This is a genomic window from Streptomyces sp. IBSNAI002 (assembly GCF_052244475.1).
Classification (GTDB): Bacteria; Actinomycetota; Actinomycetes; order Streptomycetales; family Streptomycetaceae; genus Streptomyces.
In genome coordinates this window covers 2,869,623-2,979,621 of the sequence record NZ_JBQPXG010000002.1, presented here as the reverse complement: position 1 = coordinate 2,979,621, position 109,999 = coordinate 2,869,623, and the positions used below count along the sequence as shown (strand labels likewise).

At 70.1% G+C, this 109,999-nt stretch carries 119 protein-coding genes, 1 tRNA gene and 2 pseudogenes (2 of these 122 only partly in view); 49 read left to right on the top strand and 73 right to left on the bottom strand.

From position 1 onward, the window contains the following. Positions 1-301, bottom strand: partial view of a rod shape-determining protein gene (locus ACTVZO_RS14505; protein ID WP_443298784.1) — the 5' end (the start) only. 737 nt of this gene lie to the left of the window's left edge; only the first 301 of its 1,038 coding nucleotides appear in the window; the start codon lies at positions 299-301; its stop codon lies beyond the left edge, outside the window. Positions 302-522: 221 nt separating this feature from the next. On the opposite strand from ACTVZO_RS14505, the gene ACTVZO_RS14500 reads away from it, so the two are divergent. Next, the gene (locus ACTVZO_RS14500; RefSeq protein ID WP_443298783.1) at positions 523-1,233 is read left to right on the top strand and encodes an esterase/lipase family protein; all 711 of its coding nucleotides are present in this window, start codon (positions 523-525) and stop codon (positions 1,231-1,233) included. 15 nt (positions 1,234-1,248) lie between these two features. Here ACTVZO_RS14500 and ACTVZO_RS14495 read toward each other — a convergent pair whose 3' ends face one another. Then, entirely contained in the window at positions 1,249-1,758 is a 510-nt protein-coding gene (locus tag ACTVZO_RS14495) for a hypothetical protein (RefSeq protein WP_443303173.1), read from the bottom strand. Positions 1,759-1,911: 153 nt separating this feature from the next. Here ACTVZO_RS14495 and ACTVZO_RS14490 point away from each other — a divergent pair, with 153 nt between their 5' ends. After that, entirely contained in the window at positions 1,912-2,652 is a 741-nt protein-coding gene (locus ACTVZO_RS14490; protein ID WP_443298782.1) for an SCO2400 family protein, read from the top strand. Between the two features lie 5 nt (positions 2,653-2,657). Here the strand turns inward: ACTVZO_RS14490 and ACTVZO_RS14485 are convergent, their stop codons facing one another. Then, positions 2,658-3,080 carry a MarR family winged helix-turn-helix transcriptional regulator gene (locus ACTVZO_RS14485; RefSeq protein ID WP_443298781.1) on the bottom strand — a complete coding sequence of 141 codons (423 nt, stop codon included), beginning with the start codon at positions 3,078-3,080 and terminating at the stop codon, positions 2,658-2,660. A 94-nt stretch (positions 3,081-3,174) separates the two neighbouring features. On the opposite strand from ACTVZO_RS14485, the gene ACTVZO_RS14480 reads away from it, so the two are divergent. From ACTVZO_RS14480 to ACTVZO_RS14460, 5 genes are all read left to right on the top strand, one after another. Then, on the top strand, positions 3,175-4,197 hold the full coding sequence (locus tag ACTVZO_RS14480; protein WP_443298780.1) for an NADP-dependent oxidoreductase: 1,023 nt from the start codon (positions 3,175-3,177) through the stop codon (positions 4,195-4,197). 64 nt (positions 4,198-4,261) lie between these two features. Continuing rightward, a complete protein-coding gene (locus ACTVZO_RS14475; RefSeq protein ID WP_384215790.1) occupies positions 4,262-4,684 on the top strand; it encodes an organic hydroperoxide resistance protein in 423 nt (140 codons plus the stop codon). Between the two features lie 66 nt (positions 4,685-4,750). Continuing rightward, positions 4,751-5,575 carry an EI24 domain-containing protein gene (locus tag ACTVZO_RS14470; RefSeq protein WP_443298779.1) on the top strand — a complete coding sequence of 275 codons (825 nt, stop codon included), beginning with the start codon at positions 4,751-4,753 and terminating at the stop codon, positions 5,573-5,575. A gap of 266 nt (positions 5,576-5,841) precedes the next feature. Further along, positions 5,842-7,536, top strand: coding sequence for a hypothetical protein (locus ACTVZO_RS14465; RefSeq protein WP_443298778.1), 1,695 nt, complete (start codon positions 5,842-5,844; stop codon positions 7,534-7,536). 13 nt (positions 7,537-7,549) lie between these two features. Next, positions 7,550-9,136, top strand: coding sequence for a DUF2142 domain-containing protein (locus ACTVZO_RS14460; RefSeq protein ID WP_443298777.1), 1,587 nt, complete (start codon positions 7,550-7,552; stop codon positions 9,134-9,136). A gap of 8 nt (positions 9,137-9,144) precedes the next feature. Here ACTVZO_RS14460 and ACTVZO_RS14455 read toward each other — a convergent pair whose 3' ends face one another. Further along, a complete protein-coding gene (locus ACTVZO_RS14455; RefSeq protein WP_443298776.1) occupies positions 9,145-9,861 on the bottom strand; it encodes a carbon-nitrogen hydrolase family protein in 717 nt (238 codons plus the stop codon). Positions 9,862-9,883: 22 nt separating this feature from the next. After that, positions 9,884-10,462 (bottom strand): TetR/AcrR family transcriptional regulator, encoded by a 579-nt coding sequence (locus ACTVZO_RS14450; RefSeq protein WP_443298775.1) that lies wholly within the window; start codon positions 10,460-10,462, stop codon positions 9,884-9,886. Between the two features lie 160 nt (positions 10,463-10,622). On the opposite strand from ACTVZO_RS14450, the gene ACTVZO_RS14445 reads away from it, so the two are divergent. After that, entirely contained in the window at positions 10,623-13,076 is a 2,454-nt protein-coding gene (locus ACTVZO_RS14445; RefSeq protein WP_443298774.1) for a beta-glucosidase family protein, read from the top strand. A gap of 109 nt (positions 13,077-13,185) precedes the next feature. Here ACTVZO_RS14445 and ACTVZO_RS14440 read toward each other — a convergent pair whose 3' ends face one another. After that, on the bottom strand, positions 13,186-14,082 hold the full coding sequence (locus ACTVZO_RS14440; RefSeq protein ID WP_443298773.1) for an SGNH/GDSL hydrolase family protein: 897 nt from the start codon (positions 14,080-14,082) through the stop codon (positions 13,186-13,188). Between the two features lie 249 nt (positions 14,083-14,331). Between ACTVZO_RS14440 and ACTVZO_RS14435 the strand changes: the two genes are divergently transcribed. Beyond that, a complete protein-coding gene (locus ACTVZO_RS14435) occupies positions 14,332-14,826 on the top strand; it encodes a DUF3145 domain-containing protein (protein ID WP_069920163.1) in 495 nt (164 codons plus the stop codon). Positions 14,827-14,885: 59 nt separating this feature from the next. Here ACTVZO_RS14435 and ACTVZO_RS14430 read toward each other — a convergent pair whose 3' ends face one another. The 5 genes from ACTVZO_RS14430 to ACTVZO_RS14410 form a co-directional block, all read right to left on the bottom strand. Next, entirely contained in the window at positions 14,886-16,160 is a 1,275-nt protein-coding gene (locus ACTVZO_RS14430; RefSeq protein ID WP_443298772.1) for a beta-ketoacyl-[acyl-carrier-protein] synthase family protein, read from the bottom strand. A 79-nt stretch (positions 16,161-16,239) separates the two neighbouring features. Beyond that, the gene (locus ACTVZO_RS14425; RefSeq protein ID WP_361760513.1) at positions 16,240-16,488 is read right to left on the bottom strand and encodes an acyl carrier protein; all 249 of its coding nucleotides are present in this window, start codon (positions 16,486-16,488) and stop codon (positions 16,240-16,242) included. 54 nt (positions 16,489-16,542) lie between these two features. After that, the gene (locus ACTVZO_RS14420) at positions 16,543-17,547 is read right to left on the bottom strand and encodes a ketoacyl-ACP synthase III (RefSeq protein WP_215140919.1); all 1,005 of its coding nucleotides are present in this window, start codon (positions 17,545-17,547) and stop codon (positions 16,543-16,545) included. Positions 17,548-17,566: 19 nt separating this feature from the next. Continuing rightward, on the bottom strand, positions 17,567-18,484 hold the full coding sequence (locus ACTVZO_RS14415) for an ACP S-malonyltransferase (protein ID WP_443298771.1): 918 nt from the start codon (positions 18,482-18,484) through the stop codon (positions 17,567-17,569). Between the two features lie 89 nt (positions 18,485-18,573). Then, positions 18,574-19,791, bottom strand: a complete 1,218-nt coding sequence (locus ACTVZO_RS14410) for a PucR family transcriptional regulator (protein WP_443298770.1) — start codon at positions 19,789-19,791, stop codon at positions 18,574-18,576. A gap of 80 nt (positions 19,792-19,871) precedes the next feature. Here ACTVZO_RS14410 and ACTVZO_RS14405 point away from each other — a divergent pair, with 80 nt between their 5' ends. Next, on the top strand, positions 19,872-20,537 hold the full coding sequence (locus tag ACTVZO_RS14405; protein ID WP_443298769.1) for a pirin family protein: 666 nt from the start codon (positions 19,872-19,874) through the stop codon (positions 20,535-20,537). Positions 20,538-20,543: 6 nt separating this feature from the next. Here ACTVZO_RS14405 and ACTVZO_RS14400 read toward each other — a convergent pair whose 3' ends face one another. Next, complete coding sequence (locus ACTVZO_RS14400) at positions 20,544-21,362, bottom strand: serine hydrolase domain-containing protein (protein ID WP_443298768.1); 819 nt, start codon at positions 21,360-21,362, stop codon at positions 20,544-20,546. A gap of 52 nt (positions 21,363-21,414) precedes the next feature. Here ACTVZO_RS14400 and ACTVZO_RS14395 point away from each other — a divergent pair, with 52 nt between their 5' ends. Both ACTVZO_RS14395 and ACTVZO_RS14390 read left to right on the top strand, forming a co-directional pair. After that, positions 21,415-21,807: a MerR family transcriptional regulator gene (locus tag ACTVZO_RS14395; protein WP_443298767.1), complete on the top strand. Its 393-nt coding sequence runs from the start codon at positions 21,415-21,417 to the stop codon at positions 21,805-21,807. Then, positions 21,804-22,835 (top strand): aldo/keto reductase, encoded by a 1,032-nt coding sequence (locus ACTVZO_RS14390; RefSeq protein ID WP_443298766.1) that lies wholly within the window; start codon positions 21,804-21,806, stop codon positions 22,833-22,835. The genes ACTVZO_RS14395 and ACTVZO_RS14390 overlap by 4 nt, the downstream gene beginning before the upstream one ends. A gap of 45 nt (positions 22,836-22,880) precedes the next feature. Here the strand turns inward: ACTVZO_RS14390 and ACTVZO_RS14385 are convergent, their stop codons facing one another. The 3 genes from ACTVZO_RS14385 to ACTVZO_RS14375 all read right to left on the bottom strand — a co-directional run bounded on the left by ACTVZO_RS14385 (position 22,881) and on the right by ACTVZO_RS14375 (position 25,845). After that, positions 22,881-23,735, bottom strand: a complete 855-nt coding sequence (locus ACTVZO_RS14385) for a DUF4429 domain-containing protein (protein ID WP_443298765.1) — start codon at positions 23,733-23,735, stop codon at positions 22,881-22,883. 74 nt (positions 23,736-23,809) lie between these two features. Beyond that, positions 23,810-25,039, bottom strand: a complete 1,230-nt coding sequence (locus tag ACTVZO_RS14380) for an alpha/beta hydrolase (RefSeq protein WP_443303172.1) — start codon at positions 25,037-25,039, stop codon at positions 23,810-23,812. Between the two features lie 104 nt (positions 25,040-25,143). After that, positions 25,144-25,845: a TetR/AcrR family transcriptional regulator gene (locus tag ACTVZO_RS14375; RefSeq protein ID WP_443298764.1), complete on the bottom strand. Its 702-nt coding sequence runs from the start codon at positions 25,843-25,845 to the stop codon at positions 25,144-25,146. 371 nt (positions 25,846-26,216) lie between these two features. On the opposite strand from ACTVZO_RS14375, the gene ACTVZO_RS14370 reads away from it, so the two are divergent. Further along, a complete protein-coding gene (locus ACTVZO_RS14370) occupies positions 26,217-26,597 on the top strand; it encodes a peptidase inhibitor family I36 protein (RefSeq protein ID WP_443298763.1) in 381 nt (126 codons plus the stop codon). Here ACTVZO_RS14370 and ACTVZO_RS14365 read toward each other — a convergent pair. Both ACTVZO_RS14365 and aceE read right to left on the bottom strand, forming a co-directional pair. Then, positions 26,578-27,381 carry a potassium channel family protein gene (locus ACTVZO_RS14365; RefSeq protein ID WP_443298762.1) on the bottom strand — a complete coding sequence of 268 codons (804 nt, stop codon included), beginning with the start codon at positions 27,379-27,381 and terminating at the stop codon, positions 26,578-26,580. The genes ACTVZO_RS14370 and ACTVZO_RS14365 overlap by 20 nt on opposite strands. A 123-nt stretch (positions 27,382-27,504) precedes the next feature. Next, on the bottom strand, positions 27,505-30,237 hold the full coding sequence (gene aceE, locus ACTVZO_RS14360; RefSeq protein ID WP_443298761.1) for a pyruvate dehydrogenase (acetyl-transferring), homodimeric type: 2,733 nt from the start codon (positions 30,235-30,237) through the stop codon (positions 27,505-27,507). A 459-nt stretch (positions 30,238-30,696) separates the two neighbouring features. Here aceE and ACTVZO_RS14355 point away from each other — a divergent pair, with 459 nt between their 5' ends. From ACTVZO_RS14355 to ACTVZO_RS14330, 6 genes are all read left to right on the top strand, one after another. Next, entirely contained in the window at positions 30,697-31,125 is a 429-nt protein-coding gene (locus ACTVZO_RS14355; protein WP_384215834.1) for a DUF3052 domain-containing protein, read from the top strand. 157 nt (positions 31,126-31,282) lie between these two features. Continuing rightward, positions 31,283-31,741, top strand: coding sequence for a peroxiredoxin (locus tag ACTVZO_RS14350; RefSeq protein WP_443298760.1), 459 nt, complete (start codon positions 31,283-31,285; stop codon positions 31,739-31,741). Between the two features lie 164 nt (positions 31,742-31,905). Then, positions 31,906-32,481 (top strand): TerD family protein, encoded by a 576-nt coding sequence (locus tag ACTVZO_RS14345; RefSeq protein ID WP_384215838.1) that lies wholly within the window; start codon positions 31,906-31,908, stop codon positions 32,479-32,481. A gap of 140 nt (positions 32,482-32,621) precedes the next feature. Further along, positions 32,622-33,197 (top strand): TerD family protein, encoded by a 576-nt coding sequence (locus ACTVZO_RS14340; RefSeq protein ID WP_266936833.1) that lies wholly within the window; start codon positions 32,622-32,624, stop codon positions 33,195-33,197. 34 nt (positions 33,198-33,231) lie between these two features. Further along, positions 33,232-34,344: a DUF475 domain-containing protein gene (locus ACTVZO_RS14335; RefSeq protein WP_443303171.1), complete on the top strand. Its 1,113-nt coding sequence runs from the start codon at positions 33,232-33,234 to the stop codon at positions 34,342-34,344. Positions 34,345-34,469: 125 nt separating this feature from the next. Further along, positions 34,470-35,213: a TerD family protein gene (locus ACTVZO_RS14330; RefSeq protein ID WP_443298759.1), complete on the top strand. Its 744-nt coding sequence runs from the start codon at positions 34,470-34,472 to the stop codon at positions 35,211-35,213. A 69-nt stretch (positions 35,214-35,282) separates the two neighbouring features. Here ACTVZO_RS14330 and ACTVZO_RS14325 read toward each other — a convergent pair whose 3' ends face one another. After that, positions 35,283-36,044: a TerD family protein gene (locus ACTVZO_RS14325; protein WP_443298758.1), complete on the bottom strand. Its 762-nt coding sequence runs from the start codon at positions 36,042-36,044 to the stop codon at positions 35,283-35,285. 194 nt (positions 36,045-36,238) lie between these two features. Between ACTVZO_RS14325 and ACTVZO_RS14320 the strand changes: the two genes are divergently transcribed. From ACTVZO_RS14320 to ACTVZO_RS14305, 4 genes are read left to right on the top strand one after another with little or no spacing between them, the layout of a single operon-like run. Beyond that, positions 36,239-37,405 carry an HpcH/HpaI aldolase/citrate lyase family protein gene (locus tag ACTVZO_RS14320; protein ID WP_443298757.1) on the top strand — a complete coding sequence of 389 codons (1,167 nt, stop codon included), beginning with the start codon at positions 36,239-36,241 and terminating at the stop codon, positions 37,403-37,405. An 8-nt stretch (positions 37,406-37,413) separates the two neighbouring features. Then, positions 37,414-39,969: a phosphoribosyltransferase gene (locus ACTVZO_RS14315; protein ID WP_443298756.1), complete on the top strand. Its 2,556-nt coding sequence runs from the start codon at positions 37,414-37,416 to the stop codon at positions 39,967-39,969. Then, a complete protein-coding gene (locus ACTVZO_RS14310; protein WP_443298755.1) occupies positions 39,966-40,799 on the top strand; it encodes an HAD family hydrolase in 834 nt (277 codons plus the stop codon). The genes ACTVZO_RS14315 and ACTVZO_RS14310 overlap by 4 nt, the downstream gene beginning before the upstream one ends. Before the next feature lie 4 nt (positions 40,800-40,803). After that, on the top strand, positions 40,804-41,463 hold the full coding sequence (locus ACTVZO_RS14305; RefSeq protein ID WP_443298754.1) for an O-methyltransferase: 660 nt from the start codon (positions 40,804-40,806) through the stop codon (positions 41,461-41,463). A gap of 36 nt (positions 41,464-41,499) precedes the next feature. On the opposite strand, the gene ACTVZO_RS14300 is transcribed toward ACTVZO_RS14305, so the two are convergent. The 3 genes from ACTVZO_RS14300 to ACTVZO_RS14290 form a co-directional block, all read right to left on the bottom strand. After that, positions 41,500-41,721, bottom strand: coding sequence for an FmdB family zinc ribbon protein (locus tag ACTVZO_RS14300; RefSeq protein WP_443298753.1), 222 nt, complete (start codon positions 41,719-41,721; stop codon positions 41,500-41,502). 81 nt (positions 41,722-41,802) lie between these two features. Further along, positions 41,803-42,507, bottom strand: coding sequence for a DUF4383 domain-containing protein (locus ACTVZO_RS14295; protein WP_443298752.1), 705 nt, complete (start codon positions 42,505-42,507; stop codon positions 41,803-41,805). Between the two features lie 74 nt (positions 42,508-42,581). Then, a complete protein-coding gene (locus ACTVZO_RS14290) occupies positions 42,582-43,868 on the bottom strand; it encodes a hypothetical protein (protein ID WP_443298751.1) in 1,287 nt (428 codons plus the stop codon). A gap of 65 nt (positions 43,869-43,933) precedes the next feature. Between ACTVZO_RS14290 and ACTVZO_RS14285 the strand changes: the two genes are divergently transcribed. Continuing rightward, a tRNA-Val gene (locus ACTVZO_RS14285) sits at positions 43,934-44,008 on the top strand. A gap of 315 nt (positions 44,009-44,323) precedes the next feature. On the opposite strand, the gene ACTVZO_RS14280 is transcribed toward ACTVZO_RS14285, so the two are convergent. From ACTVZO_RS14280 to ACTVZO_RS14150, 27 genes are all read right to left on the bottom strand, one after another. Beyond that, positions 44,324-45,355, bottom strand: a complete 1,032-nt coding sequence (locus tag ACTVZO_RS14280) for a YgjP-like metallopeptidase domain-containing protein (protein ID WP_443298750.1) — start codon at positions 45,353-45,355, stop codon at positions 44,324-44,326. Between the two features lie 112 nt (positions 45,356-45,467). Further along, a complete protein-coding gene (locus ACTVZO_RS14275; protein WP_443298749.1) occupies positions 45,468-47,015 on the bottom strand; it encodes a ParB/RepB/Spo0J family partition protein in 1,548 nt (515 codons plus the stop codon). Positions 47,016-47,081: 66 nt separating this feature from the next. After that, positions 47,082-47,687, bottom strand: a complete 606-nt coding sequence (locus ACTVZO_RS14270; RefSeq protein ID WP_443298748.1) for a hypothetical protein — start codon at positions 47,685-47,687, stop codon at positions 47,082-47,084. Positions 47,688-47,721: 34 nt separating this feature from the next. Continuing rightward, positions 47,722-48,084, bottom strand: a complete 363-nt coding sequence (locus ACTVZO_RS14265; RefSeq protein ID WP_443298747.1) for a hypothetical protein — start codon at positions 48,082-48,084, stop codon at positions 47,722-47,724. A gap of 106 nt (positions 48,085-48,190) precedes the next feature. Continuing rightward, positions 48,191-48,976, bottom strand: a complete 786-nt coding sequence (locus tag ACTVZO_RS14260; protein WP_443298746.1) for a phosphoadenosine phosphosulfate reductase — start codon at positions 48,974-48,976, stop codon at positions 48,191-48,193. After that, positions 48,973-50,043, bottom strand: a complete 1,071-nt coding sequence (locus ACTVZO_RS14255) for an N-6 DNA methylase (RefSeq protein ID WP_443298745.1) — start codon at positions 50,041-50,043, stop codon at positions 48,973-48,975. The genes ACTVZO_RS14260 and ACTVZO_RS14255 overlap by 4 nt, the downstream gene beginning before the upstream one ends. Positions 50,044-50,198: 155 nt before the next feature. Then, positions 50,199-50,780 (bottom strand): hypothetical protein, encoded by a 582-nt coding sequence (locus ACTVZO_RS14250; RefSeq protein WP_443298744.1) that lies wholly within the window; start codon positions 50,778-50,780, stop codon positions 50,199-50,201. Further along, positions 50,777-51,247: a hypothetical protein gene (locus tag ACTVZO_RS14245; protein WP_443298743.1), complete on the bottom strand. Its 471-nt coding sequence runs from the start codon at positions 51,245-51,247 to the stop codon at positions 50,777-50,779. Before ACTVZO_RS14245 ends, ACTVZO_RS14250 begins: the two co-directional genes overlap by 4 nt. Positions 51,248-51,270: 23 nt before the next feature. Continuing rightward, positions 51,271-51,753: a hypothetical protein gene (locus ACTVZO_RS14240; RefSeq protein ID WP_443298742.1), complete on the bottom strand. Its 483-nt coding sequence runs from the start codon at positions 51,751-51,753 to the stop codon at positions 51,271-51,273. Between the two features lie 121 nt (positions 51,754-51,874). Further along, positions 51,875-53,314 (bottom strand): DUF3560 domain-containing protein, encoded by a 1,440-nt coding sequence (locus ACTVZO_RS14235; RefSeq protein WP_443298741.1) that lies wholly within the window; start codon positions 53,312-53,314, stop codon positions 51,875-51,877. Positions 53,315-53,330: 16 nt separating this feature from the next. Further along, positions 53,331-53,537, bottom strand: a complete 207-nt coding sequence (locus tag ACTVZO_RS14230; protein WP_443298740.1) for a hypothetical protein — start codon at positions 53,535-53,537, stop codon at positions 53,331-53,333. Then, positions 53,528-53,986: a hypothetical protein gene (locus tag ACTVZO_RS14225; protein ID WP_443298739.1), complete on the bottom strand. Its 459-nt coding sequence runs from the start codon at positions 53,984-53,986 to the stop codon at positions 53,528-53,530. Before ACTVZO_RS14225 ends, ACTVZO_RS14230 begins: the two co-directional genes overlap by 10 nt. Further along, the gene (locus ACTVZO_RS14220; RefSeq protein ID WP_443298738.1) at positions 53,983-54,291 is read right to left on the bottom strand and encodes a hypothetical protein; all 309 of its coding nucleotides are present in this window, start codon (positions 54,289-54,291) and stop codon (positions 53,983-53,985) included. Before ACTVZO_RS14220 ends, ACTVZO_RS14225 begins: the two co-directional genes overlap by 4 nt. A gap of 60 nt (positions 54,292-54,351) precedes the next feature. Next, the gene (locus tag ACTVZO_RS14215; RefSeq protein ID WP_443298737.1) at positions 54,352-54,657 is read right to left on the bottom strand and encodes a hypothetical protein; all 306 of its coding nucleotides are present in this window, start codon (positions 54,655-54,657) and stop codon (positions 54,352-54,354) included. A gap of 70 nt (positions 54,658-54,727) precedes the next feature. Further along, positions 54,728-55,093 (bottom strand): hypothetical protein, encoded by a 366-nt coding sequence (locus ACTVZO_RS14210; protein WP_443298736.1) that lies wholly within the window; start codon positions 55,091-55,093, stop codon positions 54,728-54,730. Positions 55,094-55,202: 109 nt separating this feature from the next. Then, the gene (locus ACTVZO_RS14205; protein WP_443298735.1) at positions 55,203-55,670 is read right to left on the bottom strand and encodes a hypothetical protein; all 468 of its coding nucleotides are present in this window, start codon (positions 55,668-55,670) and stop codon (positions 55,203-55,205) included. Between the two features lie 31 nt (positions 55,671-55,701). Further along, complete coding sequence (locus ACTVZO_RS14200) at positions 55,702-56,223, bottom strand: hypothetical protein (protein WP_443298734.1); 522 nt, start codon at positions 56,221-56,223, stop codon at positions 55,702-55,704. Positions 56,224-56,468: 245 nt separating this feature from the next. Next, on the bottom strand, positions 56,469-57,311 hold the full coding sequence (locus ACTVZO_RS14195; RefSeq protein WP_443298733.1) for a hypothetical protein: 843 nt from the start codon (positions 57,309-57,311) through the stop codon (positions 56,469-56,471). 80 nt (positions 57,312-57,391) lie between these two features. Further along, positions 57,392-58,534, bottom strand: a complete 1,143-nt coding sequence (locus ACTVZO_RS14190) for a PD-(D/E)XK nuclease family protein (protein WP_443298732.1) — start codon at positions 58,532-58,534, stop codon at positions 57,392-57,394. A 71-nt stretch (positions 58,535-58,605) separates the two neighbouring features. Next, entirely contained in the window at positions 58,606-59,703 is a 1,098-nt protein-coding gene (locus tag ACTVZO_RS14185) for an AAA family ATPase (RefSeq protein WP_443298731.1), read from the bottom strand. A 35-nt stretch (positions 59,704-59,738) separates the two neighbouring features. Further along, positions 59,739-60,080 (bottom strand): hypothetical protein, encoded by a 342-nt coding sequence (locus ACTVZO_RS14180; protein ID WP_443298730.1) that lies wholly within the window; start codon positions 60,078-60,080, stop codon positions 59,739-59,741. A 272-nt stretch (positions 60,081-60,352) separates the two neighbouring features. Continuing rightward, complete coding sequence (locus tag ACTVZO_RS14175) at positions 60,353-60,718, bottom strand: ketosteroid isomerase family protein (RefSeq protein ID WP_443298729.1); 366 nt, start codon at positions 60,716-60,718, stop codon at positions 60,353-60,355. A 76-nt stretch (positions 60,719-60,794) separates the two neighbouring features. Beyond that, on the bottom strand, positions 60,795-61,394 hold the full coding sequence (locus tag ACTVZO_RS14170) for a hypothetical protein (RefSeq protein ID WP_443298728.1): 600 nt from the start codon (positions 61,392-61,394) through the stop codon (positions 60,795-60,797). Positions 61,395-61,412: 18 nt separating this feature from the next. After that, on the bottom strand, positions 61,413-61,943 hold the full coding sequence (locus ACTVZO_RS14165) for a DUF6087 family protein (RefSeq protein WP_443298727.1): 531 nt from the start codon (positions 61,941-61,943) through the stop codon (positions 61,413-61,415). A 132-nt stretch (positions 61,944-62,075) separates the two neighbouring features. Then, the gene (locus tag ACTVZO_RS14160) at positions 62,076-62,534 is read right to left on the bottom strand and encodes a hypothetical protein (RefSeq protein ID WP_443298726.1); all 459 of its coding nucleotides are present in this window, start codon (positions 62,532-62,534) and stop codon (positions 62,076-62,078) included. After that, the gene (locus ACTVZO_RS14155) at positions 62,531-62,752 is read right to left on the bottom strand and encodes a DUF5999 family protein (protein ID WP_443303169.1); all 222 of its coding nucleotides are present in this window, start codon (positions 62,750-62,752) and stop codon (positions 62,531-62,533) included. The genes ACTVZO_RS14160 and ACTVZO_RS14155 overlap by 4 nt, the downstream gene beginning before the upstream one ends. Positions 62,753-63,430: 678 nt before the next feature. Continuing rightward, complete coding sequence (locus ACTVZO_RS14150) at positions 63,431-64,039, bottom strand: ATP-binding protein (protein WP_443298725.1); 609 nt, start codon at positions 64,037-64,039, stop codon at positions 63,431-63,433. 130 nt (positions 64,040-64,169) lie between these two features. Between ACTVZO_RS14150 and ACTVZO_RS14145 the strand changes: the two genes are divergently transcribed. After that, positions 64,170-65,414 carry a helix-turn-helix transcriptional regulator gene (locus ACTVZO_RS14145; protein WP_443298724.1) on the top strand — a complete coding sequence of 415 codons (1,245 nt, stop codon included), beginning with the start codon at positions 64,170-64,172 and terminating at the stop codon, positions 65,412-65,414. A 43-nt stretch (positions 65,415-65,457) separates the two neighbouring features. On the opposite strand, the gene cutA is transcribed toward ACTVZO_RS14145, so the two are convergent. From cutA to ACTVZO_RS14125, 4 genes are all read right to left on the bottom strand, one after another. Then, positions 65,458-65,784 carry a divalent-cation tolerance protein CutA gene (gene cutA / locus ACTVZO_RS14140; RefSeq protein ID WP_443298723.1) on the bottom strand — a complete coding sequence of 109 codons (327 nt, stop codon included), beginning with the start codon at positions 65,782-65,784 and terminating at the stop codon, positions 65,458-65,460. A 107-nt stretch (positions 65,785-65,891) separates the two neighbouring features. Then, entirely contained in the window at positions 65,892-66,125 is a 234-nt protein-coding gene (locus ACTVZO_RS14135) for a hypothetical protein (RefSeq protein ID WP_443298722.1), read from the bottom strand. Positions 66,126-66,163: 38 nt separating this feature from the next. Then, entirely contained in the window at positions 66,164-66,919 is a 756-nt protein-coding gene (locus ACTVZO_RS14130) for an N-acetylmuramoyl-L-alanine amidase (protein WP_443303167.1), read from the bottom strand. A gap of 55 nt (positions 66,920-66,974) precedes the next feature. After that, positions 66,975-67,334 carry a hypothetical protein gene (locus tag ACTVZO_RS14125; protein ID WP_254386827.1) on the bottom strand — a complete coding sequence of 120 codons (360 nt, stop codon included), beginning with the start codon at positions 67,332-67,334 and terminating at the stop codon, positions 66,975-66,977. A 679-nt stretch (positions 67,335-68,013) separates the two neighbouring features. On the opposite strand from ACTVZO_RS14125, the gene ACTVZO_RS14120 reads away from it, so the two are divergent. Beyond that, complete coding sequence (locus tag ACTVZO_RS14120; RefSeq protein ID WP_443298721.1) at positions 68,014-68,511, top strand: hypothetical protein; 498 nt, start codon at positions 68,014-68,016, stop codon at positions 68,509-68,511. 49 nt (positions 68,512-68,560) lie between these two features. Here the strand turns inward: ACTVZO_RS14120 and ACTVZO_RS14115 are convergent, their stop codons facing one another. The 8 genes from ACTVZO_RS14115 to ACTVZO_RS14080 all read right to left on the bottom strand — a co-directional run bounded on the left by ACTVZO_RS14115 (position 68,561) and on the right by ACTVZO_RS14080 (position 81,958). Next, complete coding sequence (locus tag ACTVZO_RS14115) at positions 68,561-72,469, bottom strand: hypothetical protein (RefSeq protein WP_443298720.1); 3,909 nt, start codon at positions 72,467-72,469, stop codon at positions 68,561-68,563. Continuing rightward, positions 72,469-73,557: a hypothetical protein gene (locus ACTVZO_RS14110; RefSeq protein ID WP_443298719.1), complete on the bottom strand. Its 1,089-nt coding sequence runs from the start codon at positions 73,555-73,557 to the stop codon at positions 72,469-72,471. Before ACTVZO_RS14110 ends, ACTVZO_RS14115 begins: the two co-directional genes overlap by 1 nt. After that, a complete protein-coding gene (locus ACTVZO_RS14105; RefSeq protein ID WP_443298718.1) occupies positions 73,557-74,489 on the bottom strand; it encodes a hypothetical protein in 933 nt (310 codons plus the stop codon). The genes ACTVZO_RS14110 and ACTVZO_RS14105 overlap by 1 nt, the downstream gene beginning before the upstream one ends. 14 nt (positions 74,490-74,503) lie before the next feature. Continuing rightward, positions 74,504-75,394: a hypothetical protein gene (locus ACTVZO_RS14100; RefSeq protein WP_443298717.1), complete on the bottom strand. Its 891-nt coding sequence runs from the start codon at positions 75,392-75,394 to the stop codon at positions 74,504-74,506. Continuing rightward, a complete protein-coding gene (locus tag ACTVZO_RS14095) occupies positions 75,391-80,355 on the bottom strand; it encodes a phage tail tape measure protein (protein WP_443298716.1) in 4,965 nt (1,654 codons plus the stop codon). Before ACTVZO_RS14095 ends, ACTVZO_RS14100 begins: the two co-directional genes overlap by 4 nt. A 106-nt stretch (positions 80,356-80,461) precedes the next feature. Beyond that, on the bottom strand, positions 80,462-80,698 hold the full coding sequence (locus ACTVZO_RS14090; RefSeq protein ID WP_443298715.1) for a hypothetical protein: 237 nt from the start codon (positions 80,696-80,698) through the stop codon (positions 80,462-80,464). A gap of 116 nt (positions 80,699-80,814) precedes the next feature. Beyond that, complete coding sequence (locus tag ACTVZO_RS14085) at positions 80,815-81,396, bottom strand: hypothetical protein (protein ID WP_443298714.1); 582 nt, start codon at positions 81,394-81,396, stop codon at positions 80,815-80,817. Between the two features lie 73 nt (positions 81,397-81,469). Next, positions 81,470-81,958 (bottom strand): phage tail tube protein, encoded by a 489-nt coding sequence (locus tag ACTVZO_RS14080; protein ID WP_443298713.1) that lies wholly within the window; start codon positions 81,956-81,958, stop codon positions 81,470-81,472. Between the two features lie 329 nt (positions 81,959-82,287). Here ACTVZO_RS14080 and ACTVZO_RS14075 point away from each other — a divergent pair, with 329 nt between their 5' ends. The 9 genes from ACTVZO_RS14075 to ACTVZO_RS14035 all read left to right on the top strand — a co-directional run bounded on the left by ACTVZO_RS14075 (position 82,288) and on the right by ACTVZO_RS14035 (position 88,154). Beyond that, positions 82,288-82,890, top strand: a complete 603-nt coding sequence (locus ACTVZO_RS14075) for a hypothetical protein (protein ID WP_443298712.1) — start codon at positions 82,288-82,290, stop codon at positions 82,888-82,890. A 42-nt stretch (positions 82,891-82,932) separates the two neighbouring features. Next, positions 82,933-83,163, top strand: a complete 231-nt coding sequence (locus ACTVZO_RS14070) for a hypothetical protein (RefSeq protein WP_443298711.1) — start codon at positions 82,933-82,935, stop codon at positions 83,161-83,163. 207 nt (positions 83,164-83,370) lie between these two features. After that, on the top strand, positions 83,371-84,606 hold the full coding sequence (locus ACTVZO_RS14065) for a helix-turn-helix domain-containing protein (RefSeq protein WP_443298710.1): 1,236 nt from the start codon (positions 83,371-83,373) through the stop codon (positions 84,604-84,606). A gap of 58 nt (positions 84,607-84,664) precedes the next feature. Next, positions 84,665-85,069 (top strand): hypothetical protein, encoded by a 405-nt coding sequence (locus tag ACTVZO_RS14060; protein ID WP_443298709.1) that lies wholly within the window; start codon positions 84,665-84,667, stop codon positions 85,067-85,069. Next, positions 85,066-85,275, top strand: coding sequence for a hypothetical protein (locus tag ACTVZO_RS14055; protein ID WP_443298708.1), 210 nt, complete (start codon positions 85,066-85,068; stop codon positions 85,273-85,275). Before ACTVZO_RS14060 ends, ACTVZO_RS14055 begins: the two co-directional genes overlap by 4 nt. A 96-nt stretch (positions 85,276-85,371) precedes the next feature. Next, positions 85,372-86,445 carry a cyclophane-forming radical SAM peptide maturase AmcB gene (amcB, locus tag ACTVZO_RS14050; RefSeq protein ID WP_443298707.1) on the top strand — a complete coding sequence of 358 codons (1,074 nt, stop codon included), beginning with the start codon at positions 85,372-85,374 and terminating at the stop codon, positions 86,443-86,445. Continuing rightward, positions 86,423-86,683 (top strand): multiple cyclophane-containing RiPP AmcA, encoded by a 261-nt coding sequence (gene amcA / locus ACTVZO_RS14045; protein ID WP_443298706.1) that lies wholly within the window; start codon positions 86,423-86,425, stop codon positions 86,681-86,683. The genes amcB and amcA overlap by 23 nt, the downstream gene beginning before the upstream one ends. A 62-nt stretch (positions 86,684-86,745) precedes the next feature. Continuing rightward, entirely contained in the window at positions 86,746-87,420 is a 675-nt protein-coding gene (locus ACTVZO_RS14040) for a pentapeptide repeat-containing protein (protein ID WP_443298705.1), read from the top strand. 14 nt (positions 87,421-87,434) lie between these two features. Continuing rightward, on the top strand, positions 87,435-88,154 hold the full coding sequence (locus ACTVZO_RS14035; RefSeq protein WP_443298704.1) for a hypothetical protein: 720 nt from the start codon (positions 87,435-87,437) through the stop codon (positions 88,152-88,154). Between the two features lie 64 nt (positions 88,155-88,218). Here ACTVZO_RS14035 and ACTVZO_RS14030 read toward each other — a convergent pair whose 3' ends face one another. From ACTVZO_RS14030 to ACTVZO_RS14010, 5 genes are read right to left on the bottom strand one after another with little or no spacing between them, the layout of a single operon-like run. Then, complete coding sequence (locus tag ACTVZO_RS14030; RefSeq protein ID WP_443298703.1) at positions 88,219-88,647, bottom strand: hypothetical protein; 429 nt, start codon at positions 88,645-88,647, stop codon at positions 88,219-88,221. Continuing rightward, positions 88,644-88,883 carry a hypothetical protein gene (locus ACTVZO_RS14025; RefSeq protein WP_443298702.1) on the bottom strand — a complete coding sequence of 80 codons (240 nt, stop codon included), beginning with the start codon at positions 88,881-88,883 and terminating at the stop codon, positions 88,644-88,646. The genes ACTVZO_RS14030 and ACTVZO_RS14025 overlap by 4 nt, the downstream gene beginning before the upstream one ends. Beyond that, positions 88,880-89,287 carry a hypothetical protein gene (locus tag ACTVZO_RS14020; RefSeq protein ID WP_443298701.1) on the bottom strand — a complete coding sequence of 136 codons (408 nt, stop codon included), beginning with the start codon at positions 89,285-89,287 and terminating at the stop codon, positions 88,880-88,882. Before ACTVZO_RS14020 ends, ACTVZO_RS14025 begins: the two co-directional genes overlap by 4 nt. Then, positions 89,284-89,694 carry a DUF6093 family protein gene (locus ACTVZO_RS14015; RefSeq protein WP_443298700.1) on the bottom strand — a complete coding sequence of 137 codons (411 nt, stop codon included), beginning with the start codon at positions 89,692-89,694 and terminating at the stop codon, positions 89,284-89,286. Before ACTVZO_RS14015 ends, ACTVZO_RS14020 begins: the two co-directional genes overlap by 4 nt. Next, positions 89,687-89,995 (bottom strand): hypothetical protein, encoded by a 309-nt coding sequence (locus ACTVZO_RS14010; RefSeq protein ID WP_443298699.1) that lies wholly within the window; start codon positions 89,993-89,995, stop codon positions 89,687-89,689. Before ACTVZO_RS14010 ends, ACTVZO_RS14015 begins: the two co-directional genes overlap by 8 nt. Before the next feature lie 317 nt (positions 89,996-90,312). On the opposite strand from ACTVZO_RS14010, the gene ACTVZO_RS14005 reads away from it, so the two are divergent. The 6 genes and pseudogenes from ACTVZO_RS14005 (at position 90,313) to ACTVZO_RS13980 (ending at position 94,985) form a co-directional block, all read left to right on the top strand. Continuing rightward, entirely contained in the window at positions 90,313-90,588 is a 276-nt protein-coding gene (locus ACTVZO_RS14005) for an isoamylase early set domain-containing protein (protein ID WP_443298698.1), read from the top strand. A 132-nt stretch (positions 90,589-90,720) separates the two neighbouring features. After that, positions 90,721-90,912, top strand: coding sequence for a hypothetical protein (locus ACTVZO_RS14000; protein ID WP_443298697.1), 192 nt, complete (start codon positions 90,721-90,723; stop codon positions 90,910-90,912). A gap of 275 nt (positions 90,913-91,187) precedes the next feature. Then, positions 91,188-91,628, top strand: a pseudogene (locus tag ACTVZO_RS13995) (flavodoxin family protein); the annotation flags it as partial. 569 nt (positions 91,629-92,197) lie between these two features. Continuing rightward, complete coding sequence (locus ACTVZO_RS13990; protein ID WP_443303166.1) at positions 92,198-92,875, top strand: STAS domain-containing protein; 678 nt, start codon at positions 92,198-92,200, stop codon at positions 92,873-92,875. Positions 92,876-93,193: 318 nt separating this feature from the next. Further along, positions 93,194-94,072 (top strand): DUF4394 domain-containing protein, encoded by an 879-nt coding sequence (locus ACTVZO_RS13985; RefSeq protein ID WP_443298696.1) that lies wholly within the window; start codon positions 93,194-93,196, stop codon positions 94,070-94,072. A gap of 469 nt (positions 94,073-94,541) precedes the next feature. Further along, complete coding sequence (locus tag ACTVZO_RS13980) at positions 94,542-94,985, top strand: SAM-dependent methyltransferase (RefSeq protein WP_443298695.1); 444 nt, start codon at positions 94,542-94,544, stop codon at positions 94,983-94,985. 455 nt (positions 94,986-95,440) lie between these two features. On the opposite strand, the gene ACTVZO_RS13975 is transcribed toward ACTVZO_RS13980, so the two are convergent. The 3 genes from ACTVZO_RS13975 to rsgA form a co-directional block, all read right to left on the bottom strand. Further along, on the bottom strand, positions 95,441-95,689 hold the full coding sequence (locus tag ACTVZO_RS13975; protein ID WP_443298694.1) for a hypothetical protein: 249 nt from the start codon (positions 95,687-95,689) through the stop codon (positions 95,441-95,443). Positions 95,690-96,747: 1,058 nt separating this feature from the next. Continuing rightward, the gene (locus ACTVZO_RS13970; RefSeq protein ID WP_443298693.1) at positions 96,748-97,845 is read right to left on the bottom strand and encodes a GNAT family N-acetyltransferase; all 1,098 of its coding nucleotides are present in this window, start codon (positions 97,843-97,845) and stop codon (positions 96,748-96,750) included. Further along, the gene (gene rsgA, locus ACTVZO_RS13965; protein ID WP_443298692.1) at positions 97,842-98,939 is read right to left on the bottom strand and encodes a ribosome small subunit-dependent GTPase A; all 1,098 of its coding nucleotides are present in this window, start codon (positions 98,937-98,939) and stop codon (positions 97,842-97,844) included. Before rsgA ends, ACTVZO_RS13970 begins: the two co-directional genes overlap by 4 nt. An 826-nt stretch (positions 98,940-99,765) precedes the next feature. Here rsgA and ACTVZO_RS13960 point away from each other — a divergent pair. The 3 genes from ACTVZO_RS13960 to ACTVZO_RS13950 all read left to right on the top strand — a co-directional run bounded on the left by ACTVZO_RS13960 (position 99,766) and on the right by ACTVZO_RS13950 (position 101,700). Beyond that, positions 99,766-100,620, top strand: a complete 855-nt coding sequence (locus ACTVZO_RS13960) for an IS5 family transposase (RefSeq protein ID WP_443298645.1) — start codon at positions 99,766-99,768, stop codon at positions 100,618-100,620. Beyond that, positions 100,617-101,015 (top strand): hypothetical protein, encoded by a 399-nt coding sequence (locus tag ACTVZO_RS13955; RefSeq protein WP_443298644.1) that lies wholly within the window; start codon positions 100,617-100,619, stop codon positions 101,013-101,015. The genes ACTVZO_RS13960 and ACTVZO_RS13955 overlap by 4 nt, the downstream gene beginning before the upstream one ends. 277 nt (positions 101,016-101,292) lie before the next feature. Then, positions 101,293-101,700 (top strand): ATP-binding protein, encoded by a 408-nt coding sequence (locus ACTVZO_RS13950; RefSeq protein WP_443298691.1) that lies wholly within the window; start codon positions 101,293-101,295, stop codon positions 101,698-101,700. A 78-nt stretch (positions 101,701-101,778) separates the two neighbouring features. Here the strand turns inward: ACTVZO_RS13950 and ACTVZO_RS13945 are convergent, their stop codons facing one another. Then, the gene (locus ACTVZO_RS13945) at positions 101,779-102,177 is read right to left on the bottom strand and encodes a hypothetical protein (RefSeq protein ID WP_443298690.1); all 399 of its coding nucleotides are present in this window, start codon (positions 102,175-102,177) and stop codon (positions 101,779-101,781) included. A 741-nt stretch (positions 102,178-102,918) separates the two neighbouring features. Between ACTVZO_RS13945 and ACTVZO_RS13940 the strand changes: the two genes are divergently transcribed. The 4 genes from ACTVZO_RS13940 to ACTVZO_RS13925 all read left to right on the top strand — a co-directional run bounded on the left by ACTVZO_RS13940 (position 102,919) and on the right by ACTVZO_RS13925 (position 105,854). Beyond that, a complete protein-coding gene (locus tag ACTVZO_RS13940; protein ID WP_443298689.1) occupies positions 102,919-104,049 on the top strand; it encodes a PP2C family protein-serine/threonine phosphatase in 1,131 nt (376 codons plus the stop codon). A 336-nt stretch (positions 104,050-104,385) separates the two neighbouring features. After that, positions 104,386-104,619, top strand: coding sequence for a chaplin (locus ACTVZO_RS13935; RefSeq protein WP_443298688.1), 234 nt, complete (start codon positions 104,386-104,388; stop codon positions 104,617-104,619). A gap of 293 nt (positions 104,620-104,912) precedes the next feature. Beyond that, positions 104,913-105,353, top strand: coding sequence for a helix-turn-helix transcriptional regulator (locus ACTVZO_RS13930; RefSeq protein WP_443298687.1), 441 nt, complete (start codon positions 104,913-104,915; stop codon positions 105,351-105,353). 54 nt (positions 105,354-105,407) lie between these two features. After that, positions 105,408-105,854, top strand: coding sequence for a VOC family protein (locus ACTVZO_RS13925; protein ID WP_443298686.1), 447 nt, complete (start codon positions 105,408-105,410; stop codon positions 105,852-105,854). Positions 105,855-105,918: 64 nt separating this feature from the next. Here the strand turns inward: ACTVZO_RS13925 and ACTVZO_RS13920 are convergent. Then, a pseudogene (locus ACTVZO_RS13920) lies at positions 105,919-106,094 on the bottom strand (ABC transporter permease); the annotation flags it as partial. A 189-nt stretch (positions 106,095-106,283) separates the two neighbouring features. Here ACTVZO_RS13920 and ACTVZO_RS13915 point away from each other — a divergent pair. Then, complete coding sequence (locus ACTVZO_RS13915) at positions 106,284-106,805, top strand: DM13 domain-containing protein (protein WP_443298685.1); 522 nt, start codon at positions 106,284-106,286, stop codon at positions 106,803-106,805. Positions 106,806-107,677: 872 nt separating this feature from the next. On the opposite strand, the gene ACTVZO_RS13910 is transcribed toward ACTVZO_RS13915, so the two are convergent. The 3 genes in view from ACTVZO_RS13910 to fadE16 are tightly spaced (at most 45 nt apart) and all read right to left on the bottom strand, a layout consistent with a single transcriptional unit that may run on beyond the window. Beyond that, a complete protein-coding gene (locus ACTVZO_RS13910; protein WP_443298684.1) occupies positions 107,678-108,661 on the bottom strand; it encodes an Rv1681 family radical SAM protein in 984 nt (327 codons plus the stop codon). Then, the gene (locus ACTVZO_RS13905) at positions 108,655-109,464 is read right to left on the bottom strand and encodes an Rv1680 family SBP-like protein (RefSeq protein WP_443298683.1); all 810 of its coding nucleotides are present in this window, start codon (positions 109,462-109,464) and stop codon (positions 108,655-108,657) included. Before ACTVZO_RS13905 ends, ACTVZO_RS13910 begins: the two co-directional genes overlap by 7 nt. Before the next feature lie 45 nt (positions 109,465-109,509). Further along, positions 109,510-109,999, bottom strand: partial view of an Rv1679 family acyl-CoA dehydrogenase gene (gene fadE16 / locus ACTVZO_RS13900; RefSeq protein WP_443298682.1) — the 3' end only. 635 nt of this gene lie beyond the right edge of the window; the window shows 490 of its 1,125 coding nt (coding positions 636-1,125); its start codon lies beyond the right edge, outside the window; the stop codon is at positions 109,510-109,512.

Sequence of the window (109,999 nt, the reverse complement as noted above, 5' to 3'; positions counted from 1 at the left end):
GGCGCAGGGTGCGCCGCAGCTTCTCGCCGAGGAGGTGGCGCAGCATCCGCTGGGCCATCTCGATGTCGACGACGGTGCCGCCGGAGACGGGGCGTACGACCCGGATGTAGTCGGGCGTCCGGCCGGTCATCCGCTCGGCGAACGTCCCGACGGCGATGAGCGCACCGGTCCGGGTGTTCACCGCGGCGACGCTGGGCTCGTCGACGACGAGGCCGGCGCCCTTGACGTACACGCGGGTCCGGGCCGCCCCCAGGTCGACGGCGAGGTGGCAGCGGCGCAACTGCTCAAGACTGACGGTCACGGCAGATCCTCCCGAGAGCGCTGACGCAAGAGGACCGGCAGGGTGCCGGTCGCTTTTCATATCATCTCGGATATTTCGGACTTACCGCCCGTTGAGCTGCTCCGGCCGGGGGGTGCCGCGCGCCGTTTCGCGCCTGCATGGGGGTGGATTTCTGTACCGACAGGCAGCAGCATGCGCGCACCGCACGCGCTACTCGCCCGTAACAAGGTAAAGGGGACCCGATGCTGACGGCCCGCCAGAGACTGCTGGCACTCCTGACACTCTGCCTGGCGCTGCTGGCGCCCCTCTCCGCCCATGCCGCCGACCGGGGTACGGCCACCACCTCTGATCAGGCGTCATCGCGCAATCCGGTGATCTTCGTGCACGGCTACAACGCCGATCCGGGGGTCTGGGGGAGCCTGCGCGAGGACCTGCGGGCCGCCGGGTACGCCGATTCGGAACTCTTCTCCTGGGGCTACGACACCCACCAGTCGGTCAACGAGGTCCTCGCCGGGCGGTTCGGCGCGTACGTCGAGGAGGTCCGCCGGCAGACCGGCGCCGCCAAGGTCGACGTCGTCGCCCACTCCTTCGGCTCGCTGGTGACCCGCTGGTACGTGAAGTTCGGCGGCGGCCAGTCCACCGTGGGCCACTGGGTCTCCCTGGCCGGGCCCAACCGCGGCACCTCCACCGCCTGGGCCTGCGCCCTGTGGGACCAGGCGTGCAGGGACATGACACCCGGCTCGTACGTGGTGAAGAACCTGAACGCCGGGGACGAGACCCCGGGCGCGGTCGCGTACGCCACCTTCTGGTCGAACTGCGACGAGGTCGTCAACCCGGACGACAGCGTCCCGCTGACCGGAGCCGCCAACACGCCGGTCGGCTGCCTCAAGCACAACGACCTGCTCGGCGACGACGCGACCTCGGCGGGCGTCCGCGCCTTCCTCGCCACGTAGCAGTGCCGTGACGGCCTAGGCGTCGGCCACGGCGACCCGCTGGAGCAGGCCGTACGTGAACTCCGCCACGCAGGGCCTGCCCCCGGTGGTGAACGCGAGGCGCCAGCGGGTCGGCGCGGTGCCCTCCATCGGCCGCACCGGCGCGAAGGCCCGCGCCACCTCGTCCACCGTCGCCGACCAGGGCCGCAGGTCGTCCGCCGACTCCAGTACGGGTCCCCCCGCGCCGGGGGCCCGTACCAGCCACTCGTTCCACACCGCCCCGTCCGGCGCGGCCAGCACCTCGAAGCGCAGGTCCGGCCAGAGCGGCACCGGCCACAGCAGCGCCTCGCACTCCAGGTCCCCGATCCTGCGCGGCCCGGCCGACTCCGGCGGGCCGAGCACCGAGCGGTAGCGGGCCAGGGCTCCGCGGGAACGCGGCGAGCGGACCATGGCCTGCCAGCGCTTGTTCGCCTCCCGCTGCTCCGCGAGCGAGGCACCGAGCCGCCGCCGGGCCTCCTCGGCGAGGTCCGGCTGGAAGTCCGCCATCCGGCGCAGCAGCACCAGCTGGAAGGCGGCCGGCCCGAAGGGCCCAGGGGTGCCCGGAGGGCGGTTCGCTGTCACGGAGTCCACGATTCCACACAGGATCCTTACGTTTGCGGGATCCGGATGTTGCCGGGGACCACGTAGCCTGCGGGCGCTATGAACTACTGCCCCGCTTGTCGGAGGCACCTCAACGGCGCACTGGCGTGCGCCGGGTGCGGAACCCCGGCCGAATACCTGATGCCCGCGCCGCCCGCCGCGCCCGCGGTGCCCGCCGCGCCCGCCGCCGCGGTGGCCGGACCCGCGCCGCAGGCCACGCTGGCCGATGTGTACGCCGACTCGCTCGTCGTGCTGTCCGCGCCCAACGAGCGCCGGCCCGGTGCGCGCCGCCGCGCCGGCCACCGCAGGCGCCGCCGGACCGTGCTGACCATGGGGATCGGACTGCTGATCGCGACCGCGGGCACCCTGGCCGTGGCCCGGATGGCCGCGGACGGGCAGCGCAGCGACCGGGCCGCCACGGTGGTGCTGACCGACGACGGCCCGCAGCAGCCCGCGCCGCTGCCGGACGCCTCGACCCCGCGCGCCCCCGCGCCCGCCGCGTCGGGCAAGGCCTCCGGAGCCGCGAAGGCCACCGGAGCCGCTTCGAAGACGGGCGCGCCCGCGGAGGGCGCCGGGGGAGCCGCGCAGCCGGAGCCGCCGTCGTCCGCCCCCGCGCCGACGGCGTCGGGGCCGGCCTCCGGCACCCCCGGTCCGCGGGTCTCCACGAAGCCGACGGCATCGGGACAGCCCACGCCGAGCGGCCCCGCGACGGCCCCGCCCCCGCCGCAGCCCAACCCCGCCCCCAGCCCCACTCCCACCAAGGACTGCGGCTTCCTGGGCATCCTGTGCTGGGGTGACTAGGCGGCCTAGCCCAGCATCCGCCTGAGCAGGTCCCGCAGGGCCGTCCGCTCCTGCGCCGACAGGCCGGCCAGGGGTTCGCGGGCGAAGTCCAGTGACTCGCGCAGCCGGTCCGCGGTCTGCACGCCCTCCTCGGTCGGGGCCGCCAGCTTGACCCGCCGGTCGGCCGGGTCCGGGCGGCGCTCTACCAGGCCGCGGGTCTCCAGCCGGTCCACGATGCCGGTCACGTTCGAGGGCTCGCACCTCAGCTTCTGGGCGATCCGGCGCATCGGCAGCGGCTCCAGCGCCAGCAGGTTCAGCACCCGGGCCTGGGCGCCGGTCAGCTGGTGGCTGGCGGCCGCGTGCTCGTACTCCATGTGGTAGCGGGCCACGACGTCGCCGATGAGCTCGACGACCTCGACGGTCACTGGGTCTACGCGACGACTGGGCATGGAACCAGCGTACCCATTTACTTGACAACATGAAATATCCAGGCGCATGGTTGTTTCACCTAGTGAAGCAATTTCGTTCTACCAGGAGCGCCGCATGTCCCAGATCCCTGCAGTCAGCCGCGAGTGGCACCTCGTCCGTCGCCCGCAGGGCTGGCCGGTCGCCGAGGACTTCGCCCTGCGCGAGGTCCCCGTATCCGCAGAGCCCGCACCCGGCCGGATCCTCGTGCGCAACCTCCACATGTCCGTGGACCCCTACATGCGCGGCCGGATGAACGACGTGAAGTCGTACGTCCCGCCCTTCCAGCTCGACCGGCCGATGGACGGCGGAGCGGTCGGCGAGGTCGTCGCCTCCGCCGCCGAGGGCTTCTCGGTCGGCGACCACGTTCTGCACGGCCTGGGCTGGCGCGAGTACGCGGAGCTCGACGCGAAGCACGCCACCAAGGTGGACGGCTCGCTCGCCCCGCTCTCCGCCTACCTCGGCGTGCTCGGCATGCCCGGCCTGACCGCCTACGCCGGTCTCTTCGAGGTCGCCTCCTTCAAGGAGGGCGACGCCGTCTTCGTCTCCGGCGCGGCCGGCGCGGTCGGCAGCCTCGTCGGCCAGTTCGCGAAGATCAAGGGCGCCTCCCGGGTGATCGGCTCCGCCGGCTCCGAGGAGAAGGTGACGCTCCTCACGGAGAAGTACGGCTTCGACGCCGCCTTCAACTACAAGAACGGCCCGGTCGGCGAGCAGCTGCGCGACGCGGCCCCCGAGGGCATCGACGTCTACTTCGACAACGTCGGCGGGGACCACCTGGAGGCCGCGGTCTCCTCCCTGAACGTGAACGGCCGGGCCACCCTGTGCGGCGCGATCGCCCACTACAACGACACCGAGGCCGCCCCCGGCCCGCGCAACCTGATGCAGGTCATCGGCAAGCGCCTGCGCCTGCAGGGCATCCTCGTCAACGACCACGCCGGCCTCCAGCCGCAGTTCGTCCAGGACGTGGCCGGATGGCTGCGCTCCGGCGAACTCCGCTACGACGAGACGGTCGTCGACGGCGTCGAGAACGCCGCCTCCGCCTTCCTCGGCATGCTGCGCGGCGACAACACCGGGAAGATGATCGTTTCCTTCACCGGTTAGGCTCACCCCACACCGCTGTGATCGTGGGCGCGAGTCACGGCGATTCACCTGGAGGATTTTCTTCATGTCCATCACGCAGTCCGACGTCGCGTACACCGCTGTCGCCACCGCCGAGAACGGCCGTGACGGCCGCGTCGCCACCAACGACGGCCAGCTCGACGTCGTCGTGAACCCGCCGAAGGAGCTCGGCGGCAGCGGCGCCGGCACCAACCCGGAGCAGCTGTTCGCCGCCGGCTACAGCGCCTGCTTCCAGGGCGCCCTGGGTGTCGTCGCGAAGAACGTGAACGCCGACATCTCCGGCTCCACGGTCACCGCCGAGGTCGGCATCGGCAAGAACGACGAGGGCTTCGGCCTGATCGTCAAGATCTCCGCCGTGATCCCGAACGTGGACGCCGCCACCGCCAAGGAGCTCATCGAGAAGGCCCACGAGGTCTGCCCGTACTCCAAGGCCACCCGCGGCAACATCACCGTCGAGCTCGCCGTCTGATCCGGCACCTCTCGGCCGGAGGCCGCACCCCGATCCGGGGTGCGGCCTTCGTCGTAGACTGGCGCCATGCGTGATCTTGCGGGGGGATTCCGGTATCTGCTGGCCGGGCAGCGGTGGGTGCTGCGGCATGGGCGGTGGCTGGGATTCGGGCTGCTGCCCGGGCTGGTGTCGCTCGCCCTGTACGCCGGCGCGCTGATCGGGCTCGGCTACGGCGCCGACGACCTCGCCGCCTGGATCACCCCCTTCGCCGACGACTGGTCCGCTCCGTGGACCGGGCTGCTGCGGGGCTTCCTGACCGGGCTGGTCTTCGGCCTCGGCCTCTTCCTCTCCGTCATCACCTTCACGGCCGTGACCCTGCTGGTCGGCCAGCCCTTCTACGAGTCCCTCTCGGAGCAGGTGGACCGCAGCGAGGGCGGCGACGTCCCCGAGTCCGGGCTTCCGCTCTGGCGCGAGCTGTGGGTCTCCGCCCGGGACAGCGTCAAGGTGCTCGGCCGGGTGCTGCTGTACGGGATCCTGCTCTTCGCCCTCGGTTTCATCCCGCTGGTCGGGCAGACCGTGGTCCCCGTCCTCGGCTTCTGCGTCTCCGGCTTCTTCCTGACCCAGGAGCTCACCTCCGTCGCCCTCCAGCGGCGCAAGGTGGACCTGCCCGAGCGGCTGGCGCTGCTGCGGTCCCGGCGGCTGCTGGTGCTGGGCTTCGGGGTGCCGCTGGTGCTGGCGTTCCTGGTCCCGCTGGTCGCGGTGTTCCTGATGCCGGGCGCGGTGGCCGGCGCCACGCTGATGGCACGGGACCTGACGGGGGCCGACGAGGCTCCGAGGCCGGAGACCGGGGCCGGATCCGGGGCCGTGCCCGCGGCCGGAGGCTTCGGGCCGCCGCCGCCCGCGTACTCGTAGCCGCCCCGCGCACTGCGGTGTCCCCGGCCCCGGCCCCGCCCCTGTCCCCGTTCCGGATGCGGCGTGGGCCCCGGTCGCCGGTTCCGGGCCCCCCTCTACCCCCGATGGGCCCGTAGTATGCATGCCAGCAAGTGCCAAGGCTGTCTCTCACTGCCCTTGAGTTCGCCCTGGCCCGGAGCTTCGGCGGGGGCCGGAGCCGGGCAGCGGCTTGCCGAGCAACGACCGGCCGTCGCGCCGAGGACCGACCAGCAGTAGGGACAACAGCAGTGACAGTCAGTACCGAGGGCACCGCTACCGTGCTGCCCCCGGGCGGACCGGCCGCGCCCGCCCGCCCGATACCGGCCGTCCGGCGCAGGCCGGGCTCCCGCGGCACGCTCCTGCTCCTTGAGGCCGTCGTCGCCTTCGCCGCGGCCCTCGTGCTCCCGCTGCTGGCCCGCGGCTTCAAGCTCGACCCCCTGGACCGGATCGCCCAGGTCAGCGGCCTCGCCGCGATCCAGCTCCGGTTCGCGCTCGTCGGGCTGCTGTTCATCGCCGCCGTGGTGCTCGCGCTGCGGCTGCGCAAGGGCCGGCACTTCGACCTGGCGGCCCGGATCGCCGCCGCCGCCATCGCCGGCCTGGCCAGCGGCTTCGTCGCCGCCGGCGCGGTCGTGGCGCTGCACGGCACGCCCTGGCCGATGTTCGGACTCAACGGCGACAGCGGCCGCATCGTCGAATGGGCCAACGCGGTGGCCAACGGCCGCCCCTCGGGCTCCCCGGTCTACCCGCCGGCCCCCCTCCACACCCTCGGCTACTACGCCGAGTGGTTCCGCGGCGGCAACACCGCGTACGCCTTCAAGGACCTCCAGATCCTGGGTGCCGCCGCCTTCGGACCGCTGGTCTACCTCTGCTGGCGCATGCTGCTCAGCCCGGTCCGCGCCCTCGCCTTCGGCGTGGCACCGGCCTTCGCACTGATCGACGCCTACAAGCCGTACAGCCAGACCGTCCTCGTGCTGCTGGTGCCGGTCCTGGTGGCGCTCGTCGTCTCGCTGAGCCGCAGCGCCGTGCAGGGCTGGCGACCGCTCCTGGTCAAGGGCGCCGGGTTCGGCGCGCTGCTCGGCCTGATGTTCCTCACCTACTCGGGCTGGTTCCTGTGGAGCGCGGCCGGTGTGTTCTTCGCCGCGCTGCTCTACTTCCCGTGGCGGAGCGGCAGGCTCGGCCGGCTCAAGGGCGCGGCCTTCCTCGGCACCACCCTGGCCGCCTTCCTCGTGGTCGCGGGGCGCTACCTGATGGTCATGCTGACCGAGGGCCAGACCACCAAGGACTACAACTTCCGGTTCGACAACTTCACAGACCCGGCGTACTACCTCATGTGGCGCACGGACATGCCCGGCAAGGTGGGGGACTGGCCGCCGCCCGGCGAGTACGGCGGGGTCGGGCTGTTCGCGCTGGTCACCTTCGTCTGCCTCGGCGCCGCGATCTGGCTGGGCATCCGCAAGCCGATGGTCGTCACCATCGCGGCCATGTTCATCAGTGCCTGGGTGATGCGCATGTACATCGCCTCGCACATGTACGAGACGCAGACCGTCCAGCTCTACACCCGCACCAACAACCAGCTGCTCTACTGCGGGCTGCTGCTGTGCGCGCTCGTCGCCCACCTGGTCTCGCAGCGGATGGCCGCGCGCACGGCGGAGGCGGAGCTCGGGGCCGGTCCGGCGGGCGGTTCCGCGGCCGGTCCGGCGGGCACCGCCTTCCCGGCCCGCGAAGGGGCGGTGATCGGAACCCTGTGCGCCCTGCTGCTGCTCCTCGGCACCGTCTCCTCCTCGATGGCCGACCGCTACATGCCGGCCAAGGAGAACACGTACCGCATTCTGCCCTGGGTCTCGCACACCATCACGGAGCAGGACGGGAGCTGCCCGAAGTACGCGCCCGGCGGCACCTGCTCCAAGGACGGCGACCAGAGCTGGCTGAGCTTCATCCGATGACTCGAGGGAACCGATGATCCCCGCACTGACGCGGTTGGCCGACTGGTCGGCCAGAACACCCAAGCGGCTCTGGCTGATCTCGTTCGCGCTGTTCTTCACGCTCGCGGGCTCCTGGTCCGCGGCCAGCCCCCTCGGCAGTTCCCCCGACGAGCACGCGCACTTCATCCGTGCCGCGGCCGTCGCCAGGGGCCAGATCGGCGGACCCCAGGTGATGGTCCCGCACACGGTGGCGGGCATCGAGGGGCAGTTCGCCGAGACCGGGGTGGACCTCCCGCGGTGGTACGGGAACCTGCCGACGGTGCACGAGTGCTACTCCTGGCACCAGTCGAGGCCCGCCTCCTGCGCGCCCTCGCTCGGCAACGACCGGGAGATCGTGCAGACCACCACGGCGGCCGGCCGCTACCACCCGGCCTACTACCTGGCGACCGGCTGGCCGAGCCTGCTGGTCGACGGCCCCAAGGGCCTGTACCTGATGCGCTTCGTGTCGGCGCTGCTCTGCTCGGCGCTGCTGGCCAGCGCGGTGGTCACGGCCGCCGAATGGCGCCGGCGCTCGCTGGCGGTGCTCGGCGTCCTCGCCGCGGCCACGCCCATGACCCTGTACATGTCCGGCATGGTCAACCCCAGCGGCGGTGAGATCGCCGCCGGGATCCTGGTGTGGACGGCCCTGCTGGCGATCGTGCTCTCGCCCGATCCACGGCTGCTGAACCGCCGGCTCGCCCGGCTGGGCATCGGCGGACTCGTACTGATCAACATCCGGCCGCTCGGCCTGATCTGGTTCGCCGGGGCCGTCGTCTTCTGCCTGCTGCTGACGCAGCGGCGCGGAGTGCTCGGCCCGGTGCTGCGCCGCAAGGCCCTGTGGATGTGGACGGGCCTGCTGGGCCTGGCCACGGCCGGGGCGCTGTACTGGGCGGCGAAGCACCCCGACAACTCGAAGATAGACATCCCCGACACGCTCACCGCGGGCGTGGCGGCCAAACGCACCATGGGCAACACCGACTGGTACATCAAGCAGATGCTCGGGTACTTCGGCTGGCTGGACACCCCGGGCGCGGCCTTCATGTACCTGGTGTGGATGGCGGTGCTCGCCACGCTCGCCGCGCTGGCGCTGGTCCACGGGCGCAAGCGCGACGTGCTGGCGGTGTTCGGCATGCTGGCTGCCGTCGTGCTGGTCCCGGTGGCCGCGCAGGCCTCGGAGGCGGAGCGGATCGGCATGGTGTGGCAGGGCCGCTACCTGCTGCCCTTCGCCGTCGGCCTGCCGCTGATGGCCGTGCTGATCTGCGCCACGCGCGCCCCCGAGCGGGGCTTCCCGTGGCGGCGGCTGGTCGGCTTCTCCGTGGCGGGCCTCGCGCTGGCCAACGGGGTGGCGTTCTACTGGGCGCTGCGCCGCTTCACGGTCGGCACCAAGGGTTCGTGGCTGGCGACCCACGCACACTGGGCCCCGCCCGGCGGCTGGGTCTTCTGGACCGGTGTGTACACGGCGGCGGCCCTCGCCATCGTGGTGACGGCCCTGATGTCCGACCGCAAGCCCGCCCCGCCGCAGCTCCCGGACCTGGACACCCCGCAGCCGGGCCGCCACCCGAGGGTGCCCGAGCCCGCCTGACCGCGCCGTCAGGTGGTGGCGCCGACCTCGGCCGTCACCACCGACGGCGTCCTGTCGTCCGCCTCGGCCAGCAGCCGGCCCCCCGGGGCCCACACGGCCGCGCCGCCGCAGCCGGTCCACGGGCCCGCCGGTCCGACGTGGTTGGCGAGGACGACGTACAGGCCGTGCTGCTCGGCGATCCCGGGATGGACGCTCATCCGCTGGCGGACGCCGTCGCCCGTCCCGTACAGGGACGAGGCGAGGTGCACCCGGCATCCGTCGGCGGCGCCCCGGCCGGACAGCTCGGTGAAGTGGTTGTCGTAGCAGATGCCCAACGAGAAGCGGATCCCGCCGAGTTCGAACCGCCCGTCGCGCTTCCCGGGGGTGAACACGTCCTGCTCGTGCCCGTGGAGGTGCCGCTTCAGGTACGTGGTCACGTGCGCCCCGTCCGCGTCGTGGACCAGCGTCGCGATGGCCGGGCGCCCGTCCCCGGCCGGGACGGCGACGTTGACGGCGGTGGCGATGCCGGCGGAGCGCAGCGGATCCAGCCGCGGGTCGTCGGCGGCCGTCCACAGCCCGGGGTCGGCGGCGAGGGCGTCCAGCTCGTAGCCGGTGAGCGCGAGCTCGGGGAACACCACGAGCCCGGCGCCCTGTTCACGGGCCCGTGCGGCGAGTTCGGCGGCCCGTGCGGCGTTCGCGCGGACATCGGCGGGCATACAGGTCAGCTGCGCTGCGGCGATCTTCACCCGATGCAGCCTAGGCCTGCGGTCAACTTCCGTCAGGGCCCCGCAGCAAGGCCAGGAACGAGCGGAACGCCGCGGGCATGTCGACCTCTTCGGGGGCGAGCAGCCACTGGTACTGGAGGCCGTCCATGACCGCCGTCAGCAGCGGGGCCGCCTCTTCCGGGGTGAGGCCCGAGGGGAGGCGCTCGCCGAACTCGGCGCGCAGGACGGCCGCCATCTCCCCGCGGACCTGCGCGTAGCGGTCGGTGAAGAACTCCCGGGCCGGGTGTCCGTCGGTCACGCTCTCGCCGAGCAGCGCCGAGAAGGTCTGCACGATGCCCGGGCGCATGGCGTTGTACTCCACCAGCGAGGCCAGCAGGTCGAGCCGCCAGGTGTCCGCCGAGGCGCGTGAGCCGCCGCCCGTGTCCCAGCGGTCGCGTTCCCGCAGTACCGCGACCAGCAGGGCCTCCTTCGTCGGGAAGTAGTGCAGCAGTCCCTGCTGGGTCAGGCCGACGCGCTCGGCCACCGCGCCCAGCGACGCGCCCCGGTAGCCGCGCTCCGCGATCACCTCGACCGCGGCGCGCACGATCTCCTCGCGCCGTTCCTCGCTCCTCGCCCTGGCCATCGCCCCGGCACCCCTTTCCGTCCGCGCCTGTCCGCAGCACCGTACGACATTCGAATATCACGAAAACATTACGAGACCTACCGTTCTACAGGCAACAGGTCCACGATGGGGGCACCGCACCGCACCGCACTCGCACCGCACTCAACGAGGAGGCACGGCCGTGACCGATGCCGATCAGGTCCGCAACAGCGTCGTAGAAGAGGCGCTCGGCAAGCTGGACCTCGACACCAAGACCCGTCTGCTGGCCGGCCAGGACATGTGGTCCCTGCCCGCCGTACCCGAGATCGGCCTGAAGTCCCTGGTCATGTCCGACGGCCCCATCGGGGTGCGCGGCGTGCGCTGGACCGCCGACGACCCGTCCATCGCCCTGCCCTCCCCGACCGCGCTCGCCGCCGCCTGGGACCCGGCCCTCGCCCGCCGGGCCGGCCGGCTCCTGGCCCAGGAGGCCCGCCGCAAGGGCGTCCACGTCCTCCTCGCACCCACCGTCAACCTGCACCGCTCCCCGCTCGGCGGCCGCCACTTCGAGTGCTACTCCGAGGACCCGTACCTGACCGGCGAGGTCGGGGCCGGGTACGTGAACGGCGTCCAGGACGGCGGGGTCGGCACCACGGTCAAGCACTTCGTCGGCAACGACGCCGAGACCGACCGGTTCACCGTCGACAGCGTCATCGCCCCGCGCCCGCTGCGCGAGCTGTACCTGGCCCCCTTCGAGGCCATCGTCGCGAACGCCCACCCCTGGGGCATCATGACCGCCTACAACCAGGTCAACGGCACGACGATGACCGAGCACCGGTACCTGGTCAACGAGGTCCTGCGCGGCGAATGGGGCTTCGACGGCTGCAACGTCTCGGATTGGATGGCCGCCCGCTCCACCGCCGGGGACATCGAAGGCGGCATGGACGTGGCCATGCCCGGACCGCAGAGCGTGTACGGACCCGCCCTCGCCGAGGCCGTCCGGGCCGGCGAGGTCCCCGAGTCCGCCGTGGACGAGGCCGTGCGCAACGTACTGCGCCTCGCCGCCCGCGTCGGCATCCTGGAGGGCGCCCCCGCCGCCGTCACCGAGGCTCCCGCCGAGCTCGACGGCCAGGCGCTGGCCCGCGAGCTCGCCGCCCGCGGCTTCGTCCTCGTCCGCAACGAGGCCGTGTCCGGCCGGAGCGCCGCCCTGCCCCTCGACGCCGCCACCGGCACCGTCGCCCTCCTCGGCGCCGCGGCCCGTGACGCCCGGGTCCTCGGCGGCGGCTCCGCCACCGTCTTTCCCGAGCGGATCGTCTCCCCGCTCGACGGCCTCACAGCCGCCCTCCCGGACGGCGCGCTGACCTACCACGTCGGCGCCGACCCCTCCGAGGAACTGGTCCCCGCGGGCAAGGCCTTCGAGCTGCGCGCCGTCTGCCGCGACGCCTCCGGCGCCGTCATCGGCGAGGGCAGCCTGCCGTCCGGCCAGGTCCAGTGGATCGGCAACGACCTGCCCGCGGGCGCCACGTACGAGACCATGGCGTCCATCGAGGTCACCGGCACCTTCGTGCCGCGCGAGAGCGGCGAGCACGCCTTCGGGACCCGGGGGCTGGGTGCCTTCACCCTCGCCGTCGGAGGGCGGACCCTCTGGGAGGGCGTCCAGGAGATGGGCAACGAGGCCGACCCCTTCGAGGCCTTCTTCGGCGCCCCCAGCGAACGCGCCCGGCTCGACCTCGCCGAGGGCGAGCCCGTCGAGGTCTCGCTGACCTTCCACGTCCCCGACATGACCGCGCTGCCGCTCAAGGCGATCATGTTCTCGCTGCTGCACCTCGGCCCGCGGCGCGACGCCGACGAGCTGATCGCCGAGGCCGTGGCGGCCGCCCGCGCCGCCGACACCGCCGTCGTGGTCGTCGCCACCACCGACCGCGTGGAGTCCGAGGGCTTCGACCGCAAGGACCTGACCCTGCCGGGCCGTCAGGACGACCTGGTGCGGGCCGTCGCCGCCGCCAACCCGAACACCGTGGTCGTCGTCAACGCCGGCTCCCCGGTCGAGCTCCCGTGGCGCGAGGAGGTGGCCGCCGTCCTGCTCACCTGGTTCCCCGGGCAGGAGGGCGGGGCCGCGCTGGCCGACGTACTCCTCGGGGACGCGGAGCCGGGCGGGCGGCTGCCCACCACCTGGCCGGCCCGGTTCGCCGACGCCCCCGTCACCGAAGTCGTGCCCACGGACGGGCGCCTGGAGTACCGGGAAGGGCTCTTCATCGGCTACCGGGCCTACGAGCGGCAGGGCGTCCGGCCCGGCTTCCCGTTCGGGCACGGACTCGGATACACCGAGTGGGCGTACGAGTCCCTCGAGGTCACCGCCACCACGGCCCGGGTCCGTGTCACCAACACCGGTACCCGGCCGGGCCGCGAGGTCGTCCAGGTCTACCTGGCGCCCAAGGCCGACGCCTTCGAGCGCCCGGCCAGCTGGCTGGCCGCCTTCGCGGGCGTCGAGGCGGGCCCCGGCGAGAGCGTCGAGGCCGAGATCGCCCTGCCCGCCCGGGCCTTCGAGATCTGGGACGAGGAGACGGGCGGCTGGCGGCGGATCGGCGGCAGTTACGAGGTCCGCGCGAGCCACTCGCACGGCGACACCCGCCTGACGGTCACCCTCGACATCTCGTGACACAGCGTCACGACACGCCGTAAGGACGAAATGGCCGGAAATAACTCCTGCCGCGTCCCCTGAAGCCGGACCGGAGGCGGGCCCTGACACCCGCCTCCGGTCCTTCGCGTCAACGTGGCGGCTGCGCCGCCGTCACCTGTCGGTGCGCCAGTTCCGCCAGCCGCGCCTGGCCGTCCTTGCCCGGATGGAACCAGTCCCAGCGGCTCAACTGATCCGTCGAGAAGGGGTACTGGAAGACCGCTCCGCCGTCGTAGCGGCACAGCGTGTCCTTCGCGCAGACCTCGCGCAGCACCTCGTTGTACTCGACCACCCGCGCCCGCACCTGCTCGCGCCGGGCCTGCGCCCCCGAGCCCGCCGACAGCGGATCGGCGAGCATCGACTGGCAGATCCCGAGGCTCCAGATCCTGCGCACCATCGGGTCGTCCTTGCCCTGCTCCCACAGCCGCTGGAGGTCCGGGACGCTGGAGACGTACACCTGCGTGCCGGGCGTCGAGGCCCGCAGCCCCGAGAGGGCCGTCTCGAAGCCGGCCCGGAACTCGGCCACCGGGGTCATCGACGAAGCCGTGGGCCGGCAGGCGTCGTTCGAGCCCACCATGACCGTGACCAGGTCAGGCTTGTACGCCGCCGCCTGCGACAGCTGCGCGGGCACGTCCGCCATCCGCGATCCGGTCACCGCGAGGTTCCAGCTGCGGGCGGGCGCCTCGGCCTCCCCGAGCAGCCGCGCGGCCAGCGAGCGGACCGCGGGATCGTTTCCTGTGGCCCAGGAGACCTCGGGGCAGTCGGCGAGCACCGAACAGGCGTCGAAGCCGCGGGTGATGGAGTCGCCGACCGCCGCGATCGAGGCGGGCGCGGTGTTCCAGCGCGGCGCGGCCTGCGCCCCGCGCTCGCCCTCGGCGCCCGGCCCGCCCGGCCCGCACCCCGTCAGCGCCCCGGCCAGCAGGACGGCCGCCGCTCCCGCGCCCGCGAGGGTCCGGCGCGCGCGGCTGCGCGGAGCGGTGGTGCGCATGGGATGGTCCCCTCCTCGACACCCCCGTGTCGTCCGGGGGGTCCTGCTGAGTGAAAGCTCTGTGTTTACCGGCCTCGGAGCGACCGTACGTCACACCATGACCCCTGACGCACGGTAGCTTTTTCCCGTGGCGTTTCGGCCGCAGGTCCCGTTGCGCAATGTCAAATAATTTCCGTTACATTACATCACGTCACATACTGTCCGTTTTCTGGAGTTTATTCCCGACCTCGTCCCACACTGGAGGTCCCGGTGACGACACGTGGAGTTCTGTACGTGCATTCCGCACCGCGTGCGCTCTGCCCGCACGTGGAATGGGCTGTTGCGGGCGTGCTCGGGGTGCGGGTGAACCTCGACTGGATCAGGCAGCCCGCCTCCCCGGGCACCTGGAGAGCCGAGTTCTCCTGGCAGGCCGAGGCGGGCACCGCCTCGAAGCTCGCCTCCGCACTGCGCGGCTGGCACCTGCTGCGCTTCGAGGTGACCGCCGAACCCTGCCCGACCGCCGAGGGCGAGCGCTACAGCTCCACCCCGGAGCTCGGCATCTTCCACGCCGTCACGGGCATGCACGGCGACATCCTGATCCCCGAGGACCGGCTGCGCGCCGCCCTCGCCCGGTCCGGCCGCGGCGAGACCGACCTGGAGGCGGAGATCGCCAAGCTGCTCGGCAAACCCTGGGACGACGAACTGGAGCCCTTCCGCTACGCGGGCGAAGGCGCCCCGGTGCGCTGGCTCCACCAGGTCGTCTGAGAGCAACGCGAAGGGCCCCGACCGGCAACTGCCGGTCGGGGCCCTTCGCGCGTACGGGGTCAGACGCTCCGGAACGCGAGGGTCACGTTGTGGCCGCCGAAGCCGAAGGAGTTGTTGATCGCCGAGATCGGGCCGTCGGCCGGCAGCTTGCGCGGCTCGCCGCGCACGATGTCCGCGTCGATGTCGTCGTCGAGCTCGTCGACGTTGATGGTCGGCGGGGCCAGCCGGTGGTACAGCGCGAGCACGGTCGCGACGGTCTCGATACCGCCCGCACCGCCCAGCAGGTGACCGGTCATCGACTTGGTCGCGGAGATCGCGATGTGGTCGAGGTCGTCACCCAGCACCTTGCGCAGGGCCTTCAGCTCGGCCGTGTCACCCTGCGGGGTGGACGTGGCGTGCGCGTTCAGGTGCACCAGCTCGGTCGTGTCGAGCCCGGTGTTGTCGAGCAGGTTCTGCACCGCCGCCGCGACACCGCGGCCGGTCGGCTCCGGCTGCGCGATGTGGTGGCTGTCGGCGGACAGGCCCTGGCCCAGCACCTCGCAGTAGACCCGGGCGCCGCGCGCGGCGGCGTGCTCGGCGGACTCCAGGACGACGACGCCCGCGCCTTCGCCCAGGACGAAGCCGTCACGGCCCTTGTCGTAGGGGCGCGAGGCCTGCTCGGGGTTCTCGTTGTTCTTGGACATCGCCATCATGTTGGCGAACGCGGCGATCGGCAGCGGGTGGATCGCCGCCTCGGTGCCGCCGGCGAGGACCACGTCGGCACGGCCGCTGCGGATCATCTCGACGGCGTAGCCGATGGCCTCGGCGCCGGACGCGCAGGCGCTGACCGGAGTGTGCACGCCCGCCTGGGCGTTGACCTCCAGGCCGACGTTGGCGGACGGGCCGTTCGGCATGAGCATCGGGACGGTGTGCGGGGAGACCCGGCGCACACCCTTCTCCTTCAGCACGTCGTACTGGTCGAGCAGGGTCGTCACGCCGCCGATGCCGGAGGCGATCACGGTGCCCAGGCGGTCGGGGGCGATGGACGCACCCGTCGTCTCCGCGCCGGCCGGGTCGGTGTAGCCGGCGTCGGCCCACGCCTCGCGGGCGGCGATGACGGCGAACTGCGCCGAGCGGTCGAGCTTGCGGGCCAGCGGCCGGGGCAGGACCTCACCGGGGTCCACGGCGGCCTGTGCGGCGATGCGTACCGGGAGCTCGGCGAAGCGCTCGCCCTCCAGGGGCTTTACGCCGGAACGACCGGCGAGCAGACCTTCCCAGGTCGAAGCGCTGTCGCCACCCAGCGGAGTGGTTGCGCCGATACCGGTGACGACCACGGTGCGATTGGTCGGGCTCACAGGAATTCTTTCTCCACGTCTCAGGGGGTGCTGAATTGTCACGGCGCCACCGCCAGGTGGCGACAAACGCTCGTCAGGCTCAGGCCTGGTGGTTCAGGATGTAGTCCGCGGCGTCGCCGACCGTCTTGAGGTTCTTGACGTCCTCGTCCGGGATCTTGACGTCGAAGCGCTCTTCGGCGGCGACGACGACCTCGACCATGGAGAGGGAGTCGACGTCGAGGTCGTCGGTGAACGACTTGTCGGTCTGGACGTCCTCGACGGGGATGCCGGCGATCTCGTTGACGATCTCGGCGAGACCGGCGACGATCTCTTCCTGGGTGGCGGCCATGTGGCGCTCCTTCTCTGGGTAACTGGGTATCGGGGCCGGACGCGAATCCGGACCCTAGGGGAGGGTAACGACCGTCGCGGCGTAGACGAGTCCCGCCCCGAAGCCGATGACGAGCGCGGTGTCGCCGCTCTTCGCCGCTCCGGTCGCCAGGAGCCGCTCCATAGCGAGCGGGATCGAGGCGGCCGAGGTGTTGCCGGTGGTCTCCACGTCACGGGCGACCGTCACGTGCTCCGGCAGCTTCAGAGTCTTCACCATCGAGTCGATGATCCGCATGTTTGCCTGGTGCGGAATGAAGACGTCCAGGTCGTCGGCGGTGATCCCGGCGGCGTCGAGCGCCTGCTGGGCCACCTTGGCCATCTCGAAGACGGCCCAGCGGAAGACCGCCTGACCCTCCTGCGTGATGGCCGGGAACTTCTCGGCGCTGTCCTTGCTGCGGAACTCGTCCCACGGCACGGTCTGCTTGATGGTCTCGGACTTGTCGCCCTCCGAACCCCACACCGTGGGGCCGATGGCGGGCTCGTCCGAAGGGCCCACGACCACGGCGCCGGCGCCGTCACCGAACAGGAAGGCCGTCGCGCGGTCCTCCAGGTCGGTCAGGTCCGAGAGCCGCTCCACGCCGATCACGAGCACGTACTGGGCGGAACCTTCCACCACCAGGCCCTTGGCCAGGGTCAGACCGTAGCCGAAACCGGCGCAGCCCGCGGAGATGTCGAAGGCGGCGGGCTTGACGGCGCCGATCCGGTGCGCGATCTCCGTCGCGATCGCCGGGGTCTGCTTGAAGTGCGAGACCGTCGAGACGATCACGGCACCGATCTGCTCCGGGGAGACACCGGCGTCGGCCAGCGCCTTGCCGGAGGCCTCCACCGACATCGCGGCGACGGTCTCCTGGGGCGAGGCCCAGTGCCGGGTGGCGATGCCGGAACGGGAGCGGATCCACTCGTCCGACGAGTCGATCGTCTCGAGGATGACCTCGTTGGGCACCACACGGGTCGGGCGGTAGCCGCCGACGCCGAGGATGCGGGCGTACGGGGAGCCCTTGGCCGGCTTGATCTTGGACATGCTGTGTGGGCTCCTTCTCTCAGGCCGTCTGCTCGGCGATGAGCGCCGCGGCCTTGTCGAGATCGTCCGGGGTCTTCAGCGCCACGTTCGGCACGCCCTTGAGCGCGCGCTTGGCCAGACCCGTCAGGGTGCCGCCGGGGCAGAGCTCGATGATCCCCGTGACGCCCAGCTCGGCGAACGTCTCCATGCACAGGTCCCAGCGGACCGGGTTCGCGACCTGGCCGACCAGACGGGCGACGACGTCGGCGCCCGTGGCGACGACGAGGCCGTCCTTGTTCGAGACGTACTTCAGTGCCGGATCCGCCGGGGACACCGCCGCGGCGGCCTTCTCCAGCGTGGCGACCGCCGGGGCCATGTGGTGCGTGTGGAAGGCGCCCGCGACCTTGAGGGCGACGACCTTCGTGGAGCCTTCGGGCTTCTCGGCGACCAGGGCGGAGATCTGCTCCGTGGTGCCGGCGGCCACGATCTGGCCCGCGCCGTTGATGTTGGCCGGGGTCAGACCCATTGCGTCCAGGTGCGCGACGACCACGTCGCGGTCACCGCCGAGCACCGCGGCCATGCCGGTCTCCGTGACGGCGGCGGCCTCGGCCATGGCCAGGCCGCGCGTACGGACGAGCGACAGCGCTTCGGCGTCGGACAGCACACCGGAGTACGCGGCGGCGGTGAACTCGCCGACGCTGTGGCCCGCGACGGCACCGAAGGCCGCGGACGGCCCCAGCGCGCCGGCGGACAGCAGACCGGCCGCGACCAGCAGCGGCTGCGCCACGGCCGTGTCGCGGATCTCGTCCGCGTCGGCCTTGGTGCCGTAGTGGGCGAGGTCGAGCCCGATGGCGTCCGACCAGGCGGCGACGCGGTCAGCGGCACCGGGGAGGTCGAGCCAGGGAGTCAGGAAGCCGGGCGTCTGAGCGCCTTGGCCGGGAGCGACGAGTACGAGCACCCTCACACTCTCTCTTGTGGATGGTCCCTGCCGCCCGTGGGGACAGGGACCAAGAACCGTCGGGGTAATTGTTGAAGTCCGACAAAAGTCTAGGACTGGCTGTCGCCGTCGGCCAGACGCCCCAGAATCAGGGCGATCCGCAGCGTGAACGCCGAGCGGACATCGGAAGGTGACCAGCCGGTGACGTCGGTCACACGTCGCAGCCGGTAGCGCACCGTGTTCGGGTGCACGAAGAGCATCCGGGCCGCCCCCTCGAGGCTGCTCGCCTGCTCCAGATAGACACTCAGCGTCTCCAGCAGCGCCGAGCCCGCCTCTTCCAGCGGTCTGTAGATCTCCTCCACCAGCTGCTCCCTGGCAGCGGGATCCGAGGCGATGGCCCGCTCCGGGAGGAGATCGTCCGCCAGGACCGGACGCGGGGCGTCCTGCCACGCCGTGCAGGCCTTCAGTCCGGCCGCCGAGGCCTGCGCCGACTTCGTCGCGTTCAGCAGGTCGGCCACCACCGGACCGGCCACCACCGGACCGGCCGCGAACGGCCCGATCAGGGACTTCGCCACCTGGATCGGGTTGTCGCTGCCGCCCGCGATGACCACCAGGCGGTCGCCGAGCACCCCCGTCAGGACCTGGAGCTTGTGGTGGCGGGCCGCGCGCCGGATCGCCTCGACCGTCAGCTCGCTGTCCCCCTCCGGCGCGGTGCCCAGCACCACGCACACGTGCTCGGGGGAGTTCCAGCCCAGCGCCGCCGCCCGCGAGAGCGCGCCCTCGTCGGCCTCGCCGGACAGCACCGCGTTGACGACCAGCGACTCCAGCCGCGCGTCCCACGCCCCGCGCGCCTCGGCGGCCTGCGCGTACACCTGGGCCGTCGCGAAGGCGATCTCGCGGGCGTACACGAGCAGCGCCTCGCGCAGGATCTGTTCGTCGCCCGGGGCCGCGACCTCCTCGATCGCGGTCTCCATGACCTCGATCGTGGTGCGGACCATCTCGACGGTCTGGCGCAGGGTGATCGCCCGGGTCAGCTCCCGCGGAGCCGTCCCGAACACGTCGGTGGAGATCGCCTGGGGGGTTTCCGGGTGCCGGAACCACTCGGTGAACGCCGCGATGCCTGCCTGGGCGACCAGGCCGATCCACGACCGGTTCTCCGGGGGCATCGCCCGGTACCACGGCAGGGTCTCGTCCATCCGCGCGATCGCGTTGGCGGCGAGCCGGCCGGAGGACTTCTCCAGTCGGCGCAGCGTCGCGGTGTGCGGATGGGCCGGAGCGGGATGCGCGGCCTGTGTCGCGGGGGAATGCTCACGTTCGGGTTGGGGCACGTGACAAGACTGCCTTATCGGGACGGCTGCGCGGAGTCCGGTCCCGTGTCCGGCCCGCGGCTGGGTCTACGGTGGCCCCCATGATTGATGTACGCCGCGGCGCCGACCGGTACGAGGGCGGGGACCAGGCCGCCGGGATCACCACCCGGCACGCCTTCTCCTTCGGGTCCCACTACGACCCGGACAACCTGCGCTTCGGCCCGGTCCTGGCCTGCAACGAGGAGACCCTCGCCCCGGGCGCCGGCTTCGACGAGCACCCGCACAGCCACACCGAGATCGTCACCTGGGTCGTCGAGGGCGAGCTCACCCACCGCGACGACACCGGGGAGGAGGGCGTGGTCCGCCCCGGCGACGTACAGCGGCTCAGCGCCGGATCCGGGGCGCGGCACGTGGAGCGCAACGACGGCGCGGGACGGCTGCGCTTCGTACAGACCTGGCTCGCGCCGCTCGACCCGGGCGGCGACCCCTCGTACGAGGTGGTCAGGGGCCTCTCCGACGGCACGCCCTACGAGGTTCCCGCGGCCGGAGCGGTGCTGCACGTGCGGCGGCCGGGCGCGGGCGAGCGGGTCGCCGTACCGGCGGCGGAACGCGTGTACCTGCACGTGGTGCGCGGGGACCTGCGCCTGGACGGCGAGGAGCTCGGCCCGGGGGACGCGGTGCGGATCACCGGCGAGAAGGGCCTGGAGATCGTCGCCGGGTCCCCGGGCGAGCTGCTGATCTGGGAGCTCGCGGACCGGCCCGCCTAGGTGGAGCTAGGCGGAGCGGAGCTCGGCGAGGACCGCGTCGGTGAACGGGGTCCACGCCGCCACCGCCCACGGGCCGAACGCGCGGTCCGTCAGGGCCACGCACGCGGCGCGGGCGTCCGGGTCCACCCACAGGAAGGTGCCGGACTGGCCGAAGTGGCCGAAGGTGCGCGGGGACGAGGAAGCGCCCGTCCAGTGAGGGGACTTGCCGTCGCGGATCTCCATGCCCAGGCCCCAGTCGTTGGGGGACTGGTGGCCGTAGCCCGGCAGGACGCCCTTGAGGCCGGGGTGCACGACGGAGGTGGCCTCCGCGACCGTCCGCACGTCGAGCAGCCGGGGCGCCTGGAGCTCGGCGGCGAACCGTACGAGGTCGGAGACGGTCGAGACGCCGTCCTTGGCGGGGGAGCCCTCCAGGGTGGTGGAGGTCATGCCCAGCGGCTCGCACACCGCCTGGTGCAGGTACTGCGCGAACGGGATGCCGGTGGCCTTGGTGATGTGGTCGCCGAGGACCTCGAAGCCGGCGTTCGAGTACAGCCGGCGCTGCCCGGGCGGAGCGCTCACCCGGTGCTCGTCGAAGGCCAGCCCGCTGGTGTGCGCGAGCAGATGACGGACCGTCGAACCCTCGGGCCCGGCCGGTTCGTCCAGCTCGATCGCCCCCTCCTCGTACGCGACGAGGGCCGCGTACGCGGCGAGCGGCTTGGTGACCGAGGCCAGCGCGAAACGGTGGCCGACGGGTCCGTGGGAGCCGGCCAGGCTGCCGTCGGCGCGTACGACGGCCGCCGCGGCCGTCTGCACCGGCCAGTTCTCGATGATCCGCAAGCTCTGCATGGCGTCGAGCCTACTTGCTTGGAGTGCACTCTAGGGTTTTAGCGTGTGGCCCATGAGCCTGACGCAGACGCGGTACACGATCAGCGAGGTCGAGGCCCGGACCGGTCTGACCCAGCACACGCTGCGCTGGTACGAGCGGATCGGCCTGATGCCGCACGTGGACCGCTCCCACTCGGGGCAGCGGCGCTTCAGCGACAAGGACCTCGACTGGCTGGCCTTCGTGGGCAAGCTGCGCGCCACCGGGATGGCGGTGGCGGACATGGTCCGCTACGCCGAACTGGTCCGCGAGGGCGAGCACACCCTCGACGAGCGCCGCGAGCTGCTGGAGGCGACGCGGCGCGACGTACGGGCCCGGCTCTCGGAGCTGACGGACGCGCTCGCCGTGCTGGACTACAAGATCGATTTCTATGCGATGAAGGCGGTCGCGGGGAAGGCGCAGTCATGACGGAGCACGACGGCACCACCACCATCGAGCAGGTCGAACTCGGCAAGGGCGGCCCGCTGGTCGGCGTCCAGGGCCTGGGCTGCATGGGCATCAGCGAGTTCTACGGGGACACCGACGAGGCGGCGGCCCGCGAGACCCTGGACGCGGCGCTGGCCGCCGGGGTCACCCTCTTCGACACCGCGGACGTCTACGGCCTGGGGCGCAACGAGGAGTTCCTCGCCCCCTTCGTGGCCGCGCACCGCGAGGAGATCACCCTGGCGACGAAGTTCGCCATAGAGCGCAACGAGGACCCGCACTACCGCGGCGTCCGCAACGACCGCGCCTACGTCCGGCAGGCCGTCGAGGGCAGCCTTCGCAGGCTCGGCGTGGACGTCATCGACCTGTACTACATGCACCGGCGCGACCCGGCGGTGCCGCTCGCCGAGTCGGTGGGCGCGATGGCGGAGCTGGTGCGCGAGGGCAAGGTGCGCCACCTGGGGCTCAGCGAGGTCACCGGCGCGGAACTGCGCGAGGCGCACGCCGTGCACCCCATCGTGGCGCTCCAGTCGGAGTGGTCGCTGTTCAGCCGGGACGTGGAGCGCAGCGCGGTACCGGCGGCGGCCGAGCTGGGCGTGGCCTTCGTGCCGTACTCCCCGCTGGGCCGGGGGTTCCTGACGGGGGCCTTCGCCGACGCCTCGACGGACCTGGGGGCCGAGGACTTCCGCCGCCACCAGCCGCGGTTCACCGGCGAGAACGCGAAGACGAACGCGGCGCTGCTGGCCCCGGTCCGGGAGGTCGCGGCCGCGCACGGGGCGAGCCCGGCGCAGATCGCGCTGGCCTGGGTGCAGCAGCGGGCTCGGGTGCACCAGGGGCTGACCGTGGTACCGATCCCGGGCACCCGCAGGGCGGCGCGGCTGCGGGAGAACGCGGCGGCGGCGCGGATCACGCTGACGGCGGCGGAGCTGGCGCTGCTGGAGCCGATCGCGTCCCGGGTCGTGGGGGACCGCTACCCGGACATGACCTTCACCTCGGCGTCACGGGAGGCCTGACCGGCCGGGCGGACGGGGCCTGACCGGCCCCGCCCGGCCCGCTGGTCAGCGGGTGTCGGCCGTGAACCGGTCCCGCAGGGCCACGTACTCCGCGTCCGTCAGCAGGCCCGCCGAGTGGAGCTCGCTCAGGTGCTCGAGCCGGTCGTCGGACGGCCGGGGAGAGGGGAGGGCGGCGACCGGGGTCCGGCCGCGCAGCGCGGCGAGGACGGCCGCGGCGAACGGCAGCGACTCGTGCACCGACCCGTACCCGACGGCGAAGACGGCCGCCGCGAGGTCGTGGCTCGGGCGGGGGTCGGCCCCCGACCCGGGGGGTTCGTGCAGCAGCAGCCGCAGGTGCCCGCCGGGGCCGTCCGGGGAGCTCCACTCCACGCCGGCGAGGTCGGCCAGCGGGTAACGCTGGTCGCCCGCCTTCCATTTGGTGCTGGTCGCGCCCGTACGGGACCAGTGGAAGGCGACCGCCGAGCCGTCGAGGGTCACGCGCGCGTCGTACGCCTTCAGCTGGAGCGGCGGTCTCGGCACCTCGACCAGGAAGTGCTCGGCGGGCTCGGCCGCCTCCGGGCCGAGCCGGGAACGCAGCGTGTCGGCGAAGGCCTCCGCGTACGGGGCCCGGTCGCCCGGCAGCACCAGCCGGTAGGGGTCGCAGACCTCCCTCAGCTGCCCGGCGGCGGCCTCCATCAGCGGATCCGCGCCCGGCCGCGGGACGGCACGCAGCACCACCGTGTCCCGCTTCCCGGCGGTCACGGTCACCCCGGACACCGCTTCCAGGGGGATCCGGCGCGCGCCGAGGGCGTGCAGGAGTCTCGGCTGTCTCGGCGTGCGTATCCCCCGTGCGAAGCGGATGAGCACCGAGTCCGAGTCGAACTCCCAGACGGCATGGTTTCCGGCCAGTACGTCACCCATGCGGCACATCGTAAAGGGAGGGGCCCTCGCGCGTCCCCCTCGGAGCGAGCCCCACTTTCGGGCCTCTACGCGCGTCAGTCGGTCTCCGCGCCGGAAATCCCGTCCCGGCAGGCGTCGTCCCCGGTCGCGCACACGACGGAACCGAATGCGCCGGTTCCGATTTTGGCGAAGTTGTCCACCGAATCGGTACCTGGCTCGAAATAGCCGGTGTGGGCCTTGGCCGTGGCCGAGGACAGCAGCCGCGCACCGAACTCCGGAGAGACCGGGTCGGCTCCGTGACCCAGCCCGCCGACCTCCAGGTGCGGCACGTCCGCGATCCAGTCGCCCTCGTCGCGCGTGGCCCAGACCCGGGCCGAGGTGTGCAGCCCGGCGACGTTCTCCGTCCGCATCCCGGGGCTGCCCGCCACCACCACGTCCGTCACCCGGCGCGGCAGCTCGTGCGCGGCGACCCCGCACACCACCGATCCGTAGCTGTGGCAGAACAGCGACACGGTGGAGTCCCCGGGCAGGGCGGTGGTCAGCGCCTTGAGCCGGACGGCGCCGTCGAAGGCCATGCGGCCGGTGGCGGCGTCCACGCCGACGCCGGTGGGCGCGTTGTACCCGGCCCAGGCGATGACCGCGGTGCGGCTGTCCGGGGCGGCCGCGCGCTGTGCCTCGTACAGGGACTCGGCCATGCCGACCGGGGCGGTGAAACGGCGCTGGGTGCGCTCGAAGGTGACCGCGTCGGTGTCGACACCGGGGACGACCACCGAGACCCGGCGGGCCCGGTCCAGGTCGCCGAAGACCTCGGCGACGAGGCCGCCGCCGGTGGGGTCGAACGCGAGGATCTGCCGGCCGGGCTCGGCGAGCGAGGCGAAGCGGTGGGCGCGGCGGATGGCCGTGGTCCGGTCGGCGGGGGCCAGGGCCACGTCGCGGCCGCGGGCCTCCTCGACCAGGCCGGCCTGTTCCAGTCCGACCCGGTTGGCCCGGTAGCGGGTGGCGGCGGGGGCCCCGTCGAGGTTGCCCACGACCAGGGGGTAGCCGTCGGCGAGCCGGGCCCGCTGGGCGCCGTCGAGCCCGTCGAAGAAGTGGGCGACGGTCGTGGCCGGGGCGTCCGCGGGCGGAACCGGCCGGCCGCCCATGCGGGCCTGCGCCCAGGCGGCGAGCGCGGCGGCGCGCAGCGGGGTGCCGCCCTCGGGGCGGTGCACGGCCGTCCAGCCGGTCGTCGCCAGCATGACGAAGACCACAGCCAGCGCGAGCAGGGTGCGCAGGGCGGCGGGGCGCGGGTCGGCGCCGGGGGCGGTGGGGAGGGCGGGGCCGGGCAGTTTCACTGGGACCAGCGTAGGAGACCGATTCCGGCCGGGGCGCGCCGGGTGACGGGTCTCACGGCCGACCGGGTGTGGCCGCGCCGCCAGTTGGCGATCAGCGGTCAGCCGGCGGGGTGCGGGCCGTCGGTGGTCCCGCGGCGCCAGTCCCCTGCCAGAGCAGGGCCGATCTGGTCCAGATAAGCCTCGGTCATCCGCCGGATCGCGGCCACGCCGGTGTCCTCGCCCTGCCCCCACAGCCGGCCCGTGACCCGCATCACCCCGCAGAACACGGCGGCGGCGACGCGCGGGCGCGGGTCGGCGTCCACGTCCAGGCCCTCGCGGGCGGCGAGCAGCCGGGAGATCCGTTCCTCCAGGCCGGTGGAGCGGCGCAGGTGCACGGCGAGCAGGGCCGGGGTGCGCTCGATCAGCCGGTAGCCGCGCATGTAGAGCTCGACGGGGACCACTTCGCACAGGGCCTCGTCGAGGGTGTCCCAGGTGGTGAGCACCGCACCGCGCATCGCCTCGAGCGGGCCCTCGGCGGCCGGCCGGGCCTGGAGCGCCGCGAAGAAGTGCGACTCGACCAGGTCCTGGACGGCGAAGGCGACCTCCTCCTTGTTCGCGAAGTACCGGAAGAAGGTGCGCTGCGAGACGTGCACGGTGTCGGTGATCTCGTCGACGGTGGTGCGCTCGTACCCCTGGGAGACGAACAGCAGCAGGGCGGCGCGCAGCAGCGCGTCCCGGGTGCGCCGCTTCTTGCGCTCGCGCAGTCCCGCCACCACGGGCGCGGCCGGTGCGGCCGCTGCCGTCCGCTCGTCGGTCCTCACCGCGGGGCTCCCTTCTGACGCCGAGTGGGCGGTCAGGCTACCTGTGACCCGCCCCACAGCGGCCGTCCCGTTAAGCCGTTGGTGAAGGGACGGCAACCCGTTCGGGGACAGCCCGCGGGCGGCGCGCCCGGGCCGCCCGCGCCCGGAGCGGCCCGGCGGAGTCCGGCGGAAGGGTCCTGCGGGAGGCCCTGGCGGAAGGGTCAACTCCGTACGTACGACAGCCCTGCCGGACGGTTCCGGCAGGGCTGTCGCCTATCAGGGTGGACCCGGCCGCGCCCCCTTCCGCCCGCCCGTATCCGCAGGTCAGCGTGGTGTCAGCGGAGCCCCGGAAACGGTCCGGGTACCGCCCGTCCACAAGGAGTTGACCCGTCATGCGTACGTGGAGCACCACTTTCGCCGCCTTCGCCCTGGCCCTGAGCGCCCTCATCCCGAGCTCGGCCGGCACCGCGCACGCCGCCGGCCAGGCGACCCTCGGGTCATGCGCCACGGGCCAGCTGTGCCTATGGGCGAAACCCGAGTTCAAGGGGACCCGGCACACCCACGAACTGAGCACCCTCGACGTCAACAGCTGCACCGCACTGCCCGCCGGAACCAGCGCGCAGTCCCTCGCCAACCGCACCGGGCGCCCGGTGACCACCTACCAGTCGGCCGTGTGCGCGGAGACCGGCGAGTTCCAGACCTACCCGGGTGACGGGGTCTGGCTGCCCCAGTCCCCCTACCAGGCAAGGGCGTTCAAGGTGTGGGAGAACTAGCCCCGGTCCGGGGCCCCGCCACCGCCTCCAGCGGCGCCGGGGCCCCGGGCTGGGCGGCCTGCGCGCCGCCCAGCCGGGACACTTCGGCGCGCAGCGCCCGTACCTCCGCGTGGAGCTCCTCGATGGCCGCCAGCTGGAGCCGCTCCGCCCGGTCGTCCCGCTCGAAGCGGGCGATGAACCAGGCGGCGATGTTCGCGGTCACCACACCCAGCAGGGCGATCCCGGACAGCATCAGCCCGACGGCCAGGACCCGGCCGAGCCCGGTGGTGGGGGAGTGGTCCCCGTACCCGACCGTCGTCATGGTGGTGAAGGACCACCACACCGCGTCGCCCAGATTGCGGATGTTGCCGTCCGGGGCGTCCCGCTCCACGCTCAGCACCGCGAGCGAGCCGAACATCAGCAGCCCCACGACGGCTCCGGCCACGTACGTCGTCAGCCGGATCTGCGGAGCCATCCGGGCCCGCCGGCCCACCAGCAGCAGCGTCGACACCAGCCGCAGCAGCCGCAGCGGCTGCACCAGCGGCAGCACCACGGCGCACAGGTCCAGCCAGTGCGTCCGTACGAAGTGCCGGCGGTCCGCCGTGATGCCCAGCCGCACCAGGTAGTCGAGGGCGAAGACCCCCCACACCGTCCACTCCGCGTAGGTGCACGCCCGGTGCACCCACGGTCGCGCGTCGGGCACCACGATCGGCACGGCGTACGCGACGGCGAAGCACACGGCGAACACCAGCAGGGGCACCTGCGTACGGCGCTCCCAGCGCGCCTGGAGGGAGGGTTCCTTCATGCGGAGCATCGTAAGGAACGCGTAAGGCGCAGGTGCCCCCGGCTCCGCCGGAGGCACCTCGCCCACACCCGGCGGCGGCCCGGTCGGGCCGCCGCCGTCATCATCCGGTCCGCCGCTCGGCGGCTACGCGTCGCCGCCCGCCGCGCCCGGGTCCGCCGCCGTGACGTCCAGCAGCTGGTACCGGTCCAGGGCCTGCTTGAGCACCGAACGGTCGACCTGACCGGTCTTGGCCAGCTCGGTCAGCGTCGCCAGCACCACCGACTGGGCGTCGATGTGGAAGAAGCGCCGGGCCGCGCCGCGGGTGTCCGCGAACCCGAAACCGTCCGCGCCCAGCGAGGTGTACGGGCCGGGCACCCAGCGCGAGATCTGGTCCGGCACCGCCCGCATCCAGTCGGACACCGCCACGAACGGCCCCTCGGCACCCGACAGCTTCCGCGTCACGTACGGGACGCGCTGCTCCTCCTCCGGGTGCAGCAGGTTGTGCCGCTCCGCCTCCACCGCCTCGCGGCGCAGCTCGTTCCAGGAGGTCGCCGACCAGACGTCCGCCCGGACGTTCCACTCGGCCGCCAGGATCCGCTGCGCCTCCAGCGCCCACGGCACCGCCACGCCCGAGGCCAGGATCTGCGCCCCGATGGTGCCCGAGGTGCCCGCCGACACCCGGTGGATGCCCTGGAGGATGCCGTCCACGTCCACGTCCGCCGGCTCGGCCGGGTGCTGGATCGGCTCGTTGTAGACGGTCAGGTAGTAGAAGACGTCCTCGGCATCGGGCCCGTACATGCGCCGCAGACCGTCCTTGACGATGTGCGCGATCTCGTAGCCGTACGCCGGGTCGTACGCGACGCAGCCCGGGTTCGTCGACGCCAGCAGCTGGGAGTGGCCGTCGGCGTGCTGGAGACCCTCACCCGTCAGGGTGGTCCGGCCGGCGGTCGCACCCAGCACGAAACCGCGCGCCAGCTGGTCGGCCATCTGCCAGAACTGGTCACCGGTGCGCTGGAAACCGAACATCGAGTAGAAGACGTAGACCGGGATCAGCGGCTCGCCGTGCGTGGCGTACGCCGAACCCGCCGCGATCAGCGAGGCCGTGCAGCCCGCCTCCGAGATGCCGTCGTGCAGCATCTGGCCGGTCGGCGACTCCTTGTACGCGAGCAGCAGGTCGCGGTCGACCGCCTCGTACTGCTGCCCCAGCGGGTTGTAGATCTTGGCGCTCGGGAAGAACGCGTCCATGCCGAAGGTGCGGTACTCGTCGGGCGCGATCAGCACGAACCGCTTGCCGATCTCCTTGTCCCGCATCAGGTCCTTCAGGATGCGGACGAAGGCCATCGTGGTGGCGATCGACTGCTGGCCCGAGCCCTTCCGGGCGGCCGCGTACGTCGCGTCGCCCGGCAGCTCCAGCGGCTTGGCGCGCACCACACGGGTCGGCACGTAGCCGCCCAGGGAGCTGCGCTGGTCGTGCATGTACTGGATCTCGGGCGAGTTGCGGCCCGGGTGGTAGTACGGCGGCGCGCCGTTCTCCAGCTGCTGGTCCGTGATCGGGATGTGCAGGCGGTCGCGGAAGCGCTTGAGGTCGTCGACCGTCAGCTTCTTCATCTGGTGCGTCGCGTTGCGGCCCTCGAAGTTCGGCCCCAGCGTCCAGCCCTTGACCGTCTGGGCCAGGATCACCGTCGGCTGGCCCTTGTGGGCCTTGGCCGCCGCGTACGCCGCGTAGACCTTCTTGTGGTCGTGACCGCCGCGGCCCAGGTGCTGGATCTGGTAGTCGGTCATGTTCGCGACCATCGCCCGCAGCCGCTGGTCGTCCCCGAAGAAGTGCTCGCGGATGTACGCGCCCGATTCGGTGGCGTACGTCTGGAACTGCCCATCGGGCGTGGTGTTCATCTTGTTGACCAGGATGCCGTCGCGGTCCTGCGCCAGCAGCGGGTCCCAGGAGCGGTCCCAGATCAGCTTGATGACGTTCCAGCCGGCGCCGCGGAACTGCGACTCCAGCTCCTGGATGATCTTGCCGTTGCCGCGCACCGGGCCGTCGAGGCGCTGCAGGTTGCAGTTCACCACGAAGGTCAGGTTGTCCAGGCCCTCGCGGGCGGCGATCGACAGCTGGCCGAGCGACTCCGGCTCGTCCATCTCGCCGTCGCCGAGATACGCCCAAACGTGGGACTTGGAGGTGTCGGCGATCCCGCGCGCCTCCATGTACCGGTTCATCCGCGCCTGGTAGATCGCACCGAGCGGGCCCAGGCCCATCGAGACGGTCGGGAACTCCCAGAAGTCCGGCATCAGCCGCGGGTGCGGGTAGCTCGAAAGGCCGTACGGGGCCTTCGACTTCTCCTGCCGGAACGCGTCGAGCTGCTGCTCGGAGAGCCGGTCCAGGAGGTAGGCGCGCGCGTAGATGCCGGGCGAGGCGTGGCCCTGGAAGAAGATCTGGTCGCCGCCGTCGCCCTCGTCCTTGCCCCGGAAGAAGTGGTTGAAGCCCACGTCGTAGAGGGAGGCGGAGGAGGCGAAGGTGGCGATGTGGCCGCCGACCCCGATGCCCGGGCGCTGGGCGCGCGAGACCATGACGGCCGCGTTCCAGCGGGTGGCGTTGAGGACCTTGCGCTCGATCTCCTCGTTGCCGGGGAAGAACGGCTCGTCCCGGGTGGCGATCGTGTTCACGTAGTCCGTGCTGCGCATCTCCGGCACGGCCACGCGCTTCTCACGGGCCCGCTCGATCAGCCGCAGCATCAGATAACGGGCGCGCTCACGGCCCCGCTCGTCGACCGCCGCGTCCAGCGAGTCGAGCCACTCCTGCGTCTCCTCCGGATCGAAGTCCGGGACCTGACTGGGCAGGCCGCCAATGATGATCGGATTGCGATCGGATGCGGAAACCACGCTGTTCCTTCGCTGTCGGGGGAGTCGTGCCTTGAGTTCGCCGCCTCCCATGGTCTTACGCTCGGCCGAAATCGTCATCTTTACCGCTGGGTAATCCCTGGAGACGGCAGGAAGTCCTGGGCGGGCGATCCGAGGGCGGCTCGGCCAAATCGCAACCTTACGCCCAAGTCGGTCACACCCTGTCAACGAACTCGTAAGGACGTTCGTCCTTCAAACAGGTAGGAAAGTCCCAAGGTGTTGCCGATGATGCCGAAAGAACCGCGATGGTGTGGGATGAATCACGAGAGCCCCGTACGGGGAGGCTGAAAGTTGCGGCGAGACGGCCGCAATCGTCACCGTTTCGACGGTCTCGGCGGCCGGGTACTTGCGCGATCCGCCGCGCCCGTGTGGACTACGTCCAATGCTGCGCGTACGCGCGCCGCCAGAAGACATTCACCGAACATGAGCAGGAGGCACCCCGTGAGCGCGACCGCGGACCACGCGGAGAACCTGGCCGCCCGGCTGGGTTTCCAGTCCGAACAGGTGGTCCAGGAGATCGGCTACGACGACGACGTCGATCAGGAATTCCGTGATGTCGTTGATGAGCTCGTCGGCGATCTCGTCGACGAGGACTACGACGACGTCGCGGACGCCGTGTTGCTGTGGTTCCGCGAGGACGACGGCGACCTGGCGGACGCCCTGGTCGATGCCACCGAGCTGATCGAGGACGGCGCACTGATCCTGCTGCTGACCCCCAAGACGGGCCGCCCCGGCTACGTCGAGGCCAGCGACATCAAGGAAGCCGCGGAAACCGCCGGCCTCTCGCTGGCCAAGGGTCTCCCCGTGGGCAAGGAGTGGGCCGCCACCAAGCTGGTGACGCCCAAGACGGCCGTCAAGACCAAGCGCTAAGCCGCGCCCTCCGCTCCAGAGCGGACACTTTTCGCACCCCGTCGGCCCCGGTCGGCGGGGTGTGTGCGTTCCCGGGCACTGGCCCGCCTAGGCTGTGCCTCACCCGAACGGCTTACTGCGGCCGATCCAGGAATGCGGGAACGAAGGGATGCGAGAGATGGCGATCGAGGTCGGCGACAAGGCTCCGGACTTCGAGCTCAAGGACAACCACGGCGCCACCGTGCGGCTCTCCGACTTCCGGGGGGAGAAGGCCGTGGTGCTGCTCTTCTACCCGTTCGCCTTCACCGGCGTCTGCACCGGCGAGCTGTGCGAGCTGCGGGACCAGCTGCCGCGCTTCCAGAACGACGAGGTCCAGCTCCTCGCCGTCTCCAACGACTCCGTGCCGACCCTGAGGGTCTTCGGGGAGCAGGAGGACCTGGAGTACCCGCTGCTGTCGGACTTCTGGCCGCACGGGGAGACCTCGCGCGCGTACGGGGTCTTCGACGAGGAGAAGGGCTGCGCGGTCCGCGGCACCTTCATCATCGACAAGGACGGCGTCGTGCGCTGGACCGTCGTCAACGGGCTGCCCGACGCGCGTGACCTGAACGAGTACATCGAGGCGCTCGACAGCCTCTGAGGAGTTCCTCGGGCTCTTTGTCTCAGTTCCGCGCGAAAACCGTTTACAGGCGGGAACCCGTCACTAGGATCGAAACGTTGATCCGGTAGCTCCTCCGGCCACGGCCGGGAGGGCCCAGTGCACGACGGGGCACCGCCCCACACACAGAACCCAATGGAGGACCCGTGGGAGTCAGCCTCAGCAAGGGCGGCAACGTCTCGCTGACCAAGGCCGCGCCTAACCTGACGGCGGTCATCGTCGGTCTGGGCTGGGACGCTCGCACCACCACCGGTGTCGACTTCGACCTCGACGCCAGCGCGATCCTGACCAACGACCAGGGCAAGGTCGCCAGCGACGCGAACTTCGTCTTCTTCAACAACCTGAAGAGCCCCGACGGCTCGGTCGAGCACACCGGTGACAACACCACCGGTGAGGGCGAGGGCGACGACGAGGCGATCAAGGTGAACCTCGCCGGCGTCCCGGCCGATGTCGCCAAGATCGTCTTCCCGGTCTCGATCTACGAGGCCGAGGGCCGCCAGCAGAGCTTCGGCCAGGTGCGCAACGCGTACATCCGCGTGGTGAACCAGGCGGACAACACCGAGCTCGCCCGCTACGACCTGTCCGAGGACGCCTCGACCGAGACCGCCATGGTCTTCGGCGAGCTGTACCGCAACGGAGCGGAGTGGAAGTTCCGCGCCATCGGCCAGGGCTACGCCTCGGGCCTGCGCGGCATCGCGCAGGACTTCGGCGTCAACGTCTGAGTCCAGAGAAGTCATCCGTCCGGCGCCGTGCACTGTGTGTACGGCGCCGGACCGGCTTTCCGGCCCTGCGGACCGGCCCCAGGGGCCTCTGCGGGCCACACCGTCACGCAGGCACACCGTCGTCCGGGGAGGACCACAACATGGGCGTCACACTCGCCAAGGGGGGCAATGTCTCCCTCTCCAAGGCCGCACCGAACCTGACCCGGGTTCTCATCGGCCTCGGCTGGGACGCGCGCTCGACCACGGGCGCGGACTTCGACCTCGACGCCAGCGCGCTGCTGTGCAACAGCGGCCGGGTGCTCGGGGACGAGTACTTCGTCTTCTACAACAACCTGAAGAGCCCCGAGGGCTCCGTCGAACACACCGGGGACAACCTCACCGGCGAGGGTGACGGCGACGACGAGTCGATCATCATCGACCTCAGCAAGGTGCCGGAGCGCGTCGACAAGATCGTCTTCCCGGTCTCGATCCACGAGGCCGACAGCCGTCGGCAGAGCTTCGGCCAGGTCAGCAACGCCTTCATTCGCGTGGTGAACCAGGCGGACGGCCAGGAACTGGCCCGCTACGACCTCTCCGAGGACGCTTCCAGCGAGACCGCGATGATCTTCGGCGAGGTCTACCGGTACGGAGGTGAATGGAAGTTCCGTGCAGTGGGGCAGGGGTACGCGTCGGGGCTGAGGGGCATCGCTCTAGACTTCGGGGTCAACGTTTCGTAAAGCCGCAACAAGACGCATGGGGTGCCAGGTGCCAGTGGTTCTGAAAACCTTCGGCTGGTCGTTCGCCATCACGGCGCTCGGCCTCGCCTTTGCCGCGTGGCAGTGGGGGTGGGAGGCGTTCGGGATCGTACTGATCCTGTCGATCCTCGAGATCTCGCTGTCCTTCGACAACGCGGTCGTCAATGCCGGAATCCTGAAGAAGATGAATGCCTTCTGGCAGAAGATCTTCCTCACCATCGGCATCCTGATCGCCGTGTTCGGCATGCGGCTGGTCTTCCCGGTGGCGATCGTCGCCATCAGTGCCAAGGTCGGTCCCATCGAGGCCATCCAGCTGGCGCTGGACCACCCCGAGCAGTACGAGGCCCTGGTCACCGATGCCCACCCGGCCATCGCCGCCTTCGGTGGCATGTTCCTGCTGATGATCTTCCTCGACTTCATCTTCGACGAGCGGGAGCACAAGTGGCTCGCCTGGCTTGAGCGTCCGCTCGCCAAGCTCGGCAAGGTCGACATGCTGTCGGTCTGCATCGCCCTGATCGCGCTGCTCGTCTCGGCGATGACCTTCGCCGTCAACGCCCACACCAGCACCGGCTCCGTGGACAAGTCCGCCACCGTGCTGCTCGCCGGCGTCGCCGGTCTGATCACGTACCTCATCGTCGGCGGCCTGTCCTCGTACTTCGAGGACAAGCTGGAGGAGGAAGAGGAGCGCGAGCACGAGGAGGAGGAGAAGGCCAAGGCCGCGGGCAAGCCCGTCTCCGCCATCGGCCTGGCCGGCAAGGCCGCGTTCTTCCTCTTCCTCTACCTCGAAGTCCTCGACGCCTCGTTCTCGTTCGACGGGGTCATCGGCGCCTTCGCCATCACCAACCACATCTTCTGGATGGCGCTCGGCCTCGGCATCGGTGCCATGTACGTCCGTTCGCTCACGGTCTACCTGGTCCGCCAGGGCACCCTGGACGACTACGTCTACCTGGAGCACGGCGCGCACTACGCGATCGGCGCGCTCGCCGTCATCCTGCTGGTCACCATCCAGCACGAGATCAGCGAGATCGTCACCGGCCTCATCGGCGTGGTGCTGATCGCCGCCTCCTTCTGGTCCTCGGTGCGCCGCAACAAGCGCCTGGAACTGGAGGGTTCCACCGCCGAGGCATGACCGCGGCGGTAATGCGGAACGCTCAACTGCGGGGCGGTCCACCGGGTCCACGGACCCGGCGGGCCGCCCCGCTTCCGTAGTCACGCAGGGCACCAGGGGACCAGGGGAACAAGGGGGGCAGGGGCATGGGCTTCTTCGACGGGATCATGGGCAGCCGCGCCGTGCAGTTCCAGTCGGGCAGCGCCTCGTCGAACGCGATCGAGCTGACCAAGCGGCACCCGACGGTGTCGCTCACCAAACAGGGGGCGGTGCACGGCAATCTGCGCGTCAACCTGTCCTGGCGCATGCGCACCTCGGACATAGGAGGCAGCAGCCACGGGCAGAGCGGGCGGCTCCTGCGCCACCCGTTCAAGCTGTTCAAACCCGACATGGTGCAGGCGCACACCCAGGGCATGGTCAACGTCGACCTCGACATGGGCTGCCTGTACGAGCTGACCGACGGCACCCGGGGCGCCGTCCAGCCGCTCGGGAACCTGCTGGGCGACATCAACGACCCGCCGTACGTGAAGCTCAGCGGGGACGACCGGTTCGGCTCGGCCTCCGGGGAGACCCTCTACGTCAACCTCGACCACGCCGAAGACATCAAGCGGATGCTGGTCTTCGTCTACATCTACGACCAGACCCCGGCCTTCGACCGCACCCACGCCATGGTCACGCTGTTCCCGGTCACCGGCCCGCGCATCGAGATCCCCCTGGAGGAGCGGCACCCGCAGGCCCGCTCCTGCGCGGTGGTCTCGATGGGGCACGTCAAGGGCGAGTTCATCGTCCGGCGCGAGGTGAAGTTCGTGTACGGGTTCCAGGCCGAGCTGGACCGGTTGTACGGCTGGGGGCTCCAGTGGGGGCGGGGCTACAAGAGCACCAAGGCCTGACCGGAGCCCCGCGGGGCGGCCGGGCGGGGGTCCGGGAGGGGGTCAGGCGGGGGCGCGGCGGCCGCGCCGTCAGCGGCGGATGAACTGCGGGCCCTGCACCGGCAGCCGGAAGGACGGGTCGGCGCCCGGACCCGGCAGCGGGGCCGGGGACACCGGCTGCGGGTACCCGTAGGCCGGCTGGACGGACGGCGGGGCCTGGGTGGGCGGGGCCATGGCGGCCGTCTGGTCGGCGGTGGGTCCGGCCGCCGGGCTCCCGGCCGCCGGGCTCGCGCCGGGGTCGGGGGCGTTCTCGTCGACCGAGATCCCGTGGTCGGTGGCCAGGCCGACCAGCCCGTCGGAGTAGCCCTCGCCCAGCGCGCGGAACTTCCACCCCTCGCCCCTGCGGTACAGCTCCCCGCAGATCAGCGCCGTCTCGGCGCCCGTCTCGGGCCGCACGTCGAAGTAGGCCAGCGGTTCGGAGCCGCCGGTCGCGGTGGCGTCGTACAGGAGGATCCGCAGGTCCCGGACCCGCTCGAAGGGCACGTCCTCGGCCGAGGCGACCACCAGGATCCGGTCCACGGCCGGGGTCACCGTCCGCAGGTCGGCCTGGACCGCGTCGGTGACCGCCTCACCGAGCTGCTTCTTGCCCAGCCGCCACACGGCCCCCGAGGGGTGCCTGGGCTGGTTGTAGAAGACGAAGTCCTCGTCCGAACGCACCCGGCCGTCGGAGCCCACGAGCAGCGCGGAGGCGTCCACGTCGGGCACCTCGGGGCCGGTGGTCCAGCGCAGCACCGCCCGGACCGCCGTGGCGGCCACCGGGATGTTCGAGCCCTTCTGCATCGCGTGCGTCATGCCCGTCATCCTGCCCTCCCGGGGTGGACCGGGACAATGCGGCCCCCCGTAGGGCCTTGTCTCGAACGCGAGAGCTGGGCATGGTGCAAGAGGGTTACCTGAACTTCATGTGCTTGAGGAACTCTTGACTCAGGTTCGTACGTACTATTACCGGCCACGCCAGTTGGGCCGCCGAGGCAGTACGGGGGAAGCACATGCGTCACTTTGGGCACGTATCGCCCACAGTCCGTAAGGACCTCTTCCACCAGGAACCGGCGGAATTCACCGGAGCCTCCCCCGCCCGCACCCTCGCCGCGGCTCTCGGGGCCACCCTCTACAGCCCCGCAACCCGGCCCCAGCTCGCCCGGGACATCCGAAAGCAGGCCGGCCGAGGAGTCGTCTCCATGGTCCTCTGCCTGGAGGATTCCATCAGCGACGGCGATGTCACCGGGGCCGAGGAGAACCTCGTCCGGCAGTTCGCCGAGCTCGACAGCGACGACAGCGAGCTCCCGCTCCTGTTCATCCGCGTCCGCACGCCCGAGCAGATTCCCGACCTGGTCAGACGCCTCGGCGGAGCCGCGCACCGACTGTCCGGATTCGTACTTCCCAAATTCAACGAGAGCAGTGGCAGCGCCTTCCTCGACGCCGTGGCGCAGGCGGAGGCCGTCGGAGGCCACTCCCGCCTGTATGCCATGCCCGTCCTGGAGACCCCGGACCTGCTGCACCTCGAAACCCGCGTCGAGACGCTCGCCGGCATCTCCCGCACCGTGAACAGCCACCGCGAGCGGGTCCTGGCCCTGCGGCTCGGCGTCACCGACTTCTGCTCCGCCTACGGCCTGCGCCGCACCCCCGACATGACCGCCTACGACGTCCAGATCGTGGCCGGCGTGATCGCCGACGTGGTCAACGTCCTCAGCCGCGCCGACGGCACCGGCTTCACCGTCACCGGACCCGTCTGGGAGTACTTCCGCAGCCAGCAGCGCCTCTTCAAGCCCCAGCTGCGCCGCAGCCCCTTCCTGGCGGAGGGCGTGGAGGAACTGCGCACCGCCCTGATCGAACACGACCTGGACGGGCTACTGCGCGAGATCGAACTCGACCGGGCCAACGGACTGCTCGGAAAGACCTGCATCCACCCCGCCCACGTCACGCCCGTCCACGCCCTGTCCGTGGTCTCCCACGAGGAATTCTGCGACGCCGAGGACATCCTGCGCCCCGAGCGCGGCGGCGGCGGGGTGATGCGTTCGGCTTATACGAACAAAATGAATGAAGTGAAGCCCCACCGGGCCTGGGCCGAGCGCACCATGCAGCGCGCCGAGGTCTTCGGTGTGGCGAAGGAGGAGGTCGGCTTCGTCGACCTGCTCACGGCCGGACTCCAGGTGTGAAACCCCTGGTGACGGCGGAGACGACGAGGAAAGGCAAGACGATCGAAGCGGTGTGGTCGGGAACCTGGGTCGCGGACCGGCTGGGCGTCAGCCTGGAGGAGGCCGGTACGCCGGGCTCGCCGCGGCTCGCGGAGCTGCTCGGACTGGCGCTGCGGCGCAACCCCAAGCGGGCTCACCTGCTGGTCTCGCAGGTACTGGGCAAGCACGTCCCGCAGTCCCCGGCCGTCGTCTACGCCGCCGGATACGGGCTGGGCGAGCGGGTCCGGGCGCTGCTCGGTCCGGACGGCGCCGCCTCCGCGGTGGTCCTCGGCTACGCGGAGACGGCCACCGGGCTCGGCCACTGCGTCGCCGACGGCCTGGGCGACGCCCCGTACCTGCACTCCACCCGCCGGCCCGTGGCGGGGGTGCGGGCCGCGGGCGGCTTCGAGGAGGCGCATTCGCACGCCACCTCGCACCTGCTGCTGCCCGAGGACCCCGCGCTGCTGGCGGGCAGCGGGCCGCTGGTCCTCGTCGACGACGAGTTCTCCACCGGCAACACCGTCCTGAACACCATCCGCGACCTGCACGCCCGCCACCCGCGCGAGCACTACGTGGTCGTCGCCCTCGTCGACATGCGCTCCGCGGCCGACCGCGACCGCCTCACCGCCTTCGCCGCGGACATCGGCGCCCGCGTGGACCTCATAGCCCTGGCCTCGGGCACGGTCACCCTCCCGGACGGCGTCCTGGCCAAGGGCCAGGCCCTGGTGGAGCAGTACCAGGCCGAGGCCGAGGCCCGAGCCGCTGCCGAGGGCGGGGACGCAGCCCCGGGAGACGGCCCGCGGCCGTTCACGCGCGTGGACCTGGCCTGGCCGGCCGCGGTGCCCGACGGCGGCCGCCACGGCTTCACCCCCGCCCACCGCACGGCCCTGGACAAGGCCCTGCCCGACCTGGCCGCCCGGCTCGGCGCGGCGCTGGCCGCCCTCGGCGACACCCCCGGCCGGATCCTCGTCCTCGGCAACGAGGAGCTGATGTACGCCCCCCTGCGCCTCGCGAAGGCCCTGGAGGAGGCGGGCGCGGCCCGCGAGGTCCGCTTCTCCACCACCACCCGCTCGCCCGTGCTGGCCGTGGACGACCCCGGCTACGCCATCCGCACCCGGCTCGTCTTCCCCGCCCACGACGCTCCGGCCGACGGCCCCGGCGACCGGTACGCCTACAACGTCGCGGGCGCCGGCTTCGACGCGGTCGTCGCCGTCGTCGACTCGGCCGGCGACACCCCCGGGCTGCGCACCGGACTGCTCGCGAGCCTCGCCCCGCACACCGGCCGGGTCCTGCTGGCCGTCGTACCTTCCTACGTACCCGACCGGCAGGAGCAAGAGCCGATCATGACCGAGCAGACCACGGACGGGGCCCTGCGCGAGCCCGTGCGCGAGCCCGTGCCCGCGCCCCTGCGCGAGCCCCTGCGCGGCCCCGCCTTCTCCTCGTACGCCGCCGAGGACGTCGGCTGGCTCCTCCAGGACTTCTCCGACGTCGAGCTGGAGGCCCCCACCGAGGAGCGCGAGGAGGCGATCCAGGCGGGCGGCGCACACTACGCCGAGTCCCTGCCCGTCGAATACCAGCCGTCCCCGCAGTACCAGGAGCTGTACCAGAGCGCCCTGACCGCCTCGGCGGCCCGCATCGCCCGCGCCGTCGGCACCGTCACCGAGACGGTCCTCGCCGAGCGCTCCCCCTCCCCGGTGCTGGTCTCCCTGGCCCGCGCCGGTACGCCCGTCGGCGTACTGATGCGCCGCTGGGCACGGGCCCGGCACGGCCTGGACCTGCCGCACTACGCCGTCTCCATCGTGCGCGGCCGCGGCATCGACGCCAACGCCGTGCGCTGGCTGGCCGCCCGGCACGACCCGGCCGACGTCGTCTTCGTCGACGGCTGGACCGGCAAGGGCGCCATCACGCGCGAGCTGACCGCCGCCCTCGCCGAGTACCCCGGCTTCAACCCGGAGATCGTGGTCCTCGCCGACCCCGGCTCGTGCGTGGAGACGTACGGCACCCGCGAGGACTTCCTGATCCCGTCCGCCTGCCTCAACTCCACCGTCTCCGGCCTCATATCGCGTACCGTCCTGAGGTCCGACCTGGTCGGACCCGGCGACTTCCACGGCGCGAAGTTCTACAGCGAGCTCGCCGGCGCGGACGTCTCCACCGCCTTCGTCGACACGGTCGCCGCCCACTTCGACGCGGTCGCCGACGCCGTCGGCGAGGAGGTCAAGGAACTCCTCGCCGCGGACCGCACCCCGACCTGGGAGGGCTGGGCGGCCGTCGAGCGGATCAGCGAGGAGTACGGCATCCACGACGTGAACCTGGTCAAGCCCGGAGTCGGCGAGACCACCCGGGTGCTGCTGCGCCGGGTCCCTTGGAAGATCCTCGCCCAGCGCGGCGCGGGCACCGACCTGGACCACGTACGGCTGCTCGCCGAGCAGCGCGGGGTCCCGGTGGAGGAGGTCGACGGCCTGCCCTACACCTGCGTCGGACTCATCCACCCCCGATTCACGCGCGGCGCCACCGGCGCCGACGGAAAGGCTGTGGCCTCGAAGTGACTGTCCTGGTAGCCAGTGATCTCGACCGTACGCTCATCTACTCGGCGGCGGCCCTCGGCCTGACCATGCCCGACCCGGTGGCCCCCCGGCTGCTGTGCGTCGAGGTCCACGAGAGCAAGCCGCTGTCCTACATGACGGAGACGGCGGCGGCACTGCTGGCGGAACTGACGGCCGACCCTTCGGTGGTCTTCGTCCCGACGACCACGCGGACCCGCAAGCAGTACCAGCGCATCCGCTTCCCCGGCCGCCCGGCCAAGTACGCCATCTGCGCGAACGGCGGCCAGCTGCTGGTCGACGGAGTGCCCGACAAGGACTGGCGGCGGCAGGTCGCGGCCCGCCTGGCGCAGGAGTGCGCCCCGCTGGAGGAGGTCCACGCCCACCTGCTGGCGACGGCCGACCCGGCCTGGCTGCGCAAGGCGCGGGTGGCGGAGGAACTGTTCGCGTACCTCGTCGTGGAACGCGCCCTCGTCCCCGACGAATGGCTCAAGGCGCTGGCGGAGTGGGCGGAGGCACGCGGCTGGACGGTGTCCCTCCAGGGCCGCAAGATCTACGCGGTACCGCGCCCGCTGACCAAGAGCGCGGCGATGCACGAGGTGGCCCGCCGTACGGGCGCGACCACGACCCTGGCCGCCGGAGACTCGCTCCTGGACGCCGACCTGCTGCTCGCGGCGGACGCGGCGTGGCGCCCGGGCCACGGCGAACTCGCCGACGCCCGCTGGCACGCCCCGAACGTGAAGGCCCTGGCCGCGGCGGGCGTGCTCGCGGGCGAGGAAATCGTCCGCGAATTCGGCCGAGCGGCCGGACGGGCGGCCGGAGCGTTGCGAGACTGACCGCATGACCAAGGGCAACAGCACCAAGATCACGGATGAGCTCTACCGGTACATGCTCGCCCACAACCCCCCGCTGGACGCCGTCCAGCGGGGGCTCGTGGAGACGACCTACGCCAAGTTCCCGGACGTCGCCGGGATGCAGTCCGCGGAGGAGCAGGGGCCGCTGCTGGCCTTCCTGGTCCGCCTGACGGGGGCCCGCCACATCGTGGAGGTGGGCACCTTCACCGGCTTCTCCTCCCTGGCGATGGCCCAGGCACTGCCGGCCGACGGCCGCCTCATCGCCTGCGACGTCTCCGAGGAGTGGACGGCATACGGCAGGGAAGCCTGGGAGGCGGCGGGCGTCGCGGACCGCATCGAGCTGCGGATCGCGCCCGCGCTCGACACCCTGCGCGCCATGCCGGCGACGCCGCACATCGACATGGCGTACGTGGACGCCGACAAGGAGAGCCAGATCGCCTACTGGGAGGAGCTCGTGCCGAGGCTGCGCCCGGGCGGCCTGATCGTCACGGACAACACGCTCTTCCACGGCTCGGTCCTCGACGAGTCGGCCACCGGCTCGGCGGCCGGTGTCCGCGCGTTCAACGACCACGTCACGGCGGATCCCCGCATGGAGTCGGTCCTGCTGGCGATCTCGGACGGCGTGACCCTGTCCCGGAAGCGCTGACGGCTCCGGCGGCCGCCGGAGGGGGAAGGCTCCGGCTTATCCGCAGCCGCCCCCACCGCAGCAGCCGCCGCCCCCGCCGCCCATGGCGCGAGCGGGCGCGGGGGCACTGCCCGTCCCGCCGACGGCGACGGCGGACAGCAGCTTGACGGTGTCGGCGTGACCTGCGGGGCAGTCGGCGGGCGCCGAGGACTCGGCCATCGGCCGGCTCAGCTCGAAGGTGTCGTCGCAGGTCCGGCAGCGGTACTCGTATCGAGGCATGCGGCCAAGGCTATGCCGCCGCGGCCGCGACGGCTACGGCCGACCCGGCTGCGAGGGCTACGGCCGACCCGGCCGCCACGGCTAGGGCCGACCCAGCGCGGCCGCCCGGTACGCCCTGTCCTCCCTCGCCGCCTGTTCGGGGTGGCGGGCCCGCCAGTACGGATTGTCGTGCGGCAGCGCGCTGCCGACCCGCCCGTACATCCCGAACCACATCAGCATCACACCGACCACGAAGCTGAACAGCACGTTGGGGATCTTGAAGGCCAGGAAGTTCAGTTCCGTGTCGAGCAGCGCGAGGTTCACGAACCCGCTCGCGATGAACAGCAGGCCCAGCACGATGTTCAGGGTGGAGGCGAACGTCCCGCCGATCACCATCCCGATGCACAGCAGCGCCCCGATGCAGATCGACAGGACGCTGAGCGCGCCGTTGGTGTTCAGGGCCAGCACGGTGTCGCCGCCGGTGTCGAAGAACCCGATCCGGTCGACGAGCCCCAGGATCCCGAACACGATCAGCAGCAGCCCGGTCAGACCGGCACCGACCCGGTAGACCTTGCTGAGCTTGTGATCGGCCGGCAGATGCTCGTCGAGCCGGGCGTTGACGGGGTGCAGGGCGCGCTGCAGCAGCCCGGCGGAGGCCTGTGGCGCGTGGGACGCATAGGGCTCGTGGGGCACGTAGGGCGCATAGGACTCATGGGGCTCGGTGCACCCGTACAGCGCGTGCGGCGCGTACGTCTCACGCCGCGACGCGGCCTGCTCACCGGACCTGTGGGAAGTGTGGACAGCCATCCCGCCCTCCTCTGCTCCGTAGCTCCGTTCCGGGCACCAACTCCAGCATCCGCCGCCACCCCCACGGGGACAACTCAGCCGTGGCCGCGCTCCGCCCGGATCCCGTTGACCACACGGTTCACGGCCTCCCGTACGTCCTGCATCTCCAGCAGGAACGCCCAGTAGTCCGGATGCCGCCCCTCCAGCCCCGCCAGTGCCCGGTCCACCCGCGCCACCGACTCGTCCAGCGGCCGCGCGTGCCGCGGATCGGGCACACTGCGGCCCGCCATCGCCAGCCGCTGCGCGTCGCGGATCGCGAACCGCGTCCGGTCCACCTCGGCCTGCGGATTGCGCGCCACGTCCTCCAGCCGCGTCAGCCGGTCCTGCGCCGCCGACACCGCCTCGTCCGTGGCCTCCAGGGAGTCCCGCACCGCGTCGATCAGCACCCCCACATCGGCCCAGCGCTGCTCGTCCCGGGCCCGGGAGGCCTCCAGCAGCCGGTCCTCCGCCCGCGCCACATCCCGTATCGCCTCGTCCGGCACCTGCTGGAGGTCCTGCCAGCACGCCGCGCTGAACCTCCGGCGCAGCTCGCTGAGCACCGGATCCACCCGGTCCGCCCGGTTGCGCAGGGCCTGGGCCCGCGTCCGCAGGCTCACCAGCCGCCGGTCGATCTCCGCGGCCCGCTCCGGCAGCCGCGCCGCCTCGGCCCGCACGCCCTCCGCGTCCCGCAGCATCCGGTCGGCCCGCTGCACGGTCTCCTGCACCCCGTGCCGGCCCGCACCCTCGTTCAGCTTGGTCAGCTCCGGGCCGAGCGCCGCCAGCCGCGCCGCCAGATCATCGGCCCGCATCCCCTTGGCCCGTACGGCATCCAGCGCATCACTCGCCGCCAGCAGCGCCGCCTTCGCCCGCTCCCGGGCCGGAGCCACCCGGGCCAGCTGCGTCTCGGCCTTGTCCAGCAGCGGCTGCAACCCCTGCGCGAACCGGTCCAGCTCCCCCTTGACCCGCACCAGCTCATCACGAGCCCGGGTCAGCTCCTCCCGCGCCCGCGAGGCGGCCGACGCCTCCAGATCGACCCGGTCCAGATCGTGCGCGTCCACCGCCTCGATGTACACATGGCTGACCTGATCGATCCGCTGCCCGAGCGCGGCGAACCCCTCGCCGGCCTGCCGCCCGGCGGGCGAACCGTCCGCCGCGGCGATCGTCTCGATCGAGATCCTCAGGTCCCGCTGCGCGCTGTCGAGCTCGTAGAACGCCGCGGCAGCGGCATCCTTCGCCGCCTGCGCCTCGGCCCGCCGACTCTCGTCCCGCCCACCGAACCACCGCCGGGATGCCGTCGTCACAATCCCTCTCCCGTACCGCGTGTCCGCAATGCCCCGCACCATTCTCCCCCAAGGGAACGGGTTTGCGTGGGGGGTGTGCCCGCCATGTAGGCTGTCCACTCATCCACGGGTGCGTAGCTCAGGGGTAGAGCGCTGCTCTTACAAAGCAGATGTCGGCGGTTCGAAACCGTCCGCGCCCACCATGCCTCACCAGGCATTTCTTATCGAACGGACCCCAGGAGATCTCTCCTGGGGTCCGTTTTGTTCTTCCCTGGGGACAGTCTGGGGACAAGGCGGATCTTGGGCAGTCCTGGGGACGGGTGCCACCCCGAGGTGACCTCGGTTGACATCAGTTGCCCGTGCTTGGCGCTGCGGCTACGCGCCAGACCGGCGTCCCGAGGGGGAGCACGCGGCGGGAGTCGCGGCAACGGCCCTGGTCAGAAACATCGCTGCGAAGTAATGAGGTCTGCTCGGGATTCGCGACCGTCTTCGCATCGCATCTTCGGTGACATCGGCACCTAGGCGGGCAGGACCATGCGCTGCTGGCCGGGGTGCCAGACGCACTCGGCGTACAGGCGGTTGTAGTCGTGCTCGGCCCTTTCGTCGGTGGCGTTGCAGGGTTCGGCCCGGCCGGCCACGGGTCGGTAGAAGAAGCCGTACTCCTCGCACTCGTCCGTCCCCGGCCATCGTCCGGTCCAGATGGTGAGGCAGATGGTGCCGGGGTGGCAGGAGCCGCGCTGGAAGCCGGTGAGCGCGCAGCGGGCGACGTCGCAGCGGTTGGTGTGCAGGGTGCCGGGTTGGGCGTGGCATCCGGGGCAGGCGTCGGATTCCTTGGCGGCTTCTTGGGGGGCTAGGGCGAGTTCGCCGAGCCAGAGGGTTCGGAGGTTCTGGTCGACTTCGTGGCCGTCGGCGATGGAGTGGAGGTTCAGGTTGCGGTGGAGGAGTTCGCGGAGGTGGAGGGTGGGGAGTTGGGCGAGTGCCCAGTGGAGGGCCAGTTCGCCGTTGGGGCGGCGGTTGACCCAGTGTGTGTGGGTTCGCTTACGGGTTGAGGCAGTGATCTTTATGTCGCGGTTCGGGACGAGTCGGGTGATTCGTGCACTGTTCTTTTCCAGCCATTTATTGGCCACGTCCACGTGCAGGTTGATCATGATTTGCCGCGCTTCGTCCGCATTTTCTGCTGCCTCCTGACTCAGGTCGACGACGAAGCCGTCGCGGGGGTCGTAGCGGACCCGGGCGGGCTCGGTCTGCGGCCGGTCGCCGGTGAGGCGGAGGATGTGCGGCGTGCCGAGGATCGTGAAGGTCTCGCCGTCGCGGAGGGTCTTGGTGGGGTTGGCGGGGGCCTGCGCGCAGAGCTTGCTCAGCTGGCGGTAAACCCAGTGCTTGCGGCGGGTGACGAGGGCGCGGGCGTCGTCGTCGGTGAGGGTGTGCGGGCCGCGGACGGTGATGCCCTCGTGGGGAGTGACGGCGAGGTCGGTGGTAGTGCGGTTGCTGGTCTTGATGGTGATGGTGACGCCGGCGTGGATGGCGGTTCGCGTGGCCTTGCTGGTCATGGGCGGTGGTCTTTCTGGTTGACGGGGTGGCCGTGCGGCGTGCACCCCGTATCGAAATTCTGCTATCCATGAGGGGTGGGTGCGGTGCGCGCACCCACCCCTGAGGGGAGTCCTACTTCTTCTGGCGTGCGGGTCGGTACCGCTTCATGCCGTCGGCGAGGACTTCGGCTTCTACCTCGCTGAGCGTGTACCCCTGGCCCTTCAGGAAGCTCAGCCAGGTCACGCAGCTCTCATCGACGTTCCGCCAGGCGCCGTCGTGCATGTTCTCGCTCTCGAACATGGCTGCCACCTGGGCCAGCAGCAGCCGCCACCGTCGGGCCTTCGGCGTGGTCGCGATGAGCTTGGCGTAGGGGTTCTTCACCCGGTTCCACTGGCTGCGGTCCTTGTTGGGGTCCGGGAGGCCGAGGAAGGCGGAGATGAGCTCGGTCTTCGGGTTGCTGGCGTGGCGTCCGTAGTGGATGGAGGTGCCGGTGATCACGCTGAGGATCAGCGTCCATGTGGAGTCATCCGCCTCACCGTTCGCCGCGCACATCCTGGCGATGAACTCCTGGCGGACCCCTCGAGCCGTACGCCATGCCTTGTTGTAGCGGATGACCTTGCGGCGCGCGTCCAGCTCCTCGGGGGTGGACTTGGTCTTCTTGCTTGCTGCGGCGGCTTCGTCGGTCAGCTCGTGTCCGTACCGCTTCCAGTCGGTGCAGACCCACTCCACCTCGGTTTCGCCGGGGGCCAAGGCTGCGGCGTGCCCGCCGCACTTGGCGTGCTGCTCCGAGGTCATCGGGTTGCCGATATCGGTCACCAGGTCGGCCAGGAGGCGGGACTTGTCGTTCTCCCGGTGCGCCCGCCAGACCACGATCTGGATGCCCTGCTCGGCCAGCTCCTTGACGATGCGCTCCCGCTCCTGCTGCTCCTGCTGTGTCTGCCGCAGCTCCGCCAGGGCGTGGGCCCAGTTGCCCCGCTTGTCGTCTCCTTCCCTGGTGTCGCGGGTCTTGGCGCGCTGGAGCTTGGACAGGGCGCCGGGGACCTCTTCGACGGTCTGGAGGTCGGCCATCTCCACCAGGTCGAAGTCGGCGGTGGTCGCCTCCCGGAGGGCCTTGTCGCTGAGCTTGGCGGCCTGCGGGGCTGCAGTGATCTCCTCGGGTGAGATCCCGAGGGCGCGGGCGGCCCGCTCGCGCTTGAGCTTGCCCACCGGCATCAGAGCCAGCTGTTCGGCAGCGTCGAGCACGTCGAGGGTCGTAACTTCCCGCCGGTGAACGTTCTCGATCACGGACAAGGCCAGCGCCTCGTCGTCGGCGTCACGCAGGTCCTCGCGGACGATCGCGGGGACCATCCGCACGGGCTCGCCGGCCGCGAGAGCCCTCTGTACTGCGATCAGGGCGGCCTTCATCCGGCGCTGCCCGAAGACGACGCCGAGCAGCCCGTCCTGCGCGCCGGTCTGCGGGCGCAGCAGTAGCGGCGTGTGGACGCCGAACTCGAAGACGGACTCAACGAGTGCCGGGTCGGGTTCGGTGCCGTTGTCGTCGTCCCCACGCTTGCGGCGGTGGTTGTACGGGTCGATGACGAGTTCGCGAGGGTCGATCCAGATGAACTGCCCGTTGAAGGAGGTGGTGGTTTCCTCCGCGTGGTCGTGGACGCTGGTGGGCTCGATGGCGGTTGCGGTCATGTTCGGCTCCTCTGCGATGTGGGGTGCGGGCGGTGGGTTCGCCCGCACCCCGGCGGTCTGGTCGGGTTAGGCGGTGGTGGCGGTCTTGGGCTTGCGGACGGCGGTTCGCCGCGGGGCGGCCTTCTTCGTGGGCGCCGGCGGGGTCTTGGGTGCGGCCTTCTTTGCACGGGTTCGCGCCTTCGGTGCCGGTGCCGCGTCGGCGGGCTGTACGGCGTCGGGGCGGTCGGCTTCGGCCGGTACGGACTCGGGGACCTCGGTGTTCGGCTCCGTGGGCGGCTGCTCGTCGGTGGTCGGGGCCTCGGTCGACTTGGCGTCCTTGGGCTGGTGGAGCGTGCCGTTCTGGCGGAGCTTGGGGCGGTGACCGTCCATCGCGGGCAGGAGCCGGTTGGTGATGACCGCCATGAGGCTGTCGTCGATGGAGGTGTCCTCGCGGAAGGTGACACCGGCGTTGTAGGCGGGCTCGCCGTCGGTCCGTACATAGGTCTGGGCGGCGGCTCCGTCCCACAGGTGTCGGATGCCGAGTACCGCTCCGGTGGTGTGGCCGTACTGGATGGTCTTGGGGTCGGGACTGGTCTCGATGCGGGTCCAGTCCGGCCCGAGGCGGTCGGCCAGGGGCTCGGCCAGGAGGAGGAGGTCGATCAGGGAGATCCGGGCGCTGGTGTCTGCGGTCATGGTCGTTCTCCAAGAGGTGTGCTGCGGGCGGGGGTTACGGGAGGATGCAGGCTTCGCGGATCAGCGCGGCTGCGTCGTCGGGGAGGCTGGTGATCGTCTCGGTGGCGGCGACGTAGCCGATGAACAGGACTTCGCCTGCGACCAGTTGCGTGATCTGAGATTCGAGGGCGTCGGAGGCGGCGGCTGCCCACAGGTTGAGCGGCTGGCCTGCGCGGTGGACGCGGGCGAGAACGACGACGTTCGGACCGGTCGGCCGCTCGATGTGCTCGACGGCCTCGACGCTGTCGAGCAGGGCGCGGCCAATCACCCTGTAGTGCTGGCTGGGGTCGCTTCCGAGGTCGTATTCGCGGACCTGCCCGTTGAGGTCGATGCGCAAGGCGGTGGTGGTGTCGGTCATGGCTCCTCCTGTGGCTGTAGGCCGGGTTCCCCCCCCGCCTCATAACTAAATTCTACTACCCGTGAGGAGGGGGTCAAGTCCGTTTGCGCAGGTCAGCAGGGGGGCTCTAGGTCATGCACCATCCGGAATCGCAGCCGGGATCGAACGGCAGCTCATCCTGCGCCGCGCTGATCGCGTCGGCCAGCGGGCGGCCGGTGCGCGTCAGGAACACCTCATCCCGGCCGAGCGCCGCGCGGCGCGCGTTCAGGGTTTCCTCGAGGTCGCACGCCCGGCTGAACAGGCTGGGCCGGTCGCGGGCCAGCTCCGACCAGCCTGGGAGCGTTTTCAGGGGACAGAACCAGCATGCCGACTTGGGCGGGGCCTCCAAGCCCTCGTCCGCGATCAGCCCCAGGCAGTCCGTGCGCCGCATCCGCAGGTCCAGCAGCGGGTATGTCACCCGCTCGTACGGTTCGACCCGCCGTGAGGTGGCCCGGCCGATCTCGTCCATGGAGATCCCGATCCCCACCTCCGCCGGTGCGTCACGGTGCGCCCCGTTCCTGCGCAGCCACCCCCCTGTCACCTTGACCTTGTGGTCCCGGGTGCAGCCGCGGGTGCCAGGTGCCCCGTTGCTCATCCGTACCGGGATCGGCAGCGACCTGGAGCCCGGGCGCATCAACCGCTCCCACAGGGTCTCGCGCCGTCCGGCGGTCTGCCGGTGAAGCACATGGAGGCGAAGGCCGTTGGCGCGGGCGTAGGGGGCGGCGACCCGATGGATGTAGTCCAGGGTGCGCGGGTCCTCGCTGTCGTCGCCGACGTTGGCGAAGAGGAAGTCGCGGTGCGGGATCTCCCCGCGGGCGGCCAGCACCATCAGGCTGGTGCTCTGAACGCCTCCGCCGTAGCTGACCGACTTCACGCCGCCACCGCCGTCTCCAGCAGCGCCTGCGTCCGGCGAACGGCGGCGATCATGCGCGCGGTGCCCATCACCTGGTCGCGGTGCGCGATGACGGCCCGTGCGTGGGCGCGGGCATCCTCGACGGCGCGGGGGTTGACCAGGGAGTCGTCGCAGGCCACCACGACGTTGGGGCCCAGGCCCCAGACGATCGCGTTGACTGCTGCGCAGGCCGCCGCGACCTGGTCTATGTCGACCATCGACCATTGGAAGTCCGCCGGGTCGAGGCCGCGCCAGCGCAGGGCCTGAGCGGCGGCGCGGAGCATGCCGCCGCTCCCGCCGGCCGGGTCGTGGATGTGCTGGCCTGCCTCGGGCCCCTTGGCCTCCATGGTGGTTTCGGCGGAGAGCTCTGCGAGCATCACTTCCCCGAGCATGGTCGTCACCGACGATGGGGTGTGGAATTCACCAAGGCCCTGACGGGCGCCGTCGCTTCGGAGAAGCATGATCACGTGCGACAGGGCGTCGGTCCGTGACCGCTCGATGGCGTCGGGGTGCCCGGTGAGGTCGAGGATCCCCGCTTTCAGTGCGGCTTCGGTGACGACCTTGACGCAGTGCGCGCGGTGGTCGTCGATCTCGCCCGGAGCGTTGAGCCACTCGTGCAGGACGCGGGCCCGGTCGATCAGATCGGGGCGGGCCTGCCAGTGTCCGGCCCAAATCTGCCGGTACATCTCGATCAGCTCGCGCGGCTGCTGGGCGAGGATCTGGGCCTTGAGGTCCGGCCCGTGCGCGTCGCGCTGCCTGATCAGGGTGAGGGCGGCGACGAGGCCGATGGGCACGGCCATGTCCGGGCCGCCGTGCGCCCTGTGCCATGCGCCCGCGACGGCCTCGCCCAGGGTGACAGCCGTGCGGTGGGCGCCCTCGTCGGACAGTCGGCGGCCGGCCGCAGGCTTCGCGCGCGGGGCCGGAGCTGCGGCGACCGTAGGGCGGGTGGTCGCGGTGGGTGCTGCCGCACGGTGTGGAGCGGGTGCGGGCTTCGAAGGCTGCTCGGACTCGGAGGCGAGCGCGGCGAACAGGTCGAGTTGCAGGTCCATCGTGGCTCCTTGGGGTGCTGAAACGGGGCGACCCGTCCCGCGGGGGTGCGGGACGGGCCGGAGTTGAGGGTGCTGGCCCCTCAACTCATAACTAAATTCTACTATCTTTGGGGATGGGGTCAACCCTGGCTCCCGCCGCAGCGGGGGCGCCCGGCTCACCCGTTGTCGAGCCAGAGCAGGCCGTACGGGGTCCGGATCAAGGTGGACATCGCCGCCTTTTGTACGTCGGCGCCGAGGAGCTGCCAGTTCACCTCGTCGAAGCCGTCCCGGTATTCCTCGATCTCCATGCAGTGAGGCGTGTCCGCCGCCCACATGACCTGAGCCAGGGTGGTTCCGAACCCGATGACCTGCTCCCGCATCCTCTGGTGCACGCCTTCCAGGTGGTCGCGCCACCGGTCGCCGCGCCCCGCCCAGGCGGCGGCGACACCCGGGCGCCAGCCGCGTTGCGGTGTCACGCCGCCGAGTTCCAGCAGCGCGGCCCACGCGACGGCCCGTTCCCGGTGCACGAGCTGGGGCAGGTATGTGAGCTCGTACAGAGCGGCACCCTCCCAGAACGACGCGTCGAGCTGCGGGGTATCCCGGGAGGCGGCTATGACGGCCTGCGCCTGGGCCCATTCCTCGGTGCGCAGACGGTTCGTGGGGATCAGGGTCCGGTACTCGTGTGCGGAGGACGGGTTGCGGACGCGGGCGAGCCAGGCCCCGCCGGAAGTCGCGTGCGGCCGGTCGATGGCGATCACAGGGCTCCTCGCAGGTGCTCCGGCATCACCGACTGCGCCCAGCGCGTGAACTCAGCCCGCCATAGGCGCAGTTCTTGCAAGTGCAGCGCGGCCTGCGAGGCGTGTACGGCGCGCTCATCTTCGGTCAGGGGGATTTCGACGCGTGCGCTGCACCACCCGGCCGGCCAGGTCGGACGGGTGGATTGCGGGGCGGCCATCGTCAGGTGCCAGTCCAGGTTGGAGATCAGGGTGTTCGTGGACTGCGCGGAGATGGGGTCGGCGTCCATGTGGTTGATGAAGTCGGGGTGCGCGGGGGTGACGTGGAAGCTGGCCCGCGCGGACTCGGCGGGCATCTCCACCCAGACCTTCTGTCCGTACACGGGGTGGTCGCTCGTTTGGACGACGTACCGGTTCATGGCCAGGCAGGTGCCTCGGGTCCTAGAGAGGTACAGGACGGAGACGCGGTCTCCGATCTTGAACGGCTTCATCGTGCCGCCTTTCATGGGTGTGGTCAGGAGCGGGGGAAGGCGCGCTGTGCGGCGCGGCCGCGGCGGGCCGCCGCCGTGCAGGGGCCCAGGAGTCGTTCGGCGAGAAAGAGAGCCTGCTCGCGGGCGCCGTCGGTGTGTGCTGAGCCGAGGAGCAGGGCAGCCTCGTGGAACGCCTCGGCGCTCACGGCGTGAGGCTGAGCGCACGCGCAGCTGCTTGTGGCCGTCGCTCCGAGCCGGTCGAGCCGTTCCGTGATCTCTGCGATGGGGAGGCACCCCGCGTGGCGGCCCTTCGGTCGGGCGCGGCGGAGGTGGCTGTAGAAGCGGAGGCCGTCCCAGCCGCACAGCAGGCACTTCACCGGCCACAGGACGTCCGAGCCCGGGTATCCACCCCGAGGTGCCCAGCCGAGTTCACCGACCCGGGCCAGCGCCATCGCCGCGGAGGTGATGTTGCGGGTGCTGGGTGGAAGTTCGTGCAGGTACTGGCCCAAGTAGCCGTCATCGGCCATGGTTCGGACTCCTTCGTGATCGTCGGGGCGGTGAGGGGGTGGGGTCACCCCCCCACCGTATATCTAAATTCTACTATCTATCGGGGTGGGGTCAACCTCTTGTCCTTCCACCGGGTGGGGGCTACCCGGCCAGGGGCAGGAGCGGGGCCGCCGCCGTTTCCACGGCAGGCTCGGCGGGCTCCTCGGGCGCAGCCTCCGGCTTCGGCTGGATGGTCCGCACGAAGCCGCTTCGGTCGCGGGAAACCGTCCAGTCGTCCTCGCCGCACACGTAGCCGCGCTCGTCGAGAATCCTCGCGATCTCGTCCTGGAGCGGGCGGGACCAGACCGAACGGTGGAACTTCGCGCCTTCCTCGGCCGTGATCGTCACCGGCTCGAAGTCCTTGTGCGGGCGGCTGTTGCCGTTCCACCACGTCAGCGTCGCCTTGGCCCCGCCGAGCGGGCAGGTGACGTAGACCCGCTTCGCGAGCTTCGGGTCGCTGGTGGACTTCGTCGCCTTCGGCTTCGGCTTCGCCGCCTGGGCCTCGCGGACGGCGCTCGCCGGCTGCTCCTCGGACGCTGCCCGCGCGGCCTTCGTACCGGGCACCTTCCCGTCCGCACGGAAGGCGACCATCGCCTCCTCCGGGCAACGGGCCCGGACCTTGGTGTAGTCGACCGGGTGGGTCCAGACCCGGCCGCGCTCGGTGGCGTCCTCCAGCGTCATCACCTGCTTAGGGGCGAGCCTCAGGTTCCACGCGACGCTCAGCGTCTTCGGGTTTACCCGGGCCACCTGGTACCAGGACCCGAGGCACACGACATAGTCGCCGGGGGCGAAGTCGTCCGGGCCCCAGACCTTGACGCCCTCGGCCTCCGCCTTTTCGACGACCTCCTCCCAGTGTCCGATCTCCTTGCGGATGTCCCGGATGAGGCGGGCGTGCCGGTCGACCGAGTCGTACCCCTTCTCGATGGCCTCCGCGTGGTGCCGCTCCTGCTGGCGTAGGTCGGCCCGCAGCGTCTCCAGGCGCCGCAGGGTGCGGTACGGGTCGTTTCGGTGCTGCTTGTACGACTCGGCGGCCTCGGCCCGCCCGGCCCAGTAACCGGCCTTCTTGTCCTCCTCGATCGACTTCCGCATGTTGTTGTGCATGCGCTCCTGGTCATGGCGGGCGCGGCGCTCGCTGTGGTGGCCTTCAAGGATCGGCTGGCCGAACTCGAACCGCCGGCTGATGTCGTGGGCCGCGCCGCGCCGGGCGTCGGAGGCCGCGGCGGCGCGGCCCGCACGGTCGCTGAACCGCTCGGCCCGGTCCTCGGCGCGCTCCTCGCGGGCGCCCTCGATCTCGGCGAAGGACCGGTCGTCGTCCTCGTTGATGTCGATCCTGACCTCGTGGCCGGCCGCGCGGAGGGCATCAGCCGCGCGGTTGATCTGCCAGTGCTGCGCCTCCTTGTCCCGGGAGCCGCGGATGTAGATGCCGACGTGCCGGGAGTGGCGGAAGCCGTGCTGCTTGACGATCTCGTAGACGCCGTCTCCCTTGACGGAGCCGTGGAGGATCGTGCCGTCGGCGCGGGTGTGTTCGATCTCGATGGTCATGAGTACGTCAGTCCCTTCAGGTGCGGATGAGCCGGGCAAGGGGGTGCCACCCGGCGTACAGGGCGTTGATGAGCGGGTCGTGGGCGGTGAGCAGGCAGACGGGGCCGGTGGCGCCCGTCGTGGTCTCGATCACCTCGAATGCGGCCGCCGCGTCCGTTCGATCGCGGACCGGTGTGTCATCTGCCTGGCGCAGCCAGACGCGGGCGCCGCTCGTCACATCCACCGGCCCGGGATGTGCTGGGCGAGCAGCAGCGTGGCGACGAGGGAGACGGCGTTCTCCTCCCGGTCGAAGGCGAGTGACTGGGCGGTCAGGAACGGGGGCGTGATCAGGTGGACGAAGTCGGTTCGGTCGGTCGCCCCGTTCGCCGCGGCATCTGCTGCCGCGTCGGAGAAGTACCCGGCGTAGCGTGCCGCGTCGTCGTCGGCCTCCCCGGTGAAGCGGCCTCGGGCCTCCCACGCGGCCTGGAGCAGCAGTATCCGGCGAAGCTCCGGGGTTGCCTGCTTCCACATCTCCAGAACTCTTGCCTGAGTGGCGAGTTCGAGCGGTGTGCGGTGCTCGGCCTGCGCGCGGAGGAGGTTCGCAGTCACGATGAGGGCCGTGCGGGTGGCGTAGAGGTCGAGCCCATCGGGCTCCAGGTCTTGGTGTGGGTAGTGGTGGGACGGCCTGGTCATCGAGACTGTCCGGCGTGCGTGGGCTGGTGCGCCAAGCGGGAGGCTTCCGTCAGGAGCCGTGCATCGCGGTGGCGGCCCAGGGTGAGCAGGGCGCCGACCTCGAACATCGTGAGCCAGGCGCAGTCGGTGACGGTCGCGGCGAAATCCGCGTAGGTCTGGCCGCTCTTGTGCGGCGGCCGTCGCCGCCAGGCGCTCTGAGCCACCCGGTGTGCCAGGTTGGCCGCTGCCGCAGTCTGCTTGGGGCTGAGGTTCAGGGTCCCGATGATCTCGGCGGTGCCGAGAAGGGGCAGGTGCTTGAAGGACATGGATCGTTCCAAGAGGTGTAGCGGGGCGCCCCGCGAGGGCGCCCCAGTGCAAGTAGCAGGTCAGGAAGAAGCCCAGCCGAAGAACAGCCAGCCATCGCGGCCGTCGTCGAGGACGACCGGCAGCGCGCCGGCCGGGCCCCACTTGTCGGCGATGCGCTGATCGGTGTCCAGCAGCTCGGAGGCGCGTTCATACGCCTGGTCCGTGCCGGTGCGGGGTTCGCCGAAGACCAGATAGGTGGCCTTCTCGGCGATGCTGCCGGTGTAGCTGCCGTGGCCGTGCTCGTGCAGGGCGGCTTCCCTGGCCGCGTGGAACGCTTGCTCGACGTTCACGCCGGCCTCGGTGTGGTCGAAGTCAACGGCTCCCATGGATGTCTCCGATTCGGTGTTGGGGTGGGGTTGGCGCGGCCCGCCCCCGGTGGGGCGGGCCGGGTGGTTCTCAGCGGATGTGGACGCGGGTCCGGTTGGTCCGCAGGGGGCTCGCGGGGCGGCGGCGGCAGACCGGCGCGGTTCGTACGTCGCGCAGGAGCTGCTCCACCGGGTCGAGGACCGGGGCGGGTGCTGCGGCCACCTCCGCCACGGCTCCGTCGAGGCAGGCGGTCCGCACATGGGGGAACTGCTGGTTCCAGCGGCCCATCGCGTCACCGTCGGCGGGGTCCAGGCCCGCTTCGAGGGCGAAGCTCTCCCACTCCAACGTCATCGCGACCGCGGCCCAGGTCAGGGCGACCTCGGCCTGGACCTCGCTGATCGCGTAGTCGCGGGAGACGGCCAGCACGCTGATCGGGTCGGGCATCGGGGTGTGCATCGCGGGTCCTTCCGATTGGAGCGGGTCGGGGCTTCCCCCTCCCTCATAGCTAAATTCTACTACCTTTGGAGGCGGTGTCAACATAAACCCGCAGGTCAGAGGGGTGGCGCTAGCCCTTCGCGACGACAGGGCGGCGGGCGCTCCTTGCCCCCCGCTTACGGATCGTCGCCGCGCCGGCCGCCCTCGACTCCGACCGCTGGGCCGTAACCCGGCACTGCCCGCACAGCGGCTCCCCGGCCCGCCGGTGCCCCCGCACGCCGCTGGGCTCGCCGCAGACCCCTGCTCGGGAGACCAGGGACTTCGGCAGCGCCGGGGCGCCGAGAGCGCGCGCCGCCTCCTGCCCGTTGATCCACAGCCGCCCCGCGCAGACGCCGTCGAACTGAGACCCCTTCGGCCGGACCCGGTCGTAGCACTCCTTGAGCACGGGGCAAACGAGGCAGGCGCGCACCAGTGGCTCAACCGCCTTCACCAGCCGCTCGGCAGGCTCTTCGGTCTGGCCTGCGGACAGGACGTAGCCCTCGGACCCGGCGCAGGCGGCCTGCTCCAGCCAGGTGGTGGCGGCGGTCGAGTTGATCACGGCGGGTCCTTCGTAGGGCGTGCGGAAGCGGTCAGAAAAGGGGTGGCTGGGGCCGCGGGGCCGGGAGGATGGCGTCCTTCGCGGCCTGGGCGCGCAGCTCCAGCGAGGAGGCCGTGCGAGCCCACGGCCGGTAGAAGTGCTCCCGCCAGGCGTCCGCGTCGCGGAACGGCGCCGGTCCGGGGGAGTAGGAGCGGCGGTGCGCGGCCTCGGCGGTGACCGCCTGGCGCAGTGCGCCGTACCGCACGGGGGTCAGGCGCTCATCGACAAGCTGGGAGACCTGCCGCCAGCTGATGTCACCGGTGCGGATGCCGTCGACGGCGTCCACCCCGTACCTGAAGCCGCCCGGCCGCCAGGTCCAGCTGCACATGGCTCCCGCGTCCGGCTCGCCGGGCAGCCTGCGCAGGCGCATCCCCTGCTCCCCGCGCTCCCGCAGCAATTGACCCGCCCGCAGCGTCCGCGAGTCGGTGAACGGAAGGTCCGCGAACTCCAGCAGCTGGGCCGGGTTGAAGAAGTCGCGGGCCGCCAAGGCGATGTCGTTGTCGGTGAGCTTCATCAGGGTTATCCAGTGCCGGAGGGTGCCAAGGGCCCGTCGCCCCATCGATAGACGATGGCCTATTTGTTGCGCGGCGACTGTGGGTTGAGTCGCCGGTTGCCAGTAGTGGCGCAGAGGCTGCGAATGTCGCAGCCGCCTGCGCAGGGAGCGTTGTGCTTCGTTCACGGGGAATCTCCAAGAGGTCGCGGGCTCCCCAGCTGGGGGTGGCTCGCCGTCGCGGCGTCAGGATACAGAAAGATGATGGCCTATTTCTCCTGCTGCGTCTTGATGGCCGCACCGCCACGCCTGGCTCGGATCTCGGAGATCGCCTGGCGCGCGACGTCCGAGAGCGTCGAGAACGGCTGTGCACCCTCAGAGATCACCTGGGCATCCCGGACGCGCTGCCGGGCCTGCGCATCCCGCCGAGCTACCGACTCCTCCGCCTGGCGAAGCTGCCGGGGACTCGTACCGCAACCACGGCACCCACGCCCCGACCCGTCCGGATGCACCGGGCACCCTCCGCCGGCCGCAGGCCGCGCCGGTTCTTCCCGAACAGCGGCAGCAGGTCCCCCCGCTGCGTCAGCTGCGGGGGTTAGGGGGTTCTTCTCTGAGTACTGACTCTGGTTACTACCTATAACCCCGGGCGAACCATCGCTCGGAGAACCGGACACTGGAGAACCGAACCCCGAAAACCCGGTTTCGGTGACGTCCTGCGATCCTCCCTCGCCCGCGTCCGGAGCCGCCGCCGTCTGCTCCTTCTTGCGGCGCCTGGCCAACCGCTTCTCCTCCAGCTTCCGGAACTCCTCCGCGGCCCAGTCCTGCGCCTGGTCGTACACCTCGGTGATCCGCCGCAGAGTGCCATCCGTCATCCGCTCCGTCACGACCCGGTAGTAGCCCGCGTCCTTCAGTTCCCGAAGGGCCGTACGGACCGCCTCCACCCCCTCCTTGCCCGCCTTGGCGATCCGGTCGGCCGCCACCTTCCATGTGTCCGGCTTCGCCAGCAGGTAGGCGAGGATGCCGCGCGCACGGAACGACAGGCGGGCGTCCTCAAGGGTGGCCGTCGGCAGCACCGTGTAGCCGCTGCTGAGGTGGCGGCGAAGGATGGTCACGGAAAGTCTCCAGAAGGTGTTGTGCGGGTCGTACGGGAGCCGGGCGGCCCAACCGGTCAGATGTGGGCCGCCCGGCGGTCTCAGGCGGCCTTACGGGCCACGGAGACCTTGATCGAGCGGGATGTCTGAGCGGCCGCGCGGCGAACAGGGACCACGAAGCCGGCCCGGCGCAGGATCTTCACCATGGCCTCAGCGTCAGGAACCATCGGCACGACCAGGTCAGCGTCCTCGAACATGCCCACCATGGCGGCTACGTCGGTCTCGTCCTTGTCGTTGCCGCCGCTCCAACCCAGATGGTTGGAGCCGTAGTTGCCCTCCGGAGAGGTGTCCAGCATCTTGCGCACCACCTTCTTCTCGGCGTCGGCGGCCCGCCACCGCTCATGCGCCCTGACGTAGCGGTCCAGCGCGTCCGCCCTGTCGGCGTCGTCGTGGACAAGGGCCGTCTGCGCCGGGGCGCCCGGGGCGACCTCCGGCCAGCAGTCGGTGATGAACGGGCAGTTGTCGCACACCGCCGACAAGCCGGGCCCGTCATGATCCCGCCGAAGCTCCTCGGGCGATTCCGCCTCGAGGACACGCTCCACCCACCAGCGGGCTTCCTCCGCAAGCCACAGGTCGAAGGGGAATTCCTGCACGTGCTCCTCGCCGGTGTCGCGGCACACGAACCGGAACCGGATCCGCTGCACATCCAGCGGGCCGAGCCGGTGCAGGTATCGCTGGCCGGGTATGTCGGCGAACCCCACGTCCCGCAGCAGCAGCGCGTACAGCAGGACCTGCCGCATCTCCGCAGCCGTCGGCCCGAACCGCAGAACGCGGTCCCAGATCCGGGAGGACTTGGTCTTGACGTCCTCCACCGTCACCACCTCGGCCGGCACGAGCGGCCGATGCCGCTTAGGCACCCGGGCGGCAGCCGCTGCGTCCAGGTGCACGGCGTCGATGTGCCCGCGGATCAGGTCGTTGGCGACGACGCGTTCCACCAGCCACCCGTACTCGCGGCGGGCGTCCTCCAGCAGGCCCCTGTGGATGTACGTGCCGAGGATCGCCGCCCGCTTGTCGGCGTAGGGGTTGTTCCGTTCCGTGCCGGCGAGGATGTACCCGGCGCGGCGCTGGCAGATCGTGTCGGAGGCCCCCAGCTGGGTCTGGACCGAGCGGGGCCGCCGAGCATCAGCGTCGTGGGCGGCGCCCCAGATCGACCCCGGCAGGGCAGCCGTCGTCATCGTGGTCATGAACTACTCCAAGAGGTGAGCGGGGTCCGCCCCGGGCGGAGCGGACCCCACGGAATGCCGAAGGGGCGGAATCAGGCAGCGGCTTCGAAGTCGGCGGACCCATCCGCTTCTTCACGCACCTGGGCGGCAGCCGCTCGCAGCCGCGCGGCTTCGCTGGTCGGGTCATCCAGCTTCTTCGGGTTGCTGAGCTCGGCGGCCTTGCGCTCGATGGCGTTACGGATGATCGCCAGCTCCTCGCGGTCGAGCCCCGATTCCTTCTCGGCGTCCCACCACAGCTTCTTCAGCGTCTCGACACCGGCTTCTGCGGCGGCCTTCACCTTCGGCTCCCACACCTGGGCCAGGTCGCCGGTCAGCTCCGGCGTGGCCTTGGGCTGGTTGTGGATCGCGCAGCCCATGAGGCCGAAGACGAGGTGCTCGATGGTGAAGTCCGGCACATGCATGGGCTTCTTCGCGCTGCGCGGGACACTGAACTTCAGGGAGCGGGCCCCGACGATCTGCGGGTCCGCCTCCCGGCGCAGCCGCACCCACACCGTCGCGTCGTAGGCCAAGGACTTCTGACCCTCCACCCGCCAGTCCGTGGCCTTCGCACGGGGGATGGGCTCGCCCCGCTCGTCCAAGGCCGCGATTTCCTTGCCGCGTGCCAGGAGGATCACGATGCCGGGCATCGTGCGCACCAGGTACATCACCCGCGCCCACCGCTCGCCGGCGTCGTTCCAGAGGTTCATGGTGGGCTTGATCTCGGCGTCCGGGTCGGCCTCCAGCTTCTTCCGGCCCGACACGGACCGCTGCGCCCGGACCTGCGTCCAGTTCACGAGCATGCGCCACAGGTTCGACACCGAGTCGATCACCAGGACCACGGGCTTCTCCTTCGCCCGAGCAGCACGAACGGCCTCAGCGTGAACCGCTTCGATCTGACCGAGGATGTCGCGGTACGACCCGTTGTGCTCGATCAGCTCGTAGTCTGCGCCGGGCACGTTGATGTACTCCTCGGCGGTCTCCTCGCCCAGCTCCAGCCAGTACGCCTGGCCGGTCTTGTCCGATCCGGTGAACGCGGCGGCGGTGTGGGACTTGCCCGCCTTCTCCTCGCCCTCGATGAGGAGCACCGGCCACGGGATCACGCCGGTCGGCTTCCGGGTGCGGAGCTTCGGCGGGGACGACAGTTCAGACATCACATCTCCAAAAGGTATTTAGATGGTGGCCTATTTCAGGCACTGCGAAGTCCGCGCAGCTCGAAGACGGCACCCCACTCGGGGTGCTGCTCCAGGAGTAGTCGGACATAGCGGGAGCGGAAGTTGTTGTTCAGCTTCCAGGTGTCGCCGAGGGTGGCGCGGCCGTACTCGTACCGCAGCACCTCGAACAGCATCCCGATGCCCACGCGGGACAGGCCGCGCCCTACGCAGTCAGCCGTCATCGCTTCCAGCTTCGCCAGGATCCAGGGGTTGAGCTCGTGAAACGCCTCGAAGCGGTCCTGGATGCTCAGGCTTCCGCCGGCCGGGTCGGGCTGCCGCAGTGGAGCCATCGGCAATTCGAGCTGCGTGATGAGCATGATCCCTCCGGAGATAGATGGTGGCCTATTTCTACGTCATGAGCGCGGCGTGATCCAAGCGGGCTTGGCTGCCGATAGCTGAATTCTACTACCTATAGTGGGGGTGTCAAACACCCGGGAACAGCTTGAGGGCTCCAGGCGAAACGCCTGGAGCCCTCAACTTCCATTCATGAACGTGCCCACCAGCCGACACCGGCAGCGAACCATGGTCACTCCAGAAAGGTGGAGGCCATTGCCGGGCTGCGGCGGGCGGCTGGGTGCGGGGCTGTGGGTCAGTTGCTGGTGATGATGTTGAAGATGTGGTTGGTGACTACGTGGCTGCCGGTGACGGGTACGAGAACGAACGTCTCGCTGAACGGCATGGGTGGCTCGGCGACTTCGCCCCGGAAGGAAACCAGGACACCCCCGGTGTGCAGTTCCTGCGAGTCGACGCCGTACACCTTGCGCTTCGCCCCGGAGGTGAAGGACTCCACGAGTGCCTGCGCGATCTTCTGCGATCCCTCAACCCTGTTGCCGTTCAGGGTCAGGGACGCCTCCGGCGCGTAAAGCTGCTGAAGCGCGCCCGAGTCTGCCTGCCCGGACTGCAGGCGCTCGGTGTAGGCCTGGGCGAAGGCGGTTCCGATCTTGGATGCGGTCATGATCGAAACCTAGCAAGACGCCCCGCCCGGGAACACGGCATCAGGGGATTTCCACACCTTCGGGCCTACCGCACTCCTAGTCAGTGACCGCAGCTGCATCCGCCTCTGCGGCCTTCTTGCCCCGCTCCTTGATCACGGATCCGGGCCCTGCGTACCGGCCTTTCCGTAGATCCTCGACAACCTCAGCCCGAAGCCGCCACGCGCCCGGATTCCGCCTCGCGGCTTTCGATACCTCCACGGTGTGCTCCGCACCCGCGAGAACCGTCTCAAGCAGCCACACCGGCGACCCGGACAGCTCGTAGTCCGCCGGCGGCAGCATCCCCTGCGCGCTCTTCGTCGCCTGGCTCGCCCTCACCTGGTCGACGCCGAACATCTCCGCGACCTCCTGGAGACCGACAAGGCACGGCAACTCACCCTTCGACCTCGGCCGAACCCGAGCTTCCTGGCCCTTCTCAAGCTCCTTCAGCCGGCCAAGGTCGAGCTGCCGGCCGCGTCCGCCCTCAGGCAGGGCGCACTCCAGCACCAACCCGCCAGGCCAGTACGGCTTACCCGAGACGACCACCGCATCCTCGTAGGAGAGCGTCCCCCTCGGAATCCAACGGTCGCTGACGGCGGTCGGCGCAATATTGTACACGTGCGCGATCTCCTTGCGGCCCATCACCAGCGGCTTAGCCACAACAACCCCTCCTCTCTCCTATGTCTGCGATAGCAGAATACGGGTATGAGGCGGGTGCCCGCGGCCCGGGCCCACGCGGCGTGCCGCTCGGCCCGATAGACTGGGTCCACACTTTCCAAGAGGTGTACGGAAGCCCCCGCCATCTGCCGATGCCCGGGGGCTTTCCCGTCCGTTCTCCGCGACCAGCTTGGAACGTTTCCTCTTCTGCCCATTTCGCGAAGCAGGTGTGCAGGTACGCCGGTGCCTACCCCGCCCAGCCCGAAGCGGTGCCGGGCTGTACCTCGGAAGCTGAACCTGCTCCGCCGGAGCAGCCGGATCAATGACCTGCCTCGCCGCGGCGTAGTTCGGGACGACGGCCACGGCCTGCCACTGGAATCCGTCCCACCGGGTGATCATCCGCGGACTGCCCGGATCGACATGGGAGCCACGGGCGGGCCCCGCAGCCAGAGGCACGGCGCGAAGCTCCCCCGTCCTTCGCCTGCCGCGCTCCCGTCGCGCAGCCCACACCTCCAGCGGTTCATCCGCCGGCTCGGGAAACGTCGCGTCCACAGCGTGCCTCCTAGGCCCGATGCGCCGCCCAGCGAGCGGCGAGAGCAACCCATGGTGCCAAAACGTCCCAGGGCGGAGAGGCGAGTCCTTGACACCTCACCCGAACGAACCGGACCGAGCCCGCCACAGCGATCAGGCGGCTTGCCTCTCACCGCCCAGGTGGCCCATCGCCCATGCACGTTTGATCGCGTACGCAGGCCGGTATGTCGCGTCCAGCGCGGCCAGAAGATCGCCATATGCGTCACGCAGCCGGTGCTCCGGCCACGAGACCAGATCCTTCATCTCCACGACCGTTAGCCCTTCGGCCAGGTAGCCGAGGACCTGTAGTTCGTCCTTCGAGAGGTCCACCGGATCCTCGGCAGCCGGCCGGGCCAACTGCTCGGACGCATAGGAGCTATGGACCAGCGCCGTGGTGCGCACCGCCCCGGTCTTGAACCGGGCGAACTTCAGCCTGGACTGCACCGTTGCCGCCTTGACGCCCAGCCGCTCCGCGATCAGTTCGATCTTCAAGCCCTCGGCGGCCAGCCCCACAGCTTCGAGCTCGCGATCGGTTAGCCGGAACCTGCTGCCGGGCACCGCACGGCCAGTCATGCGGCGGCCCTCGTTGCGTCCGTCGGACGGTGAGGGGCGACAGTCCTGCCGTCAGGCAAGAGGCCCCCGGTGTCCTCGAAGGTCACGGCACCCCCACACAGGAGACTCCATCCCTGTTCCGGGTGCGCCACGAGGGTCCGGGCCGACTCCCAGCCGCTGTCATCGGCTCGCGGGCACGGCGGAGAGTGCGGACAGGACGGAGACTGCGACTCTTCCACAGGAATCCTTCTGGTCAGGCTGCTCAAGCCGCAGCGGCAGTGTGCTTGGAAGCCGCCCGCGCAGCACCGGGAAGGGGCACGGCCTACGCGGGCGGCGGCTTCAATGTGCGGGACGTCGCGCCGTCCTCCGGGGCAGGGGTGCCCGCGGTGGACCCACCGTTCTTCCTTCGCCAGCCACGGACAGCGGCCCCTCCGCGCTTCCTTCACCGGCCACGGACAGGGGCCCCACCGTTCCTCCTTCACCGGCGACGGCCAGCGCCTTGCGCAGCAAGAGCGGTCCGACAAGCCGGTTCCGGTCCCAGGGCCGAACCCAGAAGGGCCCGGGCGGCGCAGACCGGCTGAGCGGCGGCATCACCACCCGGCCCTTGTCCACGCAGCGGCCGACGCCGTGCTCCCACCGAGTGGCGGTGCCAGGAGGAACGAGCCAGTACCGGAAAGGCCGACCGGGGTCATCAACGACCGGGCCGCACCCCTGCTGCCAGGTGTCCATGAGGGTCAGCGCCAGATCGGAGCGCCGACCGCGAGGTGTGACTACCAGCTCGAAGGTCAGGGGGCCAAGCAGGAGCTCCACCTCACCGCTGGCCTCCTGCTGCAACAGCCGACGGACAGCAGCGGCCAGCTCCTTGGCATCATCAGCCGGTGCACTCGAAGGGGCGGCTAGCACTACTGCGGGCAGGGTCATGCCGCTGCCTGCTGTCCGGCCGAAGCCAGGAGGCACCAGGCTGTCCCATCGGCCGCCAGGCCCCAGCATCCGCGGTGCAGCTGAGCAAGGTGATCCACGAGGAACAGCCCCCGCCTGCTCCGGTCGTCCGGCACCACCATCGGGTACACCGGGACGTACGGCCCGCCCCCCGCCACCGCCACCGTGAACGTGCTCGGGCCCGCGATCAGCTGAACACGGATAGCACCGCTGGTGCCATGGCGAAGCTCGCGCGTGAAGAACTCGCTCGCGATCAGCTGGGCCGCGTCCACCACGTCGCCTTCAACACCCCAGCGCCGCAGGCAAGATGCCGCGAACTGGCGGATGTCCTGCACGTGCCGGGCATCCTCCTGGCTGAACGAGCCGGGGCCGGCGGGCCGAGCGCACCCGACCACAGCCTCCGCTCCGTCACGGAACGCCTCACGCTGAGGAACGTGGCTACGCCGCGCGACGGAGAACGGCAACGGCGGCAGCTGTCCCTGCGTCGGGGAGTCGCCCAAGCGCAGCACGGTAGGCACTTGGGCGTCGAGCAGGCGCTGCCCTGCACCCTCCGGCGCGGAGCGCGCCACCTCACGGAACGTGGTCATGGCACCCATCGCACCGCCCCACCGAGGAGAGGAACAGGGGAACTTGGAGGGGGAAAAACCTGTCAAGGGGGAACCTGAGGGGGGAACGACGCCCATCATGGGGACACACCCACCGACAGAGGGCACACTCATGCCAGCAGACTTCGGCCACCTGCTCCTTCAGCTCCGCCGCAAGGCCAGACGTACCCAGGAGCAACAGGCGGCCGCGATCAACGCAGTCTCCGGCCGGGAGACCATGACGCGCCGCGAGATCAACCGCTACGAGCACGGCGAGAACATCCCGACCAACCACACCCTGGCCCACATCGCGGTGGCGTGCGGCTTACCCCCGGAGCAGCTGCAACGGGAAGCAGCTGCCGCCCGCGAGCGCCGCCGGAACCCGGTCCACCGCGACGGGGAGGAAGGAATCGACGTGCTGAACCGCCGTACGTTGATGGGCGGCGCCCTCGTCGGCGCCGCTGCAGCCGCCGAGCCGTGGGGCCGTCTCGCTCACGCCCTCGGTAGGGGAGCCAAGATCGACGCGGACTCCGCAGACACGTTGGCCCTCCGCGCAAGCGCCTTGCACATCAGCGAACACCACTTGACCGCCCAGCAGCTTCGCGGCCAGGTCGAATCGCATCTCGACGCCATCACTGCCGCCCTTCCCAGGGCCGGCCAGCACGAGCGGGCCCTCACCATCGCCGCCGGTGAGACAGCAGCACTCGCCGGCTGGGTGGCGTGGGACCTGGGAGACCACCGGACGGCGCACGCCTACTACAAGGTCACCGCCGACTGCGCCGAGGCCGCGGGCCACCCCCCGCTGCGGGCCCTCGCGCTGGGCTACGCCAGCTACGGCGCGAACACCCCCAGCCGCGCGGTTGAGCTGCTGGCCAAGGCAGCCCAGGACGTTCGCGGCCCCGGGAACGGCGCTGCCGCCGCCTGGATCCACGCTCGGCACGCGGAGGAAGCTGCGAACGCAGGCGACGACACGGCCGCACTCCGCGCCCTCGACCGGGCCCGGATCGCCTACGACTTCGCTGACTACACCGCCGAGCAGGCATGGATCCAGTTCATGACCCCCGCCCGGATGGACTCGCTCGTACTCTCCGTATACGGGCAGCTCGGCCACCAGCAACTCTCGGACGCGGCAGCCGACACCATGGAGCGCCTCGGGCAGGACCTGTCCGACTCCGGGGTCGTCATCCTCGGAGACCTCGCTCACGCACTCCTACGGGGAGGCGACATCGGACACGGCGCCCACGTGGCACACCAGTTCGCGGCAGCGGCCCAGACGCGCCCCAACACCATGGGTCGGGCCAGGGCCGCCGCTGTCGCCGAGCGGCTGCCCAGCTCGCAGCGCGACCTCGCGCACCACCTGCAAGAGCTTGCCGCCTGAAGGCGCCGGGCCCGCGCCCTGGTTAGGGGCCGAGATGGTCGTCCTAGCGAGGGGTGGTCTCCTCGACCACCCACTTCAGGTACGCCTCCGAGCCGCCAGTGACCGGCACGGTGACCCACTCAGGCACCTCGTAGGGGTGCTCCCGGGCCACCCACGCTTCCAGCTCGGGAAGCCGGTCCACCGTGGTCTTGTACGAGAGCCGCCACTCCTGCGCCGTCTCCATCTTCCCCTGCCACCAGTACGTGGCACGGAACGGCCCGTCGATGTGGCAGCAGGCCGCCAGCCTCGCCTCAACAGCCCCTTGCACCAGAGCCTGCGCCCGGGCCTCGTCGTCAATGGATGTCTGCGCGATCACGATCTCGGTCGCCATACGGCCCCTCCTGGTCGGTCTACCCCGACCCTATCGAGCCGGCCCAAGCCGCAACGGCCGGATCAGATGGGAGGGGGCCCGGCCGCCGCCGGACCCCCTCGGGATCGCTACTCCACTGCCCGCACCGGACTTGACCGGTCCGACTCAGGCTCAACCGGCGGGCGCTCCGGCGCGAACAGCCAGCGCGGCAGCAGCCGCTGAACCACAGGCAGCGCCATGACCCGCGTGACGGCACCGGCCACGGCGAGCGCCACCGCCACACCGGCCGCCGACTGAGGGACGCCGGAGGCGTCCACGATCAGCGGCAGACCAGCGGCCAGACCCAGCAGGGTCTGGAACACGGTGCGCACCGTCCTCTGGTTTACATCGGAGACCCGGCTCACTTCGGCACCACCAGCTTCTGACCCGGGTGGATCACGTACGGGGCCGAGATGTTGTTCGCCTTCGCCAGCGCCTCCCACGAGACACCGAGGTCCCGCCCGATGCCGGAAAGCGTGTCCCCGTCCCGGACCGTGTACGTGGTGCTGCCCCCGCCGCCCGGCTTACCCGCGAGACGGGCGCCGATTCGCTGGCGCAGACCGGACATGGCGAAGCCCTTCGGATCCACCTTCCCCGGCTGCCACTCCTTGTGGCCGATCACGCTCGCGGCCCCCCACTTGTGGGCTCGGCAGATCGCAGCAGAGACCTTCTCGATGGCCTCCAGCTGCGCGCCGGGCCATGGATCTTCGCCGTCGCCCAGGTTCTCGCACTCGAAGCCGTAGAACGAGGTATTGCCGTCGGCATCCGCCTCGTTCGCGGCCGGCAGCGAACGCTCAGCGATCACCGCGGCCAGGACGTCGGAGTCACCCGACCCGGCATGGTTCGCCCTGCCATTGCCGATCAGGTAGACCGTGCCGTCCTTCGCGATCACACCGTGGCAGAGCGGGCCCGGCAGGCCGCTGTAGCCGTTCTCGCAGATGCTGACCGTGTTCGCGGTGCCGGAGGTCACCGTGTGGTGGATCATCACGCCACGGACCGGGCCCCACGGCCCCTTGTGATTCCGGTTGTGGGTGCGCCAACCGGGACGTTCGACGATGCGTACGCCTTCAGCGCGCAGCGCCGCCACGAGTGCATCAGCACTCAGCGGTGTAGCCATGTTCGGATCTCGGATTCTCCCCGCGCCCAAGATCAAGAAAGGTGGGCGAAGCCCGTCAGCGAGCCGTGCCCTGAGTGACCAGCCACAGCTGGAGCACCATCAGCAGCAGCGGCGCCACGAAAGACGAGAGCACCAGGCGGCGGGTCGCCGCTGCCTGAGCTTGGTCCTCGCGGCGCTGCTGCTCTGCCCGCTCGGCGACCTGGTCGTGCTCGCCGCGAAGCCCTGCAAGAGCCGCCTCGACGGCTCCGATGCGCTGTTCCGTCGCCCGCTGGTCGGCCCGGTACACGTCCTGGGTGACCACCTGGTCGAGCCGGGCCGCCAGATGAGCGAGGTCTCCTCGCAGGTCCTCGCGGAGCTGCGAGACCGCGCGGTGCAGCTCCCACAGCGTCGGTTCTGCGCTCGGCGGCACGGACACGGACATCACTCCTGACAGCCCCGCGCGCCTGAAGTTGATCGTACGTGCGCGGACAGGACGCCCCTGGCGCTGACTTCCTGCGGCCCAAAACCAGTGCGGTGTCGAGGCAGGCTGATGATGAGACACTGCCGACCATGGTGGTGCCGCAGACGGACCCGATGGCAAGAGCGATGATCGCCGGTGGAGTGGACTACCGCCCCTGGGAGGGGCAAGGGCTCCAAGACAACGAGTGCTTCCTGTGCACGCGTCCGATCCAGCCGGGTAAGGCATCCGTCGAGGACGTGATCCCGCGCTGGCTCCAACGGGGATGCCCCCCGGCCACCCCCGACCGAAGATCGAACTCCCGAACCTGACGCCCATCACCGCCGACAGGGTCAAGATCCCGGCGTGCCGGCCGTGCAACAACGAGCACCTGAGCCGGATCGAGAACACAGTCCGGGAAGCCTTTGCCTCCGGCCCAGAAGCCGTCGCAGCCCTCCCCGAAGCCACCATGCGAATCTGGCTAGGCAAGATCCTCTACGGGCTGCGGCGAAATGATATGCGACTCCGCGCGGACCGCCGAGACCGGAACTCGCCCAACCTTGCGGAAGCCCAGGACTTGCAGCAGGCCGCGGATCTACACCTGCTCCTCCAAGAAGTTCGGGGCGTTGTCCGTACGAGACCCGGACACTCCACGATCATGGTCTTCGAGTCCCAGACGGACAGCTGCAACGTCTGTGACTTCGACCTTGCGGTGGCGGTCGGCTGGCCGTACGCAGTCATGCTCAAGATGGGGACTGCGACCGTCATGGGAGCGTTGGCCGACGGCGGCGCGCTCGGTGCCCTCAACAAGGCTGCGGCGTTCGCCGCGACGGCCGAACTGGCCCTTCACGCACTCCAGGTCAGAGCCCTATGGGCGCTCTTCGTCTACCACGCGGCCGCGCTGCGGCAGACCTCGATTCCAGTTCGCTACGCGGTGGGCGATGGCCAGCTCTGGGTTGATCGAGTGCCCGGCAGCGAGCCCGAGTTCGACCACGCTGGCGCCCCCGCCTCACCCGACCTGATCTTGCAGAACCTCATCAGCACGTCGGCCGACGTGCTCCAGGCGCACGGAGGCGCCCAGGGACTGCTGATCCTTCCGGACGGATCACCCCGCGCCATGCCGTCCGAGCACGGTGTGCGCCAGCTCGGCCTGTAGGGCGCCAGATGGGCGGGCCCGGAGATCCCCCGCGCGGCCCGCCCCGTGGCTACTTCACGTACGTGACCTTCAGCTGCGGCGGGTACTGCTGGCCGACACCGTGAGCGCGCCCGTAGTACGTGCTGTCCGTGCTGTTCGGGTCCAGTGCGATCCCTCGCCACTTCGTCTCGTCGAAGATCGAAGTGATGTCGATCCACCGGCCCTCATTGCGGCGGAAGGACACGCTCATCGACTGGCCGTCGCTGCTGAAGCTCCCTGGCCTCGAGCCGTGGCTGTGCGCCTTGATGACCGCCGTGCCGCCGCCCGCGTAGTACCAGTGCTCGAAGTACACGTACAACTGGACCTTCTCGATCTTGGCGCCGCTCAGGTCCGTGCTAAGCGATGCAGGGAAGCCGACGAGGGAGGCGGTCAAGCCGTTCGTGCTGGAGTAGTAGCCCTGGAGCGCCTGGTTTCCGTGGTAGCTGCTGTACGCGCCCCGGTTGGTGTAGGTACCGGACCAGGCCGCGTTGTACGTCTTCTCGTACCGCTGGGTCGCGGGCTTCGTCGGCTCGGTCCCACCACCGGCTGCCCCTCCGCGGTTGAGTTCACCGGTGTTGGCGATGGCCCGCCCGACGTCCTCGACGTACATCGTGGCCGGGAATCCGCCTCCGCCGAAGAGGCTGACGTTCCCTCCAGCCGCTCCCCACCGCCACATGAAGGAGCTGAGGAGACGGTGGGTACCGGCCCCGAGGGCTGAACCAGAGGCCATCAGCTCAAGGCGCAGTCGCTGCCATCCGCCGGTCGCCGCCGTCACGGTGCTCTGAAGCTGCCTGGAGGTGACGGTCGGCGCTGCCGTCCCGCCATCGCGGAGGAACAGCAGCAGCTCGCCACCAGCGGCGGACGGATCCGCGTAGGCGTCGACGACGATGCGGTACTGCCGATCGGCCTGGAGGCGGACGGGCAGCTCGATGTAGCCGGTCTCCGCATCCATCGCCGCCTGCACGCCGGCGGTCGTCGTATGCACGGCGACGATGCCGCGCGCCAGGTCGGAGAGCTGCGTGTCCAGCTTCTCGCCGTTGACGGAGAGCACGCCGGCGACGGACAAGTCGTTGAACGCACCATGCCCGTTCTCGTTGATGGTTGCGACGGGCACACCCTCGTTGGTGATCGTCAGATACTGCGGGCGGCCCGTGACCAGAGAGATCGACTCCTCACCAGTCGGGTCGAACAGCCTCAACCCCTCCGGGGAGATTTCCGCCCGAGACCCGCCGCCACCGGACGACATCACGAGGCGGATCACCACGTTGTCGTAGGTCACGTTCCCTGCGGTGCCGTCGTTTGCGCCGAGCCGCAGCCGACCGGTGACCGTCTGCGGAGGCGCCACTGACGTAGGGCTGCCAGCCATGTACTGCCAGCCCTTGCCCGCCATGCCGGACGGCGCGGTGAGCGTGCTGTACCCGAGGGTGGTCCCGGCAGCGTCTTCCCAGCGGACGTACACGGTTACGTTCCGGCCGACCCAGTCCGCGCTGACCTGGTAGTCCGCCGCCATCCACACCCGCATCCCGGGCGTCGCCTCGAACAGGCCCAGGGTGTGCGTACGGTCGGTGGCCGTTGCCGCGGTGCAGTCCGCACGGATCGCCTTCGGGGTGTCCCGCCCAGGGGAGACGATGCTCCAGCCCGCCGACGAGACCCGCTTGGCCGCGACTTCGCCCTCGAAGCTGGCGTCCGCAACCAGGTTGCCGTCGATACCCAGGGCGATCTTGTCCGCCGTGATCGACCCGGCCTTGATGTGGACGGCCTCCACGGCCCCCGCCGCGATGGCCGTGGCCGTAACCGAGTTCGCGGCCAGCTTCTCGGCCGTGATCGCCAAGGCCGCCACCTTGTCGGCTGTGATCGCCTTGGCCGCGATTTTCTCGCCCGTGATGGCCAGAGCCGCGAGTTTGTCCGTGGTGATGGCGCCAGCGAACACCTTGGGGGCCGTGACCGCGCCGTCAGCGATCTGAACTCCGGGCAGGATCGGCCGCACGGCGGCGTTGTCCCACCACACCGTGCCTGCCGTCGCCGCTCCGGACTCCAGCCGGATGCGGGCGCGAACCGTCTCGGCGGGAGCCGTCAGGGTTGCCGACAACCGACCCCACTGGGAGCGCAGGGGAGCGGTCGTGCGGGCCTTGCCGTAGCCGAGGATCTTGCCGTCTCCAGCCTCCCAACGGGCATGGAAGCTGATCTCCGCGCCCGCCCAGTCATCCGACGCCCAGTAGTCGACGGCCAAGTACAGCTGATCAGTCGGGGAGGCGGGCAGCACCGTGAGGTCCACCGCCCGATACACGGCCGTCGCGGAGGTGGCGTCGATCCGCAGTGAGGAAGCCGAGCCGTTGCCCCGGGTCTTGTCCACGGTTGCCCAGGGCAGGGCGGCGGTCAGGGCCAGTGACTGCGGGCCCTCGAACGACGGGTCGGCAAGCACGTTCGCGGTGCCGACGATGGTCATCTTGTCCGCGGTGATCGCGCCCGCGAGCACGTGCCCGGCGGCCACCGAGGCGGCCTGGAGTTCGCGGCCGCTGATCGTGTCGGCCGCGACCTTGCCGGCGGTCACGGAGTCGGTGGCCAGCGCCGCTGTGGTCACGCTGCCCGCGACCAGGTTGGTGCTGTCCACCACGCCGGTCTTCAACACCTCGACCGTGACGGCGTCCACCTGCATCACGCCGGTCGCCGAAGCCGACCCGGTGCGCGTGGAGTCGAAGTTGAGCCACAGATACGGCGCGACGAACCGCACGTCGGCGTGCAGCTTTCCAGGCGCCCGCGGGTCCGGAGTAGCACCGCCGGCCACGGCCACACCGGACTCCCCACGGCCGCGCACGTACCCGGTGAACACCTTCCACCCGTCGCCGACAGCCGCGCTCCCGCGAGACGCAGCGCAGTACACGTGCGCCTCCAGGCTGTTCGCGCCAGTCCGGTTGACCATGGTCGTTCCGTCGGCGGCCAGCCCGAGCAGCCCCACATACACAGTGTCCGTGCCCGCGTCCGAAGGGCTCAGCGTCCGTATCCGGGCCGACACCCGGTACAGGGTGTCCGGCTCGTACGGGATCGCTGTAGAACCGCGCACCACCGCGAAGCCCGTCGCTTGGCCGACCGTGCGGCCGGTCGGCGCGTCGACCACGTTCGTCAGGTGCTCCCACTTGCCACCTGTGCCGATGCCCAGCGCCTTCCACGCGGCCGGGTCTCCGAGCGCGTCCACGTAGTGCTGGGTGATGCCGTCCGCCAAGGCCCCGCCCAGCGCGTTCAGGGTGACGGCGCCGGCCCCGAGCTTGTCGCTGGTGACGGCCGCCTTCGCGAGCTTCGCCGCAAGGACAGCGCCGTCCGCGAGGGCCGCTGACTTCACCGCGCCCACCGCGAGCTTCGTGTCCGTGACGGCCTTCTCGGCCAGTTTGATGTCCGACACGATCCCGTCGAGCAGGTCCTGCCCCACAGCCTGCCGGGCCGCTGCTGCGACGGCGGCAGACGGTTCGCTGGGCTTGCCCGAGGTGCTGACCGCCACCAGGCGCACATGCCGGGGCTCGTAGTCGGACACCGCGATGGTCACGGAGGCCCCCGAGGCGGCCTCGATCGTGGCGGCGGGATTGCGGACATCCACCGGATCCGCGGCAGAGCCCAGGAGGTGCACCTGTACCCGGCCGAGGTTCAGCGGTGCGGTAGCCGCGTCAATGAAGCCGCCGTCCCAGGTGACGCGAAGACCGCCCAGAACCGGGGTGACGCGCGGCGCACTGGGCGCCGGTGGGGGAGGTCCGTTGAAGGTAGCCACGCCCGTCGTACCGTCGAACTGCACACCGACGGCGCCAGTGAGGACGCCGTCCTCGTCGTACACCTCGATAGACCCGGCTTCGACCGACGAGTACGCCAGGGACGCCGTCCGGGACCCGCGGCTGAGCTGCCGCTCCACATCGGCCAGGCGGGACACGATCTGCGTCAGGTTGCTCGCCATCATCAGCCCCCGTAGACGAAGCGGTCGGATCGGGCCAGCGACAGCGTGACCCGCTCGGGCTCCTCGCCCTCCGGCGGCTGGATGGACCAGCCGGTCACACGGCACCACCCGGACCAGTTCGCCCACTCGTCATGGATGCGCACTCGTACGTCGTCACCGATCTGCCACGATCCGATCCGCGCTGCCGGGTGGTCGATGACGTGCAGCTCGTCCACCTCTCCCATCACCTGGCGGGCGGTCCGTTCGCGGCGGGCCCGAGCGGCCAGCCGGTCGTTGCCCTTCTCGTTCGGCACCTCGAGGACACGCTCCAGGCGCAGCCGGCCGTTGCGGACCGCCTCGACTGCGCGCCGCCGCCCTCGGCCTTCCCCAGCACCGAGCGCGATGACGACCTGGGCGTACTCGTCGCCGTCGTACGTGACCGGGGTCGTCTCAGCGATGTTCACGCCCGAGCTGAACGACAGGTCATGGCGGCGGGTGCCCAAGCGCGGCCAGCCCAGCTGGATGCGCCCCACAGGCCGGTCCCCGTTCAGCACAGTGGTCTCCGTCCACTCCGGACCGCCGTCCACCTCCGTCATGTCCTCGACGATGTCGCCGAGCACCGGGGCCTCCCACCACTCCGAGCGGAACGGCTCCGCCGGCGTGCCGACCTTCGCCCTACTGACCATCGGCTCCACCTGCACGCCGAGGTCGCCATCCGGCTGCTCCTGAGCGTACGCCCACACATCCCGGATCACCTGGCACGGATCGGCGTACGTGTACGGGCCGCGCCCATCGAGCTCGCCGTGGACGTCGTGGCGGCGGTGCAGATACGAGCCCCAGCCGGCCGCCTCCAACGGGTACGCGCCGCCCTCCGGCTCGGCACGCCAGATGAGCCCGCCCCACAGCAGGGTGTCGTCCCGCTCGACGGTCAGAACGGTGTTGCCGGGGCTGATCTGCGAGCCGAGCAGGTGTCGAAACGGGACCGGCACGCGCCCGGAGAAGTCGCCGGGCTCATCGAGGCGCAGCCCGAACTCGACGTCGGTCAACGGCAGGTCCGGCACGACCAGGCCGCCGGTGAGGGCGTCGCGGACCTGGTAGCGGTAGGCGGGCATCAGGTGCCCTCCTCGAACTCGATGTCCGCAATGACCGTGGTCACGACGTCGGCCTGCAAGGAGCCCGCGTTGTCCTTCGTGAGGAAGACGAGGCCCTGGAGGGGCTGCGTGGTACCGCGCATCTCCGCCGGGATGCCGATCGTGTCCGCCGAGATCGCGTTGACGCGCACGGACCCGTCGCCCTTGGTGCTGCCGTCGTCGATCTGAATGGACTGGCCTTGTACGCCGCCGAGCCGGAACGCGGTGCTGCCCCAGATGCTGCCCAGAACCTGGAGACCCGAGATCGTCATGACGATGCGTGCGCGCACCGCCCACTTCGGCACGCGGATATTGAACCGGCTGGCCGGCGGCCAGTCCGCCCAGCTCCCGCTGTTGCCAGCCCAGTTCTGGTCACCGCCCGGGGAAGCGGTGTGCAACTGGCGTTCCTTGCGCGGGTTCGCGATCGTACGGACGTCGCGGATCATGCCGTCCGTGATGACCTTGGTGTTGGCCGGTATGTCGATCCGGGCCAGGGCAACAGCGGTCATGCCCGCGGGCGGGGTCGTCGCGTTGCCGGACACGTTCGGGATCACGTGGAAGTACCCGATGTCATCGCGCTCGGGATCCCGCACACCCTCGTACTCCGGGTCCTCGACCCGCAGCACGAGGAGGTCGGACCGGGGCGAGACCCCGGTAGGCGCCACCGGCACCGACTGGTATCCCACGTTGTACTGCGTGTACGAGCCCTGCCCCCAGGCGACGGCGCCACGGATGACGGCCGAGCCGTCCCCGACCCGAACCCCGGCACCGGGGGTCGCGAGCTGGCTGACCCGAAGGTCGTCGGACTCGGTGATGCCCTGCGCGCCGTGGCTGAGATCCCGGACCATCATCCGGAAAGCTCGGGCGGCGTGCGTGCCACCGTGGACGAGCAGCGGCGGGTTGATCAACGTCATGACGATCCTTGCAGTTAGAGAGCGATGTGCGCGCTGCGCCAGGTCACGGACAGGCGGGAGGCAGAGGAGTAGCCGCGGGCGGTCCACCACAGCTCGGTGGAGCCCGGAGGGATCTGAAACCCGTCGAGTCGGGAAGCCCCCGACAGCGAGGTGGCGACGTTCTCGCTGCCGTTACGGAGCGCCCACCGGGTGCCCGGCCGGGTCTCGATGTCGATCCGCTCGCCCGTTGCCAGCGACACGGCCAGCTCCAGCAGCGCGCCGGTCTTCGGCATGTAGATCCGCGGACTGATCACCGGCCCGGTGATGCGGATGGTCGGCCACGCCGGCATGTCGCCGTCGTTGCGGACCATGCCGCGCCGCTCGTTCGGCACGGACGTGCCGGTGTTCAGCGGAGCCACCAGCGGCGCCTTGAGACCGCCCAGACCACGGGAGGACAGCGACAGCGTCAGCGACGACACCGTGTCCCCGTAGAACCGCGGATCGGCCGCGAACTCCACGTCCAACGGAACCCACCCGAAAGCAGCCTGCTCCCAGGACGGTTCAAGGCGCCGCAGTCGACCAAACAGGACGCGCGTGGGGCTCCCCGGCCACTTGATCCGCAGCGGCATCGTCGCCCCCGGAGCAGTCCGAACCGCCGCAGCGTCGGCCGCCTCCTGGAGGTCAGCGAGGATCTGCCGGGCCGCCGCCGGGTCCCCGGGCGTCTTGATCGCGCAGTCGATACGGACCGTCCGGGCGTCGTACCAGTCCGAACCGGCCCAAAACCCATCCGAGCCCGGCCGGGAGACCAGCTCTCCGCGCACCGGGGCCCTGCCCAGGCCCTCCACCTCCGCGATCGGGATGGACGTGTCATGGCCGAGGACGACGCCACCCAGCTCGACCTGGAAGTCCTTCAAGGCGGCGCTCATCGCAGGCCGCCCCTCTTCGCGCGGCGAAGTTGATACGCCACCGAGGCCGCGATGTCGCTGGCGGTCGCAGCCGCCTTCGACACGTGGATGGTCTGCGTGCCGATCGCCGGGGCCTGCTGCACCACCACGACCTGCGGCCGGCCCGCGCCCGCATCCACCAGACGCTGCGGCGTCAGGCCGAATCCGAAGCGTCCCGCCGTCTCGGCCAGCACGTCCGTAGCCCGGCTCCGCTTCGACGCCGCGTGCGGGATGAACGATTCTGCGACCGTCTCGCCCTCGGCGAATTTGATCAGGCCACGGCCCGACCCGTTGAAGATCCCCGGCTCCCAGATGCCGCCGTTGGCGTAGGACAAGCCACGGTTTGCCCGCGCGAGGTCGGCCAAGAACCGCTCGGCCCGCGAACCGACCCCGCGCAGCTGGGACGAGGCCAGGTTGGCGACCTCAATCAGCCGGTCTTCCTCAATCCCCGTGGACTCGGCGACGTAGTGGATGCCCCGCCCGGTGGACAGAGCGGAGATGATCTTCACCAGGTCGGTGAGCTGATCCCCGGACAATGCCTTGTCGGCGGCCCGAGACGCCTTCTCCGCCTCGGCGGCCTTCTTCGGGTCCTTGACCGCCTGCTCGGCCAGCTTCTCAGCAGGCTCATCACCCTGCTCGGCCAGGCGGGCGGCGAGCGAGCCGTACCCGGCGGCGGCGAGCTTGGACAGGTTCGACTGGAAGGCGTCGGCGTTCTTGACCGCGTTACCGAGCTGGCGGGCGTAGTCGGCCAGGGACACCCGGGCGGCCCCGGACAGTTTCTTCAGCTGCTCCGCCATCTCGTTGATGTACTTGGTCGAGCCCTTCGCCATCTTCCCGGTGAGCTCGATACCGTCCTCGCCCATCTCCTCCAGGGCATCGGCCACGTCCTGGCCGGCACGGGAAGCGATCGTGGACAGGTCGGCGCGCCACCGCTCCGTCTTCGCCGCGGACTCCCGCAGGTTCTTCTCGAACAGGGCCAGGTCGAAGGTCTCGTTGCCCTTCTTGTCCTTCCGCATGGACTTCGACCGCAGGCCTGAGCCGCTGCCCCAGCTCGGCGACGGCGACGGCTGGTAGCTCCAGTCCGACAGGCCGCCGCCCGCGAAGTAGCTGATCTCCCCGCCGAAGCGGCGCGCCACCTCTCCGAGGATCGCCTTCGACCGGGTCCGCTTGCTGCCGGCGAGCGGAATGTAGGCCTCGCCCTGCGTCTCCGGCTCCGCCCACACCCGCCACGATCCGGCCGGGGCGATCTGCGCAACGTGCTGCTCCGATCGGACACCGCCCTCGGCGTAGTACGACACGACCCCGCCGTCCGCCTCGAAGCGATAGCCATCCGACCAGGGGCCCGGCCCCCGCGAACCGGAAGTCGTCCAGATGCTGTTGTGGACGGTGGTGACCGTCACCGTCCGGCCGGTGAGCGAGTTGATCGCACCCTGAATCGCGCTGATATTGCCGGTGGCCGTGCCGGTGGGAACGGAGACGTTCACGTTCTTCGAGCCCGGAATCTCGGTGATCTTGAATCCGAGATCGGTGAGCTGCTGGCGGGCACCGTCGGTCGGCGCGGCCACGGTGACGTATTTCGAGCCGGGGACGCTGCCGATGGCGCTCTTGACGGCTTCCAGGCTGGCGATCGTCTCGGACGTACCCGCAGTGGTCTGGACGTGCTTGGAGCCCGGGGTCGCGCTGATTTTCGCGATCAGGGCGTCCAGGTCTGCGCGTGCCAGATCGGTCGGTGCGGTGACCTGCACCGTCCGGTCCTTCATGTCGGCGATCTTGAAGCCCAGCTTCTCCAGCTCGGCGCGCGCTTCGTTCGACAGGGTGGAGATGGTGACGGTCTTCTTGTCCGGCGTCGCCTTCAGCGCCTGCTGGACCGCCATCAGCTCGGCCATCGACGCATCCATGCCGGCGGTCTGAAGGAGGATGCTCACCTTCTCGGGAACCAGGCCCGCCTTGTCGGCCAGGTTCGCGGCCTGCTCGGCGGTCATGCCGAAGCCCTGCGCCGTGGAGATCGCCGACTCCCGCGCGGTGGCCATCTGCTTCTGCGCAGCCTCCAGCGCCTCCGGCACCGACTTCCCGTTGGCCTCGGCGAACTGGTAGGCGGCGAGCGCGGCGTCCGCACTGCTCGTGGACAGCCCCTGAAGGAGGTCGTACAGCTTCTGGCCGTTGCGGGTTACCGTCGACAGCGACCCGTCCATGTTCAGCAGGACCTTGCCGTACCCCTCCGCGTGGTCCACCCCCGCCTTCAGGGCCTCGCTGGCGTCCAACACGGAACGGTTCAGCCGTGCTTCGGCCGCAGACAGGTTCACCGATCCGCCGGCCAGGATGTTCAGCGCGTCGTGCAGCGCCCGCGCCCGCGAGTCGGCGTCAGCGGTGGTGTCGGACAGCCGCCGCATCGCGTCGGAGAACTTCCCGAACGGGCCCACCGAGTCGGCCGCCGACTTCGCGCCCGACGCCTGGGCGTCCGCCAGGTTCTTCGCGTCCGTCACGGCCTGCGACATCTCGCCCTTGACCGACCCAAGGGCTCGCGCCGCCCCGTCGTACGTCTTGCCCAGCTCGGTGAACTGCCACTTCCCGACGCGCCCCTGACTGACGAACTCGCGATGTGTGCCCGCCGTTTCCCGCAGCCGGTTCTGAAGGGCGTCCAGCCCGCCGTCCTGGCCGAGGTAGGCATCCGTGAGCTCCCTGGCCGAAACACCGGCTTTCCCCATGACGTCGACGAGCCGCGCCTTGCCGTCGAGGACCTTGGCTTCCATGACGGCCTGCGCGGCAACGGAGCGCACGTTGTCGTTGATCGCCCCGTTCGACTCCCGCAGCGCCTGCGACAGGCTGCTGATCCGCGACCGGTGTTCGGCAGCCGCCTGCGCGGCCTTCTGCTGATGGGAGGCCAGCATCGACAGACCCACGCCAGCCGCCGCGATGGCGACACCCCACGGCCCGCCCAACGCGCCCATCAGCCCGCGGGCCGCACCACCGAGACCGACACCGATCGACCGGGCAAGACCCTGAGCCGGGCCCTCCGCCGCACGGAACGCCGCGCTCATCTGCCCGATGATCGGCACACGCGTCTGGAGCACGGCCAGGTGCTGACCGATACGGCTGACGGACTGGCCCTGCCGCTCGGCCAAGGCCGACTGCACACGCATCTGGTCGCCCCACGACCGGTAGGCGCCGACGACCGGACCGGACACGGTGCCGGCCAGGCGGCTCATGACGGGGGCGACCCGGTTGGCCATCAGCATGGCGATGATCGCGGTCTGCACCGGGCCGGGCAGCGCACCGAACGCCTGCACCAGCCAGGCCACGCCCTGGCCGATCGGCCCCAGGACCTGGGAGAGACCCGATGCCCCGGCGCTTGCCAGGTTCAGGGCGGTGGTGACGATGTTCAGCGCGGTCGCCCCGGCCCCGGCCTCACCTGTGACCTCGGCCAGGGCCTCCGCGATGGGCGCCAGGCCATCGCCCAGGTTCTCGAGGATGTCCAGCCCAGCACGGCCAGCGTTGACCACCACGTTGATCGCGGACGCGAGCGCATCGAAGGCGAGGTCCTTCAGCGGTCCGCCCAGACCTCCGGCGGCATCCCGGATCGCGTCGAAGCCCTCCGCGATGGCAGCCGATGCCGACGGCTTCGCCAGCGTGTAGAGGTCGTGCAGGTAGTCCAGCCCGCCAGCGAGCGCAGGCGTTGCCGCGCCGAGCCCGGCCGTGAGCAGGCGGGTGACCTTCTCCAGGCCGGGCGCAGCAGAGGTGTAGAGGACCTGGCCTGTGGTCTTCCACTGGCTCTTCAGCTGGGTGACCGCACCGGCGAGCCCCTTGGTCTGGGATTCGGCGATTTCACCGGCGGCCCCGGTGCGGCCGATCGCGGTCCGCATCTGGTCGAATGCTTCAGTGCCCTGATGCGCCAGCGCCAAAGCGCCCTGAAGCGCAGGCTTGCCGACGACCTTCGACATCGCTGCGGCGAAGTCCTTGTCGCTGAGCCGGTGCCCCGCCTTCTCGAATCCTTCGACGACCTCGCGCAGGCCCTTGAAGTTCCCCTGCGTGTCCCAGGCTTCGATGCCCAGCTCGGCCAGGCCCTGCTTCATCCGCTTCGTCGGGGCGGCCAGGTTGGTGAAGATGCCGCGAAGGGACGTTCCTGCTTTGGAGCCGAGGATGCCGGAACGGGCCAGCATGGCGACGGCTGTCGCGGTGTCCTCGATGGACACACCGAGCTGAGCAGCGACGGGCCCGGTGTAGGACATCGCGTAGTAGATGTCCTTCAGGCCACCGGACGCCGCGTTCGCGCCGGATGCGAGGACGTCGGCTGCGCGCCCCGCATGGTTCGAGCTGAGCCCGAATTGATCCATGACGTCGCCGAGGTACTTTGCGGCGTCTGCGGCGGACAGGTTGTCGGCAGCGGCCAGTTGCATGGCGGCGCGCCCGTTCGCGATGGAAGAGGTTGCGCTCTGGCCGGCCTTGGCAAGCTCCAGCATCGCGTCTGCGGCCTTCGTCGCCGACGTGCCGGGGATGGTGAGATCGGAGCCGAGCTCGCGGGCCTTGGCCCCGGCCATCACCATCTCTTGGCCGGACGCTCCTGTGACCGCACCCCACTTCTGGATGGCGCGTTGATACTCGTTGCCCTCTTTGGCTATCTCCGCGAGGCCGGAGACGATGCCGCCGCCGACGACGATGTTGCGAAGGTGGTGGGCTTCCTGCCGGGCGCCGATCAGGCCCTGTCGCAGCTGCCGCATCGAGGCATCGCCGTCGGAAGCGACCTGCCGCAGACCTCGGCGCGCGGCGTCGGAATCGGCAGCGATGCCGCGCAGCCCGGAAGCGCCAGAGCCGACGCGACCGAGGATGCGGTGGACAGCGTCGACATCGCGGCCGAGGGAACGCAAGGCGCCGGAGGCGCCTCGGATGCTGGAGAGCAGGTTCGCGGCGTCAGCGCGCATCTGCACGCTGAGCGTGTAGGACGACACCTGTCCGGTGCCCTATCTCCCCGCGCCCCTTCGGATGCGCCCCTACCGCCCCACGCGGTACGCGCCGGCCGAAGCCCGCACGCTGTTGAAGATCAGCGTACGGGCGTCAGCGTGCGGCCTGCTGCGCCTCCCAGGCCCTGCGCGGAACCAGACCGATCCGGACGCCGTACCCGTCCGGACCTTCGGGCACGGTCTGCTGCTCGGTCGCGATCAGCTCACAGCCCACGCACCGGACCGTCGTCGTGACGTAGGCGAACCTGTCCCCACCGTGCTCCTCGTCCCACTCGGCGGCCCGTGTCCCGCACTGCTCGCACACGCTGCGCCGGTACGCCTCGAACGCCAAGGCCTTGACCCGGTCCGACTCCGACCACCGGCCGTCCCCCGCCCCGACGAAGAACGAGTGCGGGATGCGGTACCGGTCGCACAGCTCTAGCTCCGCGCGCAGCCGCTCGTCAGCGATCAGCCTTTTCCCACCTCACCGGCCGTCGCACGATTGATCTGCTGCGCCTGCCACGCTGCCGCGAACAGGCTGTTGGACTCCGCGACCGGCCAGCCGTCCAAGAGGTCCTGCGCCTCCTGCACGGTCATGCCGTCGACCTCCTGTCCGTCGTCATCACGCTCGACATGAGCCTCGGAGACCAGCGCGGCCGGGAAGCTCGTCGGGTTCCAGGCGTCGCCGTCCTCGGCCTGGTCCTCCGTCGGCGGGTGCTGTCGTATCAGCCCATCCAGTGCCGGCCGGGGCAGCGCCCGGAAGGAGAGCGTGACCGACACCTCGTCGAAAGCCTCCTGCGCGGCGACGAGCTCGGCCTCCGCCGCCTCCAGCTCCTTCTGCTCGCCGCCAGTCTCCGCGTCAGCCATCCGAAGCCGGGCCACGTCCAGCTTCGCCCGATCCAGGCGCTGCTTGGCCGCCATGTCGTCACAGAGCTGAAGGAGCTGCTCGGGCAGCTGCCGGGCTCGGAGCCGGGCGAGCTTGCGCGCCCAGTGATCATCTCGGCTGGTGGCCGGCGAGGTCGTCGGTTCGGTGGGGGTGGTGCTGGTCATCGGGAGCTCCGTGGTGGGGGAGGTCCCGGCCGGGCGAAGGGCGCCGCCCGGCCGGGAAAGGGAAGGCGGGCGGTTACGGCTTCGGCGCGGCGGGCGGTACAGGCGCGTCCTGGAGCGGCTTCTCCGTGATCGAGAAGGCCACAGTCATTTTCGCGGCCTCGTTGTCCACGCTGTACTGCGGGGAGCGGGAGCCAATGCGGACCGGGAAGACGTCCATCGACCGGGAGGCAGGCACGTCACCCTTGCGGAGGAAGACCACCCAGCCAGTGGAGTCCTTCGTGAGCAGCTGCTCGATCTCGTCAGCGACCTTGTCCTCGTAGAAGCCGAGGGACGAGTCATCAGCCTGGTCCACGCCAGGGATCTTCGACTCGAACGTGGACCCCAGGTCAGGGGTCTCGATCGCCTGGTTCGACAGCGACCATCCGTCGATCGCAGCGACCGCGTTCGTCAGGTCGGTGCCGGCGGTCAGTTCCGCCCGAGTAGGAAGGTGGCCAGAGTCTTTGACCGTCTTCAGCCACAGGATGCGCGTTACTCCGCGCCGTGAGTATTTCTGGATCTGCAAGGTCTGCTGTCCGATTCCGGGACGGCAGCCGCATGTCAGGTAGGCCCCGTCCCTCGACGATGTCGGGGAACCGGCCCACCCGGTGTTCGGGTTGGGCGTCCGCGAGGGGCCTCCGCGGTGAGGGGGTCAGCACGCTCGACGTGACCCGTCACTACCAACATACTGTCGGCGAGAGGCGGGACTTGTGAGCGGCGTGCTGGCGAAGCCCAGGGTGTGACTATCCTGACCTCATGAGCCTCGGGGAGAGTCAGAGGGCGCGGGACGATCGTCCGGCTGCAACTCCTCCTGCCTCGTGGGCTGTAGCGGAGTCAGCTGTTCGCCGGGAGTCCGTGCTGTACAGCGGCACCGGGACCGGCAGGTCCGCCTTCATCGCGGCCAGCGCCCTGTACTGGGAGAAGGACACGGGGCGGGCCGTCCGCGCTGTACCGACCAGCGCCGGTAAGGCTTGGGTGCAGCACTCCGCGCTGATGGCCCTTCGGGGCGAACTCCATGCGGGACGCTTCCCGGCCCCCGAGCTTGTCGACCGCCGTGTCCGGGACCTGCGCGCCCACAGCTGGACCATCAGTACCAAAAGCCCCGAACCACCCGCCGCGGCGCCGCAGACCCGCACCCACTCCCTGCTGTTCTCGAGCAGTTACTCCAGAGCTGCGGCGGTAGCCCGAAGCCTCATGGGCTTGTGGGGTGCGCGCGATGTGCCATCGGACCTGAACGCGGCGCAACTCCTCGACGAGATCGAGGCATACGGCGCTGTCCTTTGGCGCATTGTCGAGGTACGGCTACGGTTCCGCACTGACTGGGGCACTCCGTGCTTCCGGCGCTTGCCATCGTCACCCTGCGGGATCCTCAAGCTGGCCACGCCGAACGTCCCGCGCGGCCCCGATGCGCTTTTGCACTCCCAAGCCCGTTCCCATTCATGGGCGTTGGCGGCCTGACTCCTGTGCGGGCCCGCGTCCGCATGATTACGTGGAGTAGCAGTGCAGTTCATCGTGACAGCGGTATCTGACGTCCTGGCGTCAAACCCGGCAGAATCCACCGCGGTTGGTGTCGCCGCAGCGGTCATCGGTCCGCCCCTGATCAAGCGCACGGCGGAGATCACCACCGCCTACTGGGCTCCAAAGATCACACGGTTCCGGCGAGCCGTCGCCAAGCACGTGGCCCCGAAAGATCCCGGCTCGCACGTGGACGATCACGGTCAGGCCGGCTGAACTCGGCCGCCGGGCGGGCTACCCACGCTCGCCCGGCGGCCGCCCGCGGGCTCCGAACAACGCTGCCCTGCCCGCGGCTGATCGCACGTCCCTGTCCGTACCGCTCGATTTCTCGCTGTGTGGGATCTGTTGCCCAAAGGGCGCCTCTCGCCTCGTCGCGGCGGTACCTTCGCGTCAGAAGTGTGGTCGCGGATCGGGGTGGCGGGTGTGAGCGGGTACATCGAGGAACAAGAGCGGATCGGGCAGCGGGTCCGGCGGCAGCGGCTCTCTCTCGGGATGGCGCAGGCCGACCTCGCTGCCGCACTGGGCCGGACCCAGGGCTGGGTGTCCAAGCTGGAGAAGGGCCGGATCGAGCTGGACCGGGCCGGGCTGATCAACGCGGTGGCCGCCGCCCTGCACTGCCACCCGAACACCCTGATCGAGCGTCCGTACACAGGGGGCGGCGCCGAGACCAAATGGCAGGTGTCCGCAGCCTCCATCCTGCGAGAGCTGCGCCGCTACGACCTGGCCCCGGTCTTCGACGGCACCCCGCGCCCGTCCGCCCTGCTGTGGCACGACATGAAGCGCCTTCTGCGGCTGCGCGACGCGGCGGCGAACGGGGCCGTGCTGAGCGAGCTGCCGGACATGCTGCGGGAGACCCGCGCGCTTGCCGAGGTGTCCGCCGGCCACGAGCGTGAAGAGGCCTTCGCGATCTACGCGGTGGCCTGCAAGTTCGCCCACACCGCCGCCCACGCCCTCGGGCACCCCGAGCTTGTCGCGATGGCCTGCGAACGGGCCACCTGGTCGGCACAGCTGTCCGGCGACCCAGTGATGCCCGCGATGGCGTTGTGGATGCGGATGTGGGACACATGGGCCTCCGCCGACTGGAACGACGCTCTCGCCCTCGGCGACAAGGCACTCACCGGTATCGAGACGGAGTACGAAGCCGGGGATCCGCTGGCCCTGCGCATGTGGGGCGCCCTGCACCTGCGGGCCGCGATCTCGTACGCACGGGGCGGGAACGCGGCCGGATCGGATGAACGCCTGGCCCTGGCCCGTACGGCCGGCGAGCGGGTCAACGCCTACGTCGGGCCCGAGATCCACGACCGGCACTCGGTCACTTTCAGCCTCGGCAACGTCATCATCCACAGCGTCAGCGCCGCCCTGGAGATGAGCGACCAGACGAAGGCCCTGCGCCTCAACCGGGAGGCGGACCCCGCGCACATCGCGGTCCTGCCGAACTCCCGCCTCGGGCACCACCACATGGACCTCGCCCGCGCGTGGCTGTGGGACGGAAACCGCGACCAGGCCCTGACAGAGCTGGAGACCGCCGAACGGATCGCTCCGCAGCTGGTCCGCAATCACCCCGTCGCGCGGGCAACCTTGAGGAAGATCATCTATGCCGAGCGGGTCGCGACCCGTCAGCGTCTGCGCGGCATGACCGGACGCTTTTCGCTGGACTGATCTGCGGGTATTCCACGGATTCATATTCGCCGGTAGTCGACTGAATACGTTCCGCTGCATGACCTCTGCGCGTCGCACTGACCATGACCGCGTACGACATCAAGCGGATGACCCTGACCCGCGCTGGCCTTTGCGCGGCGATCTCGCCTACGACACCGCCACCTCCCGTACGGGTGTGGTCATAGACATCCCGGCAGACACCGGCACCACGGTCTACCGCCTGTGCCCCGAGGGCGGAGGCGAAGACGGCTGGAACGCCACACTCGACACCCTCATGCCCGCCGACGACGCGCCCGCCCCGCTTCCCCACCGGAACCCGGGCGGCGCGCTGCAGCAGGAGCCCGAATACGCGCCGTGGGACGACACCCCCGACCGCCCTGACCCCAGCCCTTCCCTGCGGGCCCGCGCCGAGCGAGGCATGGAGCGATTCCTGCGGGGTGCAGGAGAGGGCGGGCCATCGTGAGCAGCTGCCCTTCCTGGCTCCACGAAGGCGCCCGGATCTACGACCCGGCCAGGGGATGCGAAGCGGTTGTGCAGTTCGTCGGCGAGTGGGAAGACCCCCGCACCAGGCGCGTCATATCCGAAGCGGTGTTCCTGCGCCCCGAGGGCGGTGGCGTGGAATGGGTCGTCGCCGACCCCCAGGCACTGCGCCAAGCCGACGCCCGCTGACCCCGCCCTCCCGGGTGGGCGCACCACTCGAACCCGATCGAGAGGAGCACGATGCACCCTGCATTACGGCTCGCGGACAGGCCCCGGTCTGTGATCATGCAGCCGACGACGAAGTGCCTGCCCATGGACTGCACGTACTGCTACCTGCCGTTCCGGAAGATGAACCACCTGATGCCGGTCGAAGTCGCGGAAGCGGTTGCCAAGCCGGTCAACGAGTGGGCTGCCGACGATCCGGCCTTCGAGGTCGTGTGGCACGGAGGGGAGCCGCTGGCCGCCGGCCGCAAGCACCTGGCCGCGCTCATGTCCCCCTTCGAGGGCGTCAAGCACAGCGTGCAGACGAACGCGGCTCTGGTGGATGACGCGTGGTGCGCGTTCCTGCTGGGGCACCAGGTCCACGTCGGCGTCAGTATCGACGGCCCCGAGGACATGAACACCCGCCGCGTCACCCTCGCCGGCCACCCCGGATTCCGTGTCACGATGCGGGGCATCGAGCGCCTGCGCCGCCACGGCATTCCGTTCTCCGCCATCGCGGTTGTCTCCGACCCGGCCCCCGAGGACGCGGCCCGCTTCTACGACTTCTTCGCCGAGCTGGGCGTGACCACCCTCGGCGTCAACGTCGAAGAGGAGGAAGGTGTCAACCGCGGGGCCAAGGACGCCGATCCCGTACGCGCGACGGAGTTCTGGGCCGCCCTCGCGGACGCCTGGCGGGCCAACCCGATCATCAGGCTGCGGGAGGTCCAGCGGGTCCTGAACTTCGCCAGCGCCGTTCTCGGCGGCCACAACACGGCGCCCACGCCCACCTCCGCGCCCTGGGATCCGATGCCCACCATCGCCTACGACGGCGGGGTGGTCATGCTCTCTCCCGAGCTGGCCGGTTTCACCGACGCCCGATTCGGCGACTTCACCACCGGCAACGTGCTCAAGGACGGCCTGGACATCCTCGTCGCCGAGGCGGAGGAACGCACCCCCTGGATCACCGAGTTCTGGCAGGGCGTGGACGCCTGCCGCACCACCTGCCCGGCCTTCGCCTTCTGCGGGGGCGGCCACGCCGCGAACCGGTACTTCGAGCACGACGGCCGGTTCGACGGCACCAGGACCCGGTACTGCACCACCGCCAAGATCGCCCTACTCGAAGGAGTCACACGACATGTCCGTGCACACGCCCACTGACGCCACCACGCTCGTGATGGACTCGGCGGAGGGCTTCGAGTCCCTCCTCGAGGCCGCCGGCACCGCGGCGGTCGCCCGATGGGAGAACGCCGGAGCCAACGCCACCCGGAGCAACCCGCCCACCCCGCAGGCCGAGCACGGCGAGCCTCTCGCCGCGTTCGACAACCGGCCGACGTGGGACAACCCCACGGCCACCTTCGACAACCGGCCCAGCTGGGACAACTGGAAGAACAAGTAGCAGCAACCGACACAGGGGCGGCCCGCCGGCAGCGCGAGGCCGCCCCGACGACAAGGAGCACCATGGCCACCCGCACCTTCGGCCACGCCACCATCACCCTGCCGGAGCTGGACGAGCCCGGCCTCTACCTCAGCAACGTCGACAGCCTCGACAGCTCCCGCGGCACCGTCCAGGACTTCGCGTACGGGGACGCCGACCTGCGCTCGCTCGACCTCGCGGACACCCAGCTCGTCACCGGCCGGATCACGGGCATCCACGCCAAGCGGACCGAGTTCGAGTCGGTCAACCTGCATGGCGTGGAGATCACCGGCAGCGACCTCGGGTCGGCGCGCTGGACCGAGAGCAAGCTGACCCGCGTCCACGTCCGGGACTGCAAGCTCATGGGCGCCACCCTGAGCGGCCTGGTGCTCGATGACGTCCTGTTCGAAGGCTGCAAAGTCGACTTCGCCACCTTCGTGAAGGTCCGCGTCACCGGACCCGTGGCCTTCATCGGCTGCGTCCTGACCGAGGCAACGTTCACCGACTGCGACCTGTCCGATGCCGTGTTCACCGACTGCACGCTCCGGCTCACCGAATTCGACACGGGCCGCTACCGCAACACCGACCTCCGCGAGAACGATCTGTCGGCAATCCGCGGCGTCGCGAACCTCGCCAAGGTCCGCATCGACCCAGGCCAGCAGTCCGACCTCGCAGAGGCCCTCGTGGACGAACTCGACATCACCATCGGGGACGACTGACCCGGGAGGACCCCGTGCCCCTGCACATCGCCTACGGCGACCCGTCCGCGCTCCGCGCCCGCTGCGAAATTGCCACCGTCCGCACCGCCCGCCCCGAGGAGACTGCCTACGAGCCCGGTGCGGTCGTCCCGGCCGGGCAGTGGCGTCCCATGACCGAGACGGACATCAAGGCTGTCACGGCTCCGCGCAGGCCCCGGGACAGCACGCTGGTGGAGATCGTCCGGCCCCCGTACCGGGAAGGGCTCCCGCTCGAAGACCTCACGCTCCCTCTCGGCGGCGCGGACGCGGTCTACCTCGGCCAGGCCCTCGCCAAGCCCGACACGATCACGACCACCGACAACTACCAGGACGGCCGACTGATCGGGCTGCACCTCGACAACTGGGACAAGCTCCCGTACGCCGCCAAGCACACCGGGCGCCGCAGGATCGCCCTCAACCTCGGCCCCGGTAGCCGGTACCTCATCCTCGGCGCGATCGACGCGCAAACGGTCTGCCGGGCCGTCCACCCCGACGACCACACCCAGCGATACCCGCACACGGACGACTACCGCACCTACGTGGCCAGCGGCCGGCCCATCCGCATCATCCGAATACGCCTCGCCCCCGGTGAGGGCTACGTGGCCCCGACCGAGTACCTCCTGCACGACGGCTCCACCGAAGGCCAGGATCAGCCCTCAGCCGCCGCGTTCTGGCTCGGCCGGTGGAACCGTGGCGTCATGCCGTCACTCGTCTGACCCCAAGCACCCCAGACGGCGCCCAAATGCTGGCGGAGTCCTGGAAGCCGGGGCCCTGCCAGCATCAAGCCGAAGCTGTCACAGAGAACTTGTACCGCTGGACGCACGTAACGACGTCCCCGCTCGCGGGGTCCACGCCCTCGTCCACGAGAAGCTCCCGAGCCCACACGTTCAGGCCGGGAACGGTGACGGGGTACTCCCACCCGCCGGCCGCCGTGCGCTGAAGGAACGCACGGCGCACTCGGTCACCCAGCCACTCGACCTGGTCAGTCCGGACGCCGACGATCGTCACCTGAAAGGCGGGAGACGCGTCCTCGGAAGCATCCGCGAACGGCGCGCCGTTCACTGGCCCGCCGAGTGGGTACAGCACGCTGTACGGCAGCGGCGCCGGTCGCCCGTCCAGCAGCGGGAGTGCCCCGAGCCCGCAGGGCCTTCCGGTGGCCGCCGCCAACATGGCGCGTACAGCAGCCGTGAAGGGTGCACGGTCGATCACTCCGGGCCTCCGGAGAAGTGCGCGGCGGCCGGGCCTTCGATCGACAGGACGCCGTACCGGCACAGGCCGAGAGCATCCCATTCGGTGACACCAGGCGTAGTGATGATCGACAACGCCCGCTCGCCGTCCCCATCCAGCATCTCGGCGACGATCACAGCCCGGGAGAGGATCCCCCGCTCGTGGCCGCCCAGGACCTCGGTCAGGGCTATCTCGACGTCGGCGGACAGCTCGCTCACAGGGCATGCTCCACAGCAACGCCAAGAAGACGCACGACGGTCGGCCCCGTCGCCTCAAGGGCAGGTCCGGCGTGCGGGAACGGCGGCTGCGCGTACCGGCGACCGAGCGAGTCCGTGCCGACGAAGCCGTACTCCAGTCTTCGGGCCTGCGGGGCGCTGGTGCCAACCTCCGCGACCCACACCGGGGCGCCGCCGCGGACCTCGGACCGCCACGATGCCCGGTACTGGCCAGTGATCACCCGCGGGCCCGGGCGCCCGGAAGCCCGGGCCCGGACCGCAGCGACGATCGCCGCCGCGCTGAACCGCACCGCCGCCTCCGACTCCCCGCGCAGAACCAACGCCCCCTGATCGAGAGCAGCCGCCAAGGCGGCGGGGTGATTGAAGGAGCTCTTCTTCCTGCTCACGATGCGCTCCGGTCGTGCTGCTCCAGCCACACCGTCCGCAGCATGGGGAAGGACGACACCTCGCCCAGCGTGGTCACCTCGTACGTCCGGCCGACGGCCTGCACGTCGCGTGCCTCAACCACCAGCACTTCGTCGTGATCCTCCAGCTCGGCCGCCTCCACCGGCAGCAACAGCCGATACCCGGCCCGGACCTCCTCCGCCCACGCCCCGTCCCGGCCCCGGGAGCGGATCTTCTCCTGCTGCGGATACAGCCCGGCCTTCCCCACGAACACAACGAGCGGCGCGGCCGGGACGAGCTCGCCCGTGCTCGGGTCCAAGACCTCTTCCCCGCCAGCCCGAGTCACACGGACCCTGTCCGGCATCATGTGCCGATCAGCGAAGCGGGCGATGCCGCGAACGTTAAGCACTGGCCGCCCACTCCCGCAGCTGGGCCAACAGCCCGCGCGTCAGCTCCCCAGGCTGGCCGTCCAGGTCATCGCGGTTCAGCACGGCCTGGTCGAGCTTCTGCCACTCCACCGCATCAAGGAACCCGATCACCACATGCCGCAGATCCGCCGGCTCCGCCATCACCTCCGCGAGCCCTTCAAAGCCGAAGCCCTGCCACTCGGTGTTCACGTACAGGGTGACCTCCGGGGCTTCGCCCGGGGCCTGCATGACCCTGTAGACCTCCACGGCGGCGGAAACGTCCTGGCCGTCGAGCTCGATCACCGGAGGCTCATCGTGGGGCGCGGCGATCCGAATGCGACAGGACTGATCAAACATGCTCATGGTCAGGACATTAGGTGTGCGAAGCGCACGCCAGGTTGGGCCTTCGCCGTACAGCGGTCATGGCCAGAGCCGTTCAGGCCGCACATCTGATCGGTAACCCCGCCCGCCGGAAGGCCCGCAGGCCGGTGTCCCTCCCCGCATGGGTGACGCCGTCTGGGTGGCATGCGTGGCGGGTGGCGGAGCGACATGTTGCCGAAACTCGCGCAGCGGGCAGGAATGCCAGGCCATTGCCCCCACCCGTAAGGAGCTGACCGTCGATGCTGGAGTGTATCCGGAGCAAGAAGCAGACCAAGATCACGTTCGTCCTGCCCGCCAGCCATCCGGCCGGTGAGGTCAGCGTGGTCGGTGACTTCAACGACTGGCGGCCCGGCGCCCACCCCTTGGTCGAGCGTCTCGACGGGAGCCGCGCGGTCATGGTCACCCTCCCAGTGGACCAGCGCCACGAGTTCCGCTATCTCGCCGACGGCGGCCATTGGCTCGACGAGGAAGAGGCGGACGGCCACGACGGCCGCAACAGCCTCCTGCACACCTGACCCGCCTGTAGGGGACTGTCGGAGACCAACCTTCCGCCACATGCCGCAACCCAAGTAGTGCGCAGCGCGATACCTCGTGTCAGCTTGAGCGAGAGCAACCACGCTACCCCCACGCACCAAGGAGTCGCCGTTATGGGCGGTATGAAGGACAAGCGCCAAGAGCCGGGCAAGATCCGCGAGGAGCAGGAGCGCCCGCAGCGTCCCGGTCAGGACCCGGTCCACCCCGAGCCGGGTACTGCGCCCCGCGGCGACCGGCGCCCCGAGGGGATGGAGCGGCGCCGCGAGGAAGACCTCCTGCGCGACGAGCGCGATGACGACTTCTAAGTAGCGAGGTAGCCACGCATACAGAGCCCGGCCGGGGCGCGCAGGCAGTGATCTGGCCGGGCCCTGTCCTGTCCTCGCCGGGGCTGGCCAGGCCCGGCAATAATAGGCCCCGGCCTGCGCTGCGCTGCCGACACCTGATGCTCAGGATGGCGGCCATGGGTCCAGGCAGATCCGTGCGCGGCGGAGCCGATCGCGCGGGCGCGTGCCGTTAGACCGTACGGGAGGACTCGGGGCCCCACTGGTAAGGAACCGAGAGTCGCGGGTAGTTCAGGATCATGGACACTGACGGAACCACCCCGCTGCGCGCCCTCGCGCTTGTCTGCACCCTTACGCCCTCGCCGGCCCGTTCCAGCTCCCAACTGCTGGCCGAGCAGACCATGGCCGCTCTCGCCGAGCACGGCGTCACGGGGGAGATCATCCGGATCGTCGACCATGACGTCCGGCCGGGTGTGGAGACCGACATGGGAGATGGGGACGCGTGGCCTGAGATCCGGGACGCGATCATGGGCGCCGACATTCTAATCCTGTCGACGGCGATCTGGCTGGGGCATCCGTCCAGCATCGCCCAGCGGGTCCTGGAACGCCTGGACGCGGAGATCTCCGAGACCGACGACGAGCGCCGCATGCTCACCTACGGCAAGGTCGCCGGTGTCTGCGTCGTCGGCAACGAGGATGGTGCTCACAAGGTCAGCGCCGACCTCTTCCAAGGGCTCAACGCCGCCCGGCGGGGGGCTGCGCTGAAGTGGTCGATCTCGCCGGTCAGACGAACCACAAGGGTGTCGTCGAGCGCGGTGAGGGAGTGGACGACTATGACACCGGGCGCGGCGTCCGCGCCTGTGTCGCAGGGGGTGGGGCTTGCCGGTATGGGGCTGTCGGTTGAGTTCCTCACGACTCCATCAACGACGTTGACCGCCGGGCAGGAAACGAGCCACACAGCTCATTCACCCCTTGTGACCAGTACCGATCCCCGCGCGGGGGAAAACTTCGCTCATACGGCGCACCATGACGTGGGCCGTTGCCGTGCTGAGCGAACAGCATCCAGGCGCGAGAACCTTCTCCGGCCTCCGAGGCCGGCGACCGCAGATTCTCTGCAGGGCGCGCGCAGGTACGGATATCGGCCGTTTGATCAAACCGAGGGGTGGTCGGGCTGTGGCAGGAGAAGAGGCGGCTGCCACTGCCACAGCCCGACGACGGAGGAGCTACGCCCTTACCGCCTGCCGCAACACTGCCCGAGCGGCGGGGCGATCACGCCTTGCCATCGGCTTCGAGTCCGGAAGTGAAGCCGATGGAGCGACGGGCCCTCACCCATCAGGGCCAAGAGTGGGACTGCCCATCCGTCCGCGCGGGAAGCCGACGGACGCTCGCCACGCCGTGCAGCAGGTGGTCCGGGCAGGACGCCGGAGTGCGACGCAGACCTGCGCGGCGTCGCCGTGCCGGCCGCCGGTGGAAGCGGAAAGTGTCCGTCACCATGCGTCATGAACCTCCTTGCGCCGGCGTCGGCACCAAGCCAAAAGGTTTCGTGGGTTTCTACGATTTTGGGCTCGCTCGTGTGGTTCTGGGGCCGCTGGACATCTTGCCCATGTGCGGCGTTTCCTGGAATCACAGGCACCATGGCACACGAGGAGGGACGGTGTACGACACATTCCGGGTCGAGGTCCGACGCTGCGGGCCCGGCAGCTGCGAGGTGACTGTCGCCGGCGAGCTGGACGTGGCCACCGCCCCGGAGCTGAGGGCGGCCCTCCACCAAGCCGTTGGCACTCACGAGCACACTTCTGTGTGCCTGTCCCAGCTGACCTTCTGCGACTGCGCAGGTTTGGGAGCCCTGCTGTCAGCGGCCCGGCTCGCGAAAGCGCACGGCACGCAGCTGCGACTGCGCGAGGTTCCGGACTGCGTTGCTCGGCTGCTGAGCATTAACCACACCGAGAGTGTCTTCACCGCCCCTCAGCACGAAACATCGCGGTGAAGAACCGCGCGATCACTGGCTGCGACCCCATGCGTAAACGGTCCGGGACACGGGGATTGCGCAAGTGCCGATGGTGATCTTTCCGTCGGCCGCCTCGCACGCTGCCCGAAATTGATCACCCAGTGACATGTTGGGTGCTCGTGCGGCAGGAGGTGTGCCCAACGCAAGAGCCTTGGCCGGCGCGCTGCCGTGCCGCCTGCTCCGTTCGGGTGGACTCTCCGCGTCGGGCAGGTCCACGTCCGGCTCGGCTGCGAAGTGCTCGCGGATCCCGCCTCCACCCTGGTCGGGGTCACAAGCCACCCCATGTGAAAGGTGATCATGCGTACTCGCAGCACTGTCATCGCTCTCTCCGCCGTACTCGCCGCCGCCTGCGCGGCCCCCGCCCTGGCCGCAGGGTTCGACACCGACACCCCGCCGGGCCCCCGGCCTGCCATGGAGCGCCACGGGCTGACCGCGGTCGGCCTTACCGCAGACCAGCGGCTGGTGGAGTTCGATGTCGAGAAGCCGGCCAAGACCCACTCGATCGGCAAGGTGTCCGGCCTGATGGGCGACGCCAAGCTCGTCGGAATCGACTTCCGTGTCCAGAACGAGAAGCTGTACGGCGTCGGCGACAAGGGCGGCATCTACACGCTCAGCACCACCAACGCGAAGGCGACTAAGGTCTCCCAGCTGACCGTCGCACTGTCGGGCGCACAGTTCGGGGTCGACTTCAACCCGGCCGCCAATCGGCTGCGCGTCATCTCCAACACCGGTCAGAACCTGCGCCACAACATCGACGACAACGCCGCGCCGCTGACCACCACCGTCGACGGAATGCTCACCAACCCCACCATGCCTCCCTCCACGGCGATGGGCGTCACCGGCGCCGCCTACACGAACAACGACCTGAACGCCGCGACGGCCACCACGCTGTTCGATCTGGACACGATGGCCGACCGGATCTCGCTGCAGTCCCCGGCCAACGCCGGCACCCTGGCGCCCACCGGCAACCTCGGCGTCGACGCCGCCCTCGATGCCGGCTTCGACATCTACTACGACGCCAAGTCCGGTACGAACGAGGGCTTCGCTGCCATCAACGCCGGCAACGGCTACGGCCTGTACGAGATCAACGCCCTCACCGGCAAGGCGACCAGCCGCGGAATGTTCCCGAACGGGCAGCAGGTCACCGACATCGCCCTGCCGCTGAACCAGCAGTGATACCCGTATCGTCGATCGTCTGGCGGGGCCGCTTGGGGGCGGCCCCGCCAGACGTCGCGGCCACCTGACTCCGCATGTCCTCACTGCTGAAGCAGGGGCGGGTGGCTGCTGAAGACGACGTGGCTGGACGGCGGCCTGCCGCGGTCACCTCGATGGCATGGGGGCTCCCGACCTCATACGGCCCGGCCCAGACGTGGGCACGGCAGAGCCCTGTGGAGACCCTCTGTGGCAGATGATCGGGGAGCCGGTAGCCGGACAACGGACGGTTCGGCGGAGAACTGGAACAGCCCCGGCTACACCCGCGCCCTGGGAGCGGGGCACGGCGAGGTCTGCTTGCTCGACAGCACCGGATGGGTCCTTCCCCCTGGACATCGGCCGCTGGTGCGCCCAGGCTAATCCCTGCGACATGACGGTGGTACACCGCTGCCACGGACCCGTCCTGGACATCGGATGCGGACCCGGCAGACTCGTGGAGGCCCTCACCAAGCGCCGCCACCGCGTACTCGGCATCGACATCTCGCTGCCTGCCGTCAATGCCACGAACGAGCGTGGCGGCAGGGCGCTATGCCGGTCGGTCTTCGACCCGATCCCCGCTGAAGGCCTGTGGGGTACCGCGCTGCTCCTAGACGGGAACATCGGCATCGGCGGCGACCCCGTCAAACTGCTGCGACGGATCACCGACCTGGTACGTCAAGACGGCCTTCTGCTGGTGGAGACCTCCGGTGAGGACATCGATCGCCGTCACCTGGCCCGCCTCCACGACGGCCACGGCATGCGCCACGGCTTCTTCCCCTGGGCCACCGTCGGCAGCGCGGCTCTGACACGCCATGCGAGTGCTGCAGGCTGGCTCTCCAGCGAGCAGTGGAGGACCGCCGGCGGCCGACACTTTGTCGCGTTGCGGTCCCTTTGCTGATCCTTCCGGCTGCCGATCACCCGTGGTGGTCCTCGGTGTGAGCGTGTCAACGCCACGAGGATAGCGGGGAGAACTGATGTAGTGCCGAGTCGTTGTAGGGGTGGGTGCACAACCCAGTCCCGGATTCCGAGCTTCCGGGACGAGCCCCGTTCCGCCGCGCGGGCGGAACGAGGGCTCGGCTCCCGGGTAGTTGCCGCAAGGTCGTTGTCCTGCGCTGGACCCGACACCGGTGCCGCGAGCCCGGGAGTCGGGCCACGCATCGCGGGACAGCGTTCGGGTACGACAAGGCTGGCAGCTGTATGTGGGTGTCCGCGCGTCACGCCCTTGGCGTTGACGAGGTGCGGATTGTGCCCGTGGTGGCCGGCCGGGTCCATCGCGCCCTCTCACGGGGCGGTGTGCGGTGCCCCGGGGGTAGGGGTAGAGGCCGCACACCGCCCTGACATGCCTGTTGTTGGTTACCAGTCGTGGCCGTATCCGCCGTGACCTCCGTAGCCGTAGTCGTCGTCGTCCCAGCCGCTGTGGTGATACCAGCCGCCGCCGTACCCGTCGTAGCCGTCGTCTCCGCAGTCACCGGTGACGTAGCTCACCGAGTGGGTCGGGGCCGCGGCCGACGCTGTACCAGCTGTGCCGAGGGCAGCTCCGCCGGCCATGAGGAGGCCGACCGCGCCGACAGCGAAGAGACGTTTCGCTCTTTGAGCCTGCATGGGAAATACCCCTTGCCTTCCGGCGTCTCGCCCACCCCCGAAAGGCGAGAGGCATGAACCGCTGCCGCGCATTCGGGAATGGTGCGGAGCGGGGTGGTTGCTTCGCCGCACCTCCCAGGACCTGGTTCCTGCTCGCACTGCCTGGGCAGTGGGCCTTGGGCCGTTCTTGCCCCGAAGGGCGGCAGGTAGCGGGTTCGGTCGTTGCCCAAGCAGCTGTTTCGGTTGCTAGAGGCCCGTCCCCGCGGTACGGCGCTCACCCTTCGAGGCTAGTCCCGCGTCGGCCGACCGGCATCTTGCGGACACGTGTTCGCCAGTGCCCGCTGCCCGGTTCGTGGGCAGGTACCCCCGAGGCAGGCTGCCAGCACCCCTCGGGCTTGGGCGCGGCTTGGGCGTCAGGGCGGTCCTGTCGTTGCTCCCGTATTCTGCGGGAACATTGACAGGTCCCGACGGCATACATGGCGTTGGCTGTATTGACGTTGCCTCAGGCGACGTCGGCGGTGTCGTTGACCTTGTAGACCCGCTTGGCCCGATGCGTCGCTCACCTTGTCGACGTGGATGTCGTTGCGGTCGACGACGGCACACGCCGATATTGATCGGCCTTCTGCGCGGCGGTCGAGCCCCCCCCCAGGCGTCGATGTGCAGGTGTCGGAACCCCGGCCGGCGCGGTTACCGACGCTCCGAGGAGGGTCCTCGCAGCTCTCCAACTGAGGGTTTCCCGCTGACTGTAGCCCGTTGAACACTGCGACGATCTCCGCGTGCAGGCGTGCCGCGTCCGTGCAGGCAAGGCGAGTGCGCGTGGCTCTGGCCGTAGCGGCGTCTGGTGCCCGGCGATGCTTCCTTGTGCGTGGCCGCATGCGCATACCGGCGTACCGTCTTGCGGTCCATCCGGAGCGTCTCGGAGATCGCCTGGATCGGGACGCCCTTGTCGTAGAGGGCGTGTACGGCAGCGTGAGGTCGCGGCGCCGGATCATTCGCATCTTCCACGGATGGAAGTGGACCCGTCGGGGCAAACGGTGGGGCGCCCCGGGGGTTTGAGACCCGGGGCGCCGCAGGTGGGGTCAGATACCGAACGCGGTGGGGTACTGGATGGTTCCGGCCGGTACTGGGCGGGTGTTGTCGAGTACCAGGGCCATCATGGCCTCGTCTGGCACGTCGAAGGGGGCGCAGATGTTGTAACGGGAGGCCGGGGTGAAGCCGAACCTCGGGTAGTAGTCGGCGTGCCCGAGGACGAGGACAAGGTTTTCGCCCATAGTCCGGGCGGCGGCCAGGGCGGCGTTGATGGCGGCGGAGCCGGCGCCGGTGCGCTGGGCTGAGGGCAGCACCGCGCACGGGGCCAGGGCGAGGGCCGGTTCCCCGCTGACGTGACAGCGTGTGAGCAGCGCGTGGCCGACCAGAGTGCCGTTGGGGGCCTCGGTGACCATGGACAGTCCATCGATCCACGCCTTGGGATCGGTACGCAGGGCGTCGACGAGGTCAGCTTCCCCGGAGGTGGGGAAGGCGCCGAGGTTGATGTGGCGGACGGCAGCAATGTCCTCGGAGGTCTCGGGGCGGGTGGTCCAGGTGGTCACGGTGGTTCCGTTCTCGATGGCGCCAGAGACGTCATCGTCGGGGTAGCGGAGGTAGGTGGCGTAGTCGTTGCCGTGTTCGTGCCGCATGGCGATCTCTGCGCACGCGGTGGCGAGCGCCTGTACGGTGCCGGGTTGTGTCGCGCCTGTTTGCGCTATTCGCTGGCCGAGAGGGCTGTAGCACTCATCCCACCAGCCACTTTCCGGCAACGGCTGGTGTGCGTGGAGCCGGTAGCTGGCGGCTTGGGCAGCGTCCGCGTTCTCGGCATGGGTGCGCAGTGGATGGAGCGCGATGTGTTCGCCCAAGCCCCTGCGTGCTGCTGCTGCGCAGAGGCTGCCCAGGAAGGATTGGTGGGGATCGACCGACACCACCTGCGCACCGGCTTCCCCGGCCAGAAGCAGGGCGGAGCGGTCGGCTCCGCAACCCGCGTCGAGCACGCGCGGGCTGGCGGGCAGCGGTCCCACCAGATCCCACAAGCACCGTGTGGTGGCGTCCGAGCCCGGGCCCTGGCCAGGCAGGTCGGGGTGAAAGGCAAGGAAGACCTCCGCCGCCGGGGCTGCGGCCTGCGCGATGGTATCCAGGTGGCTCACAGCTGGCGCTCCCTGAACTGGTACGTGGCGCGCAGCTGTTGGGCGACGTCCTTCTTGGTGGCCTCGCGACCGGCACGCAATCGCGCGTCGGTGCGCGAGGCGGCGTAGGTGTTCTCCCTCAGCAGCCGGTGGTAACTGTCCAAGCGGCGCTGGGGAACGTTACCGGCGGTGATTTCGGCTAGGACCGCGCAGCCCGGTTCGCGTTCGTGCGAGCAGTCGGTGAACCGGCAGTCCTGTGCTAGGCGTTCGAACTCGGCGAAGGTCTGTTCCAGTCCGTTCTGGGCGTCGTGCAGGCCGATCGCGCGCAGTCCGGGGGTGTCGAGTATGACCTTGCCGCCGGGCAAGGGGAGCAGCTCCCGCCAGGTGGTCGTGTGCCGGCCCTTGCCGTCCACGTCGCGGACGGCGCCTGTTCCCAGCCGGTCCTCGCCCAGCAACTGGTTGCCGAGGGTGGACTTGCCGGCACCGGAGGGGCCGAGCATCACGATGGTGCCGTTGCTGACCGCTATCAGGGTGTCCAGGCCCTGCCCGGTCACCGCGCTAGTGACAAGCACGTCCGTGCCTGGCGCCAGCTTGGACACCTCATCCGCGGCCCGCTGGGTGTCGGCGCACTGGTCGGCCTTGGTGAGGGCCACTACCGGCACGGCGCCGCTCTCCCAGGCCAGGGCGAGCATGCGTTCGGTTCGGCCGTGCTTGAGCGGGGCGGCCAGCGACACCGTCACGACGATCGTGTCCACGTTGGCGGCCAGGACCTGGCCGTGGGAGGTGCGCGAAGTGGAGGAACGTACCAGGGTGGTCCGCCGCTGGAGTACCGAGTGCAGTACTGGCGCGTGGTCGGTGGTGGCGGGGTGCAGTGCGGCCCAGTCGCCCGTGCTGGGCGCCGCCAGCGGATCACGCTGATCGAGGGTGGCGGGAATCGTCGAACGGACGACTCCGCCCTCGGTGACAGCGTCGCACCGGCCGCGTTCGGCCCGTACGATCCGGGCCGGGATCAGCCCGTCGGCGCGATGGGCTGCGAAGGCGTGCTCACGCGCTTGGTCCCAGCCGTAGTCCGACAGAGAGCAGGATTGAGCACGAAAGGAGGAAGGTTGAGACAACGGAGAGACCCTTGAGAAGAAGGACCCCGATGAGAGCGAAGAGCAGTAGCCCGTCGAACCATACGGCTCGAACGAGGGAACGTCAGGTCAGACCGGGGCCCGGGACGTGAGGATGGTCCGGCGGGCACTGCACACAGCAGTAGCCTCCATGACAGTCATCAACTCACCTCCCTGTTCTGGCCTCGTTATCGACTTGCTTGTCCCTGCGCCTACAAAGTTAGCACGCAAATGCCCTGATGTCGGACACAGCGCATCCCCCTACACTGTCGCGGGGGCGGCGTCGAGTCGGCTGCCGTCTCGAGCCAGGCCCGTTAGTCGGACGCGGTACGGGCAGCTGCCGCAGCGAGCAATGCAACGATGTACGGGTCTTCGAGCTGCTCAGCTGTCGTGACCTTGATGTGGCGGACCCGTTTCCCGGTACCTGGCCGCGGGCGGGCGGTGCATCGAACCACCGTCGCACCTATCGTCGCTGGCACCGGGATGAGGAGCTGCGGCGTCGCGGCAGGCTTCCCCGGGACGGCTCGGTTCAGAAGGTGCGGGCCCTGGCGCCGTGAGCTCCGGTCGGTCTGTTGGCCGGACGATCGCCGCCCGGAAGCGACGGCGGCCCCATGCGCGAGGATCCTGACGAGCTCCCCTCCTGGGCCCTGGCGAGGCGGGTCCTCCGCGGCGACGGGAGTGCGGGAGTACCCCGCATCTACTGACCGCCGTCAGAGGAGCTCCCTAAGAGGGCGTTAAGTCCGATCTTCCTCGGTTCGTGATCGCTCGATCGTGGTACTGATCGCCACGCCGGCCACCTGCTGGTCATGTTCATGCTGAGATGCGAGCCATGGAGAGAAAGCCGTACCCCAGCGACTTATCGGACGAGCAGTGGGCGTTGATCCAGCCGATGATCACGGCGTGGAAGCAGGACCGGGTGGCACGGTCGGCGACCGGTGATCCCGGGGCCTGCGACCTGCGGGAAGTCGTGAACGCGATCTTCTACCAGAACCGAACGGGCTGCCAGTGGCGCTACCTGCCCCACGACCTGCCGGCCTGGTCAGCGGTGTTCTACTACTTCACGCTGTGGCGCCAGGACGGCCTCGACCAGCGCATCCAGGAACTCCTTCGCTGCCAGGTGCGGGAGAGAGCCCGGCGATTAGAGGACCCGTCCCTCGTGATCATCGACACCCAGTCCGTCCGCGCGGCCGCCGGTGTCCCGAAGACCACGACGGGACTGGACGCCAACAAGAAGGTGTCGGGCCGCAAGCGGGGACTGGCCGTCGACGTCCTGGGGCTGATCATCGGCGTCGTCGTGCTGGCCGCCTCCGCCCATGACAACGCCGCCGGCACCGCCCTGCTCGACCAGGCCGCCGAGCGGTGCGGCAACCGCCTGGAGAAGGCCCTGGTGGACCAGGGCTTCAAGGACGAGGTCCTCATCCACGGCGCCCTACTGGACATCGACATCGAGATCGTCCGCCGCAACCCCGCCGACCAGGGCAAAGGCTTCATTCCGCAGCCCAAGCGGTGGATCGTGGAGCAGGTCAACGGCACATTGATGCTGCACCGCCGCCTCGCCCGTGAGTACGACCACCGGCCCGACACCTCCGCCTCACGCGTCTACTGGGCCTCGATCGCGAACATGGGCCGCCGCCTCACCACACCGAGTCCGGCCTGGCGCGACACCCTCGAGCTGGCCGCGTGAACGTCACCGAGCTCATGGCCGGCCTCCAGGCCCAGCACGACGAGACCACAGCCCGGGCCTCTGAACTACGCGACCAGATCGTGCACTTGACCGCCGCCCTCGCCGAGACCGAAGCGCGACTCGGGGACCTGGCCACCACCCGGAAGGTCATCACCGAACTCGCACCAGCTGGAGGCGACCCCGATCCGCCCGAGACGAACACCGCCTACCAGGCCATCGTGAATACCTTCAACCAGCACCCCGACCAGGTCTTCCGAGCCCGTGACCTGCACGAACTCCTCGGCATGCCCACCGACGAGGCATCCGTCAACATCACCCGCAGCCGCCTCGGACGCCTCACCCGTCAAGGCTTCCTCACCCAGCCCGGACGAGGCCGCTACCAGAAACGGACTTAACGCCCTCTAAGAGCCCTCCTCCTCAGCCTTCGGTCCTGACCATGATCACCACCCCCACATCCACACCTGAGGGCGTCGCACGGCTCCACCGGCCCGCCCCAGGCCCACAAGCCGCTCGTCCAGCAGTCGCGACGCGCCCGACACGCTGAGACACTTTCCCGACTACACCCCGGGACTCACCGAAACCCGTTCGTATCCTTTCGGCTCCCGGACAGCGGGTAGACGAGGCGAAAAGAAGCCGATCGCACAGCGCAGTCTCTGACACGGGGTGAACGACATGCAGAGCACGGACGAGGCTCCGGACCATGCTGACCCGACGGAGTACGTCTACAGGCCCCAGCAGGTCGCCCACGCCCGCGAGGCCGCCACCAACTTCCTAGCGGATCTTCACCCCCGGCCGGCCGAGCCCCTCATCGAAGACCTTGTGCTGCTGGTGTCCGAACTCGTCACCAACTCCCTGCGTCACGCCGGCGGCGTCACCGCGCTGAGACTGCGGGCCGACAGAGACCACATCCAAGTGACAGTGGAGGACACCAGCCCCCGCCATCCGAAGGCCCGCGATCCCGACCTCATCGGAGAGGGCGGGGGCTTCGGGTGGCCCCTGGTCCTGCAACTGGCCGGGCAGGTCACCATCGAGCCCAGGCCCAGCGGAGGGAAAACGATCATCGTCAGCATGTCCCGCTGAAGTGCCGTGCAGATCAGGCGACCGTCCTAGAGAAGCCTGATGACCGGCAGTGGAGGCGAGGCGGCCGCAGCACGCAGGCTAACGAAGCGGACCGATGCGGCGCTCCGCCGTCCGCTCAGGATCATGGATGAAGAAGACACCCGACACGGGAGCCTCCTGCTTGTCTGCGGGGGTGTCGATGCGGACCCTCCCGGATCCGTCGAGGTGGAGCAGGTGGCCGCAGGTGCTGCGCAGGCGTTCGCGGCCGTCCTTGTCACGTGAGATCACCCCCGACTCGAGCGGGGTGACGGCCTGCGCCTGCTGGCCCAGCGCGCTGCGGACCTGAAGGCGGCCCGAGATATCCCAGGAGGCCGGGGTCGTCCAGGTGCAGCGACTGACGGTGTCGGAGAAGATCTTGCCGCAACCACTGTCGTCCCCGGCGTCGAACACCCAGATCAGGCGTAGATGCCCGGGCAACGGGCCAGTCGTCTCGCGCATGGTGCGAGGATCGCATAAGCGGCAGCCCACAGGGCGTCGCGCGCCGGGCCCCTGTCACCTGATCGCCCGCATCCGTTACCTTGACAGGTTGGCGGCGCGGGCTGTCCGAGGTGCGAGGTCCAGAGTCGCTTTCCCGATCCCGCCCAGTTCCAATTCGGGCCTGGGCAAACGCTGCCGGTGCCTCCAGGAACAGGTACCTACGCGGTATCAGACGTGGCAGGTACCTCCCCGCCGAGATCAACGTGCATTCCGAGAGATGTTGAAGGCCCCTCACCGGTGCGGGCAGGCATCGAAGCAGCGTTGCTGGGAGGTAGGGGCTGTGGCCGCGAGACGGGGGGCGGCCACAGCCGCGCGACGGGCATGCTGCTGCTCCGTGCGTGCGTAATGATGCGCAGTTCGCATTACTTGCCTCCGGCATCTGGCCTCCGGCATCAGGGATTCCATACGGACGGGCTACCCAAGGACCTCACAGCCCGCCGCGAACCCGAAGGCAGCGAGTCACCGCCAGGATGGAGCTGACCCGTCCGCCCGCCTTCGGCAATGCGATGGCCCCGGCGCCGATGTCACCCGCCATTGAGGCCCCGAAGCCGCCGACGTCTCGTGCGACCCGCGCACCGAAAACTGCGAGATTCCCGCACCTGTTCCGAGGCAGGCCGCGTTCGGCGCTCCGCAGGATCCCATGTGACACTCTGTGTATGCCGTGTCCGGAATTTCACAGCCGGGACTCGTACAGTGCCAGCTATGTCACAAAGTAGCCCTCTGCCGAAGCAGCGCGCGCTGACACTGCCCCGGGGATGGCTGCGATGGCTGCCGCTTGCAGTAGTCGGCGCAGTCCTGCTCGCCGAATGGGCCGTTCACGGGCAAGAACCCGCCAGCTTCATGCTGACAGGAGTCCCACCTCTGGTCGCCGCGACACATGGCCCGCGGACAACCGCAATCTCCACCGCAGTCTGTCTCGGTCTCCAGATCCTCATGGCATCGCTTCGCCCGGGCCATCTCGGCGAGCAACACCACGTGGCCCTCTACGGCGCCACCCTGTTCATCGGCGTCGCCAGCACCATGCTGTCCGTGAAACTCCGTCGCACCAGAGAACATCTTGTGCGCGCGGACTCTGTTGCCGAGACCATTCAGCGGACCGTCCTGCGCGCGCCACCCCGTCGACTCGGACCGGTGACCGCCGCCGCGTTCTACACGGCCGGCGAAGGCGGCACCCTCGTCGGGGGCGATCTGTACGACGTCTGCGTCACTCCGTTCGGAGTACGAGCCATCATCGGCGACGTCAGAGGCAAAGGCCTCGACGCGGTACAGACTGTTACAGCAGTTCTGGGCAGCTTCCGCGTCTCAGCCCACGAATGGCAGAACCTCGCCTCCCTCGCCGACCGCCTCGAACTCAGCATCGCCCGTAACGGCCCTGGCAGCGACGGGAACGGGACCACAGACACCGAACTGTTCGTCACTGCCCTCCTCATGCAGATTCCGCCCGGAAGCAGCGAAGTGCACATCGTCGACAGGGGGCACCCGGCCCCCATCATCGTCGGCTCCCATGGCGCCTACCGGCTGACCACCGCACCCGCCCTGCCACTGGGCCTCGGCAACCTGTCCACCACATCAGCCGACACCACCGTGCATCCGCTGCTCCCCGGCCAGGTGATCGTCGCCCACACCGACGGCCTCAGCGAGGCACGCGACGAACAGGGCGTCTTCTACCCAATCGTGGAACGTCTCGCAGACCGCTTCCGCGACGTTCCTTCTCCGCAGCCCGAAGACGTCGTGTCCTTCTTGCAACAGGACGTCACCCGTTGGGCGGCCGCGACGGAGGATGACGACCAAGCCGTTCTCGCCCTGACCTTCAGCGACGCCCCGTATGAATAGACGCACAGCACACGGCAGAGACCGTCTCGTTCGCTGCCGTAGCGTGGGCGATGTCCATTAATCAGAGCTGGCTGCTGTGCTTATCGGACTCGAGTGCCCCGTCCTCTCCACGGTGGACGGGGCACAGTTGCATCTCCGCTGCGTCCTGGCGTTGACCGTTTTCTCTTCTGCCTGTTTCGGGCCACCTGAGGTAGAGGTTCTAGGTACCCATGCGATGCCCACCCAGCCGAGAGGCGGGCGGCGGCGAAGGCAAGAAGTGAAGGAGCGGCAACGTTCACCCACCGGCCCGGCGGACCCATCCGCCCGGCACCAGGGATTCCCTAGGAGGTAAGTGAGATGGTGCATGTACGACGAGGGCTCGCGGTGGCGGTCGGCATGGTCATGGCGGGTGGAGCGTCGGTGGCGTCGGCCGATGCAGAGGCACAGGGCGTGGCGGCCTACTCGCCGGGCGTCGGCTCGGACAACCTGATCCAGGTGCCCATCCACATCCCCGTCAATGCCTGTGGCAACACCATCAGCGTCATCGGGCTGCTGAACCCGGCTTTCAGCAACACCTGCATCAACGCCTGATCCGGCAGAACCTCCAAAGCCCCGGTCCGAGGCCGAGAAGACGGGGTGGTACGGACCGGTGACCTGTCGGCCGCATAGTGGGGCCGCGCCTCGGGCGTGACCCTGCCGTGCCCGGCGGGTCAGCTGTGGGTGGCTGTCGGCACAGCCACCCACAGCACCTCCGCAGCTCGTGTGATGGAAGGCGGGCGTGCCGCCTTCGACTCCTCCATCGAGGATGGACTGGGGGCGTCTGAGTGGACGGCTCAAGGGGGTCGGTCGTGCTCGCACGCTCCTGCGAGTGCCAGCATGGGGGCATGGCGAAGGATCTGGGTCGACTGAGGCAGTTGCGGGCGGCGAAAGACACGATGGATCGCGACTGGTCCACCCCTCTCGACCTCGCCACTCTCGCGGCACACGCGGGGTACTCGCGTTATCACTTCGTGCGGGCGTTCAAAGCGACGTACGGACAGACTCCCGGTCAGTACCTCTCCCGGCGGCGCATCGACCGGGCGCAGGAGATGCTCAGCACTGCCAATTTGTCGGTCACCGAGATCTGCCGGCTGGTCGGCTTCTCCAGTCTCGGCACGTTCTCGTCCCGGTTCAAGCAGCAGACCGGGCTCTCGCCCAGCGAGTACCGCGCGCGGCATGTCGGGCGTGGAGCCGCGCTGATCCCGGGTTGCTACGCCATGCTGTGGGCCGGCGGGTTCCCCGGCGGCGCGGCGGGCGAACTGCGCAATCCGGAAGAAGCCCCCTGACCCCGCTTCTGCCTACGGTGATGGGGCAACCGCTCGACTAAGCAGGAGTACGAAATGATCAAGGGTCTCGCCATCTCCACCGTCTGGGTTCTCGACCAGGACCGGGCCAAGGAGTTCTACACCGAGAAGCTCGGCCTGGAACTCCGCACGGACATGACCATGGGTGAGGGCGGCATGCGCTGGCTGACCGTGGGAGCGAAGGACCAGCCCGACGTGGAGCTGACGCTCATGGTCCCCGGCCCCCCGGCCATGGACCCCGAGTCCGCCGAAGCGATGAAGACCCTCGTCTCCAAGGGGATCCTCGGCGCCGGTGTCCTCGCCACCGATGACATCCACGGCGACTACCAGGCCCTCAAGGCGCGGGGGGTGCAGTTCCTCCAGGAACCCCAGGACCGGCCCTACGGCACGGAGGCGATCTTCCGTGACGACTCGGGCAACTGGTTCTCCTTCACCCAGGCCAAGCAGGGCGACCTCGACATGAACCAGGAATGGGGCTGCTGAACGCCTCCCACCGCGATACCGGTGCCCCCTGCCAGGAAGGCGTGGCAGGGGGCACCGTTACTACTCAGGAGGCCGCGAGTGCCTCGCTCGGCGGCAGGCGGGCTCCTCGGACGGCCGGGTAGAAGCCGGCGAGGCAGCCGATGACGAGTGCGGCGCCGACTCCGCCGGCCATGGCCCAGGCGGGTGCCACGCTGGCCAGCCCTGGTAAGCGGCGTGGCCGCCCGTGACCGCGATGCCCAGGGACTTCAACGACTGTTACCCGTCGCCGCCGGCCCCCGATGTCAGTCCGAGTCCTCGATCCCTGAAGGCCCAGCTCCCAGGAGAGGCGAACGCCCGGCATGCAAGGCCAGTAGTCTCGGCTGGGAATCCGATTGATTGGGGGACTCCGTGGGAGAAGTGCGGAGAGCGAGCCGACCGGTGGTGCTCGCCATGACTGTGGCAGCGGCGGTCTTGGTCGCGGCAGGTATGTACTGGTTCAAGCCGTGGACGCTCTGGCAGAACGAGACTGTGAGGGAGGCGCTGCCTTCCTCGTCCGCCACGCCTACAGCCTCGTTCCAGCAGGAGGCGAGCTCGGCCCCGCCGACGGCTCCGGCCGGGCCGCAGACGATCGCCTCTGGTGAGCTGATCACGCACGAACACAGCACGACCGGGTCGGTGAAGATCGTCCGACTGGCGGACGGCTCGCACACACTGCGCCTGGAGAACCTCGACACCAGCAACGGCCCCGACTTGCATGTGTGGCTGACCGACGCGCCGGTAAAGGAAGGCAAGGCCGGATGGCAGGTCTTCGACGACGGTAGGTATCTCAGCCTGGGCAAGCTCAAGGGAAACAAGGGCGATCAGAACTATGCTGTTCCCGCCGGCGTCAACCTCTCCGATTACTCGAGCGTGAGCATCTGGTGCGACCGCTTCAACGTCTCCTTCGGCGCCGCAGCCCTCACCGAAGCCTGACCTGGTTTGGACCGGGCATGACCCGGGCTCGGCGTTGAGGCATTTCTCGGCACTCTCCAGTTCGAGGAGAAGGCCGGGCCCGTGTTCCGCATTGCTGCAGCGCCCTGCTCAAGAGGGGTGAGATGCCACCGGGATGGCATGGCACGGACACGGTACGCACATTGGCACGATGCGGGTATCAGTGAGGCCTGTCACGGTAAAACACCCCCATGGAAGCGATGGGAGCACAGCGGGCCACAACCCAAAGGCCGTTGGGTCGTTGAAGAGACCGGGGACGCACCCCCGGACGGCGAGTCTGCGCTTTCGACTCTCTGGACAGGGCCCCTTGCCCTGGCATCTGACGGTTGCCGACTCGGTCAAGCTTCCGGGTGACGGTTTCACCCCGCGGTGGTGTCCACATCCCCACCGAGCGCGCTGGTGTTCATGTCAGGTGTCAGGGCTGCAGTGCAGCCTTCTTTGCTTGGCCAGCACGGGGCATCTGGTGCAGTGTGGATGCCGGCGATATGGGCAGAGACATCCGTTCTGGGCTGTTGACCGCGGGATGTGTTGTGGCGTCGGCTGAAGACAGCCGTGGAAGACACAAGTCATCCAGTGCGGAGGCTGGGCAGCTGGTCCGTCTGAGCACTGGTGCGAGTTGGAGGCGGCTGCCGCCCGTGTAGGTATGGCGTGTGCGGCCAGGCCCGGGACCCCGTCCTCTGGGGGAGGCCCCCGGGCGGCCCCAGAACCACGAGAGTGCATGCGCATCGCCTCAAGACTCGTCGCGTTCCCCTCGATCTGGCCGACGAAGGAGGCTTCGTCCGCGAGGCCAGGACCTCTTCCCGTTCTGGCCCGGTACTCCGGCGGTCACACGGGCGGCCGGATGGGGTGTTGGGTCATGCGCAGGGGAAGGTTCTGGCCGCGGAATCAGCGGTGTTCCGGAAGGAGCGGTACTGCTCTCGCACGAGGTCGATGGCGGCGTCGAGGGGGAATATGTTCGGGGTGACGAGCTGTTCGTCGTCGTCGGCGCCGACCGGGTGCCAGTAGACGCCGTCGGCGGTGATGGTCACTTCGGGGATCAGGGTCTGCACTGTGAGTTCCAGACCGTCGTCCGCGGCGCCTTCGTGGGCGAGGGGTCGGACGACCTGGTTCTCGCGTGTGATTCCGAGAGAGTCCAGGAAGGTTCGCAGTTCGTGCTCCTCGTGCCGGTCGTCGGTGGTGAGGGTGGCCGCGACCCGCACGGTGAAGCCCTCGCCCAGGGCGGTACGGATGCCGGCGACTGCTTTGGCCCAGGTGCCTTTGCCGCGGTGGGAGTCGTGGAGGTCGGGGGTGGCGGAGTCGAGGCTGATCTGCAGGGTGAGCCGGTCGCGGGGCATGGCCTGGAGGACTTGGAGCCGGTGTCCGCGAAAGAGCATGCCGTTGGTGAGGAGGGTGGTGGGCAGCGCGGCGGTGCATGCGGTGACGATCTCGTCGAGGTCGGGCAGGATGAACGGCTCGCCGCCCGTCAGCAGGATCTCCAGGACCCCGGCTGCCGGGGCCGCTTTCGCGATCTCTCTTACCCTGTCCACGCCCAGGGCTCGTCTGGCTGTCTGTGGTGAGGACCGGGCGCAGCAGTAGTCGCAGGCGAGGTTGCAGTCGAAGTTGGTGTAGAGCCACAGGCGTGCTCCGGGGCGGCGCTCCGGGGGCAGGGCGGTGATCGGGTCGGGTGGGCGGCCCCTGCGGATGGTGATGCTGGTGTCGTCGGCGGTGATGAGGGTGTTGCCGGTGCGCCGGCACCAGGTGGCGGCGAGGGCGGCCTGGGCGGGTGTGGTGATGGGGAGCGTGACGGTGTCGCCCTCCGCCGTGGCGGAGAGCTTCTCGACGAGGTCGAGGATCACCATCGGGACGCGATCTCCTGTTGCTCGACCGCTTGGAAGAGGTCGGTGTAGCCGTCGAGCTGCGGGCGTACCCAGCGGGTGAGGCCTTCCAGTTCCAGGATGCGGCGGTGCTCGGGGTTGTTCCAGTCCATGGCCAGCAGGTGTGTGGTCCAGGCGTCGGCGCGGGCGGTGTCGAGGGTGTCGAGCGCGGTGAAGTTGCAGTGGCAGTAGGTGGGGCTGGTCCAGAACGCCTCGAGGGCGTCGGGCATGAGTTCGTCTCGGCCGATCGATTCCCAGGTGGTGATGCCGATCGCGGCGGCGTCGGCGTCGCCGTCGAGGACCGCCCGGATGGCGTCCAGTTCGCTGCGGCCGGTGTCGCCGTGTTTCCCGATGTCGCTGTCGATCCGCACGAGCTCCACGTCCCCGTCGCTGATGCCTTCGCGGCGCAGGTAGTGCAGGGGCAGGATGGCCGCCTGTGCGGAGTCGCGGCTGCCGAGGGCGAGGCGTCGGCCTCTAAGGTCGGCGGGGCCGCGCAGGCCGGCGCCGGCGCGGCAGACGAGGTGGCTGCGGAAGGTGAGGTCGGTGTCACGCATGGCCAGTGCCCGGGCGTGACCGTCGCTCTGCAGAACGGTGCGGACCCAGGCCAGGTTCGTGTTCCAGGCGATGTCGATGGTCTTGGCGAGGAGTGCGTCGACCTGGCGGCCGTAGTTGGAGAACAGGACGAAGTCCATCTCGACCGGTGCGGTGCGGTAGTAGTCGCGGATGCCCTCCCAGATGGGCACCACGTTGGGGGTGTAGGCCACTGCTCCCACGACCAGCGGTTCCATTCGGTCCTCCTTCACCGGGCATGTGCACGTGCGGGCGGTCCAGGTTCAGCCGAATACCGGCTGGCCGGTGATGGCCTTGCCGTAGAAGTCGTACAAGACGTCGGCGGTGGGTGCCATGACGTGACCGGCCCGGGCGTCGCGGAAGAACCGTTCGACGGCCAGATGCTGGGAGAACGCGGCGCCGCCGCACACCCGCATGGCGTCGTCGGTGACGGTCAGGGCGGTGTCGTTGGCCAGAGCCTTGACCCCGAGGACGTACAGCGGCGTCTGCTCGTCGGGCGCGGCGATGCTGTCCGCCGCTGCGCGCAGGTAGGCGGCCGCGGCCTCCAGCTGCAGCGACATCCGGGCCAGGCGGGCGCGGATGGTGGGCAGCTCGGCGAGCGTCTGGCCGGTGTGCTGGAGGGTGGCGCCGCTGGTGTGGCGAACGGCCGCGGTCAGGGCAGCGCGGGCCAGGCCGAGGGAGACGGCGGCGTTGCCCAGGTTGAACCAGGGCATGACCGTCTCGGTCATCAGGGTGAGGCCGCTGCCGGCCTCG

Excerpts from the sequence above, each read along its gene's own strand:
- ACTVZO_RS14105 (WP_443298718.1), bottom strand. The coding sequence starts at position 74,489 with ATGACGTTGATCAACCCGCCGCTGCTCGTCCACGGTGGCACGCACGCC.
- ACTVZO_RS14150 (WP_443298725.1), bottom strand. The coding sequence starts at position 64,039 with ATGACCACGTTCCGTGAGGTGGCGCGCTCCGCGCCGGAGGGTGCAGGG.
- ACTVZO_RS14370 (WP_443298763.1), top strand. The coding sequence starts at position 26,217 with ATGCGTACGTGGAGCACCACTTTCGCCGCCTTCGCCCTGGCCCTGAGC.
- ACTVZO_RS14085 (WP_443298714.1), bottom strand. The coding sequence starts at position 81,396 with ATGACCAGCACCACCCCCACCGAACCGACGACCTCGCCGGCCACCAGC.
- ACTVZO_RS14330 (WP_443298759.1), top strand. The coding sequence starts at position 34,470 with ATGGGCTTCTTCGACGGGATCATGGGCAGCCGCGCCGTGCAGTTCCAG.
- ACTVZO_RS13910 (WP_443298684.1), bottom strand. The coding sequence starts at position 108,661 with ATGGTGATCCTCGACCTCGTCGAGAAGCTCTCCGCCACGGCGGAGGGC.
- ACTVZO_RS14395 (WP_443298767.1), top strand. The coding sequence starts at position 21,415 with ATGAGCCTGACGCAGACGCGGTACACGATCAGCGAGGTCGAGGCCCGG.
- ACTVZO_RS14220 (WP_443298738.1), bottom strand. The coding sequence starts at position 54,291 with ATGTCCTTCAAGCACCTGCCCCTTCTCGGCACCGCCGAGATCATCGGG.
- ACTVZO_RS14160 (WP_443298726.1), bottom strand. The coding sequence starts at position 62,534 with ATGACTGGCCGTGCGGTGCCCGGCAGCAGGTTCCGGCTAACCGATCGC.
- ACTVZO_RS14185 (WP_443298731.1), bottom strand. The coding sequence starts at position 59,703 with ATGTCTGAACTGTCGTCCCCGCCGAAGCTCCGCACCCGGAAGCCGACC.
- ACTVZO_RS14450 (WP_443298775.1), bottom strand. The coding sequence starts at position 10,462 with ATGGCCAGGGCGAGGAGCGAGGAACGGCGCGAGGAGATCGTGCGCGCC.
- amcB (WP_443298707.1), top strand. The coding sequence starts at position 85,372 with ATGCAGCCGACGACGAAGTGCCTGCCCATGGACTGCACGTACTGCTAC.
- ACTVZO_RS14275 (WP_443298749.1), bottom strand. The coding sequence starts at position 47,015 with ATGACCGCAACCGCCATCGAGCCCACCAGCGTCCACGACCACGCGGAG.
- ACTVZO_RS14475 (WP_384215790.1), top strand. The coding sequence starts at position 4,262 with ATGTCCATCACGCAGTCCGACGTCGCGTACACCGCTGTCGCCACCGCC.
- ACTVZO_RS14265 (WP_443298747.1), bottom strand. The coding sequence starts at position 48,084 with ATGACCGACACCACCACCGCCTTGCGCATCGACCTCAACGGGCAGGTC.
- ACTVZO_RS13985 (WP_443298696.1), top strand. The coding sequence starts at position 93,194 with ATGCGTACTCGCAGCACTGTCATCGCTCTCTCCGCCGTACTCGCCGCC.
- ACTVZO_RS14120 (WP_443298721.1), top strand. The coding sequence starts at position 68,014 with ATGGTCTTCGAGTCCCAGACGGACAGCTGCAACGTCTGTGACTTCGAC.
- ACTVZO_RS14485 (WP_443298781.1), bottom strand. The coding sequence starts at position 3,080 with ATGCCCAGTCGTCGCGTAGACCCAGTGACCGTCGAGGTCGTCGAGCTC.
- ACTVZO_RS14005 (WP_443298698.1), top strand. The coding sequence starts at position 90,313 with ATGCTGGAGTGTATCCGGAGCAAGAAGCAGACCAAGATCACGTTCGTC.
- ACTVZO_RS13915 (WP_443298685.1), top strand. The coding sequence starts at position 106,284 with ATGACTGTGGCAGCGGCGGTCTTGGTCGCGGCAGGTATGTACTGGTTC.
- ACTVZO_RS14225 (WP_443298739.1), bottom strand. The coding sequence starts at position 53,986 with ATGACCAGGCCGTCCCACCACTACCCACACCAAGACCTGGAGCCCGAT.
- ACTVZO_RS14365 (WP_443298762.1), bottom strand. The coding sequence starts at position 27,381 with ATGAAGGAACCCTCCCTCCAGGCGCGCTGGGAGCGCCGTACGCAGGTG.
- ACTVZO_RS14215 (WP_443298737.1), bottom strand. The coding sequence starts at position 54,657 with ATGGGAGCCGTTGACTTCGACCACACCGAGGCCGGCGTGAACGTCGAG.
- ACTVZO_RS14440 (WP_443298773.1), bottom strand. The coding sequence starts at position 14,082 with ATGCGCACCACCGCTCCGCGCAGCCGCGCGCGCCGGACCCTCGCGGGC.
- ACTVZO_RS14145 (WP_443298724.1), top strand. The coding sequence starts at position 64,170 with ATGCCAGCAGACTTCGGCCACCTGCTCCTTCAGCTCCGCCGCAAGGCC.
- ACTVZO_RS13960 (WP_443298645.1), top strand. The coding sequence starts at position 99,766 with ATGGAGAGAAAGCCGTACCCCAGCGACTTATCGGACGAGCAGTGGGCG.
- ACTVZO_RS14305 (WP_443298754.1), top strand. The coding sequence starts at position 40,804 with ATGACCAAGGGCAACAGCACCAAGATCACGGATGAGCTCTACCGGTAC.
- ACTVZO_RS14295 (WP_443298752.1), bottom strand. The coding sequence starts at position 42,507 with ATGGCTGTCCACACTTCCCACAGGTCCGGTGAGCAGGCCGCGTCGCGG.
- ACTVZO_RS14040 (WP_443298705.1), top strand. The coding sequence starts at position 86,746 with ATGGCCACCCGCACCTTCGGCCACGCCACCATCACCCTGCCGGAGCTG.
- ACTVZO_RS14385 (WP_443298765.1), bottom strand. The coding sequence starts at position 23,735 with ATGGGTGACGTACTGGCCGGAAACCATGCCGTCTGGGAGTTCGACTCG.
- ACTVZO_RS14460 (WP_443298777.1), top strand. The coding sequence starts at position 7,550 with ATGATCCCCGCACTGACGCGGTTGGCCGACTGGTCGGCCAGAACACCC.
- ACTVZO_RS13935 (WP_443298688.1), top strand. The coding sequence starts at position 104,386 with ATGGTGCATGTACGACGAGGGCTCGCGGTGGCGGTCGGCATGGTCATG.
- ACTVZO_RS14280 (WP_443298750.1), bottom strand. The coding sequence starts at position 45,355 with ATGACCAGCAAGGCCACGCGAACCGCCATCCACGCCGGCGTCACCATC.
- ACTVZO_RS13990 (WP_443303166.1), top strand. The coding sequence starts at position 92,198 with ATGGAGCGACGGGCCCTCACCCATCAGGGCCAAGAGTGGGACTGCCCA.
- ACTVZO_RS14495 (WP_443303173.1), bottom strand. The coding sequence starts at position 1,758 with ATGGCGGACTTCCAGCCGGACCTCGCCGAGGAGGCCCGGCGGCGGCTC.
- ACTVZO_RS14470 (WP_443298779.1), top strand. The coding sequence starts at position 4,751 with ATGCGTGATCTTGCGGGGGGATTCCGGTATCTGCTGGCCGGGCAGCGG.
- ACTVZO_RS14350 (WP_443298760.1), top strand. The coding sequence starts at position 31,283 with ATGGCGATCGAGGTCGGCGACAAGGCTCCGGACTTCGAGCTCAAGGAC.
- ACTVZO_RS14130 (WP_443303167.1), bottom strand. The coding sequence starts at position 66,919 with ATGGCTACACCGCTGAGTGCTGATGCACTCGTGGCGGCGCTGCGCGCT.
- ACTVZO_RS14300 (WP_443298753.1), bottom strand. The coding sequence starts at position 41,721 with ATGCCTCGATACGAGTACCGCTGCCGGACCTGCGACGACACCTTCGAG.
- ACTVZO_RS14390 (WP_443298766.1), top strand. The coding sequence starts at position 21,804 with ATGACGGAGCACGACGGCACCACCACCATCGAGCAGGTCGAACTCGGC.
- ACTVZO_RS14060 (WP_443298709.1), top strand. The coding sequence starts at position 84,665 with ATGACCTCTGCGCGTCGCACTGACCATGACCGCGTACGACATCAAGCG.
- ACTVZO_RS14490 (WP_443298782.1), top strand. The coding sequence starts at position 1,912 with ATGAACTACTGCCCCGCTTGTCGGAGGCACCTCAACGGCGCACTGGCG.
- ACTVZO_RS13945 (WP_443298690.1), bottom strand. The coding sequence starts at position 102,177 with ATGCGCGAGACGACTGGCCCGTTGCCCGGGCATCTACGCCTGATCTGG.
- ACTVZO_RS14190 (WP_443298732.1), bottom strand. The coding sequence starts at position 58,534 with ATGACCACGATGACGACGGCTGCCCTGCCGGGGTCGATCTGGGGCGCC.
- ACTVZO_RS14425 (WP_361760513.1), bottom strand. The coding sequence starts at position 16,488 with ATGGCCGCCACCCAGGAAGAGATCGTCGCCGGTCTCGCCGAGATCGTC.
- ACTVZO_RS14175 (WP_443298729.1), bottom strand. The coding sequence starts at position 60,718 with ATGACCGCATCCAAGATCGGAACCGCCTTCGCCCAGGCCTACACCGAG.
- ACTVZO_RS14100 (WP_443298717.1), bottom strand. The coding sequence starts at position 75,394 with ATGAGCGCCGCCTTGAAGGACTTCCAGGTCGAGCTGGGTGGCGTCGTC.
- ACTVZO_RS14240 (WP_443298742.1), bottom strand. The coding sequence starts at position 51,753 with ATGGCCGATGACGGCTACTTGGGCCAGTACCTGCACGAACTTCCACCC.
- ACTVZO_RS13975 (WP_443298694.1), bottom strand. The coding sequence starts at position 95,689 with ATGCAGGCTCAAAGAGCGAAACGTCTCTTCGCTGTCGGCGCGGTCGGC.
- ACTVZO_RS14000 (WP_443298697.1), top strand. The coding sequence starts at position 90,721 with ATGGGCGGTATGAAGGACAAGCGCCAAGAGCCGGGCAAGATCCGCGAG.
- ACTVZO_RS14340 (WP_266936833.1), top strand. The coding sequence starts at position 32,622 with ATGGGCGTCACACTCGCCAAGGGGGGCAATGTCTCCCTCTCCAAGGCC.
- ACTVZO_RS14405 (WP_443298769.1), top strand. The coding sequence starts at position 19,872 with ATGATTGATGTACGCCGCGGCGCCGACCGGTACGAGGGCGGGGACCAG.
- ACTVZO_RS14400 (WP_443298768.1), bottom strand. The coding sequence starts at position 21,362 with ATGCAGAGCTTGCGGATCATCGAGAACTGGCCGGTGCAGACGGCCGCG.
- ACTVZO_RS13950 (WP_443298691.1), top strand. The coding sequence starts at position 101,293 with ATGCAGAGCACGGACGAGGCTCCGGACCATGCTGACCCGACGGAGTAC.
- ACTVZO_RS14235 (WP_443298741.1), bottom strand. The coding sequence starts at position 53,314 with ATGACCATCGAGATCGAACACACCCGCGCCGACGGCACGATCCTCCAC.
- ACTVZO_RS14270 (WP_443298748.1), bottom strand. The coding sequence starts at position 47,687 with ATGACCGCAGACACCAGCGCCCGGATCTCCCTGATCGACCTCCTCCTC.
- ACTVZO_RS14420 (WP_215140919.1), bottom strand. The coding sequence starts at position 17,547 with ATGTCCAAGATCAAGCCGGCCAAGGGCTCCCCGTACGCCCGCATCCTC.
- ACTVZO_RS14255 (WP_443298745.1), bottom strand. The coding sequence starts at position 50,043 with ATGGACCTGCAACTCGACCTGTTCGCCGCGCTCGCCTCCGAGTCCGAG.
- ACTVZO_RS14290 (WP_443298751.1), bottom strand. The coding sequence starts at position 43,868 with ATGGTGCGGGGCATTGCGGACACGCGGTACGGGAGAGGGATTGTGACG.
- ACTVZO_RS14245 (WP_443298743.1), bottom strand. The coding sequence starts at position 51,247 with ATGAAGCCGTTCAAGATCGGAGACCGCGTCTCCGTCCTGTACCTCTCT.
- amcA (WP_443298706.1), top strand. The coding sequence starts at position 86,423 with ATGTCCGTGCACACGCCCACTGACGCCACCACGCTCGTGATGGACTCG.
- ACTVZO_RS13905 (WP_443298683.1), bottom strand. The coding sequence starts at position 109,464 with ATGGAACCGCTGGTCGTGGGAGCAGTGGCCTACACCCCCAACGTGGTG.
- ACTVZO_RS14320 (WP_443298757.1), top strand. The coding sequence starts at position 36,239 with ATGCGTCACTTTGGGCACGTATCGCCCACAGTCCGTAAGGACCTCTTC.
- ACTVZO_RS14115 (WP_443298720.1), bottom strand. The coding sequence starts at position 72,469 with ATGATGGCGAGCAACCTGACGCAGATCGTGTCCCGCCTGGCCGATGTG.
- ACTVZO_RS13925 (WP_443298686.1), top strand. The coding sequence starts at position 105,408 with ATGATCAAGGGTCTCGCCATCTCCACCGTCTGGGTTCTCGACCAGGAC.
- cutA (WP_443298723.1), bottom strand. The coding sequence starts at position 65,784 with ATGGCGACCGAGATCGTGATCGCGCAGACATCCATTGACGACGAGGCC.
- ACTVZO_RS14325 (WP_443298758.1), bottom strand. The coding sequence starts at position 36,044 with ATGACGCACGCGATGCAGAAGGGCTCGAACATCCCGGTGGCCGCCACG.
- ACTVZO_RS14500 (WP_443298783.1), top strand. The coding sequence starts at position 523 with ATGCTGACGGCCCGCCAGAGACTGCTGGCACTCCTGACACTCTGCCTG.
- ACTVZO_RS14480 (WP_443298780.1), top strand. The coding sequence starts at position 3,175 with ATGTCCCAGATCCCTGCAGTCAGCCGCGAGTGGCACCTCGTCCGTCGC.
- ACTVZO_RS14200 (WP_443298734.1), bottom strand. The coding sequence starts at position 56,223 with ATGAAGCTCACCGACAACGACATCGCCTTGGCGGCCCGCGACTTCTTC.
- ACTVZO_RS14110 (WP_443298719.1), bottom strand. The coding sequence starts at position 73,557 with ATGCCCGCCTACCGCTACCAGGTCCGCGACGCCCTCACCGGCGGCCTG.
- ACTVZO_RS13940 (WP_443298689.1), top strand. The coding sequence starts at position 102,919 with ATGTCACAAAGTAGCCCTCTGCCGAAGCAGCGCGCGCTGACACTGCCC.
- ACTVZO_RS14210 (WP_443298736.1), bottom strand. The coding sequence starts at position 55,093 with ATGCACACCCCGATGCCCGACCCGATCAGCGTGCTGGCCGTCTCCCGC.
- ACTVZO_RS14180 (WP_443298730.1), bottom strand. The coding sequence starts at position 60,080 with ATGCTCATCACGCAGCTCGAATTGCCGATGGCTCCACTGCGGCAGCCC.
- ACTVZO_RS13930 (WP_443298687.1), top strand. The coding sequence starts at position 104,913 with ATGGCGAAGGATCTGGGTCGACTGAGGCAGTTGCGGGCGGCGAAAGAC.